This is a genomic window from Mesorhizobium sp. WSM4817, assembly GCF_055811135.1.
The window spans coordinates 220,838-316,247 of the sequence record NZ_JBVVQQ010000006.1; the positions used below are offsets into that span (position 1 = coordinate 220,838).

General features: G+C 63.1%; 89 protein-coding genes, 1 tRNA gene, 2 pseudogenes and 1 riboswitch (1 of these 93 only partly in view). Of the genes and pseudogenes, 40 read left to right on the forward strand and 52 right to left on the reverse strand.

Annotated features, from left to right (window positions below):
* Both AC0L2K_RS11530 and AC0L2K_RS11535 read right to left on the reverse strand, forming a co-directional pair.
* Positions 1-502 carry the start of an aromatic ring-hydroxylating oxygenase subunit alpha gene (locus tag AC0L2K_RS11530; protein ID WP_023796856.1) on the reverse strand. Its footprint begins 746 nt before the window's first position, so only the first 502 of its 1,248 coding nucleotides appear in the window; the start codon lies at positions 500-502; its stop codon lies off the left edge, out of view.
* A gap of 113 nt (positions 503-615) precedes the next feature.
* A riboswitch (cobalamin riboswitch) is annotated at positions 616-818 on the reverse strand.
* Positions 819-1,244, reverse strand: coding sequence for a hypothetical protein (locus AC0L2K_RS11535; RefSeq protein ID WP_473531386.1), 426 nt, complete (start codon positions 1,242-1,244; stop codon positions 819-821). It abuts the riboswitch before it with no gap.
* Between the two features lie 80 nt (positions 1,245-1,324).
* Between AC0L2K_RS11535 and AC0L2K_RS11540 the strand changes: the two genes are divergently transcribed.
* The 3 genes from AC0L2K_RS11540 (at position 1,325) to AC0L2K_RS11550 (ending at position 2,134) form a co-directional block, all read left to right on the forward strand.
* Positions 1,325-1,531 (forward strand): DUF680 domain-containing protein, encoded by a 207-nt coding sequence (locus tag AC0L2K_RS11540; protein WP_023796854.1) that lies wholly within the window; start codon positions 1,325-1,327, stop codon positions 1,529-1,531.
* Positions 1,532-1,598: 67 nt separating this feature from the next.
* The gene (locus AC0L2K_RS11545; protein ID WP_023796853.1) at positions 1,599-1,823 is read left to right on the forward strand and encodes a DUF680 domain-containing protein; all 225 of its coding nucleotides are present in this window, start codon (positions 1,599-1,601) and stop codon (positions 1,821-1,823) included.
* Positions 1,824-1,897: 74 nt separating this feature from the next.
* The gene (locus AC0L2K_RS11550; protein ID WP_023796852.1) at positions 1,898-2,134 is read left to right on the forward strand and encodes a DUF680 domain-containing protein; all 237 of its coding nucleotides are present in this window, start codon (positions 1,898-1,900) and stop codon (positions 2,132-2,134) included.
* A 190-nt stretch (positions 2,135-2,324) separates the two neighbouring features.
* On the opposite strand, the gene AC0L2K_RS11555 is transcribed toward AC0L2K_RS11550, so the two are convergent.
* The 5 genes from AC0L2K_RS11555 to AC0L2K_RS11575 form a co-directional block, all read right to left on the reverse strand.
* The gene (locus AC0L2K_RS11555; RefSeq protein ID WP_023796851.1) at positions 2,325-3,437 is read right to left on the reverse strand and encodes an ABC transporter ATP-binding protein; all 1,113 of its coding nucleotides are present in this window, start codon (positions 3,435-3,437) and stop codon (positions 2,325-2,327) included.
* A gap of 25 nt (positions 3,438-3,462) precedes the next feature.
* Positions 3,463-5,127 carry a beta-galactosidase BglA gene (bglA, locus tag AC0L2K_RS11560; RefSeq protein ID WP_128172878.1) on the reverse strand — a complete coding sequence of 555 codons (1,665 nt, stop codon included), beginning with the start codon at positions 5,125-5,127 and terminating at the stop codon, positions 3,463-3,465.
* A gap of 4 nt (positions 5,128-5,131) precedes the next feature.
* Positions 5,132-6,286: a carbohydrate ABC transporter permease gene (locus tag AC0L2K_RS11565; RefSeq protein ID WP_027151438.1), complete on the reverse strand. Its 1,155-nt coding sequence runs from the start codon at positions 6,284-6,286 to the stop codon at positions 5,132-5,134.
* 1 nt (position 6,287) lies between these two features.
* Positions 6,288-7,301 carry a carbohydrate ABC transporter permease gene (locus AC0L2K_RS11570; protein WP_023796848.1) on the reverse strand — a complete coding sequence of 338 codons (1,014 nt, stop codon included), beginning with the start codon at positions 7,299-7,301 and terminating at the stop codon, positions 6,288-6,290.
* 228 nt (positions 7,302-7,529) lie between these two features.
* The gene (locus AC0L2K_RS11575) at positions 7,530-8,885 is read right to left on the reverse strand and encodes an ABC transporter substrate-binding protein (RefSeq protein WP_023796847.1); all 1,356 of its coding nucleotides are present in this window, start codon (positions 8,883-8,885) and stop codon (positions 7,530-7,532) included.
* A gap of 361 nt (positions 8,886-9,246) precedes the next feature.
* Between AC0L2K_RS11575 and AC0L2K_RS11580 the strand changes: the two genes are divergently transcribed.
* From AC0L2K_RS11580 to AC0L2K_RS11590, 3 genes and pseudogenes are all read left to right on the forward strand, one after another.
* Positions 9,247-10,269, forward strand: coding sequence for a substrate-binding domain-containing protein (locus AC0L2K_RS11580; RefSeq protein WP_023796846.1), 1,023 nt, complete (start codon positions 9,247-9,249; stop codon positions 10,267-10,269).
* 351 nt (positions 10,270-10,620) lie between these two features.
* Positions 10,621-11,043 (forward strand): GFA family protein, encoded by a 423-nt coding sequence (locus tag AC0L2K_RS11585; protein ID WP_473531387.1) that lies wholly within the window; start codon positions 10,621-10,623, stop codon positions 11,041-11,043.
* Positions 11,044-11,415: 372 nt separating this feature from the next.
* Positions 11,416-11,813 (forward strand): annotated as a pseudogene (locus tag AC0L2K_RS11590) (imm11 family protein).
* 158 nt (positions 11,814-11,971) lie between these two features.
* Here the strand turns inward: AC0L2K_RS11590 and AC0L2K_RS11595 are convergent.
* The 13 genes from AC0L2K_RS11595 to puuE all read right to left on the reverse strand — a co-directional run bounded on the left by AC0L2K_RS11595 (position 11,972) and on the right by puuE (position 26,540).
* Positions 11,972-13,450: a S8 family serine peptidase gene (locus AC0L2K_RS11595; protein WP_473531388.1), complete on the reverse strand. Its 1,479-nt coding sequence runs from the start codon at positions 13,448-13,450 to the stop codon at positions 11,972-11,974.
* Positions 13,440-14,105 (reverse strand): anti-sigma factor, encoded by a 666-nt coding sequence (locus tag AC0L2K_RS11600; RefSeq protein ID WP_473531389.1) that lies wholly within the window; start codon positions 14,103-14,105, stop codon positions 13,440-13,442. Before AC0L2K_RS11600 ends, AC0L2K_RS11595 begins: the two co-directional genes overlap by 11 nt.
* Positions 14,102-14,668 (reverse strand): sigma-70 family RNA polymerase sigma factor, encoded by a 567-nt coding sequence (locus AC0L2K_RS11605; protein ID WP_027151444.1) that lies wholly within the window; start codon positions 14,666-14,668, stop codon positions 14,102-14,104. Before AC0L2K_RS11605 ends, AC0L2K_RS11600 begins: the two co-directional genes overlap by 4 nt.
* A gap of 324 nt (positions 14,669-14,992) precedes the next feature.
* On the reverse strand, positions 14,993-15,832 hold the full coding sequence (locus tag AC0L2K_RS11610; RefSeq protein ID WP_287171416.1) for an alkaline phosphatase family protein: 840 nt from the start codon (positions 15,830-15,832) through the stop codon (positions 14,993-14,995).
* 8 nt (positions 15,833-15,840) lie between these two features.
* Positions 15,841-17,493, reverse strand: coding sequence for an ABC transporter ATP-binding protein (locus AC0L2K_RS11615; RefSeq protein ID WP_128171040.1), 1,653 nt, complete (start codon positions 17,491-17,493; stop codon positions 15,841-15,843).
* The gene (locus tag AC0L2K_RS11620) at positions 17,493-18,317 is read right to left on the reverse strand and encodes an ABC transporter permease (RefSeq protein WP_023796837.1); all 825 of its coding nucleotides are present in this window, start codon (positions 18,315-18,317) and stop codon (positions 17,493-17,495) included. Before AC0L2K_RS11620 ends, AC0L2K_RS11615 begins: the two co-directional genes overlap by 1 nt.
* Before the next feature lie 11 nt (positions 18,318-18,328).
* The gene (locus AC0L2K_RS11625; RefSeq protein WP_473531390.1) at positions 18,329-19,288 is read right to left on the reverse strand and encodes an ABC transporter permease; all 960 of its coding nucleotides are present in this window, start codon (positions 19,286-19,288) and stop codon (positions 18,329-18,331) included.
* A 16-nt stretch (positions 19,289-19,304) separates the two neighbouring features.
* Positions 19,305-20,894, reverse strand: a complete 1,590-nt coding sequence (locus AC0L2K_RS11630; RefSeq protein ID WP_128171041.1) for an ABC transporter substrate-binding protein — start codon at positions 20,892-20,894, stop codon at positions 19,305-19,307.
* 156 nt (positions 20,895-21,050) lie between these two features.
* Positions 21,051-23,036, reverse strand: a complete 1,986-nt coding sequence (locus AC0L2K_RS11635; protein WP_473531391.1) for a CocE/NonD family hydrolase — start codon at positions 23,034-23,036, stop codon at positions 21,051-21,053.
* An 84-nt stretch (positions 23,037-23,120) separates the two neighbouring features.
* Positions 23,121-23,714, reverse strand: a complete 594-nt coding sequence (locus AC0L2K_RS11640; protein WP_128172886.1) for a nucleoside deaminase — start codon at positions 23,712-23,714, stop codon at positions 23,121-23,123.
* A complete protein-coding gene (locus AC0L2K_RS11645) occupies positions 23,714-24,217 on the reverse strand; it encodes an ureidoglycolate lyase (protein WP_473531392.1) in 504 nt (167 codons plus the stop codon). The genes AC0L2K_RS11640 and AC0L2K_RS11645 overlap by 1 nt, the downstream gene beginning before the upstream one ends.
* Positions 24,214-25,077 carry a bifunctional allantoicase/(S)-ureidoglycine aminohydrolase gene (locus tag AC0L2K_RS11650; RefSeq protein WP_473531393.1) on the reverse strand — a complete coding sequence of 288 codons (864 nt, stop codon included), beginning with the start codon at positions 25,075-25,077 and terminating at the stop codon, positions 24,214-24,216. The genes AC0L2K_RS11645 and AC0L2K_RS11650 overlap by 4 nt, the downstream gene beginning before the upstream one ends.
* 29 nt (positions 25,078-25,106) lie before the next feature.
* Entirely contained in the window at positions 25,107-26,540 is a 1,434-nt protein-coding gene (gene puuE / locus AC0L2K_RS11655; RefSeq protein ID WP_473531394.1) for an allantoinase PuuE, read from the reverse strand.
* A gap of 175 nt (positions 26,541-26,715) precedes the next feature.
* Here puuE and uraH point away from each other — a divergent pair, with 175 nt between their 5' ends.
* From uraH to xdhC, 4 genes are all read left to right on the forward strand, one after another.
* On the forward strand, positions 26,716-27,090 hold the full coding sequence (gene uraH, locus AC0L2K_RS11660) for a hydroxyisourate hydrolase (protein ID WP_473531395.1): 375 nt from the start codon (positions 26,716-26,718) through the stop codon (positions 27,088-27,090).
* 3 nt (positions 27,091-27,093) lie between these two features.
* A complete protein-coding gene (gene xdhA / locus AC0L2K_RS11665) occupies positions 27,094-28,575 on the forward strand; it encodes a xanthine dehydrogenase small subunit (protein ID WP_473531396.1) in 1,482 nt (493 codons plus the stop codon).
* Complete coding sequence (gene xdhB / locus AC0L2K_RS11670; protein WP_473531397.1) at positions 28,575-30,923, forward strand: xanthine dehydrogenase molybdopterin binding subunit; 2,349 nt, start codon at positions 28,575-28,577, stop codon at positions 30,921-30,923. The genes xdhA and xdhB overlap by 1 nt, the downstream gene beginning before the upstream one ends.
* A 77-nt stretch (positions 30,924-31,000) precedes the next feature.
* Complete coding sequence (gene xdhC, locus AC0L2K_RS11675; RefSeq protein ID WP_473531398.1) at positions 31,001-31,996, forward strand: xanthine dehydrogenase accessory protein XdhC; 996 nt, start codon at positions 31,001-31,003, stop codon at positions 31,994-31,996.
* 21 nt (positions 31,997-32,017) lie between these two features.
* Here the strand turns inward: xdhC and AC0L2K_RS11680 are convergent, their stop codons facing one another.
* Positions 32,018-32,938 carry a LysR family transcriptional regulator gene (locus AC0L2K_RS11680; protein ID WP_023796825.1) on the reverse strand — a complete coding sequence of 307 codons (921 nt, stop codon included), beginning with the start codon at positions 32,936-32,938 and terminating at the stop codon, positions 32,018-32,020.
* 243 nt (positions 32,939-33,181) lie between these two features.
* On the opposite strand from AC0L2K_RS11680, the gene AC0L2K_RS11685 reads away from it, so the two are divergent.
* The 4 genes from AC0L2K_RS11685 to AC0L2K_RS11700 all read left to right on the forward strand — a co-directional run bounded on the left by AC0L2K_RS11685 (position 33,182) and on the right by AC0L2K_RS11700 (position 37,556).
* The gene (locus tag AC0L2K_RS11685) at positions 33,182-34,399 is read left to right on the forward strand and encodes a urate hydroxylase PuuD (RefSeq protein WP_128168396.1); all 1,218 of its coding nucleotides are present in this window, start codon (positions 33,182-33,184) and stop codon (positions 34,397-34,399) included.
* Between the two features lie 2 nt (positions 34,400-34,401).
* On the forward strand, positions 34,402-35,715 hold the full coding sequence (gene guaD / locus AC0L2K_RS11690; protein WP_128168395.1) for a guanine deaminase: 1,314 nt from the start codon (positions 34,402-34,404) through the stop codon (positions 35,713-35,715).
* 75 nt (positions 35,716-35,790) lie between these two features.
* Positions 35,791-36,294, forward strand: coding sequence for a heme-degrading domain-containing protein (locus AC0L2K_RS11695; RefSeq protein WP_128168394.1), 504 nt, complete (start codon positions 35,791-35,793; stop codon positions 36,292-36,294).
* Positions 36,291-37,556, forward strand: coding sequence for a glycerate kinase type-2 family protein (locus AC0L2K_RS11700; RefSeq protein WP_473531399.1), 1,266 nt, complete (start codon positions 36,291-36,293; stop codon positions 37,554-37,556). Before AC0L2K_RS11695 ends, AC0L2K_RS11700 begins: the two co-directional genes overlap by 4 nt.
* A 3-nt stretch (positions 37,557-37,559) precedes the next feature.
* Here the strand turns inward: AC0L2K_RS11700 and AC0L2K_RS11705 are convergent, their stop codons facing one another.
* The 5 genes from AC0L2K_RS11705 to AC0L2K_RS11725 all read right to left on the reverse strand — a co-directional run bounded on the left by AC0L2K_RS11705 (position 37,560) and on the right by AC0L2K_RS11725 (position 43,600).
* Positions 37,560-38,237 carry a UdgX family uracil-DNA binding protein gene (locus AC0L2K_RS11705; protein ID WP_473531400.1) on the reverse strand — a complete coding sequence of 226 codons (678 nt, stop codon included), beginning with the start codon at positions 38,235-38,237 and terminating at the stop codon, positions 37,560-37,562.
* A gap of 131 nt (positions 38,238-38,368) precedes the next feature.
* Positions 38,369-39,790, reverse strand: a complete 1,422-nt coding sequence (locus AC0L2K_RS11710) for a glutamine synthetase family protein (protein WP_128168392.1) — start codon at positions 39,788-39,790, stop codon at positions 38,369-38,371.
* A gap of 13 nt (positions 39,791-39,803) precedes the next feature.
* On the reverse strand, positions 39,804-41,186 hold the full coding sequence (locus AC0L2K_RS11715) for an aspartate aminotransferase family protein (RefSeq protein WP_473531401.1): 1,383 nt from the start codon (positions 41,184-41,186) through the stop codon (positions 39,804-39,806).
* A 120-nt stretch (positions 41,187-41,306) separates the two neighbouring features.
* The gene (locus tag AC0L2K_RS11720; protein WP_473531402.1) at positions 41,307-42,281 is read right to left on the reverse strand and encodes a WD40 repeat domain-containing protein; all 975 of its coding nucleotides are present in this window, start codon (positions 42,279-42,281) and stop codon (positions 41,307-41,309) included.
* Positions 42,282-42,538: 257 nt separating this feature from the next.
* Complete coding sequence (locus AC0L2K_RS11725) at positions 42,539-43,600, reverse strand: CobW family GTP-binding protein (protein ID WP_473531403.1); 1,062 nt, start codon at positions 43,598-43,600, stop codon at positions 42,539-42,541.
* A 195-nt stretch (positions 43,601-43,795) separates the two neighbouring features.
* Between AC0L2K_RS11725 and AC0L2K_RS11730 the strand changes: the two genes are divergently transcribed.
* Positions 43,796-44,527, forward strand: coding sequence for an intradiol ring-cleavage dioxygenase (locus AC0L2K_RS11730; protein ID WP_473531404.1), 732 nt, complete (start codon positions 43,796-43,798; stop codon positions 44,525-44,527).
* 219 nt (positions 44,528-44,746) lie between these two features.
* Complete coding sequence (locus AC0L2K_RS11735) at positions 44,747-45,217, forward strand: MarR family winged helix-turn-helix transcriptional regulator (RefSeq protein ID WP_023796815.1); 471 nt, start codon at positions 44,747-44,749, stop codon at positions 45,215-45,217.
* Positions 45,218-45,233: 16 nt separating this feature from the next.
* On the opposite strand, the gene AC0L2K_RS11740 is transcribed toward AC0L2K_RS11735, so the two are convergent.
* Positions 45,234-46,112 carry an AraC family transcriptional regulator gene (locus AC0L2K_RS11740; protein WP_287246688.1) on the reverse strand — a complete coding sequence of 293 codons (879 nt, stop codon included), beginning with the start codon at positions 46,110-46,112 and terminating at the stop codon, positions 45,234-45,236.
* Between the two features lie 35 nt (positions 46,113-46,147).
* On the opposite strand from AC0L2K_RS11740, the gene AC0L2K_RS11745 reads away from it, so the two are divergent.
* From AC0L2K_RS11745 to AC0L2K_RS11765, 5 genes and pseudogenes are all read left to right on the forward strand, one after another.
* On the forward strand, positions 46,148-46,555 hold the full coding sequence (locus AC0L2K_RS11745) for a DUF2000 family protein (RefSeq protein ID WP_128168385.1): 408 nt from the start codon (positions 46,148-46,150) through the stop codon (positions 46,553-46,555).
* Between the two features lie 67 nt (positions 46,556-46,622).
* Positions 46,623-46,715: pseudogene (locus AC0L2K_RS11750) on the forward strand (EamA/RhaT family transporter); the annotation flags it as partial.
* Positions 46,716-46,837: 122 nt separating this feature from the next.
* Complete coding sequence (locus AC0L2K_RS11755; protein ID WP_023796812.1) at positions 46,838-47,860, forward strand: LacI family DNA-binding transcriptional regulator; 1,023 nt, start codon at positions 46,838-46,840, stop codon at positions 47,858-47,860.
* On the forward strand, positions 47,857-48,840 hold the full coding sequence (locus AC0L2K_RS11760; RefSeq protein ID WP_473531405.1) for a 2-hydroxyacid dehydrogenase: 984 nt from the start codon (positions 47,857-47,859) through the stop codon (positions 48,838-48,840). Before AC0L2K_RS11755 ends, AC0L2K_RS11760 begins: the two co-directional genes overlap by 4 nt.
* A gap of 82 nt (positions 48,841-48,922) precedes the next feature.
* Positions 48,923-49,315, forward strand: coding sequence for a hypothetical protein (locus tag AC0L2K_RS11765; RefSeq protein WP_473531406.1), 393 nt, complete (start codon positions 48,923-48,925; stop codon positions 49,313-49,315).
* A gap of 17 nt (positions 49,316-49,332) precedes the next feature.
* Here AC0L2K_RS11765 and AC0L2K_RS11770 read toward each other — a convergent pair whose 3' ends face one another.
* Positions 49,333-50,106: a gamma-glutamyl-gamma-aminobutyrate hydrolase family protein gene (locus AC0L2K_RS11770; protein ID WP_419695744.1), complete on the reverse strand. Its 774-nt coding sequence runs from the start codon at positions 50,104-50,106 to the stop codon at positions 49,333-49,335.
* A 287-nt stretch (positions 50,107-50,393) separates the two neighbouring features.
* Between AC0L2K_RS11770 and AC0L2K_RS11775 the strand changes: the two genes are divergently transcribed.
* On the forward strand, positions 50,394-51,503 hold the full coding sequence (locus tag AC0L2K_RS11775; RefSeq protein WP_473531407.1) for a TRAP transporter substrate-binding protein: 1,110 nt from the start codon (positions 50,394-50,396) through the stop codon (positions 51,501-51,503).
* A gap of 61 nt (positions 51,504-51,564) precedes the next feature.
* On the opposite strand, the gene AC0L2K_RS11780 is transcribed toward AC0L2K_RS11775, so the two are convergent.
* The 4 genes from AC0L2K_RS11780 to AC0L2K_RS11795 form a co-directional block, all read right to left on the reverse strand.
* Positions 51,565-52,587, reverse strand: a complete 1,023-nt coding sequence (locus AC0L2K_RS11780; RefSeq protein ID WP_473531408.1) for a zinc-dependent alcohol dehydrogenase family protein — start codon at positions 52,585-52,587, stop codon at positions 51,565-51,567.
* Between the two features lie 19 nt (positions 52,588-52,606).
* Positions 52,607-54,376 (reverse strand): TRAP transporter large permease, encoded by a 1,770-nt coding sequence (locus tag AC0L2K_RS11785; RefSeq protein WP_473531432.1) that lies wholly within the window; start codon positions 54,374-54,376, stop codon positions 52,607-52,609.
* Positions 54,376-54,960: a TRAP transporter small permease subunit gene (locus AC0L2K_RS11790; RefSeq protein ID WP_023796806.1), complete on the reverse strand. Its 585-nt coding sequence runs from the start codon at positions 54,958-54,960 to the stop codon at positions 54,376-54,378. Before AC0L2K_RS11790 ends, AC0L2K_RS11785 begins: the two co-directional genes overlap by 1 nt.
* 267 nt (positions 54,961-55,227) lie before the next feature.
* The gene (locus AC0L2K_RS11795) at positions 55,228-56,133 is read right to left on the reverse strand and encodes a branched-chain amino acid ABC transporter permease (RefSeq protein ID WP_023796805.1); all 906 of its coding nucleotides are present in this window, start codon (positions 56,131-56,133) and stop codon (positions 55,228-55,230) included.
* A 100-nt stretch (positions 56,134-56,233) separates the two neighbouring features.
* On the opposite strand from AC0L2K_RS11795, the gene AC0L2K_RS11800 reads away from it, so the two are divergent.
* From AC0L2K_RS11800 to AC0L2K_RS11845, 10 genes are all read left to right on the forward strand, one after another.
* A complete protein-coding gene (locus tag AC0L2K_RS11800) occupies positions 56,234-56,842 on the forward strand; it encodes a CGNR zinc finger domain-containing protein (protein ID WP_128172907.1) in 609 nt (202 codons plus the stop codon).
* Positions 56,835-57,374 carry a hypothetical protein gene (locus AC0L2K_RS11805; protein ID WP_128172908.1) on the forward strand — a complete coding sequence of 180 codons (540 nt, stop codon included), beginning with the start codon at positions 56,835-56,837 and terminating at the stop codon, positions 57,372-57,374. Before AC0L2K_RS11800 ends, AC0L2K_RS11805 begins: the two co-directional genes overlap by 8 nt.
* A 220-nt stretch (positions 57,375-57,594) precedes the next feature.
* Positions 57,595-61,074: an indolepyruvate ferredoxin oxidoreductase family protein gene (locus AC0L2K_RS11810; RefSeq protein WP_473531409.1), complete on the forward strand. Its 3,480-nt coding sequence runs from the start codon at positions 57,595-57,597 to the stop codon at positions 61,072-61,074.
* A 128-nt stretch (positions 61,075-61,202) separates the two neighbouring features.
* Positions 61,203-63,515 carry a putative bifunctional diguanylate cyclase/phosphodiesterase gene (locus tag AC0L2K_RS11815; RefSeq protein WP_473531410.1) on the forward strand — a complete coding sequence of 771 codons (2,313 nt, stop codon included), beginning with the start codon at positions 61,203-61,205 and terminating at the stop codon, positions 63,513-63,515.
* Positions 63,516-63,661: 146 nt separating this feature from the next.
* A complete protein-coding gene (locus AC0L2K_RS11820) occupies positions 63,662-64,441 on the forward strand; it encodes an N-acyl amino acid synthase FeeM domain-containing protein (RefSeq protein WP_473531411.1) in 780 nt (259 codons plus the stop codon).
* Positions 64,442-64,569: 128 nt separating this feature from the next.
* Positions 64,570-64,719, forward strand: coding sequence for a DUF3096 domain-containing protein (locus AC0L2K_RS11825; protein ID WP_023796799.1), 150 nt, complete (start codon positions 64,570-64,572; stop codon positions 64,717-64,719).
* Positions 64,720-64,918: 199 nt separating this feature from the next.
* Positions 64,919-65,143 (forward strand): aa3-type cytochrome c oxidase subunit IV, encoded by a 225-nt coding sequence (locus AC0L2K_RS11830; protein WP_023796798.1) that lies wholly within the window; start codon positions 64,919-64,921, stop codon positions 65,141-65,143.
* An 86-nt stretch (positions 65,144-65,229) separates the two neighbouring features.
* On the forward strand, positions 65,230-66,501 hold the full coding sequence (locus AC0L2K_RS11835) for a Re/Si-specific NAD(P)(+) transhydrogenase subunit alpha (RefSeq protein WP_473531412.1): 1,272 nt from the start codon (positions 65,230-65,232) through the stop codon (positions 66,499-66,501).
* Positions 66,501-66,926 carry an NAD(P) transhydrogenase subunit alpha part 2 gene (locus AC0L2K_RS11840; protein WP_029347614.1) on the forward strand — a complete coding sequence of 142 codons (426 nt, stop codon included), beginning with the start codon at positions 66,501-66,503 and terminating at the stop codon, positions 66,924-66,926. Before AC0L2K_RS11835 ends, AC0L2K_RS11840 begins: the two co-directional genes overlap by 1 nt.
* Positions 66,927-66,932: 6 nt before the next feature.
* A complete protein-coding gene (locus AC0L2K_RS11845; protein ID WP_023796795.1) occupies positions 66,933-68,330 on the forward strand; it encodes an NAD(P)(+) transhydrogenase (Re/Si-specific) subunit beta in 1,398 nt (465 codons plus the stop codon).
* Between the two features lie 42 nt (positions 68,331-68,372).
* On the opposite strand, the gene AC0L2K_RS11850 is transcribed toward AC0L2K_RS11845, so the two are convergent.
* Genes AC0L2K_RS11850 through AC0L2K_RS11860 form a run of 3 tightly spaced genes read right to left on the reverse strand, consistent with a single transcriptional unit; the run spans position 68,373 to position 69,705 of the window.
* Positions 68,373-68,792 carry a DUF1284 domain-containing protein gene (locus AC0L2K_RS11850; RefSeq protein ID WP_473531413.1) on the reverse strand — a complete coding sequence of 140 codons (420 nt, stop codon included), beginning with the start codon at positions 68,790-68,792 and terminating at the stop codon, positions 68,373-68,375.
* Positions 68,789-69,367 (reverse strand): biotin transporter BioY, encoded by a 579-nt coding sequence (locus AC0L2K_RS11855; protein ID WP_473531414.1) that lies wholly within the window; start codon positions 69,365-69,367, stop codon positions 68,789-68,791. The genes AC0L2K_RS11850 and AC0L2K_RS11855 overlap by 4 nt, the downstream gene beginning before the upstream one ends.
* Before the next feature lie 35 nt (positions 69,368-69,402).
* Positions 69,403-69,705: a hypothetical protein gene (locus AC0L2K_RS11860; protein WP_128244513.1), complete on the reverse strand. Its 303-nt coding sequence runs from the start codon at positions 69,703-69,705 to the stop codon at positions 69,403-69,405.
* Positions 69,706-69,716: 11 nt separating this feature from the next.
* Between AC0L2K_RS11860 and AC0L2K_RS11865 the strand changes: the two genes are divergently transcribed.
* Positions 69,717-71,240, forward strand: a complete 1,524-nt coding sequence (locus AC0L2K_RS11865; RefSeq protein WP_473531415.1) for a hypothetical protein — start codon at positions 69,717-69,719, stop codon at positions 71,238-71,240.
* Between the two features lie 109 nt (positions 71,241-71,349).
* On the opposite strand, the gene AC0L2K_RS11870 is transcribed toward AC0L2K_RS11865, so the two are convergent.
* The 3 genes from AC0L2K_RS11870 to AC0L2K_RS11880 form a co-directional block, all read right to left on the reverse strand.
* On the reverse strand, positions 71,350-72,267 hold the full coding sequence (locus AC0L2K_RS11870; protein ID WP_473531416.1) for a hypothetical protein: 918 nt from the start codon (positions 72,265-72,267) through the stop codon (positions 71,350-71,352).
* Positions 72,268-72,512: 245 nt separating this feature from the next.
* A complete protein-coding gene (gene gyrB, locus AC0L2K_RS11875) occupies positions 72,513-74,984 on the reverse strand; it encodes a DNA topoisomerase (ATP-hydrolyzing) subunit B (protein ID WP_473531417.1) in 2,472 nt (823 codons plus the stop codon).
* Positions 74,950-75,216, reverse strand: coding sequence for a hypothetical protein (locus AC0L2K_RS11880; RefSeq protein WP_473531418.1), 267 nt, complete (start codon positions 75,214-75,216; stop codon positions 74,950-74,952). Before AC0L2K_RS11880 ends, gyrB begins: the two co-directional genes overlap by 35 nt.
* A 116-nt stretch (positions 75,217-75,332) precedes the next feature.
* Here AC0L2K_RS11880 and AC0L2K_RS11885 point away from each other — a divergent pair, with 116 nt between their 5' ends.
* On the forward strand, positions 75,333-76,703 hold the full coding sequence (locus AC0L2K_RS11885; RefSeq protein ID WP_473531419.1) for a cytochrome P450: 1,371 nt from the start codon (positions 75,333-75,335) through the stop codon (positions 76,701-76,703).
* A gap of 144 nt (positions 76,704-76,847) precedes the next feature.
* Here the strand turns inward: AC0L2K_RS11885 and AC0L2K_RS11890 are convergent, their stop codons facing one another.
* From AC0L2K_RS11890 to AC0L2K_RS11920, 7 genes are all read right to left on the reverse strand, one after another.
* Positions 76,848-77,822 (reverse strand): complex I NDUFA9 subunit family protein, encoded by a 975-nt coding sequence (locus tag AC0L2K_RS11890; protein WP_473531420.1) that lies wholly within the window; start codon positions 77,820-77,822, stop codon positions 76,848-76,850.
* A gap of 119 nt (positions 77,823-77,941) precedes the next feature.
* Entirely contained in the window at positions 77,942-78,394 is a 453-nt protein-coding gene (locus tag AC0L2K_RS11895; protein WP_473531421.1) for a DoxX family protein, read from the reverse strand.
* Between the two features lie 226 nt (positions 78,395-78,620).
* Entirely contained in the window at positions 78,621-79,622 is a 1,002-nt protein-coding gene (locus AC0L2K_RS11900) for an Ldh family oxidoreductase (protein ID WP_473531422.1), read from the reverse strand.
* A gap of 92 nt (positions 79,623-79,714) precedes the next feature.
* On the reverse strand, positions 79,715-80,524 hold the full coding sequence (locus tag AC0L2K_RS11905; RefSeq protein WP_023796783.1) for an ABC transporter permease: 810 nt from the start codon (positions 80,522-80,524) through the stop codon (positions 79,715-79,717).
* Positions 80,524-81,246: an ABC transporter permease gene (locus AC0L2K_RS11910; RefSeq protein ID WP_208602491.1), complete on the reverse strand. Its 723-nt coding sequence runs from the start codon at positions 81,244-81,246 to the stop codon at positions 80,524-80,526. Before AC0L2K_RS11910 ends, AC0L2K_RS11905 begins: the two co-directional genes overlap by 1 nt.
* Positions 81,247-81,405: 159 nt before the next feature.
* A complete protein-coding gene (locus tag AC0L2K_RS11915) occupies positions 81,406-82,200 on the reverse strand; it encodes a transporter substrate-binding domain-containing protein (RefSeq protein WP_473531423.1) in 795 nt (264 codons plus the stop codon).
* Positions 82,201-82,249: 49 nt separating this feature from the next.
* Entirely contained in the window at positions 82,250-83,062 is an 813-nt protein-coding gene (locus tag AC0L2K_RS11920) for an ABC transporter ATP-binding protein (protein ID WP_036261459.1), read from the reverse strand.
* A gap of 218 nt (positions 83,063-83,280) precedes the next feature.
* Here AC0L2K_RS11920 and AC0L2K_RS11925 point away from each other — a divergent pair, with 218 nt between their 5' ends.
* The 3 genes from AC0L2K_RS11925 to AC0L2K_RS11935 all read left to right on the forward strand — a co-directional run bounded on the left by AC0L2K_RS11925 (position 83,281) and on the right by AC0L2K_RS11935 (position 86,575).
* The gene (locus AC0L2K_RS11925; protein ID WP_128244757.1) at positions 83,281-84,129 is read left to right on the forward strand and encodes a dimethylarginine dimethylaminohydrolase family protein; all 849 of its coding nucleotides are present in this window, start codon (positions 83,281-83,283) and stop codon (positions 84,127-84,129) included.
* Entirely contained in the window at positions 84,126-85,706 is a 1,581-nt protein-coding gene (locus AC0L2K_RS11930; RefSeq protein WP_473531424.1) for a 5-guanidino-2-oxopentanoate decarboxylase, read from the forward strand. The genes AC0L2K_RS11925 and AC0L2K_RS11930 overlap by 4 nt, the downstream gene beginning before the upstream one ends.
* Positions 85,707-85,867: 161 nt before the next feature.
* A complete protein-coding gene (locus AC0L2K_RS11935) occupies positions 85,868-86,575 on the forward strand; it encodes an SDR family NAD(P)-dependent oxidoreductase (protein WP_473531425.1) in 708 nt (235 codons plus the stop codon).
* Positions 86,576-86,722: 147 nt separating this feature from the next.
* Here AC0L2K_RS11935 and rpsA read toward each other — a convergent pair whose 3' ends face one another.
* The 3 genes from rpsA to aroA form a co-directional block, all read right to left on the reverse strand.
* Positions 86,723-88,420 (reverse strand): 30S ribosomal protein S1, encoded by a 1,698-nt coding sequence (gene rpsA / locus AC0L2K_RS11940; protein ID WP_027151507.1) that lies wholly within the window; start codon positions 88,418-88,420, stop codon positions 86,723-86,725.
* Between the two features lie 204 nt (positions 88,421-88,624).
* Positions 88,625-89,275, reverse strand: coding sequence for a (d)CMP kinase (cmk, locus tag AC0L2K_RS11945; protein ID WP_473531426.1), 651 nt, complete (start codon positions 89,273-89,275; stop codon positions 88,625-88,627).
* Positions 89,276-89,401: 126 nt separating this feature from the next.
* On the reverse strand, positions 89,402-90,760 hold the full coding sequence (gene aroA, locus AC0L2K_RS11950; protein WP_236393464.1) for a 3-phosphoshikimate 1-carboxyvinyltransferase: 1,359 nt from the start codon (positions 90,758-90,760) through the stop codon (positions 89,402-89,404).
* A 196-nt stretch (positions 90,761-90,956) separates the two neighbouring features.
* Between aroA and AC0L2K_RS11955 the strand changes: the two genes are divergently transcribed.
* Together AC0L2K_RS11955 and AC0L2K_RS11960 are read left to right on the forward strand one after the other, a co-directional pair.
* Positions 90,957-91,343, forward strand: a complete 387-nt coding sequence (locus AC0L2K_RS11955; RefSeq protein WP_027151510.1) for a TIGR02300 family protein — start codon at positions 90,957-90,959, stop codon at positions 91,341-91,343.
* A gap of 170 nt (positions 91,344-91,513) precedes the next feature.
* Positions 91,514-91,589 (forward strand) — tRNA-Ala (locus AC0L2K_RS11960).
* Between the two features lie 1,178 nt (positions 91,590-92,767).
* On the opposite strand, the gene AC0L2K_RS11965 is transcribed toward AC0L2K_RS11960, so the two are convergent.
* The 3 genes from AC0L2K_RS11965 to AC0L2K_RS11975 form a co-directional block, all read right to left on the reverse strand.
* Entirely contained in the window at positions 92,768-93,214 is a 447-nt protein-coding gene (locus tag AC0L2K_RS11965; RefSeq protein WP_236473766.1) for a potassium channel family protein, read from the reverse strand.
* Positions 93,215-93,240: 26 nt separating this feature from the next.
* Positions 93,241-93,438 carry a hypothetical protein gene (locus AC0L2K_RS11970; RefSeq protein ID WP_128244499.1) on the reverse strand — a complete coding sequence of 66 codons (198 nt, stop codon included), beginning with the start codon at positions 93,436-93,438 and terminating at the stop codon, positions 93,241-93,243.
* Positions 93,439-93,868: 430 nt separating this feature from the next.
* Positions 93,869-94,318 (reverse strand): hypothetical protein, encoded by a 450-nt coding sequence (locus AC0L2K_RS11975; RefSeq protein ID WP_473531427.1) that lies wholly within the window; start codon positions 94,316-94,318, stop codon positions 93,869-93,871.
* Positions 94,319-94,465: 147 nt separating this feature from the next.
* Here AC0L2K_RS11975 and AC0L2K_RS11980 point away from each other — a divergent pair, with 147 nt between their 5' ends.
* On the forward strand, positions 94,466-94,798 hold the full coding sequence (locus tag AC0L2K_RS11980; protein ID WP_473531428.1) for a hypothetical protein: 333 nt from the start codon (positions 94,466-94,468) through the stop codon (positions 94,796-94,798).
* Between the two features lie 149 nt (positions 94,799-94,947).
* On the opposite strand, the gene AC0L2K_RS11985 is transcribed toward AC0L2K_RS11980, so the two are convergent.
* Positions 94,948-95,199 (reverse strand): hypothetical protein, encoded by a 252-nt coding sequence (locus AC0L2K_RS11985; protein ID WP_473515136.1) that lies wholly within the window; start codon positions 95,197-95,199, stop codon positions 94,948-94,950.
* Positions 95,200-95,410: the final 211 nt, after the last annotated feature.

Here is a 95,410-nt window from a genome sequence, read left to right on the forward strand (position 1 = left end):
AAGGCTCGATCATGGCGCGCATCGGCGCGAAGTCGGCCGGCTCGTTGGCCAGGCAGATGAAGATGTAGCCGCCAACGCTTTCGCAAGCCACCGGCTTCAGGCTGAACTGGCTTTTGTCGAAGCCGTCTGCCATCTGGCGAGCAAACAACAGCCGGCCGTCCAGCTCGTAGGTCCACTGGTGATAGGGGCAGACCAGCTTCGCCGCAGTGCCCTTGTCGGCATTGCAGACACGGCTGCCGCGATGCCGGCAGGAATTGTGGAAGGCATTGATCTTGCCTTGCTGGTCGCGGACCAGCACGACCGGATAGTCGCCGATCTGGGCGGTGATATAGCTGCCAGCTTTCGGCAACTCGCAATCGTGGCCGATGAACAGCCAGTCGCGATACCAGATCAGCTCCATGTCGAGCTTGAAGAAATCTGGATCGGTGTAGAAGGGCTGCTCGAGCGAATAGCCTTGCCTGCGGCCGTGCAAGAGCCTCAGCATGTCGTTGCGCGCGTCCATGTCCTGTCCTCGTGTAAGGACTGAACTGGTGGTGATGGAGGGAGGACCGTTTGCACGCCGGCGACAGGGCCGGACGTCCATCATCCACCTCTTGACCGCCCACCGCGATCAGTCGAGTCTGAAAATCTCGGGCTGGTTTCCGGGCTCTGGAGTGTCCTTGCGGACTCGTCGCGACACCTTCCCAGGCTTGTGGCCCAGTGGTCTCCCGTTGCGACTTGAACTCCACCACCGTTGCGGGGGCAGCGCCGGGTTCTGACCGGCTTCCCAATTCTCCGCTTCGTCGTCACCAAGCGGCACCTGAGATGGCGTGATCTAATCATGCCGGCCGGCTGACTGCCGGCATGAAAGCGACATCGTATCCATGCGGCGCGACACCACCGGCGAAACCTGCAGGTTTATATCTGCAGGGCTGAAACCCGCTTTGTCGGCGGCCATTGTCGGCTGCCGTGACATCGAATCCGACCGCGGCGGAGACCAGGAAGGTTAACAGTTTACAAAAGTGACTATTAGTCGCTCCTAAAATCGAACCGAACGGTTCGTTTCTGTTGACAATGCGTGCAGCACGCAGTGAACGCAGATCCGCCAATCCGTCAAATCGTCGAACGGCAAATTTGGCATAAAATATTGAAAACGAACCATAAAACCATAGTGGCAGATGCCTCTGGTACAATTTCAAGGTGTAGATTCTTGGTCCACACAGAACAACTTCGTGATTGGAATCCGCCGAATGGCCTTCCCACATCGGGGCTATCCGAACGCCGCGCGCATCCTCCCAAGACACGCCGCTAGACGGACTGAAGACCAAGATACTGGAGTACTAAAATGAAAAAGATCGCTCTTGCTGCCGTCGCCGCTCTGGCCATCACCGGCAGCGCCTTTGCCGGCAGCGACCATTATGGGTCCAACGCCGCCAACCAGCCGGCCGTCGCGGTCGACAGCTCGTATACGGCCTCTGTCCAGACGCCGGCTCACGCTGAAAAGCAGCCCGTTGGCCAGGGCGCCGACCGCAACCTTTTCGGCAACAATTAACAGCTGGTCCCAAACAGCAAAGTGGCGGTCCGCCGCTCGGGATCTGAGGAACTCAGGAGTATTTGAAATGAAGAAGCTCATTCTTGCCACCGCCGCCATTGTGGCCATCTCCGGCAGCGCTTTTGCCGGCAGCGACAACTTTGGATCGAACGGCGCCAACCAGCCGGCCGCTGCGGTCGACAGCAACTCGTACACGGCTTCGATTCGGAATTCGGCTTCGGCGCAGAATCCGGTTCCGGCTGACGAGAAACCCGTCAACGGCAGCGACCGTAACCTGTTCGGCAACAACTAACAGTTCGTTCCAACAGCGGCGGCGGCATTTGCCCGCCGGGCTGGCGGAACCAAGAAAATCCAGGAGTTTTGAAAATGAAGAAGATCGTTCTTACCGCCGCCGCGCTTTTGATTGCTGCGGGCGGCGCTTTTGCCGGTAGCGACAACTTTGGCAGAACCGACATCAACAAGCAGGCGACCATCAACGTCGACAACACGCAGACTTCTTCGGTACGCAATACCGGCTCGCCGGTCTACAAGCTGCTCAACTCGTCGGGCGACGTACAGAAGTCCGCCCCGCAGGGCAGCGACCGGAACCTGTTCGGCCGCTAGCGCATCGGCCCGAAAATCGGTTCCGATTTTCGGAAAGCACGATGCGCAGGGTTAAAGTGTTGGAGCGTACCTTTGTGCGTCCACTTGGACGCACGTCGCTCTAACAGCGACCGGAACGCACAAGAGTGGCGGCTTTGCCCGCCGCTCTCGTTTTTGGGTCACCAAACATCCATCAGTTCGGCTGCTGCTCTCAGGCTGCCTTTGCTTCCGCTTTGTGGAGCGTGAATGAATGTCCGTCGGCATCGAAAATATGCAGGTCGCCGGCATCGGCATTCAACCGCAGCGCAGCGCCGCGCTTGACCCCGACATTGCCTGGCAGCTTGGTGACCAGCGGCAGGTCGGCGCGGCCGATGTCGACATAGACGAGCTGGACCTCGCCGAGTTGCTCGACATAATCCACCGTTCCCTCGAAAAGATAATCCGCACCGGTGGCGATCGTCAGATCTTCCGGCCGCACGCCGAAGCTCACCGAAGCGCCCTTCACCGACGCCGGCGTGGCGATCGGCACCGTCGCCTTGCGCCCGCCGACATGACTGACGATGGTCGGGTCGCCTGATTTGTCGATCGTCGCCGGCAGGATGTTCATGGCCGGCGAGCCGATGAACTGGGCGACGAACAGATTGCCGGGTCTCTTGTAGAGCTCCATCGGCGTGCCGACCTGCTCGATATGGCCCTCCTTGAGCACCACGATGCGGTCGGCCAGCGTCATCGCCTCGACCTGGTCGTGGGTGACGTAGATCATCGTTGTAGCAGGCATCGATTCCTTGAGCTTGGCGATCTCGATGCGGGTGGCGACGCGCAGCGCCGCGTCGAGGTTCGACAGCGGCTCGTCGAACAGGAAGACCTTGGGGTTGCGCACGATGGCGCGGCCGATGGCGACGCGCTGGCGCTGGCCGCCCGACATCGCCTTGGGCAGGCGGTCGAGATATTTGGTCAGCTGCAGGATTTCCGCCGCCTGGCGCACCCGCTTGTCGATCTCGGCCTTGCTCTCCTTGCCGATCTTCATCGAGAACGCCATGTTGTCGTAGACAGTCATGTGCGGATAGAGCGCATAGGACTGGAACACCATGGCGATGCCGCGCTTCGACGGCGGCACGTCGTTCACCACCTCGCCGTCGATCTTGAGCTCGCCGGAGGTGATTTCCTCAAGCCCGGCGATCGACCGCAGCAAGGTCGACTTGCCACAGCCCGAAGGGCCGACGAAGACGATGAACTCGCCCGACTTTATGTCGAGGTCGATGCCATGGAGAATGTTGAGATTGCCGTATGATTTCTTCACTTGCCTTAGCGTGACATCGGCCATGGGTTCCCTCCAGTGAATTGCAAATTCAGTCGATACGCCCGAACCAGGCGCCGTAGCCGCCGAGGCGGATAAAGCCGGCGTCAGTCTGTCCCGAAAACCCGTGCCCCGGCAAGGGCTGCAGCGAGCGTCCGCCGAGATTGACTTCGGCCGGTCGGCTGCCGAGATTGAAGGCGCAGACGATCTGCTCATTGCCCTCGCGGCGCGTGAAGGCGACCGTATCGCCCTGGCTTTCGATGAACTCGATCTCGCCCTTGGCCAGCGCCGGATACAGGCGGCGGAAAGCGAGAAAGCGCCGGTAGTGTTCGAGCAGCGAGTTGTCGTCGCCCTGCTGCACATCGACCGCCTGCGAAAGGTGCTTGGCAGGCACGGGCAGCCAGGGCTTTGCCGTGGAGAAGCCGCCATTGCCGTCGGCGCCATTCCAGACCATCGGCGTGCGGCAGCCGTCGCGGCCCTTGAATTCCGGCCAGAACCGGATGCCGTAGGGGTCCTGCAGATCCTCGAATTGCAATTCCGCTTCGCCAAGACCGAGTTCCTCGCCCTGGTAGATGCAGACCGAGCCGCGCAGCGACATCAGCAGCGCCGAGATCACCTTGAGATAAGCGGTCTGGTCGGCCTCGCCGGCCGCCCAGCGCGAGGCAGTGCGCATCACGTCGTGGTTGGAGAAGGCCCAGCACGACCAGCCGTCGCTGGCGACCTCGCCAAAGGCTTCCAGCACCGAACGCACCTTTGCCGCGCTGATCTTTTCGGGCGCCAGGAAGTCGAATGAATAGCACATGTGCACGCGCTTGCGGCCGGCGGTATAGGCCGCCACCACCTCCAGTCCGCGCTGCGAATCGCCGACTTCGCCAACCGCCGCCGTCGCCGGATATTCGTCGAGCAGGGCGCGGAAGCGTTCGAGGAAGCCAAGGTTTTCGGGGCGGCTCTTGTCGTAGAGATGGTCCTGGTAGTTGTAGGGATTGACGGAAGGAGCGGTCTGGTCGTTGCGCTGTTCGGGCGGCAGCGGCGGATTGTCCTCGAGGCCCTGGCTGTGGAAGTAGAAATTGATGGTGTCGAGGCGGAAACCGTCGACGCCGCGCTCCAGCCAGAAGCGGGTGACATCGAGCAGCGCGTCCTGGACTGCGCGGCTGTGGAAGTTGAGATCGGGCTGCTCGGCCAGGAAATTATGCAGGTAATATTGCTGGCGGCTGGTGTCCCACTGCCAGGCCGAACCGCCGAAGATCGACAGCCAGTTGTTGGGTGGCGTGCCGTCGGGCCTGGCGTCGGCCCAGACATACCAGTCGGCCTTCGGGTTGGTGCGGCTCGAGCGGCTTTCCTTGAACCACGGATGGATGTCGGCGGTATGCGACAGCACCTCGTCGATCATCACCTTGAGCCCGAGCCTGTGCGCCTCGGCGGTCAGAGCGTCGAAATCGGCCAGCGTGCCGAACATCGGATCGACGTCGCAATAGTCGGACACGTCGTAGCCGAAATCCTTCATCGGCGACTTGAAGAACGGCGAGATCCAGATGGCATCGACGCCGAGCGCCGCGATATAGGGCAGCCTGCCGATGATGCCCCTGAGGTCGCCGATGCCGTCGCCGTTCGAGTCCTGATAGCTGCGCGGATAGATCTGGTAGATCACGGCACCTCGCCACCAGTCGCGGTCGACGGCGAAGTCGGGACTCAACGTCGCTTTCACAGCGGATTGCATGATCTCAGCCTCCCTTCACCGAGCCGGCGAGAAGCCCGCGGACGAAATAGCGCTGCAGCGAGAAGAACACGATCAGCGGCACGACAATGGTGATGAAGGCCGATGTCGTCAGGATCTCCCAGTCGCCGCCGCGCGAGCCGAGCAACGCGTTGAGCTTAGCGGTCAGCACGATCTGGTCGCCCTCGGTGCCGAGGAAAACCATCGCGACCAGCAGATCGTTCCACACCCACAGGAACTGGAAGATGGCGAAAGAGGCCAGCACCGGGAACGACAGCGGCAGCACGATCTTGACGAAGATCTCGAAATCGCTGGCGCCGTCGATGCGCGCCGATTCCATGATTTCTCGTGGCAGGCCGGCAATGTAGCTTCTCAAGAGATAGATGGCGAAGGGCAGGCCGAAGCCGGTATGCGCCAGCCAGATGCCGAGATAGGTTTTCGACGGCACGCCGAAGAAGCTGCCGACGCCGTTGTAAAGCTTCAGCAGCGGGATCAACGACATCTGCAGCGGCACGACCAGGAGCCCGATGATCACCGCGATGAGCAACGCCCGGCCGGGAAAGCGCATCCAGGCCAGCGCATAGGCCGCGAACGCCGCGATCAGGATCGGGATGACGGTCGCCGGAATGGTGACGGTCAGCGAATTCATGAAGGAGCGGCCGATGCCTTCCGAAAACAGCACCGTATTGTAATTGTCGGTGGTGAATTTCGGCGGCGCCGACGAGGCGTAGTAGACGCGCTGGCCACGCTCGCCCTCGAACGGCTTGGTCGAGGTCATGACGAAACTGCCGTCGGGGTTGAGCTGCAAGGTCTCGCCGTCACCGAGATCGGCGGTGGTGCCGGCGGGATATTGCGTCGGCGCCGACGACTTGACGCCAAAGGCGCTGATGTCGCGGGCCGGATCATCGCCGAAGATGTTGCCCTCGAGGACGAACTTGCCGTCCTTCTCGACTTGCGCCGAGGCGGGTGGCAGCCGCCCCGCTTCCGTCTGCGTGGAACTGGCGAACGAGTTCCACCAGCCCGAGGCGATGATCTGGTCCTTGTCGCGCAGCGACGAGACGAGAATGCCGAGCGTCGGGATCGTCCAGATCGCGACGAAGAGGAAGACCGCGATATGGACGCCGAAACGGCTGGCAAAGGACTTTCCGGTCGAGACGGCCATATCAATGTCCTCCCGTCTCTTTGTTGGCCTGGCGGATGTTCCAGATCATGATCGGAATGACCGCGATCATGATGATGATGGCGATGGTGGCGCCACGGCCGAAATCGCCGCCGCCGCGGAACATCCAGTCGAACATCAGATTGGCCAGCACCTGGCTGTTCCATTGGCCGTTGGTCATCGTCAGCACGATGTCGAAAACCTTCAGCACCAGGATGGTGATGGTGGTCCAGACGACGGCGATCGTTCCCCAGATCTGCGGCACCATGATCTTCCAGAAGATCTGGAACGGATTGGCGCCGTCGATGACGGCCGCCTCCAGCGTCTCCTCGGGAATGCCCCGCAAGGCAGAGGACAGGATGACCATGGCAAAGCCGGTCTGGATCCAGATCAGGATGATCATCAGGAAGAAATTGTTCCAGAACGGCAGCGATATCCAGACCTGCGGCTGGCCGCCGAAATATTGGATGATGGCGTTGAGCAGGCCGATCTGCGTCTGGCCAGCACCACGATACTCGTAGATGAATTTCCAGATGACGCTGGCGCCGACGAACGAGATGGCCAGCGGCAGGAAGATGAGGCTCTTGGCGATAGTGCCCCACCAGATCTTGTCGGTGAGGACGGCGATGATCAGCCCGAGGAAGGTGCAGGCGGCAGGCACGACCGCCAGCCAGATGATGTTGTTGAGGATGGAGGTGCGGAATTCGCGGTCGCCGAACGCCCATTCATAATTGGCGAAGCCGACGAAATTGGCGCCACCGCGATCGAGGAACGACAGCCTCAGCGTCTCCACGACCGGGTAGATCAGATAGATGGTGAGGATGATCATGGCCGGGCCGACGAACAGCCACGGCCGGATCATCCCCTGCCGGCGCAGATTGTCGATGGCCGCCGCACCTGCAACGCCGCGCGACGGGAAGATGATGTCCACCAGCTTGTTGGCGCCCCAGAAATAGGCGACGCAGCCGCCGACGCCGACGACGATGACGAATATGGCCGAGAAAATCTGAGCCGCCACGGGTCCCTCCCTCTGCGCATGATCCGCCAGTCGGGAATGACTTTGGCGACGCGATCACAGGCCGATTCAGTTATTTGGAACGCGACCGGATGCAAGGCAGGGTTTGCTTTTGCTGGTCGCGCGTCATGCGGAATGTGCTCATAAAAATTGCTGCGGTGTGGGGCCGCTGGTCGGATCCGGGCCACCGAGGCCCGGGTCCATGCAGGATCGGACGTTCAGCCGGGACGCCTACTTGATCGCGTCCCAGCTCTTCTGGATATCGGTGGCGACATCCTGGGCGGACTTGCCGCCGACGAGATCGATCATACCGGTCCAGAAGGCGCCGGCGCCGATCTTGCCCGGCATCAGGTCGGACCCGTCGAAGCGGAAGGTCGAGGCTTCGGCGAGGATTTCGCCCTGCTTCTTCAGCGCGTCGCTGGCATAGGCGTCCTTGTTGACCGACTTGAACGGCGTCACGAAGCCGCCCTGGGCCATCCAGATCTCATGGGCGAGCGGCATCTTCAGGAATTCGATGAACGCGCGGGCACTCTTGCTATCCTTGGTGATCATGGCCAGCGTGCCGGCGCCGAGCACCGGGGTGCCGAGGTCGGGTTTGGCAGCGTAAGCTGGGAAGTAGAAGAAGTCGGCGTCCTGGCCGATCTCGGTGCCTTCCGGGAAGAAGGTCGGGATGAACGACGCCTGGTGGTGCAAATAGCATTTCGGCGGCACCGAGAACAGGCCCTTCGGGCTATCGCGAAAATCGGTCGCCGCCACCGCCTTGGCGCCGCCGTCGACCATCTTGTCGTCGGTCGCGATCTTGCCGAAAATGTCGATGGCGTTGACCACCGCCGGGTCGTTGAACGGAATCTCGTTCTTTACCCACTTGTCGTAGGTCTCGGGCGTCTGGGTGCGCAGCATGATGTCCTCGACCCAGTCGGTCGCTGGCCAGCCTGTGGCGCCGCCCGAACCGAGCCCGATGCACCATGGCGTGCCGCCGTCGGCGATGATCTGCTTTTCGAGCTCGGCGAGCTCTTCCTGCGTCTTCGGCACCTCGTAGTCGGCTTCCTCGAAATTGTCCGGCGAGTACCAGACCAGCGATTTCACGTCGGCCTTGTAGGGGAAGGCGAAAAAGCCCTCCTTGCCATCCTTGTCCTTGAAGGTGCCGAGATCGACCCATGACTGGCCGGCGCCGTAATTGTCCTTGATCCAGTTGGCGGTGTCGTCGCCGAGCGGCGTCAGCAGGCCCTTGGACGCCAGGTCCTGGATCAGGCCCGGCTGCGGCAGCACGGCGATGTTGGGCGGGCTGCCGGCCTGCGTGTCGATGACGATCTGCTGTTCGTAATTTTCCGACGAGGAGTACTTGACCTCGGCGCCGGTGGCTTCCGAGAAATAGTCGAGAACGGTGCGGATGAGGCCCTCGTCTTCGCCGCGCCATGGCCCGAAGATCGACAGCGTCTCGCCCTTGAGGTCGACTTTCTTGAGCTCTTCGTAATTCGCCCAGTTGAAGCGGGGGTCTTCGCCCGGCTTGAACTTCAGTTCGGCTTGCGCCGGTGCGCCCAGGGCGAGCGCGACAAAGGCGGCGCTCAGCAGAAGCATTTTCCTCATTGGTATTCCCTCCCAGTGGTGACAGACACCGGACGGAACCTCCATTCCGTCCGCCGACGCTGCAGGACTGTGACTCACTCGGAAAGGAACCGCAACCTTTCGGAGAGTCTTCCAAAGCGCTTTGGTCTTCGCAATCACGCCACTGAATTAATCAGAAGTCAAGAGGCTGGTAAACTAATCGATTTAATTTCACGGCCACAAGAGCAAACAAAGTGCGCTGCAGCACCATTTTGGGCGCTGCAACAGCAAATTTTGCTTCAAACCGGTTAGAAAGGGTGCTTATGATCGTCGCATCGGTAGCGCTCGCCGCCGTGGCGCGAGCGACCCATAGTTAAAGCGCTTTGAGGCTTGGAGGCCTCCGGTGAACCTCAAACAGCTTTCCCATATGCTGGCGCTTTCGCAGACGACGGTAAGCCGCGCGCTGAACGGCTACCCGGAAGTCAACGAGGAAACGCGCCGGCGGGTGATCGACGCCGCCAAGCGCCACGGGTACCGTCCCAACCCGAGCGCGCGTCGGCTGGCTACCGGCAAGACCGGGATGATCGGTTATGTCTTGCCGACCGGGGCGGCCGTTGACATCGACCCGCATTTCGTGGAATTCCTCTCCGGTCTCGGCGACTACGCCCGTTCGCACGAACTCGACCTGGTGTTGTCCCCGGCCGATGCCGACGACCAGGAGACGACCTATCGGCGTATCGTCGCCAACCGGCAGGTCGACGCCGTCTACATCTCCTCGCCGAGGCCGGCCGACCGGCGGGTGGCGCTGGTCAACACGCTCGGCATTCCCTTTATCGTCCATGGCCGCAGTGAAGGGCTCGATTTCGATTACCCTTTCACCGACATCGACAATGAGGGCGCCTTCCACGAGGCGGCACGGTTGCTCGTCCAACTCGGTCACCGGCGGCTGGCGCTGATCAACGGCGACGGCCGCGAGACCTTCGCCATTCACCGCGAGCGCGGTGTGCGCCGAGCGCTGGCGGCAAGCGGTCTGGCGCTTGGCGAAGGCGATGTCTGTTCCCTCGCCATGACCGAGGAGAACGGCTACCGCGCCGCCAGGCGCTTACTTGAGCAAAGCGACGCGCCGACCGCGATCGCCTGCTCCAGCCTGATCATGGCGCTCGGCGTCGTGCGAGCGGTGCGCGATCTCGGCCTGACCATTCCGGGCGACCTGTCGCTGATCGCCCATGACGACGTCTTCCCTTGGCTGAAGCCGGAGAATTTTTCGGTGCCGTTATCGACGACGCGTTCGTCGATCCGTTTGGCCGGCGCTCGTATCGCCGAGCGGCTGGCGGCGCGGATTTCGGGGTTGGAGGAGGGCGCCCGCGGCGAAGTCTGGCCGGTCGACCTGGTCATCAGGGGATCGGTCGCCGGCGCACCTGGCTAAGGATCACTCGATCGACTGAGTTCGACCCTTTTGGACCTGCGCGGTCTTGCGGGAGTATGACAAGGTCGCTCGCGAATGCGCGCGACGGCGTCGATCTTCCCGCTATCTGCCTCGCCTGGTCGAACTGGAACTGATCGACCGCGATCGCCGTGTAGTCGAGAGACGCATCAGAAAGGCCCGGGAAATGCGCTGCGGTTGACAGCTTCCGTGAGCCGCATCATTGTTGGCGTTGCGCATCCCGATCCTCGATAGGGTCACGTCCTACGCGTTGCCTGTCTGCAACAGCGGTTCGAACTGCGCCTCACCCCTACACCGCAAAGTTGTTTCACCGAGAAAGACGGAGGATTCTCCATGGCCGATGCCCAATGCGTATGCGGCGCACTCAGACTTATGATGCAAGAGCCAACAAAATTGGTTGCCGCGTGTCATTGTTTAGCTTGCCAACGGCGAACCGGTACATCATTCAGCGTCAACGCGTTCTATGCGACTGATACCGTCGCGATTTCGGGAGCTGCAAGGGAGTTCATTCGCGTTGCCGATAGCGGCCGCAATGTACGCATGTATTTTTGCCCGACCTGTGGTTCGACAGTCTATTGGAAGCCTGATGCTCTGCCTACGATGATCGGCGTAGCCGTTGGCGCATTGGCCGATCCAAACTTCCCGGCCCCAACCGTGTCGATCTTCGAGCGATATCAACATCATTGGGTAACTCTTGCGGAAGAGGTCGAGCGCTTCCAGGCAAGTCTGATACAAGAGTACTCGCCTGATATCTGACGCCCGCGGCGAAGCCTGGCCGGTCGATCTGGTGGTCAGGGGATCGGTCGCCGGCGCACCGGCCTAGTGGTCAAACTCAATCACTCTGAGCGACCGAGTTCGACCCGGTGCGGACCTTCCGACGATTACCAGCAGTTGCTAACCTTGCTTGCCAGCAATTTCTAACTATTCCGAAATCGCCGGCGCCGACCAGGGCGCGGACTTCGGACGTCGCGGCGATCCAGTCGATGGCGATCGCCGGAAGGTGTCCCGGCCGGGTTAGAATTCCATCCGGTCACGAATTCGGCGAGGCTGGAAGATGGAACGTGGGTGGACAAATCGGCCACCTACCAGGGCGTCCCGATCGATCCCACCCACCTGCCCACGAAAAAGGTGGGAGGGGGGAAGATCATGCCGGCGGACCTGATGATGCACAACTCCTTCTTCGTCAGTGGCAAATTCCGTGAGGTGGTCGAGAAACTGGAGCCCGGCCTGCATCAATTCGTTCCAGTCGAGCTGCTGTGGAAGGACGGCAGCCATGCCGCCTCCTATTTCTGTTTTACCCATGCAACCGCATCGACGGCATGGATAGAGAGCAAACGACGCATGAGTTCCGCGAAAAGTCGGGACTCTGGATGAACAGACCCGGTGGTTCCTATGTCGTCAATCTGCGGCGGGTCGGCGGGCGCAACGTCTGGATCGACCCGCGCATGAGCGGGTTTGATCTTCCTTTCGTGTCAGAAACCTTCAAGCTGGCAATGTCAGAGGCCGGTGTCAGAGGCATCGGCTAACACGCGATGGAGACGACATAGCGCAAGGCCGCACTCCACCCATCTCGCTCATTTGCGGCAACCGGCTGATTGAGTTTTGACCCCAATATCTGTTGCCGAAAATTATGCAGCGGCTGGGAAAACGACGTGCATAAAAGCAGATGCTTCAAGCCCGAGACTTATTCTTTCGCCGCCTCGGCCGCCTTGGTATTGAGCAGGCCATAGCCGAAATCATTGTCTCGTCCCTTGGGGCCGAGATCCCTTGCCGTGGCGGCCAGCGCTTTCTCGATCCAGTCGGCGGAACGGTCGGGTGCGGTATGCAGCAGATTGGCGATCGCGCCGGTGACGATCGCTGCTGCAAACGAGGTGCCGGTGACGACATCCGAACCGGCGCCGCTCGGCGCCACCATCTCGACGCCGGGAGCGGAGAGGAAAACGTAGGCGCCGCGATTGGCCTGCTGCATCAGCCCGTCCTTGGCATCGGTGGCAGTCACCGCGACGACGCTGTCGAAGGCGGCCGGGTAGCCGTAGGGCGCCTTCGGTCCGTTGTTGCCGGCGGCGGCGACCAGCACTATGCCCAAGGCGCGAGCATTGCGGCAGGCGACGCCGAGCAGGTCGTTCTTCGGGCCGACGAAGCTCATATTGATGATGCGGACGTCTTGCTCCGCCGCCCAGTCCAGCGCCGCAAGGATGACGTCCATGGTCGACTTGCCGCCCTCGAAGGCGCGGGCGTGGTAGATCCTGGCGCCCGGCGCCATGCCTTTGAGCGCACCGACGCCGGCGATCAGGCCGTCGATCGAGGTGCCGTGATCGCGCGCCTCGATCGGCACGTCGGGCATGGCGTCGAACTGATCGGCGATGACGCCGGAGAGTGCTGGATTGGTATCGTCGATGGCGGTGTCGATGACGGCGATGCGTACATTCTCGCCGCTCGCCCCTTTCGCATCGAGCGCGATGCGCTCGAAGGCATAGTTGACGATGGTGGCTGCCTGCTGCAGCGAGTAGATATGGTTGGGCTCGCGCCGCAAGGTGCGGCCGTCGGCGGCAAGCTGCGCCAGCACGACGCCGACCGGGCGGCCATCGGGAATGCCGAAGCGTACCAGCGTGGCGCCGAGCAACTGAGACTGGCGCTGCGAGCGCACCTCGAGGCCAAAGGAGGCGGCGATCTGCTGGACGGCGTCGCCCTCCACCGTCACCAGCACCTCGTCCGGCACGAAATCACCGACGACGGCGCGCGGCGGCTCGGCCGCGACCAGATCGCTGGGCGAAACGATCGGCCCGCCTGCCGCAGCGGCTTGTATCGCTGTCGCACCGGCAGGCGGGACCGGCGGCGGCAACGCACCGCTGGCCGGATCGCGGCGCGGATCGGGCGTCGGCAGCGGCGCCTGGCCGCCGCCGACAGGATTTGGGAACAGGTCGACAATCAGCGCGGGAAGAAACACTGCATTTGTCGCGGCGGAACCTGCACCGGGCCTTTCGCCGCTGCCATCCTCTGTGTCGCGTTTGATGCAGTCGGCCGCCGTCGCCCCTCGGTTGAGGCAGTCGATTTCAGTCTGCGTAAGGTTCGGATCATTGGTCTGCGCCAGGGCAGGTGCAGCGCCGATTATCATCGCCGCCACAAGCAGCGCCGCAAATCGGATGACCGCCCTAGCCGCCATCGACCGGTTTCCTTCCCTCGACCACAGCCTCTGCAAACGGCTGGGCGGCGATCAGGCCGAGCACTTTTTCATAGTCGGCTACGGTCGCGGCCGGGATGCCAAGACGGAAGACACCTTCGGCGGTCGGGCCGCCGGCAATCTTCAGCTGGTGCTCGCCAAGAAAAGCGACAATGTCGGCCATCTTCGCATCCGGCTTGAACGTGACCAGCGCGAACGGCATTTTCGCAAGATCGCCTTGCTGGCCGGCAATTTCGAAATCGCTGTCGATGCCGCCGGGCCGCTCAAACGACTGCACCACAACAAGCGCCAGCAGAGCCGCGGCCGCAGCCCAGGCGACGCCGGCGGGAACTGCCGTGAAGCGGCCCCACGCTTGCGCCAGCCAGGAGGCCGCCGGCGCGCGCGCTGGACCGGCCTCGGCGTCGAGCGCCCGGGCGAATCGGCTGAGCGCATCGGCCGGCGGACGGATCGCCTCATTGGATGCAGCGGTGCCGGAGAATTCGGCTTCGGCCTCGCCGAGTGCGGCAAGCGCTGCCGGGTCGGTCGCCAGCCATTCCTCGACGGCTTCGAGCTCTGCGCCTTCCAGCGAGCCATTCAGATAGAACGGCAGCAGCGTTTCCATTTCATCGCGGCGCGACATCTTTTCAGCGGCGCTCATGGCCACCCCCTGTCGTAACCGGCGGCCTTGAGGGCCTCGCCGAGTTTCTTGCGGGCGTAGAACATTCTGGTCTTGACGGTGGCGACCGGGATACCGAGCACCTCGCCGATCTCGCTCACCGACTGTCCGTGGTAGTAGGCAAGGTCGATCACCGTGCGGTGTTCTTCCGGCAAGGCATCGATGAAGCGCCGCAACGCGGCGCCCTTGTCTTCCTTCATGGTGACGACTTCCGGAGAGTCGGCGCCGTCGGCGACCTGGGCCGCGTCATCGTCGTCTATCCAGTCTTCCTTTTTCTTGCGCAGCGACGACAGCGCCTTGAAGCGGGCGATGCCGAGCAGCCATGTCGAGACTTCCGAGCGCCCCTCGAAGCCGGGCGCCTGGCGCCAGAGTTCGAGAAACACCTCGTTGGCGATATCGTCGGCCATCATTTCCGATCCCGTCTGGCGCACCACGAAGCGGTAGACCCGCGCGTGGTGGCGCATGAACAGGAGCCGCACGGCGGCACGGTCGCCTTTGGCGACCCGGCCGACAAGCGCGCGATCGGTTTCCGCGGCTGCCGTCATGGCCGGTCGAGCCGCCTGGCTCCTTTCTGCTCTGTCGCTGATCGGCCCAAAAAGGTTCACCGCTATCGCCCCGATTATCCTGTAAGCTAGCCGAAGAGCGGCAGCGTTGCCAGCGGGAGCTTCTTCCCTTCTCCCCCTGTGGGAGAAGCTGGCCGAGCGAAGCTCGGTCGGATGACGGGTGCTGAACGGATCGCTACACCGAAGAAATAAGCGCTTCAAATCCCTCAATATGTTCACGCCGAGTTTCTTACAACACCCCTCATCCGTCTTGTCGCTTCGCGCCAATCCACCTTCTCCCACAGCGGGAGAAGGGAAGACGCGTGTTCAGTCCAGGAACGGCCTGGCCTTCATCGTCGCGGGCACCGGCACGCCGAGGCGCGCAAGCACCGTAGGCGCAAGCTGCAACTGGTCTAACAGAGCGTCGGCCTCCGGCCCCATGCCGGGCCCGAAGTAGTAAAGCGCAAAATCCTGCATCTCGTCGTCATGGCCGCCATGATGGCCGCGATCGGTCTGACCGTGATCGGCGGTGACGATCACCTCGTAGCCGGCTTCCCGCCAGCGCGGCAGGAAGGTGGCCAGCATGCCGTCCATCGCATAGACGGCATTGTCCATCTCATGGCAGTCGTGGCCGAAGCGGTGGCCCATCGAGTCCAGCGTGCAGGTGTGCAGGATGCCGTAGTCGATGCCGTGGCGCCTGGTCAGCATCGTCAGCGTCGCGAACAGGTCGACGTCGCTCGGCGTCATCTGATTGCGGGCGTTGTAGCCGGTCATGGTGTGGAACCGGCCATGCGTGATCGGCCCGCCGGGCTCATCGAACTCCATGTCCTCGACCAGATCGAACGGATAGGCCCGGAAGAATTCGGACCAGTAGGAATGAGTGACCGCGCCGGTCTTGCCACCGGCTTTGCTGACCTCGGAGAATATGTCGGGTTGCTCAACGCGGAACCGGTTCTCGTTGGTCAGGATGCCGTGCACTTGCGGCGCCACGCCAGTATGGATCGACGCATAGCAGCAGGCCGAGGTCGACGGCAGCACGGAGCGCATCTTCCAGACGCGCGCTTCGCCCGATTGCACCCAGCCTTCGAGATTGCCCATCAGCCGGCGCCAATTGCGATAAGGCACGCCGTCGAGGATGATCAGCAGAAGTTTTGTCTCGAGCGCCACCGGGGTGTCTAATTGCCGGCGCTGGCCATGCGTCGTCCCTTGATCGCCTTCTCCAGCCAGCCGATCTCCATTTCGGGGACTGAGGACAAGAGAAGGTCTGTGTAGGCGTCGAAGGGCGGCGCCAACACCTGGCTCTTGGCACCGTAGCGCACCACCTCGCCGCGATACATCACCGCGATCGAATCGGCGATCGACTTCACCGTGGCGAGATCGTGGGTGATGAACAGATAGGCGACGTTTTCCTCCTTCTGCAGCTCGAGCAGCAGCTTCAGGATGCCGTTGGCGACCAGCGGGTCGAGCGCCGAGGTCACCTCGTCGCAGATGATCAGCTTCGGCTTGGCGGCGAGCGAGCGGGCGATGCAGACGCGCTGCTTCTGGCCGCCGGAAAGCTCGGCCGGGTAGCGGTCGATGAAACCCTTGCCCATCTCGATCTTGTCGAGCAGTTCGGCGACGCGCTTGTCGCGCTCGCGGCCGCGCAGACCAAAATAGAATTCGAGCGGCCGGCCGATGATGGTGCCGACGGTCTGGCGCGGGTTCATCGCCACGTCGGCCATCTGGTAGATCATCTGCAACTGGCGCAGATCCTCTTTCGGCCGATCGGCAAGCCGGTTGGCGAGCGGCCGCCCGTCGAAGGTGACGGTGCCTTGTTCGGGCGGCAACAGGCCGGTGATGGCGCGCGCCAGCGTCGACTTGCCCGAGCCGGACTCGCCGACCACCGCCAGCGTCTGGCCCGGATAGATGTCGACCGAGACGTTCTTCAGCACCTTGATATGGCTGCGGCCATAGGCGGCGGTGATGTTCTTGACCGACAGGAACGGCGTCGTGCCGGGCTTTTGCTCCTGGTGCTCGATCTCATGCACCGAGACCAGCGCATTGGTGTATTCCTGGCGCGGTTCCTTGATGATCTGGCGGGTGCCGCCCCATTCGACCAGCCGGCCATGGCGCAGGACCATGATCTCGTCCGAGACCTGAGCGACGACGGCAAGGTCATGGGTGATGTACAGCGCCGCGACATGCGTGTCGCGGATGGCGTCCTTGATCGCCGCCAGCACGTCGATCTGCGTCGTCACGTCAAGCGCCGTGGTAGGCTCGTCGAAGACGATCAGGTCGGGCTCGGAACACAGCGCCATCGCCGTCATCACACGCTGCAGCTGGCCGCCGGACACCTGGTGCGGAAAGCGCTCGCCAATGCTTTCGGGGTTCGGAAGGCTGAGCTTCTTGAACAACGCGATGGCGCGTTTTTCGGCCGCGGCCCGCGTTGCCGTGCCATGCAGCAGCGTCGCCTCGACCACCTGGTCCATCAGTCTGTGCGCCGGGTTGAAGGCGGCGGCAGCCGATTGCGCGACATAGCAGACCTCGCGGCCGCGCAGCTTGCGAAAACCCTCCTTGCCGCCCTTGAGAATGTCGCGGCCGTTGAGCATGACTTCGCCGCCGGTGATGCGCACGCCGCCGCGGCCATAGCCCATCGACGCCAGGCCGATGGTCGACTTGCCGGCTCCGGACTCGCCGATCAGGCCGAGCACCTTGCCCTTCTCGAGCGTCAGCGAGACGTCGTGGACCAGCACGATGTTTTTCGGCGCCTCGCCCGGCGGGAACACTGTCGCCTCGATGCGCAGGTTGCGGATATCGAGCAACACGTTCTTTGCTCGCTGGTCAGCCATTACCCGCGTCCTCCCTTCAGGCTCGCCGTGCGGTTGAGCACCCAGTCGGCGACAAGGTTGACGGAAATCGCCAGCATGGCGATCGCCGCGGCAGGGATGAGCGCCGCCGCGATGCCGAAGACGATGCCGTCCTTGTTTTCCTTGACCATGCCGCCCCAGTCGGCGCTAGGCGGCTGCACGCCGAGGCCGAGAAAGGACAGCGTCGACAGGAACAGCACGGCATAGATGAAGCGCAGGCCGAGTTCCGAAACCAGCGGCGACAACGCATTGGGCAGGATCTCGCGGAAGATGATCCACACGCTGCCTTCGCCGCGCAGCTTGGCCGCCTCGACGAAATCCATGACGTTGATGTCGACGGCGACCGCCCGCGACAGGCGGTAGACACGGGTCGAGTCGAGAATGCCCATGACCAGGATCAGCGTCACCAGATTGGTTGGCAGCACGGAGAGCACGACGAGGCCCATGATCAGCGTCGGAATAGACATCAGGAGATCGACAAGGCGCGACATAAGCGTGTCGAACCAGCCGCCGAAAACCGCCGCCGAGAAGCCAAGGATGGCGCCGAGCGAGAAGGACAGCGCGGTGGCCAGCACCGCGATGAACAGCGTGACGCGGGCGCCGTAGATCATGCGCGAAAGAAGGTCGCGGCCGAGATTGTCGGTGCCCAGCAAATGTGTCGCCGACATCGGTGCCCAGACGTCGCCGACGATCTCGCCATTGCCGTAAGGCGCGATCCAGGGCGCGAAGATCGCCGCCAGCACGAACAATGCCGTCAGCACCAGGCCGATCAGCGCAGGGATGGGGATGCGTTTTATGTCGAGCACAGCGCCGCCCCTCACTTCGGATGTCTGAGACGCGGATTGGCGACGATCGCCGCTATGTCCGCAATGATGTTCAGGCTGATATAAACCGCGGCGAAGATCAGGCCGACCGCCTGCACCACCGGTACGTCACGCTTGGTGACGTGGTCGACGAGATACTGCCCCATGCCCGGATAGACGAAGATCACTTCGACAACGACGACGCCGACGATCAGGTAGGCGAGGTTGAGCATGACGACGTTGATGATCGGCGCAATCGCATTGGGGAAGGCATGCCTGCGAATGACGGCGAATGCCGAAAGCCCCTTGAGCTCCGCCGTCTCGACATAAGCCGATTGCATGACATTGAGGATCGCGGCGCGCGTCATCCGCATCATGTGGGCGAGCACCACCAGCGTCAGTGCCGCCGCCGGCAGCATGATCGCCTGCATGCGCTCGCCGAACGGCATCCCGTCATAGACCGTCGAGATGCCGGGGAAGATCTGGTATTTCACGGCAAAGAAATAGACGAGCACATAGCCGATGAAGAATTCGGGAAACGAGGTCGAGGCAAGCGCCAGTCCGGAGATCAGCTTGTCGACCCAGCCATTGCGGTAACGCACCGCAAACAGGCCGAGGATGATCGCCAGCGGCACGGCAACGACCGCCGCCCAGAAGGCGAGGAACAGCGTGTTCCACAACCGCCCCTTGATCGACGTCGCAATATCCTGCCCGCTGGACATGGCGGTGCCGAGATCACCGGTCACGACGCCGCCGAGCCAGCGGAAATAGCGGATAAAGGCCGGATCGTTGAGGCCGAGCTGCTCGCGCAGATTGGCGAGCGACTCCGGTGTCGCCGACTGTCCGAGGATGGCTTGCGCGACGTCGCCGGGCAGGATCTGGGTGCCGGCGAAGATCAGGACCGATACGGCCAACAGCAGGAGGATGCCCAGCGCAATGCGCTGGGCCACCAGTTTCACGATGGGTGAGGACATATCCGCAAGGCCGGGCTCAGGCTTCGAGCCAGCACTTTGCCAGAGCGTACCCGTTCATCAGCTCCTGATGCGGATCGTCGACCCAGCCGGCGACCTTGGCGCCCGTCGCGTCGATGAACTGGTTGAACATCGGCAGGATCAGGCCACCTTCGTCGCGGACGAGCATCGCCATGTCGCGATACATCGCCTTGCGCTTGGCTTCGTCGAGCTCGGCACGCGCCGCCAGCACCATCTTGTCGAACTCGGGACGCTTGAAACGCGTGTCGTTCCAGTCGGCCGTCGACAGGTACGCAGTCGAGTACATCTGGTCCTGCGTCGAGCGTCCGCCCCAGTAGGAGGCGCAGAAGGGCTGCTTGTTCCATACTTCCGACCAGTAGCCGTCGCCCGGCTCGCGCTTGATCTCCAGCGTGATGCCGGCCTTGGCCGCGCTTTGCTGGAACAGCTGCGCGGCATCGACGGCGCCGGGGAAGGCGACGTCCGATGTCCTGAGCAGGACGGCGCCGTCATGGCCCGACTTCTTGAAATGAAACTTGGCCTTGTCGGGATCGTATTTGCGCTGCTCGATGTCCTCGGAAAACAGCGGATAGGCCGAGTTGATCGGGAAGTCGTTGCCGAGCGAGCCATAGCCTCTGAGGATCTTGTCGAGCATCTCCTCGCGGTCGATCGCCAGCTTCAGCGCCATGCGCAAATCGTTGTTGTCGAACGGCGCCGTGTTGCAATGCATGATGAAGACGTAGTGGCCAGGACCCGCATGGTTGCGGATGGTGACGCCGGGCAGCCGCTTGATCAGGTCGACGATCTTCGGCTCGACGCGGTTGATCATGTTGACCTGGCCGCCCTGCAAGGCCGAAGTGCGCGCCGTGGCGTCGTTGATGACGATGATCTCGATCTGGTCGGCATGGCCCATCTTGTCGGCCTGCCAGTAATTGGCGAACCGCTCGCCGCCATGGCGCACGCCGGGCTCGTTGGTGGTGATCTTGTAGGGTCCGGCCGAGATGCCGGCGTCGGCCTTGTCCTTGCCGCCATTGGGCTGGATGATCAAATGGTAATCGCTAAGCAGATAGGGCAGGTCGGCATTGGCTTCCTTCAGCGTCAGCACGACTTCCTTGCCGCTGGCCTTGATGCTCTCGATGCCTTTCATGTAGCCGAGCGCGCCCGACTTCGACTTCTCGTCCGAATGGCGTTCGAGTGTGGCGGCGACGTCCTCGGCGGTTACCGTCTTGCCGTTATGGAATTCGACGCCGTCGCGAATCTTCAGCGTCCAGACCTTGGCGTCGTCAGACGAGCCGATCTCCTCGGCGATGCGGTTCTCGAGCGTGCCTTCCGGGGAAAGCTCGACGATCAGTTCGCCCCACATCTTGCCGAAGGCGAACGGCACCTGCGTCATGAACAGGGCCGGATCGAGGCTGTTGGTGGACTCGCCGCCGACCAGGCCGGCCTTCAACGTGCCGCCCTTGACCGGACCCGCGGCGCGCGCTGCACTTGAAAGCAGCGAGTTGGCGAAGGTCGCGGTGACGCCGAGCGCTGCCGCCCGGCCGAGAAAATCACGACGGCTCAGTTTGCCGGATGCGACGCGCAGGCTAAGAAATTCCAGTTCGTTTGACATGTTGAGTTCCTCACTCTGTTGGTTCGACCTTGTGGTCGTTTTTTATGGTTTCTTGTGAGGAGAATAATGACCGCAAGGGAACGCCGTAAGCAAGACCGAATGCGACATGCCGTGGCGTAAATCGTACGTCGCAATTGGACCAATCCGCATAAGCGCTCAAAGCAGATCGCGCGGGATTTTCTCTTCGAAATTACGCTCGAAAACCAGTTCCTCGCCTTCATAGGCTTCGATTCTGGCGCTAATAATGAAGTTTTGCGCATCGGACCGCATCTCGGCTGACGTTTCTGTGCGCACCGACCATCCATTTCGCGACAGCGTCTGCGTCCAGTGCGTCTTGCCCGACGCTGACAGCGGATTGTCAGGATGGATCGCCCATGTCTCGCGGGCGACGCTGCCATTGGCGAGGCCATGCTCCAGGTCGCGCACCTCGCCGAAATCGTCGACAATGGAAAGCGTGACGATTCCGGTCTTCTCGTCGCGATCAACATGACGCTCCGAATTGGCGGCACGGACCGTTTCGGTTGCCCAGGGCACGGCTGCCTCGGGCGTAGGGAACGTGACTTCGTCGCCTTGCGCCGGCGGACGCAGCGGCAGCTTCAGCGTAGCCGCCGACAGGTCGAGCCGAACCCGTTCCGGCGATGGCCAGATCATCGGCCAGTAGGCGTTCGAAACGGCAATACGCAGGCGATGGCCTGATGGCACGCGATAGGCGCATTGGTCGAGCACCACCCGCGCCAAAACGGTCTCTTCCGGCACCAGCGCCTCGGGGAATTCATGCGAGTTGCGGTGCGTCAGGTTGAGCACGCCGTAGGAGATCAATTCGGATGCGCCGTCAGGATGCACGTCGCACAGCCGCACCGCGATGTTCGCCTGCGGTCGATCCGAGGCGACCTGGATCAAAACCTCCGGCGCGCCGACAATGTCGATCGCCTCGCCGAGCGGGGGCTGGTCGAAACACACCGACAGCGCATCGTCGGGGCGCTGGTCGCCGGGCAGTTCCGGCCCGAAGGTGAAGGGGAAATATTCGCCGCCGGCGAGGCCGCAGCTTTGTGGCGAAGCCACGATTACAGGCCTGGCGCCTTCCGGGATCAGTTCGATCGCCTCAGCCTTGATGTTGGGCGATGGCCAGTCTGCTTCGGCAACCCAGCGGCCGGGCCGCTCGGGGTGCCAACGCGCGGGGCGCACGCTGTCCATCACATAGGCGCGGTAGGCCGGGTCGGCCTCGACGCCGGTGTCGATGCCTTTCAACCAGCGGTCCCACCAGCGCAAGGCCTCCTGCAGGAAGCCGATCGCTGGTTTCGGTGCGGCGTAATGCGGGTACTTGTGGATCCACGGGCCGACGATGCCCTTGACCGGCGCCTCGATATTGGCCGCGAGGTAGGAAATCGTATTGCGATAGCCGTCATGCCAGCCGCCGATCGACAGCACGGCGGCTTGGATGGCGGAATAGTTCTCGCAGATCGAACCGCGCTTCCAATAGGCGTCGCGGTGCTGGTGTCTCAGCCACAGCGGCGCCAGGAAGGGCTGGTTCTCCAGCCGGGTCAGCCATAGGTCGCGCCATCTGTTGTCGCCGGCCAGCAGCGGGTCCGGTGGCCGCGACGAATAGGAGAGCATGGTCGAGGCCCAGCCGAAATTCTCGATCAGCAGGCAGCCGCCCTTGTAGTGGATGTCGTCGGCATAGCGGTCGACGGTCGAGCACAGGCTGATGACTGCCTTCAACGCCGGCGGCTGCTTGGCTGCAACCTGCAGGCAGTTGAAGCCGCCCCAGGAGATGCCCATCATGCCGACATTGCCGTTGCACCAGGGCTGGGCGGCCGCCCAGGCGATCACATCGCAGGCGTCCTGCAATTCCTGCTCGGAATATTCGTCGTCCATCAGCCCTTCGGAATCGCCATTGCCGCGCATGTCGACGCGGATCGATGCGTAGCCATAGCCGGCGAAATAGGGATGCGTCAGCTGATCGCGAAAGATCGTGCCGTCGCGCTTGCGGTAGGGCAGGTGCTCGAGGATCGCCGGCACCGGATCGTCGGCGGCATCGGCCGGCATCCACACCCGCGCCGACAGCCGGCAGCCATCCGGCATGACGATGCCCATGTCCGGAAACTCGACGACCTTGCGGGGAAATTCCGTGACGGTTTTCATGCGGGCGACTCCAGGACCGCCAAATGATGGAGCCCGTGGGACGTCGTCGTGGGCCAGCCGACGAATTCGGCTGGTCAATCCGCGTCAACTCAACGGGATGTCGTTTTCGTCCTTGCTCGCCTGGTAAGCGCTGGACAGTTCGTCGTAGCGCGCCGAGATCTTGCCGATCCGTGCTTCCAGCCGCTTGCGCTCGGCCTCGGGCAGCGACCGCACCAGTCTTCGGATCGAAAAGCTCTTCCAATAGGCGTTCTCGGCATTGTAGCCGCCAGGGTCGAGGGTAAAGACCTCCTTCAGGATCTTCAGGTCGTGTGGGATGGCGAAGCTGTCGCGCGAATCCTCGTGCGAAAACAGATAGTAGAAATTGTCGAAGCCGGTCCAGGTGATCGCCGACAGGCAGAGCGAGCAGGGTTCGTGCGTGGCGAGGAAGATCGCGTCCTTGGTGTCGACGCGCTCCGCCTTCGGCATTTCGTAGAACCGCTTCAGGCAGTGCACCTCGCCATGCCAGAGCGGATTTTCCGCCTCGTTGTTGGTTTCGGCGAGCACCAGCGAGCGGTCATCCTTTCTCAAGATCGCCGCGCCGAACAGCTTGTTGCCATGGGCGACGCCTTCGGCCGTCTTCGGCACGATGTCATGCTCGATGACGTCGAGCAGGCGGTCGATCAGCGAAGTATCGGCCATTATTGGCTCCTGTCCGGCAGATTGATCTCGTAACCGTGCGAGAAATGGCACTCTTCGAGGTTGGAGCCGTCGCCACCGCGGTCGACGACGAGAAAATCCTGGGCCTCACCGATCGGCGTCAGCACGCCGTGCCACCGATTGCGTGGGTAATTGACGCCTTGCCCGGGCGCGGTGATGAATGCGTGCGGCTCTCCTGGGCCTTCGTCGCTGTCATGGCAGACGACGACCAGGAACGGCCGTGGCGACAGCGGGATGAAAGCCTGGCTGCCGAACGGGTGACGCTCGACCATGGTGAGCTTCAGCGGAAAATCGTAAGGCGTGCCGCGCACCATAGAGATCAGCACGCGCGCATTCGGTCCCTGCGCCTCGGCGGTGGCGAGGTCGTGGTAGCGTTCCGCCTTGCCGCCATTGATCGGGTAGTGATTGTCGCCGCCCATATCGATGACGTCGCCGAATTCAGCGAAGTTCTCGCGGGTCAGCGGGCGCGCCACAATGCGGCTCATGGCGCGCGCCTCGCGACGCCGGCGCCGCCAAGCTTGGCCTGCCGGTTGACGTCCTTGTAGAGCAGATATCGGAACTGGCTCGGACCGCCGGCATAGCAGGCCTGCGGGCAGAAGGCGCGCAGCCACATATAGTCGCCGGCCTCGACCTCGACCCAGTCCTGGTTAAGGCGGTAGACCGCCTTGCCCTCCAGCACATAGAGGCCGTGCTCCATGACATGGGTCTCGGCGAAGGGGATGACCGCGCCCGGCTCGAGTGTAACCAGGGTGATGTGCATGTCGTGGCGCATGTCTTCAGGATCGACGAAACGCGTCGTCGCCCATCTGCCTTCGGTGCCGGGCATGGGCGTGGGCGCGATGTCCTGTTCGTTTGCAAAAAGGGCTTGCGGCGTATCGATGCCCTCCACGGCTTCATAGGCTTTTCGGATCCAGTGGAAACGAACGGGTGCGCCGCCCTCGTTGCGAACGGTCCATCCGCTGGCCGGCGGCAGGAAAGCAAAGCCGCCCGGCTGCAGGACATGTTTCTCGCCAGCCAGCAAAACGGTCAGCTCGCCCTCGACCACGAACAGGGCGCCCTCGGCGGCGGCATCCGGTTCCGGCCGGTCGCTGCCGCCGCCGGGCGCGACCTCGACGATGTATTGCGAAAACGTCTCGGCAAAACCCGACAGCGGGCGCGACAGCACCCAGACGCGGGTCTTGTCCCAGAACGGCAGGGCGCTGGTGACGATGTCCTGCATCACCCCCCTGGGAATGACGGCATAGGCCTCGGTGAAGACGGCCCGGCCGGTCAGCAGCTCACTCTGGCCGGGGTGGCCGCCCTGCGGCGCGTAATAGGTTCGGTCGGCCATTTTCATCGTATCCATCAGTTCAGAGCCTGTTGCGGAAGCCAGGCCTATTGCGGAAGCATGTCCTTGAGGCGGAGCAGTGCGATACGCTCGACCTGTTTGCAGGCGGTTTCGAATTCAACGGCGCGGCTGTTGCCGATGCGCGCCTCGAACTCCGCCAGGATTTCTTCCTTGGTCTTGCCTTTCACCGCGATGATGAAGGGGAAGCCGAAACTGGTGACGTAGGCGGCATTGAACTTGGAGAACAGCTCGCGCTCTTTATCGGTCAGCGCCTCGAGCCCGGCGGAAGCCTGTTCCCTGGCCGATTCCGTTGTCAGCCGCTTGGCCTGAGCCAGTTTTCCGGCGAGGTCGGGATGGGCGTTGAGCACGGAGAGCCGCTCGGTCTCGCTGGCGCCGCGAAAGACACGGCACAGCGCATTATGCAGGCCGCCGGCACTGTCATGCGCCGGACCGAGCTCCAGCTCACAGGCGCGCTCGGCGATCCACGGCGAATGCTCGAATACGCCGCCGAATGCCTGGACGAAAGCCTCGAATTCCATCTTCGACGGGCGCAGCGTCGGCGGCCGGAACGGATGGTTTTCTTGCCAGTGCCTTGCAATGTCGATGCGTCGCGCCAGCCAGACCCTGTCGTGCGATTTGACGTAGTCGACGAAGCGCTTCAGCGCCGCGACCCGGCCCGGCCTGCCGACGAGGCGGCAGTGCAGGCCGATATTCATCAAGCGCGGCCGCCCTGCCTTGCCCTCGGCATAGAGCGTGTCGAAACTATCCCTAAGATAGGCGAAGAACTGGTCGCCCGAGTTGAAGCCCTGCGGCGTGGCGAAACGCATGTCGTTGGCGTCGAGCGTATAGGGGATGATGAGCTGCGGCTTTGCCGACCCGTCCGGCCCACCATGCTCGAACCAGTACGGCAGCTCGTCGTCATACGTGTCCGACACATAGTCGAAGCCGCCCTCTTCCGCCGCCAGCCGCACGGTGTTGATCGACGTGCGGCCGGTGTACCAGCCGGTCGGCCGTGCCCCGGTCACCTCGTAGTGCAGCCGGATTGCCTCGTCCATGTCGCGGCGCTCGTCCTCCGGCGCATGGTCGCGATAGTCGATCCATCTCAGCCCGTGCGAGGCGATCTCCCAGCCGGCCTCCTGCATCGCCACGACCTGGTCGGGCGAACGCGCCAGTGCTGTGGCGACGCCGTAGCAGGTGATCGGCACCTCAGCCTCGGTGAACAGGCGCAGCAATCGCCAGAAGCCGGCGCGGGCGCCATATTCGTAGATCGATTCCATGTTCCGGTGGCGCTGCCCGGGCCAGGGTGCAGCGCCGACGATCTCGGACAGGAAGGCCTCCGAAGCCTTGTCGCCATGCAGGACGCAGTTCTCGCCGCCTTCCTCGTAATTGACGACGAACTGCACCGCGACATGCGCCCCGCCGGGCCATTTCGGATCCGGCGGATTGGCGCCGTAGCCGCGCATGTCTCGTTCGTAACGCATTGTCGCTCCTGCCGGATAGTGTGATCAGGATAGTCGAAAGGGCCGCTTGCGCATTCCCCCGAAAATTTTTGAAAGTGTTTTTGCAGCACTTCACTCGACCGGGACTTATGCATCGCCTTTAATTGGCGCACAATTCGTCAAGCACGTTTTGAGTGTACCGGAATGGGAGCAGCCAGTGGCGGAATCGTCGAAAGCCGAAGGCGGACGTCTGACGACCCATGTCCTCGACACCGCGACCGGCCGGCCGGCGGCAGGCCTGTCGATCGAGCTTTACCGCATCAACGACGACATGCGGACGCATCTGAAGACAGCGGTCACCAATGCCGACGGCCGGTGTGACGCGCCGCTGCTTGCCGACGCGGAATTCCGCACCGGCGAATACGAGCTGGTCTTCGCCGCCGGCAACTATCTGCGCCGGCAGGGGCTGAGACTCCCGGAACCGGCCTTCCTCGACAGCGTGCCGATCCGCTTCGGCATGGCCGAGCCGATGCACTATCACGTGCCGCTGCTCATATCGCCCTACGGCTATTCGACCTATCGGGGGAGCTGAGACATGACGAGGCTCAAGATACGCAATGAGATACGCTTCATCCTCAATGGCGAGGATGTTGCGCTGACCACGGTCGCGCCCGACGAGACCTTGCTCGACTGGCTGCGGCTCGAGCGCTCGCTGCGCGGCACCAAGGAAGGCTGCGCCGAGGGCGACTGCGGCGCTTGCACCGTGCTGGTCGGAAGACTGTCAAGCGGCCGGCTGGTCTATGAAAGCGTCAATGCCTGCATCCGCTTCCTTGGCTCGGTCGATCGCACGCATGTCGTAACCGTCGAGCATCTGCGCGGCGACGGCGAAAAACTGCATCCGGTGCAGCAGGCGATGGTCGATTTCCACGGCTCGCAATGCGGCTTCTGCACGCCGGGCTTCGTCATGTCGCTTTATGCCCTGTGGATGCGGTCACCGGAGCCGTCGGATGCAGCCATCGAAAAGGCGCTTCAGGGCAATCTCTGCCGCTGCACCGGCTACGAGGCGATCATGCGGGCGGCACGTGCCATCTCCAGCTACGGCAAGGCGGCAAAGGATCCGCTGGCAGCGGAGCGCGAGGCGATCACGAGCAAGCTCGAAGCGATGAAAGACGGTTCGCGCATCGAGATCGGCGCCGGCAAGCAGCGCCTGATCGTCCCGGCCGATGCCGACGACCTCGCCGCCGTGCTCGACAAGGAGCCGGGCGCCACCATCGTTGCCGGTTCGACCGATGTCGGCCTGTGGGTGACCAAGCACATGCGCGAGATTGCGCCGGCGATCTTCATCGGCAATCTCGACGGGCTGTGCCGGATTTCCGAAGACAAGGGCATCATCTCGATCGGCTCTGGTGTCACCTACACCGAGGCTTTCTCAATGCTGGCGAAACGCATCCCGGCGCTGGGCCCGCTGTTCGATCGCATCGGCGGCGACCAGGTGCGCAACATGGGCACGATCGGCGGCAACATCGCCAATGGCTCGCCGATCGGCGACACGCCGCCGCCGCTGATCGCACTCGGCGCGCGGCTGACGCTGCGCCGCGGCAACAAGCGGCGGACGATCTCGCTTGAAGACTTCTTCATCGCCTATGGCAAGCAGGACCGACAGCCGGGCGAATTCGTCGAGGCCGTGCATGTCCCAGTGCCGGGCAGGGATACCAAATTCGCCGTCTACAAGATCACCAAGCGCCGTGACGAGGACATCACCGCCGCACTTGGCGCATTCCTGCTGGCCCTGGCCAAGGACGGCACGGTGGCGGAGGTGCGCATCGCCTATGGCGGCATGGCGGCAACGCCGAAGCGGGCTTTCGGCGTGGAAAAGGCGCTGCTCGGCAGGCCCTGGACGGAACCGATGGTCGAGACCGCCATGGCCGAGTACGCCAAAGACTTTACCCCGCTGACCGACATGCGGGCGAGCGCCGAATACCGGGCGCTGGCGGCGCGCAACCTGCTGTTGCGGTTCTTCGCCGAGACCAGCGGCACCAAAGCACCGATCCAGATATCGCGCCACGAGGCGGCGTGATGACCAAGCACGCTCCAAACCTCAAGTCGCAGAAAATCGCTGGTGGCGTTGCCACCGACCAGCGTCATGATTCCGCGCACAAGCATGTCCGCGGCACGGCCGTCTATATCGATGACATGCCGGAATCATCCGGCATGCTGCATGGCTGCCTCGGGCTTTCGACGGCCACGCATGCCACCATCAGCAGCATGGACCTGGCGGCGGTGCGCGCAGCACCCGGCGTCGTCGACGTGCTGACGGCGAGCGACGTGCCGGGCGAAAACGACATTTCGCCGACCGGCCGCCACGACGAACCGGTGCTGGCCGACGGCAAGGTGCAGTTCTTCGGCCAACCGATCTTTTGCGTCATCGCCGAAACCCGCGAGCAGGCGCGCCGCGCCACAAGGCAGGCCAAGGTCGAATACAAGGAATTGCCTTTCGTCACCGACATCGGCGTCCTCGATCCCAGGAAGGACAAGCTGGTCACGCCGCCGCTGACCCTGAGGCGCGGCGATGCCGCGGCTGCGATCAGGGCGGCGCCGCGCCGGCTGAAAGGAAAAATGCGCATCGGCGGCCAGGACCATTTTTATCTCGAAGGCCAGATCGCCATGGCCATTCCCGGCGAGGATCAGGACGTCACGATTTATTCGTCGACCCAGCATCCGAGCGAAATCCAGCACATGGTCAGCCATGCGCTCGGCGTGCCGAGCCATGCCGTCACGGTCGAGATCCGCCGCATGGGCGGCGGCTTTGGCGGCAAGGAAACGCAAGGCAACCAGTTTGCCGCGCTCGCGGCGATTGCTGCGAAAAAACACCATCGCGCGGTGAAAATCCGGCCCGACCGTGACGACGACATGATCGCCACCGGCAAGCGCCATGACTTCCTCGTCGATTACGAGGTCGGCTTCGACGACGAGGGCAATATCCTCGGCGTCGATTTCATGTTTGCGGCGCGCTGCGGCTTCTCGGCGGACCTGTCGGGCCCGGTCACCGATCGCGCGCTGTTCCACTGCGACAACACCTATTTCTGGCCGGCGGTTCATGCGCAATCGGCGCCGCTCTACACCAACACCGTGTCGAACACCGCCTTCCGCGGCTTCGGCGGGCCGCAAGGCATGGTCGGCGCCGAGCGTGTCATCGAAGAGGTCGCCTTTGCCGTTGGCAAGGACCCGCTCGAGATTCGCAAGAAGAATTTTTATGGCACCAGCGACCGCAACGTCACGCCCTATCACCAGACGGTCGAGGACAACATCATCCACCGCATCGTCGCCGAGCTGGATGCGAGTTGCGACTATGCGAGGCGTCGCCGCACCATTGAAGCTTTCAACGCCAACAGCCGCTTCATCAAGCGTGGATTGGCGCTGACGCCGGTCAAGTTCGGCATCTCGTTTACCGCGACGCACTACAATCAGGCCGGCGCGCTGGTGCATGTGTACACCGACGGTTCGGTGCATCTGAACCATGGCGGCACCGAGATGGGGCAAGGTCTCTACGTCAAGGTGGCGCAGGTGGTGGCGGAAGAATTCCAGATCGACCTCAACCAGGTAAAGATCACCGCGACCACGACCGGCAAGGTCCCGAACACCTCGGCGACGGCCGCATCGTCCGGTTCCGACCTCAACGGTATGGCGGCGCAGAACGCCGCCCAGCAGATCAAGGAGCGGTTGACCAACTTCGCAGCCGAAAAATACCAGGTGCCGCGCGACCAGGTGCTGTTCCTGCCCAACCGGGTGCGCATCGGCAACCAGGAGATCGCCTTCGCCGATCTCATCAGGCAGGCCTATATGGCGCGCATCCAGCTTTCGGCGGCGGGCTTCTACAAGACGCCGAGAATCCATTGGGATCGCGACAAGGGCGAGGGTCGTCCCTTCTATTATTTCGCCTATGGCGCCGCGTGCTCGGAAGTCTCGGTCGACACGCTGACCGGCGAATATGTCGTCGAGCGCACCGACATCCTGCACGAGACCGGACGCTCGCTGAACCGCGCCATCGACCTTGGCCAGGTCGAAGGCGGCTTCATCCAGGGCATGGGATGGCTGACGACGGAGGAGCTTTGGTGGGACGAAAACGGCCGGCTGCGCACCCATGCGCCGTCGACCTACAAGATTCCGCTCGCCTCGGACCGACCGAAGATCTTCAATGTGACGCTGGCCGATTGGCCGGAAGCGAGCGAGCCGACGGTGCACCGCTCCAAGGCGGTCGGCGAGCCGCCGCTGCCGCTCGGCATCTCGGTGCTGCATGCGCTGTCGGATGCGGTGGCAAGCGTTGCCGACCACCGGATCTGCCCGCGCCTCGACCCACCGGCGACGCCGGAGCGGGTGCTGATGGCGATCGAACGGCTGAAGAGGGAAGCCAAGGCTGGTGCTTGAACTCGGTCCCGGGGTTCGTACAAGGCGTGCAATCCGGGCCGAAAAACCCTATGTTTCCCGATAGGGAAAGCAAAAACATGACCTCGAAAGTGCAAACCCTGAAAGCATTTCTTGGCGGCGCCGGCCGTGTCGCGCTGGTCGAGGTGGCCGGGACCAAAGGCTCGACGCCCCGCGAGAAGGGCGCCTTCATGCTCGTCTCGGGCGCGGCGATTTTTGGCACGATCGGCGGCGGCCAGCTCGAATTCATCGCGATCGATAAGGCACGGCAGCTGCTTTTCTCCCCCCTTGAGGGGGAGATGGCCGCGGAGCGGCCAGAGGGGGTCGGTAGAGGAAGCACGCGACCTAAGAAAATGTCGAGCACTGGCGCGGCGACCCCACCCGACGGCTTCGCCGCCACCCTCCCCTCAAGGGGGAGGGATGTCCGCGCTACCCTCGATGTCCCGCTCGGGCCCGAGATCGGGCAGTGCTGCGGCGGCAGGGTCGAGGTGCTGATCCGGCTGGTCGACACGGCGTTGGCGCAAGAGCTGGTCGCGGCGGCGGACGCCGAGCAGGCGCAGCTGCCGCATGTCTACATCTTCGGCGGCGGCCATGTCGGCCAGGCGCTGGCCTCGGCGGTGGCCTTGCTGCCGGTCCGTGTCGTCGTTGTCGAGACGCGGGCCGAGGCGCTGGAGGGCATGCCGGACAGGGTCGAAACCAGCCTGACGCCAATGCCCGAGGCGATGGTGCGCAAGGCTTCGGCTGGCGCCGCATTCGTCGTCCTCACTCACGACCACGCACTGGATTTCCTGATCGTCGCCGAGGCACTGAAACGCCGGGATGCCGCCTATGTCGGCATGATCGGCTCGAAGACCAAGAAGGCGACATTCAGGAACTGGTTCCTGAAGGCGGCGGACGGCAGCGAGGCGCAATTTGCCGGCCTCGTCTCGCCGATCGGCGGCGATGCGGTCAAGGACAAGCGTCCGCAAGTCATTGCGGCCTTGGCGGCGGCCGAGATCATGACGGCACTGGCCGCCCATGCTGGCGCGCGAGCCGCGCCGCACCCCGTCTCTCGTGGCAAGGCAATGGCCGGCTGACGGCCAGAATTCGAGCAACGCTCATTTGCCGGCCAGAATTTCCTTGATCAGCCGTTGGCAGCGCTCGGCCATGAAATCGAGCAGCAGCCGCACCTTCGGGTCCTGCAGCTTCTTGTGCGGGTAGACGGCGGCGAACTGCACCGGCGTCGGTGGAGTGTCGGGCAGGATCACCTTCAGACGCCGGTCCCGGATGAACGGCTCGACCTCGAAGCGCGGCTTGTTGATGATGCCGCGGCCCGACAGCGCCCAGCCGGTCAGCACGTCGCCATCGTCGGTGTCATAGGGTCCGTGCACCTCGAATTTCCGCGGACCGTCGGCCGTCTGCAGCGTCCACACATATTCGCGCGCGCCGGCGTAGCGCAGCATCAGGCAGTCGTGTTTGCTGGCGATCAGTTCCTGCGGCTCGGTCGGTTCGCCGCGCGTCTCCAGATATTTCGGCGCCGCCACCAGCACCCGCTCGCACTCCATGATGCCGCGCATTCTCAGGCTGGAATCCTCGATGATACCCAGTCTGAACGCGACGTCGATGCCTTCCTTCATGATGTCGACATTGTGGTCCGAAAGCCTCAGCCGAACCTCGATGTCAGGATATTTGTCGTGGAAATCGGGGATTCCCGACGCCACCAGCCGCCGGCCGAGGCCAAGCGGCGCTGTCACCTTGATGGTGCCACGAGGCTGGCCGGACAAAGCGCTGACAGCGGCTTCCGCCTCGGTGACCGCCTCAAGCACCTGCTTGGCGCCGGAGTAGAACACCGTGCCGTGCTCGGTCGGCATCAATTGCCGCGTCGTGCGATTGAACAGCCTGACACCGAGATGTTTTTCGAGCTCCTTGATGCGGTTGGAGGCGACCGCTGGCGAAATGCGCATGTCGCGCCCCGCCGCCGACAGATTGCCGAGCTCGACGACGCGAACGAAGACGGAGATGTTGTCGAGATAGGCCATGCGGCTTTGGGGCTCTCATGCGGCTGCGCAGGGATAACCCTAGTGCATGACCCCGAAAAATCGGAATCGATTTTCGGAAAGGATCATGCACCAGATAAGAGTTCTACAGCGTCCTTTGCGCGTCCAAGGGACGCGCGGCGCTGTAGTATTTTCCATTTTTTTTTGAAAGTCATCGTGCCGCTCGGCCCTTTCCGTTTGCGCTCCAGTCCGTAAAGTCACCCAATCGGCAGGGACGACTTTTCAATGATCGATTTTGCGATTTTCTGGGACTGGCTGAGTTTCGCCGTGCGCTGGCTGCATGTCGTCACCAGCATAGCCTGGATCGGCTCGTCCTTCTATTTCGTCGCGCTCGATCTCGGCTTGCGCCAGCGTCCGGGCATGCCTGTCGGCGCCTTCGGCGAAGAATGGCAGGTGCATGGCGGCGGCTTCTACCACATCCAGAAATATCTCGTGGCGCCGACCGAAATGCCTGAGCACCTGACCTGGTTCAAATGGGAATCCTACGCTACCTGGCTGTCGGGCTTTGCCATGCTGTGCGTCGTCTACTATGCCGGCGCGGACCTCTTCCTGATCGATCCCAACGTGCTTGCCATGTCGGTGCCTACAGGCATCTTGCTGTCGCTGGCGACGATCGGCGTCGGCTGGGTGGTCTACGATCTCTTATGCCGTTCGCCGCTTGGCAGGAGCGACACCGGCCTGATGCTGGTGCTCTATGGCGTGCTGGTGTTCATCGCCTGGGGTCTTACCCATCTGTTCACCGGCCGCGCCGCTTTCCTGCATCTTGGCGCCATCACCGCGACGATCATGTCGGCCAATGTCTTCATGGTCATCATTCCGAACCAGAAGATCGTCGTCGCCGACCTGATCGCCGGCAGGAAGCCAGATCCGAAATACGGCAAGATCGCCAAGCAGCGCTCGCTGCACAACAATTACCTGACGCTGCCCGTTCTCTTCCTGATGCTGTCGAACCACTACCCGCTGGCGTTTGCTACCCAGTTCAACTGGGTGATCGCCTCGTTGGTTTTCATCATCGGCGTGCTGATCCGGCACTATTTCAACACCATGCATGCGCGCAAGGGCAACCCGACCTGGATCTGGCTGGCTGCCGCCGTCCTGTTCGTCGTCATCATCTGGCTGTCAACCGCGCCGAAAGTGCTGACCGGCGAAGTCAAGGCGTCCTCGACGGCACAGGTCTATATCGCCTCGGCGCATTTTCCCGCAGTGCGCGATACGGTGCTTGGCCGTTGCTCGATGTGCCATGCGCAGGAGCCGTCCTACGAGGGCATCTATCACGCGCCGAAAGGTGTGATGCTCGACACGGACGCCGGTATCGCCGGGCAGGCCCGCGAGATCTACCTGCAGGCCGGCCGCAGCCACGCGATGCCGCCCGCCAACGTCACCCATATCACCGACAAGGAGCGGACGCTGCTGGTGGCATGGTTCGAGGAGGCGGGGAAATAAGCATGACCAGCACCCTCCTGCGCGGCCGCACGCTGTCCTTCCTGCGCTGGCCTGAGACCGTCGACGACCATTCCGCCTGGCGCTACGAGGACGACGGCGGCCTGCTGCTTCGCAACGGCAGGATCGTTGCCGCGGGCGCCTATGCCGACGTCGAGAAAAAGGCTGATGAAGGCGCAAAAAAGATCGACCACCGTCCGCATTTGCTGCTGCCTGGTTTCATCGACCCGCATGCGCATTTTCCGCAGATGCAGGTCATCGCCTCCTACGGCGCCGAACTGCTCGACTGGCTGAATACTTACACCTTTCCCGAGGAAACCAAATTCCAGAACGCCCAGCACGGCCGCCGCATCGCCAGGCTGTTCCTCGACGAGATGCTGCGCCACGGCACGACGACCGTCGCCGCCTATTGCTCGGTGCACAAGGAATCGGCCGAGGCGTTCTTCGCCGAGTCGCATCACCGCAACATGCTCAACATCGCCGGCAAGGTGATGATGGATCGCAACGCACCGGAGGGCGTGCTCGACACGCCGCAATCGGCCTATGACGACAGCAAGGCGCTGATTAAGGAGTGGCATGGCAAGGGGCGCCAGCACTATGCCATCACGCCGCGCTTCGCCATCACCTCGTCACCCGAGCAATTGGAAATGGCGGGCGCGCTGTGCCGCGAACATCCCGATCTGCACATGCAGACGCATCTGTCGGAAAATCACGCCGAGATTGCCTTTACGCTGCAACTCTACCCGCGGGCATGCGACTATACCGATGTCTACGAGCACCATGGGCTGCTCGGGCGCAAAAGCCTGTTCGGCCACTGCATCCATCTTTCGGAACGCGAGGCGGATGCGCTTTCGGATACGGGCTCGGTCGCCGTGTTCTGTCCGACCTCGAACCTGTTCCTCGGCTCGGGCCTGTTCGATTATCAGCGTTACCGCCGCCGCGAAAAACCACTCCGCATCGCCACCGCCACCGATATCGGCGGCGGCACCAATTACTCGATGCTGCGCACCATGGATGAGGGCTACAAGGTGATCGCGCTGAACGGCGAGAAGCTCAATCCGTTCCAGTCGTTCTGGCAGCTCACCCGCGGCAATGCCGATGCGCTGTCGATCGTGGAAAAGATCGGCACGCTCGACCAAGGCAGCGATGCCGACATCGTCGTCCTCGATGCCCGCGCCACGCCGGCCATGCGGCTGCGGATGGAGACGGCGGACACGCTGGCGGAGGAGCTGTTTCTGCTGCAGACGCTGGGCGACGACCGCGCCGTGCGCGAGGTCTACGTCGCCGGGCGGGCGATGAAGACGGATATGGCGGTTTAGCTATCCCACAAGTCCCGCTTGACCCAGCGGCAGCCATCGGTCAAGCGTGCCGCGACGTTTTGATAGGGGAACGACATGGCCGTTGCGGACGATATCGCTCTGATCCAGAAACAGGAAGCCGAGCTTGTCTTCTCGGTCTTTGACGAAGCTGTCGCCTTCAAGATCGGCTCGACGATCCGCGACCGGGCACTGGCCCAGGGTTTGCCGATCATCGTCGACATCAGGACCTTCGACCGGCCGCTGTTTTACGCGGCAATGCCGGGCTCGAACGCCTCCAATCCGGATTGGGCGCGGCGCAAGATCAACGTGGTGCGGCGGTTTTTGAGAAGCACCTACCGCATGGTGCTGGAGCAGCAGCGTCCCGACCGCAGCTTCAAGCCGGGCGAGGGGCTCGACATATCGGACTATGTGCTGGCCGGCGGGGGCTTTCCGGTCACTGTCAAGGGCGCCGGTGTGATCGGTGTGATCGCGGTCTCGGGCCTGCCGGAGCGCGAGGATCACGGCGTCGTCGTCGATGCGCTGTGCAGCCATCTCGGCGTCGACGGGCGCGAGCTGGCACTGCCGCCGGAAGCAAAATGACAGAGATCGATCCCAAGACCTTCCTCGCCGCCATCTTCAATGCCGCCGTCGCCGCCGCCGATCCCCAGAGGACGATCAGGGATCATCTGCCGGCAACGCCGAAAGGGCGCACCATCGTCATAGGTGCAGGAAAAGGCTCGGCGCAGATGGCGGCGGCTTTCGAAAAAGTGTGGGACGGGCCGATAGAAGGGCTGGTCGTCACCCGCTACGGCTATGGCGCGGCATGCCAGCGCATCGAGATCATCGAGGCGGCGCATCCGGTGCCGGATGCCGCCGGGCTCGAAGCGTCGCGCCGGCTGCTCGAAAAGGTGCAGTGGCTGACCGCGGACGATCTGGTCGTGGCGCTCATCTCAGGCGGCGGCTCGGCGCTGCTGCCGGCGCCCGCCGAAGGTCTGTCGCTGGCTGACGAGATCGCCGTCAACGAGGCGCTGCTCGCCTCCGGCGCGCCGATCGCCGCCATGAACACAATCCGCAAGCATGTTTCCACCATCAAGGGCGGCAGGCTGGCGGCAGCTGCCTATCCGGCAAAGCTGGTGTCGCTGGTCGTCTCCGACATTCCCGGCGACAATCCGGCGCTTGTCGCTTCCGGCCCGACCGTTCCCGATTCCGGCAACCGCCAAGAGGCGCTGGCATCGATCGCCGCCTATGGCATGAAACTGCCGGCTGCCGTGATGGCGCATATCAATTCGCCGGCCGCCGATGCGCCGCGCGTCGATGATCCGCGTTTTTCGCGCAACGAAGTGCATCTGATCGCCTCGGCCGGCGTCTCGCTGGAAGCGGCTGCGGCCGAAGCCAGGCGCCATGGCATCGAGGCGGCCATCCTCTCCGATTCCATCGAGGGCGAAGCGCGCGAAGTTGGGGGTGTCCATGCGGCAATCGCCCGTGAAGTCGCGACGCGCAACCGGCCTTTCCCGAAGCCCGTGCTGATTCTATCAGGCGGTGAGACGACGGTGACCGTGCGGGCGAAGGGCAAGGGCGGTCGTAACACCGAGTTTCTGCTTGCCTTCGCCATCGGCATCAGCGGCATGGAGGGTGCCCATGCACTGGCCGCTGACACCGATGGCATCGACGGTTCGCAGGACAATGCCGGCGCCTTTGCCGACGGCTCGACGCTGTCGCGGATGCGGGCGGCAGGCGTCGATGCCAAGGCGATGCTTGCGGGCAACAATGCCTGGACGGCATTCAACGCCGTCGGCGATCTCTTCGTGCCCGGCCCGACCGGGACGAACGTCAATGATTTGAGGGCAATCCTGATCAGATAGGGGTCAGGCGGCCATCAGCTTTTTCACTGCCTTCATGTCCTGCAGGAACCGCTCGCGTTCGGCCTGCTTGTCCGCCGGCTCGCGAATACGCAGGATGAAGGACGGGTGGATGGTGACGAACACAGGCAAGCCATCGTCCCGATCCACGACCGCGCCGCGCATCTTCATGATCGGCACGACCTTCCCGAGCAGTGACTGCGCCGCCGTTGCGCCGAGCGCCACCGCCAGATTGGGCTTGATCAGATCGAGCTCCCTGTCGAGCCACCAGCGGCAGGCCCGTACCTCGCCGGTATTTGGCTTCGAGTGGATGCGCCGCTTGCCGCGCGGCTCGAACTTGAAATGCTTGACCGCATTGGTGACATAGACTTTCAGCCGGTCGACGCCGGCATCGTCCAGGATGGCGTCGAAGACTTTTCCGGCCGGACCGACAAAAGGTTTGCCGGCCAGATCCTCCTGGTCGCCTGGCTGTTCACCGACGAAAACCACCTTGGCCTTGTCAGGCCCTTCGCCGAACACGGTCTGCGTTGCGTTGCGCCACAGCGGGCAGCGGCGACAGGCCTTCGCCACTTCGCTGAGTTCGGGAATGGTGCTTGCGCCATCGTCTTCTGCCGTCTCAGGCAATTCAGGCTTGGGCCAGCGTCTTGCCTGCACCTTGGCGTGGTGTGGAGAATTTGTCTGCATCCTGGCGATCATGGCTTATGCGGCCTTGCCCGCTGCTGCGATCAGATGCGGAATGAGCGAAGCCCCAGAAAGGTTCCTTCAAATAGCCGGGACCCGGCTTTCGCTGGGCGAATGACCGGCGATGCGATGCCTCACACCTCGTGCAGATAGAGATGATAATCCAGTTCGCTGACCGTGCGCGCCACCCGCAGATATTCGGATTGCTTGATCGCCACGAATGTTCGGTGCAGGTCTTCCCCTAGCGCCGCTTTGAGGAATGTCGAGGCCCTTGCCGCCTCGATCGCGGCGCGCCAGTCCACCGGCATGGTGGTGCGCGTGATTGCTGATTCGTAGCCATTGCCGGTGGTTTCGGGGCCTGGATCGAGGCCCTCATCGAGACCCTTGACGATGCCGGCCAGCACGGTTGCCGCCACCAGATAGGGGTTGGCGTCGACGCCCGACGGCCGGTGCTCGATGCGCCGGTTTTTCGCGTCGCCAGCCGGCACGCGCAATGCCACCGAGCGGTTGTTGACGCCCCAGGTCGGCGCCACCGGCGCATAGGATTGCGAAACGAAACGCCGCCATGAATTGGCGTGCGGTGCAAACACCAGCATCGATTCGGCCATGGTCTGGATGAGGCCGCCCAGTCCGCGCAGCAGCGGCAAGGACCAGGTCTCGCCGCTGGCTTCGGCAAAGACGTTGTTGCCGGCCTTGTCCTGCAGCGAGACATGGAAATGCATGCCGGAGCCGGCGTATTTCTCGATCGGCTTGGCCATGAAGCAGGCAGTGACGCCGTGGCGGCGCGCCTGCGCCCGCACCAGCCGCTTCAGCATGACGAGGTCGTCGGCGGCCCGCATCACGTCCTTGCGATAGTTAAGCGTCAGTTCGTACTGGCCAGGCGCATATTCGGAAATGACCGTCTCGGCCGGGATGCCTTGCACCCTGGCCGCGGCATAGATATCGGAAAACAGCGGCTCCATGCCGTGCAGATGGTCGACGGAATAGACCTCTGTCTTGGCCGAGCGGCGGCCGTCGAGCACCGCGTGCGCCGGCTGCACCTTGCCGTCGGCGTCGCGCTCGTTGGCGAGCAGGAAGAATTCGAGCTCGAAGGCGCCGGCCGGATGCAGGCCCTTGGCCGCCAGTATCTCCACCTGACGGCCCAACGCCAGGCGCGGGTCGGAGGACATCGGCTGGCCATCGAGATGGTACATCGCCATCAGCACCTGGCCGCGCGGCGGCTGTGTGCCGAACAGCGGCACCAGCGTGCCGGGGATCGGCCATGCCCGCAGGTCGCCGTCGCCCGTCGTCCAGATCAGTCCGGTCTCGTGCACGTCCTCGCCGGTGATGTCGAGGCCGAGGATCGAGATCGGCATATGCCTGCCGCCCTCGAAGATGCTCATCAACTCGTGCCGGCGCACGATCTTGCCACGCCCGACGCCATTGGCATCGGTCAGCACGATGTCGAACGCTTCGATCTCGGGATGGGCGTCGAGAAAGGTATGCGCCTCGGCGGGCGTTGAGCCCGAAGGGGAGGCGATGATGGCGTTCAAAGTTTGCTTGTGCGCTTCTCTCATGTGCAAGCTTGTCTCATGCCGCGAGCCTTGCCGCAACCGCGCCGAAGGCGGTGATCAGGCGGTTCACTTGGGCAGCGCTGGTCGCCGGCGAGATCAGCATGATGTTGTGGAACGGCGCGATCAGCACGCCGCGATTGACCAGCGCGACATGGACAGCCGCTTCGAGCGCCGGTGCGTGCGCTGCTTCCGCCTCGCCGCCATTCCTCAGCGGGCCGGGTGCGCAGATGAACTCGACGCGGGCGCCGACTCGGGCAACATGCCAAGGCAGGCGGTAACGGTCGATGACGGCGGTCAGCCCGGCGTCGAGCCGCCGCGCCAGATGGTCCATATGGCTATAGTTCTCGTCGGTCATCACCTCTTCGAGCGTGGCGCGCATCGCTGCGAACTGCAGCGGATTCGCCGAGAGCGTCGTGCCCATGCCGGAATAGCCTGGTTCCTTGGTCCTGACATAGTCGGCATAGCGGGTGGCGACGCCATCGCTCATGCCCCAGACGCTGGCTGGCACGCCGCCGGCGATTGGCTTGCCGAGCACGAACAGGTCCGGCTCCAGGCCGTGTTTCCTGGTGTAGCCGCCAGGACCGGTCGAGATCGTGTGCGTCTCGTCGATCAGAAGCAGGGTGCCAGCGGCGCGGGTGAGACGCCGCAGCGCGTTGTGGAAGCCGGGATCGGGCAGCACCATGCAGGAATTGGTCAGCACCGGCTCGGTGACGACACAGGCGATTTGCTGGTCCCGGAGTGCTGTCTCAAGCGCCGGCACATCGTTGAACTCGACGACATCGGTCGCCCCGGTCAGGTCGCGGAATTCGCCGGCCAGTCCTGGCCGGTTGGCCGGTCTGCCGTCGACCAGGCGCACCATCGTCTCGTCGACCGAGCCGTGATAGCAGCCGTTGAAGACCAGGATCTTGCCCCGACCGGTGATGGCGCGGGCGACGCGCAGCGCGAAGCGGTTGGCATCGGTCGCCGTTGTCGCAATCTGCCAGAACGGCAGGCCGAAGTGCTGTTGCAGCAGCGGGCCGATGGCGAGTGCATCTTCCGAAGGCAGCATGTAGGTCAGGCCGCGTCCGGCCTGCCTACGGATGGCGTGGGCGACCGGCGGCGGCGAGTGGCCGAACATCGAGCCGGTGTCGCCGAGGCAGAAATCATCGAGCCGATTGCTGTCGATGTCAGTGATAGTGGCGCCTCTGGCGCTGTCGACCATTATCGGGAACGGCGTCGGCCAGTCGTTCATCCAGTGCATCGGCACGCCGCCGAAGAAACCCGGCAGGCCGTTGCCGACCTTGGCTGCCGATTTCGGCCTTGCCGTGCGGAAGGCTTCGGCCTCGGTCTCGCGCAGATCCGCGATGCGAGCAGTGCTGATGCCACCGATCGCCATCTTTGAATGGTCGATTGTATGCATGAATGCCCCCTCATGCGTCACTCTAGCCAATCGGCGGCCGGAACCGCAATTGGCCGCGCGGTTCAGTGACAGAGGGCAATAGGGGAATGTGTTCCTACTCCCTTACTGCCCTCTACGGCCCTAGGCCGAAATATCGATGACGCCGCAGTCGCCGGCGGCGCTGCCGAAGGCGACGCGGCGTTCCTCCTTGTCCCATATCATCGAGGTAATGGCGCCCTTGCCCGGTCGGCGCAGAAGCACCTCCTTGGCGTCCGCGAAACGCACCGCCATCACCATGCCGTCGTCATAGCCGACGGCGACGACATCCTGGCTCGGATGGCAGGCGACCGAGGTCACCATGGCGTTGCCGCGCGTGCCGAGTTCCAGCGGCGCCTTGCCCATCGGCCCGTCCTTGCCCGAAAACGGCCAGACGATCGCCGCCGGGGCTCCGGAACTGGCCAGCCATTTTCCTTTGGCGCTCCACGACAGGCTTTTAACTTTGCCGGGATAGCCGCTCATCCGCATGTGCTTGCCATCGGCGAGCTTCCAGCCATGCAGCGCGTTCTCCTGCATGGTGGTGACGAGGAAGGCGCCATCCGGCGAGAAGGTGATGCCGGTATGGGCGCCGGCCCATTCCAGCTCGACCGGCTTGCCGTTCGCCGCCGGGAAATGCAGCGTCGCGCCATTGTAGCGGGCGACGCCGAAGCGCATGCCCTTGGGCGAGAACGCCAGCCCCTCGACCGAACGCGGATGCAGGAATTCCTTGGTCTTGCCGTCGGAGAAACGCACGAAGGCGATCTTGCCCGAGGCATAGGCGACGGCGCCTTGTGGTCCGGCGGCAACGCTGGTGATCCATTTCTTCCCGGCGCTTGCCAATTCTGCCGCATTGCCGCCGGCGGTAACGGAAAAAATCTTGCCGTCCTCGCCGCCGGTGATCAGCCGGTCGTTGGCCACATCGTGGAAGGCGGCGAGAAGCCCGTCATTGGCCTGCGCCGTCTTGTGGCCATGGTCCAGCCGATGGATCGTGCCGTCGGCCAGCGCGAAATGCGGCACGTCGCCAAGGAAGACGGCGGCGATGCAATGTCCCTGGAGATCAAGCGGGGCGACTGTCGGCATGGGAGATTCCATTCGAGATTTCGGCTGGTCGTCTACCCGCGCGGGAGCGGCCAGCGCCGGTAGGTGCAGCTCTCCCTCTCCCCTTGTGGGAGAAGGTGGATTGGCGCGCAGCGCCAAGACGGTTGAGGGGTGCTGGACGGAATGCCGTCGTTGCCAAGCTGGAACACCCCCTCATCCGACCGAGCTTCGCTCGGCCACCCTCTCCCACAAGGGGAGAAGGAGAGAAGCGGCAGCGCTAGCGTTATAAGGCCTAGAAATCAAGCCGCCTGGCAGGCATCAAAACTCTTCTTCAGCCGCTCGGCGTCGAGCTCGCGGCCGATGAACACCAGCCGGCTCTCGTGCTTCTCGCCGTCCTTCCAGGCGCGCTGATGGTCGCCCTCGATGATCATGTGCACGCCCTGGATGACGTAGCGCTCGTCATCGCCTTTAAGCGCGATGATCCCTTTCAGGCGCAGGATGTTCGGGCCTTCCATCTGGGTGATCTTCTCGATCCACGGGAAGAATTTTTTCGGGTCCATCTCGCCGCCCCGCAACGACACCGACTGCACCGTCACGTCATGGATATCGGACGGGTGCGCGTGATCATGGTGGTCATGACCGTCATGGTGATGATGCCCGTCATGGTCATGATGATCATAATCATGATGGTCGTGGTCGTCACGCGCCTCGAGGAAATGCGGATCGTTCTCCAGCGCCCGGGAAAGATCGAAGGCGCCGCGGTCGAGCACCTCGGACAGCGCCACGCCGGCGCGCGTGGTGCGATGGATCCGGGCCGCCGGGTTGATCGCGCGGATCGTCGCCTCGACCTTGCTCAGTTCCTCCGGCGTGACGAGATCGGTCTTGTTGAGCACGACGACATCGGCAAAGGCGATCTGGTCCTCGGCTTCGCGGGAATCCTTCAGCCGCAACGGCAGGTGCTTGGCGTCGACCAGCGCCACCACCGCGTCGAGCCTGGTCTTGGAGCGCACGTCGTCGTCCATGAAGAAGGTCTGCGCCACCGGCACCGGATCGGCGAGGCCGGTCGTCTCGACCACGATGGCGTCGAAGCGGCCTGGCCGGCGCATCAAGCCCTCGACGACGCGGATCAGGTCGCCGCGCACCGTGCAGCAGACGCAACCATTGTTCATCTCGTAGATTTCCTCGTCGGATTCCACGATCAGCTCGTTGTCGATGCCGATCTCACCGAACTCATTGACGATGACGGCGTAGCGCTTGCCGTGGTTTTCCGAAAGGATGCGGTTTAGCAGCGTCGTCTTGCCGGCGCCAAGATAGCCGGTGAGAACGGTTACGGGGATCTGCGTCGTCTGTGCATCGCTCATGTTGGGCCTCGAAAAGGATTGTTGGCTCCATATAGGATGCACGCTGTGCTTTTGCACGTGGCAACCGATGGGCCAAACAGGTCGCCAACATTGCCGGGCTCTCCCAACATGCCGGGTTTCATTGGCGTTGGCGGGTCTCACTGCCTAGATAAGACCAAGCCAGCTTGCTCGACAGAAACCAAAAAGAGGCGCCGGATGTCCGACAAAGCGTCCTCCTTGCCGTTGAGCCGGCGCCAGGCGCTCGGCCTCATTGCTATTAGCGCGGGCGGCGGTGTCTTTCTGCCGGGCATCGCGCTGGCTCAGCAGGCCTCGCCCTATGCCGGCCTTGCCCTGTTCGATAGCGGCGCCGGCGTCTGCGCCATCACACCGGAAGCGACTGAGGGCCCGTTCTATTTCGACCCGAAGCTCGAACGCGCCGATATCACCGAAGGCAAAGCGGGCGTTGCCCTCAATCTGCGGCTGCAGGTCGCCGACGCAGGCTGCCGGCCGCTTGCCGGCGCGCGGGTCGATATCTGGCATTGCGACGCCCAAGGCCATTATTCAGGCTATCCGGGACAAGGCGACGGCCAGGATGTCGATACGTCAGGGCAGAGTTTTCTGCGCGGTTGGCAAAAGACCGATGACAGCGGCATCGTCTCGTTCGCCACCATCTATCCCGGCTGGTATCGCGGCCGCACCACCCACATCCATTTCAAAGTCTTCCCCAACGACAATTCGGTGATGACCGGCCAGCTGTTTTTCCCAGACGGCCTGAGCGAACAGATATTCACCACTGTCGCGCCCTACACCGACCGGTCCGGCAAGCGGGATACGTCGAACGCCAGGGATGGTATCGCCCGGCGCGCCGGGCCGCTTTCGCAGGCGGCGCTGCGCGAGGTGGCGGACGCCTACCAGGCCTTGATGATCGTCGCGGTGAGGGCTGATTGAGTCCCGCATCGGGTGTGGCGTTCCTTCCGAACGCGACCACCTGCGCTGAAAAGTCGTTTGTCATCTAACTGAAATAAACATCTGGCATTAGCCACGGCGGACACCGCATTGCTTGCCGGCAAAGCTGTTTTGCAAAGCCGGATCTTTTTTGATCGTCCATTGCCAACCGGGCGGCTGCCTCTATGCTGTCCACACCGGTTCGGCCGAAGAGGGATAGCCATGGCCAAGGCGGACAAGACTGCGACAATGAGCCGGCTGCATTCGGCGGCGCGGCTGGCGCGTACGGCACTCGCAGCGCGGCTTTTGGCGCACGGCTTCTATGCCGGCCAGGACCAGATCATGCTGGCGCTCGACCGTGAGGACGGGCAGACGCCCGGCAATCTTGCCGGTCGCCTCGGTGTTCGCCCGCCGACCATCACCAAGACCATCAACCGGCTGCAGGCGCAAGGCTTTCTGGAAAAACGCGCTTCTTCCGCCGATGCCCGCCAGGCCCATATCTTTCTGACCGACACTGGCCGCGAAATCATTCATGCCATCGAGAAATCGGTGAAGAAGACCGAGAAGCAGGCGCTGAAGGGGCTCGATAAAAAGGACCAGAAGGCGCTGTTCAAGCTGCTCGCCCGCGTTGAGGCGAACCTCTCGAACGGAGAGATGGTTCTCGTCGATGACGAGATCGACGCCGACGAATGATCCGCGGCTGACGCCATCAGGCAGCGGCTGCTGACGATCCATGCACCAATGCCGACCAGCGGCCCGGCGTGACACCGTACGCCTTCTTGAAGTGCCTGCTGAAATGACTTTGGTCGTTGAAACCGGCCGCTATTGCGATCTGCGCCAATGACTCGCTCGCCTCGATCATGCGGCGTGCTCGTTGAAGCCGGCGCATCAAGAGAAATCGGTGCGGACTGGTGGAGAAAGCGGCACGGAAATGCCGCGACAGGGCATAGCGATCGAGCCCGGTGATCGCCTCCAGCTCCTCGGAACGGACGGTACGGAAAACATTTTCTTCCAGATAGTCGCGTGCCAGGCTAACAGCCCGCCACGCTGTCCTTGGGATCGGTTTCGCCGGCAGGCCTGAATGCCGTGCCAGGCTTTGCATCAATTGCGCAACGAAGTCGGCGACAAACAGATCGTCCAGCTTCTGGTCCAACGGCCCCAGCGCCGAAAGCAGCCGCGTGCGGAAAACAGGATCCGTCACCACGGCATTCCTGACGAAAGGCAGCGATGCGCCTGTCTGATTGAGGCAGTCCAGCACGATGGACGGCTCCAGATAAAGTATCCTGTAACGCAAACCGTCTTCAGTGCCGGCGCCGCCATCGTGCAATTCGTCGGGATGGAGCACGATAATCTGGCCGGGCAGGCTGTGATGCGTCGCGCCGCGATACCGGAAAGTCTGGACGCCATGCAGCGTCACGCCGATGGCGTAGGTATCGTGACGATGGAGATCGAAGGCGCTGCCGTGGAACCGGGCCTCGATACGCTCCATTCCGACGCAATCGGGCGCCGAGATGACGCAGTTCTCAGCCGCGTCAACGCACAAACGTCCAAGACCCTGAAAGGCCTCGCCATCTAGACCGTGTGACATCGCCTCATTCACAAACCTCGAATGGCAAATGTCTCATGTTCGACACGAAATTTGCAATCGTGCTGCAGGATAACCTTCCCGTCTGGCAAAAGCTCAACGTAACCGCGTTCCTGACCAGCGGCATCGTCGCGCAGTATAGCGACATCATCGGCGAACCGTATCGCGACCGCGCCGGCAATATCTATAATCCGCTCTCGATCCAGCCGATCATCGTGCTTTCGGCCGATCGCTCGACGCTCAGTGCGATCCACCGGCGGGCGCTGGAACGCGGTGTGACGACCTCGCTCTACGTCGACGAAATGTTTTCGACCGGCCACGACGCGGCGAACCGCGCCGTCTTTGCCGAATTCGCACCCGATGATGCCAAGGTCGTCGGCATCGCGCTGCGCGCCGAAAAGAAGCTTGTCGACAAGATCACCAAAGGTGCCCGCATGCATCCCTGATGCATATCGACACTGGTTCATCCTGTTGACGCTCGGTGTCCTAGGTGCTCGTCATCGTCGCCAGCGCGGCTTTTATATCATTCATCGCGAGCACCGGCTTCGCGTGCGCAACCGCGCTGCCCTCGACGTCGAGGTGGATGCGCTGGCAAAAAAACTTTGATTTGTTTCGGAAGGGTGGCATAAGGCCGCGTTTAAACTGTTTAGACCATGATCCCGAAAACGGGCATCCGGTTTCGCTGGAGATCATGGATCAGCTCTGGATCGTCGGGGGAGCGCAAGGCGCTGGCACAGAAGATCAAGCTTTCGACGATCGCGGATGCGCTCGGTGTGTCCACGGCCACGGTCTCGCTGGCCCTGCGCGACAGCCCGCTGGTTGCTGGAAACACCCGCGATCGCATCAAGGAACATGCCCGCGCCATCGGCTATATCTACAATCGCCGCGCCGCCAGCCTGCGCACCTCGCGTTCGGGCATCGTCGGCGTCGTCGTCCACGACATCATGAATCCTTTCTTCGCCGAGATCCTGCGCTCGATCGAAAGCGAGCTCGACCGCAGCCGGCAGACCTTCATCCTGTCGAACCATTACGACCAGCTCGAAAAGCAGCGCACCTTCATCGACACGCTGCTGCAGCTTGGCGCCGACGGCGTCATCATGTCGCCGGCCATCGGCACGCCGCCCGAAGACATCTTCATGGCCGAGGAAAACGGCCTGCCGGCGGTGCTGATCGCACGCACCGTCGAAGGCGCTGACGTGCCGGTGTTTCGTGGCGACGATGCCTATGGCACCGGGCTAGCCACCAACCATCTGATCTCGCTCGGCCATAAACGCATCGCCATGATCGGCGGCACCGACCAGACCTCGACCGGCCGCGACCGCTATCAAGGCTATCTCAACGCCATGGAGGCGGCAGGGCTGGAGGTCAGGCCGTCCTGGCGCATTCCCGGCCCGCGCACCAAACAGGCTGGCTTCGAGGCCGCCGGGCAGTTCCTGGCGCTGAAGGACAAGCCGACCGCGGCCTGCTGCTGGAACGACCTCGTCGCCATCGGCCTGATGAACGGCATTGCACGCGCCGGACTCGTGCCGGGCATTGACATATCCGTGACCGGCTACGACGATCTCGAGGAAGCAGCGATCGCGACGCCGGCGCTGACCACCGTGTGGAATGGCCAGCGTGAAGTTGGCCGCCGCGCCGCCAGCGCGCTGCTCGACAAGCTCAATGGGCAGATGGTGCGACCGTCGCAGGAACTGATCAAGCCGGAACTGCATGTGCGCCAGTCGACCGGCAAACCAGTGGAACGTGCATGACAAAAGCCGAACAGCAGCAAGCAGTCGCCATTCTGGTGCCGGGCCAATTCAACGACCACGCGGTCGGCCGCATCGACCGGACGTTCAGCCGTGCCTGGATCGAACGGCCTGATGCGTCGCTGGTCACCGACGAGATGCGCCGGACGGTGCGCGGCATTGCCGCCTTTGGCGGGATCAACGCAGCCCTCATCGACGCGCTGCCGAATCTCGAGATCATCGCCAATTTCGGCGTCGGCTATGATTCGGTCGATGCCCGTCACGCAGCGCAGCGCGGCGTCATGGTCACCAACACGCCGGATGTGCTGACCGAGGAGGTCGCCGATACGGCGATCGGGCTTTTGATCAACGCCGTCCGCGAGCTGCCGCGCGCCGAGACCTGGCTGCGCGACGGCAGTTGGGCACGCAACGGCAACTATCCGCTAAGCCGGCTGACCTTGCGCGGCCGTCGTGTCGGTATTTTCGGCATGGGCCGCATCGGTCTCGTCATTGCGCGCCGGCTGGAGGCCTTTGGGCTGCCGATCGCCTATCACAACCGGCGCCAGGTCGAAGGTTTGCCCTACGAATACCACGGCACGCTGAAAGGCCTTGCCGAGGCGGTCGATACGCTGATCTCGGTGGCGCCCGGCGGCGCCTCGACGGAAAAGGCGGTCAACGCCGAGATCCTGTCGGCGCTCGGCCCGAATGGCGTCTTCGTCAACATCGGTCGCGGCAGCACGGTCGACGAGGCAGCTCTTGCCGCGGCGCTTGCCGGCGGCACCATCGCCGCTGCCGGGCTCGACGTCTTCGCTGACGAGCCGAACGTGCCGCCGGCGCTGCTCGCCGCCCCCAACACTTCACTTTTGCCGCATGTCGGCTCGGCTTCGGAACATACCCGCCGCGCCATGGCCGATCTGTGCGTCGACAATCTGATTTCCTGGTTTTCGAAGGGGAGGGCGTTGACGCCGGTGCCGGAAACGGAAAAGCTCAAGGCGCGCAGCTGAGCGGCACGCTTTCCTATTTGTTAACCACGGTTTAACGCTTTGAAATCATCTTTATCTATCGCCAAACACCCGGAGAACGCAGATGAAAGCACTTGCTGCATTGATAGCGGTGGTCGCGCTGTTCGGCAGCGTTCAGCTGTTTCACAGCGGAGGCGAAGGCCGCACAGCCGATGAGTCAGCGCAGTCGCCCGGCGACTACCGGCTGGTGGCCAATGGCGACGAAGCGTCCTGCGCGGTCAAGCGCGGCACTGAGGTTGCGCATGGCCTGTCGCTGTTGACGGTCACTGCGAATTGCCACCGTGTCTTGCCCGGCATCGAGCGCGCGAAATTCTGGCGTGAGCAGGATGACGGCACGGTCACCTTCAGCGCGAACGGCATCGACCCGATCGTCACTTTCGGCGTCGCCGACGGCGACGGTTATGAATCCTACGCACCAGCCCTGCCGCTGCTGTCGCTGGCGGCCGGCAGCGATTGACGTTGACGTCCGACGAACTATTCCGCGGCGGCCCACGCGCCGGATTTCGCCGCGGCGTGCAGGCGCACCGCGTCGCCGAAGGCGCGGAATATCCTTGCTGAGACGCTGTCCGACTTGACCCAGTATTCGGGATGCCACTGGACGCCGACGGCGAAAGCGCGGGCGTCGCGCACCGAAACCGCCTCGACCGTGCCGTCGCTGGCTACCGCCTCTATCTGCAGCTTCGGGCCGAGCCGGTCGATGGCCTGGCGGTGCACCGAATTGACCAAGATGTCGCCTGCCCCGAACACGCCGGCGAGGCAGCTTCCGGGCTTGATCGAAATGGTCTGGCGGATGGCGAAGCGTTCGTCCTGATTGTCGCTCGCCGGTGCCCGATGGTCCAGCGATCCCTCGCGCTCCTGGATTTCTGTGGCTAGCGTGCCGCCCAGCGCCACATTCATCTCCTGGATGCCGCGGCAGATGGCGAGCAGCGGCACGCCGCGCTCCACTGCCTTGCGGATCAGCGGCAGCGTCGTGGCGTCGCGGGCCGGATCGTAGGGGCCGTTGGCCTCGCTGGCATCGCCGCCATAGTGCGAGGGATGAACATTGGACTTCGAGCCGGTGATCATGACGCCGTCGACCGATGACAGGAGTTCATCGAAATCGAGCCGGTCGCCGAAGGACGGCACCAGCACCGGGAACACGCCGGCCGCCGAAAGCGCCGCCTCCAGATATTGCTGCGGAGCGGCATGCCAGGTGTAGTTGTCGAACTGGCGGACGTCGGTCGATATGGCGACAAGCGGCTGCTGCATTTTTGATCCGGGTCCATTCAGTGCAAGGATTGTTCTGCCTTTAAAATAGGCGATCCGAAGGCGCTTTGCCATGACAAGTTCGGCATGTCGCATGGGCCACGGAAGGGGCGTTAGACTTAAGTTGCAGGAGGTGCGTTCGCGCCGCGCATTTCGCGAAAACGCCGCCGGCAAAACCGGCTCCGATGGCTGGACTCGACTTCTTGCCCGTGTATTGTTTGCCGCGAAGCCGATCCGGGGCACAGAGCATCTCCCGAACGTCGGACTGTTGATCCAATAGGGAGGACTTCATGGATCGTCGATCATTCATCCGCAAGGCCGGTGTGACCGGTGTCGGCGCTGCGGCGGCTACGGCGGCGCTTGCCGCGCCGGCTATCGCCCAAACCAATCCGAAAGTGACATGGCGCCTGGCGTCGTCCTTCCCGAAATCCCTCGATACGATCTATGGTGGCGCCGAGGTCTTTTCCAGGATGCTTTCGGAGGCGACCGACCGCAACTTCCAGGTCCAGGTCTTCGCCGCTGGTGAACTGGTGCCCGGCCTGCAGGCCGCGGACGCCACCACCGCCGGCACCGTCGAGGCCTGCCATACGGTGGCATATTATTATTGGGGCAAGGACCCGACATGGGCACTAGGTGCCGCGGTTCCGTTCTCGCTCAACGCGCGCGGCATCAATGCCTGGCATTACCACGGCGGCGGCATCGACCTGTTCAACGAGTTTCTCGCCACGCAGGGCCTTTTTGGCCTGCCGGGCGGCAACACCGGCGTGCAGATGGGCGGCTGGTTCCGCAAGGAGATCAACACCGTCGCCGACCTTTCGGGACTCAAGATGCGCATCGGTGGCTTTGCCGGCAAAGTGGTGGAAAGGCTCGGCGTCGTGCCGCAGCAGATCGCCGGCGGCGATATCTATCCAGCGCTGGAGAAAGGCACCATCGACGCCGCCGAATGGGTCGGCCCTTATGACGATGAGAAGCTCGGGTTCTACAAGGTCGCGCCCAATTATTATTATCCCGGCTGGTGGGAAGGCGGGCCGACCGTCCATCTGATGTTCAACAAGGCAAAATACGAGGAGCTTTCGCCGGCCTACAAGGCGCTGGTGCGCACCGCCGCGCAGGCCGCCGACGCCAACATGCTGCAGAAATACGACTTTCTGAATCCGGCGGCCGTGAGGCGGCTGGTGTCCGCGGGCGCCAAATTGCGCCCGTTCAGCCCGGAAATCTTGGCAGCCTGCTCCGAAAAGGCAAACGAGGTCTATGCCGAGATGGAAGCCTCAAACGCGCCGTTCAAGAAGATATGGGACTCGATCAAGGCGTTCCGCAAGGAGCACTATCTCTGGGCGCAGGTGGCCGAGTACAATTACGACACCTTCATGATGGTCCAGCAGCGCTCCGCCAAACTCTGACAACAGTTTCGGCGCCACGCGTTCTTCGGACGCGTGGCGCCGAAGCGATTCTATTTGCTGATCAGGCCGGTACCACCAGCACCTTGACCTCGCCTGGCGCAGGCGGATTGGCGATCACCGCAGCCGCATCCTCAAGCGTCACCTGCCGGGAGATGAGCTTGTCGATCTCGATCGCACCCGAGGCGATGAGATCGGCAGCCCGGCGATGCGTAAACGGATTGAGGAACGACCCCAGCACCCTCAATTCCCGGAACAACAGGTCGAAAGGCTCGAATTCGGCCTTCATGCCTTGAGGCATCACGCCGACGACGACAACCGTGCCACCGGCCCTGGCGAGCCGCATCGATTGCTCGACCGTGTCCCTTACGCCGGCACATTCGAACACCACATCGACACCACCCGGCAGGAGGCCCGACGGACCGACGACCGTGTCGATGATGTCGCAAGCGGTTGGATCGCCCGTCGCTGTTGCGCCCAATTCTTCTGCAAGGGCACGCCGCGAGGCCTGGCGCGTCGACAGGATGATTGTCGTCGCGCCGGCAAGCCTCGCCAGTTGCACGGTGAGCAGGCCGATCACGCCACCGCCAAGCACGGCGACCGAGGAGCCGGGTCTGATCTGCGCCAGGTCCACGCCATGCAGGCAGCAGCCAAGCGGCTCGCAGAACGCGCCATGCGTCGGCCTCAGGTCTTTCGGGAGGAGGAAGGCCTGCTTGTGAGGCAGCACGACACATTCGGCGAAGCCGCCGTCGCGGCGGATGCCGATGGCAACCAGATTATGGCACAGATTGATGCGACCGGCGTGGCAGTGCGGACAGTGCCCGCAGGCGATGTTGGGATCGCCGGTGACGCGATCGCCGACCGAAAAGCCGGACACGGCGGTTCCAATCGCCTCGACGATCCCGGAGAATTCATGTCCGAGCGTCACCGGCGGCGTACAGGGAAATTCGCCATGGAAAAGATGCCGGTCAGTGCCGCAGACGCCGCAGGCCTCGATCCGTACCAGGAGATCGTCCGGCCCGGCCACGGGCTTGTCGACCTCCCGAAGGGCGATGCTGCCGATGCCCTCCAGCCGCACCGCTTTCATGTCTGTAGAGCCTCCGGCGTCAATTGAAACTCGGTGGTTGGGACAGATCGGGCGCTGGCGCTGCCGGCTTGGCAGCCGGCGTTTCACCGAAATTCGGCGGCTGCGACAGATCCGGTGCAGGCGCAGTCGGCGCCGTGCCGCCATCCGCAGGCGGAACGCCGAGCGGCGACAGGCTCGGCGTTTCCGGCACCTGGTAGTCGATCGTGCCCGGGTCCGCTGCCGTGCCCTTGTAGTGCATCACCATTTGCGGGAAGGCGATGGTCAAGCCGATCATGATCACCTGGATGCAAACGAAGGGCACCGCCCCCCAATAGATCTGACCGGTGGTTACCGGCGCGATCTTTTTGCCGGTGAGGCGATCGAGATAGGGCACCCGGGCGGCGACCGAACGCAGGTAGAACAGCGCGAAGCCGAATGGCGGGTGCATGAAGCTGGTCTGCATGTTGACGCCGAGCAGCACGCCGAACCAGATCAGGTCGATTCCGAGCTTGTCGGCGGCCGGCGCCAAAAGCGGCACGATGATGAAGGCGAGCTCGAAGAAATCGAGGAAGAAGGCGAGCAGGAAGACGAGGATGTTGACGCCGATCAGGAAACCGATCTCGCCGCCCGGCAGCGATGTCAGGAGGTGTTCGACCCAGATATGGCCGTTGACACCGTAGAAAGTGAGCGAGAACACGCGCGCGCCGATCAGGATGAACAGCACGAACGACGACAGCCGCGTCGTCGACGCCAGCGCCTGCTTGATCACGTCCAGCGACAGCCGCCCCTTCATCGCCGCCATGATCAGCGCACCGACAGCGCCCATGGCGCCGCCTTCGGTCGGCGTGGCGATGCCGAGGAAGATGGTGCCCAACACCAGGAAGATGAGCGCCAGTGGCGGGATCAGCACGATGATCACCTGCTGAGCCAGCCGCGACATCATGTTGATCTTCAGGCGCTGGTCGGCGATTGCCACGACATAGATGGAGATCACGCCGATGGTGGCGCCAAGGATGTCGGCGTTTTGGCCCTGCGAGGGCGCCAGATAGCGATAGGCCGCGTAGGAAACCACGATTGCCGCCAGCACCGCGACCAGCAGCGACAGGACACCGTGGCCGAGGGTGCGGGCCTCAAGTGGCAGCGCCGGCATCGAGTTCGGCCGAATGATCGACATGATCACGATATACATCATATAAAGGCCGGTCAGCACCATCCCCGGGATCAGCGCACCCGCATACATGTCGCCGACCGAGCGGCCGAGCTGGTCGGCCAGAACGATCAGCACCAGCGACGGCGGAATGATCTGGGCGAGCGTGCCCGACGCGGCGATGACGCCGGATGCCACACGGCGGTCATAGCCGTAGCGCAGCATGATCGGCAGCGAGATCAGGCCCATGGCGATGACGGAGGCAGCCACCACCCCCGTGGTTGCGGCAAGCAGCGCGCCGACGAAGATCACGGCATAGGCGAGGCCGCCGCGGATCGGCCCGAACAATTGGCCGATCGTATCGAGCAGGTCCTCGGCCATGCCCGATCGTTCGAGCACGATGCCCATGAAGGTGAAGAACGGGATGGCCAGCAGCGTGTCGTTCGACATTACCCGGCTGCCGTAGAAATTGTCCGGCAGCGCGTGCAGCAGCGGCCAGGCGAGATTGATCGATCCGCCCGAATAGGGTGACAGCACAACACCGATGAAGAAGAACAGCAGGCCGTTGGCGGCGAGTGAGAAGGCGACCGGGTAGCCGATCAGCAGGAAGATGACCAGCGAGGCGAACATGATCGGCGCCATGTTCTGGGCGATGAACTCGATCACGAGCGCACCTCTTCGGCAAGCGCCTTGGCTTCGAGTTCGGCCTGCTCATGCACCGATATGAACGGGGTGGGATCGTCCATGTCGCCGCGCATGATGGCGATCTTCTTGATGATCTCCGAGACGCCCTGCAGCGCGAGCAGGAAAAAGCCGGCCAGCAGGATCGCCTTCGCCGGCCAGATGATCAGCCCGCCCGAATTGTTCGACATTTCGCCGCTGCGAAACGACAGCGACACATAGGGAACGAAATAGATCACCATCAGCGTGACGAACGGCATCAGGAAAAAGAGGTGACCGAAGAGGTCGATCCAGTGCTGCACGCGGCGCGAGAACATGCCGTAGACGACGTCGATGCGGATATGGTCGTTCTGCTTGAGCGTGTAGGCGGCGGCCAGCATGAAGGCGGCGCCGAACAAATACCACTGCAGTTCCAGCCAGGCGTTCGACGACATGTCGAACGTCTTTCGGATGACCGCATTGGCGGCACTGACCAGGACTGCCAGCAGGATCAGCCACGACACCCATTTTCCGATGAACTCGTTCACACGGTCAATGGTTCTGGATAGAGTGAGAAGCCCTGCCATACATTCCTCCCTTTACGCATCGGCCCGAAAATCGGTCTCGATTTTCGGAAAGCACGGTGCGTGACTCAAAGAATTAGCGGCGCGTCGATTCCCGCTTGTTTCCGCCGCTTTGATGTGGCCCAACGGTATGCCGTGCGTGGCCCGGCGGGTCAACACAGGGCAGACCGAGTAAAACAATCTTGTGGGATGGGGAAGGGGCGAAACAGCCGCGGAAGGGATCATGCGCAAAAATCAAAGTGGCAGCCAACGCTAGCCGGGTTGGCGCAGTCAGACGATCTTGCTCTGGTCTCGCCCGGCGCCGATCAGCACCAGCATGGCGACGAGGAACAGATACATCCAGGCGTCGCGCCACTCGACCGGAAAATAGCCGGCCCACAGCGATTCGGCCATGCCGAAAGCGGCAGCGCCAAGTGCTGCCCGCAACGGCGAGAGATAGCCGCCCACCGCCGTCACGAACAGGATTTTCAGCCCGTAGACCAGGCCGGAGCCGAAGCTGATGTTGCCATAGTAGAGGCCGGCGAGCACACCGGCCAGCGCCGCGCAAAGGCCGCCGGCGAGCACCGCGTGCCGAAACACCGCGCGCACGTCGACGCCGCACATGGCGGCGGCTTTGGGGTCGTCGGACACGGCGCGCCAGCGCCGGCCGAAACTCGAGCGGGCGAACGCCCAGGAGGCGAGCACAATGGTTGCCACGACGATCCCGCAGTCGAGCAATTGGATAAGCGTCAGGGTGGCATTGAAGTTGGCCCCGTTCGCAAAAATGATGGGCTGGGCCAGCATTGGCGGCAGCCACAGATCATGCGTGTCAGCGGCGATGCGGCTTGCCTCCGACAGCAGCAGCAATATGCCCAGCGTCGTCACCACGATCGCATTGGGCGTGCGGTCGGCCAGCGGCTCGAAGATGCTGCGCGACAGGACATGGCTGATCAGCCCCGCATACAGGAACGCCGCGACAATACCGAGCGCGACGGCCGCGAACAGGGTCAGCCACAGGGCCTGATAGCCGAAGGCCGCGGTGAGGATCATCGTCTGTCCGCAAAAGGCGAACAGCGCCCCATAGGCGAGGTTCGTCCGGTGCAGGATGCCGTTGGTCAGCACATAGCCGAAGGCGAGCAGGGCATAGAGCGCGCCGGAATGCAGCCCGTTCAGCACCTGCTGGAAGAAATAGAGCATGCCAATGTCCTTGGATCGCGGAGAACCGCGTCCGTGCGGAGCAGATTTGCATCGGCAATCTAACTTGTCAAACGCAGCTTATCGGTTAGAAATGGCGCCCATGACGGTTTCCTGGACCCCGCACCGCTTCACTGGCGGCCTTCTTGCGCTCGACACGGCGAACACCGTCGTGCTGCGCGGCGATCCCCGGAAAACCTTCGACCGATTCAAAGACCCGGCGGAGATCGCCCGTTTCGCCGACACGGCGAGCGTCATTCGCGCCGCCGAGCTTGGCGGCAGGCGGCTCGAAGCGCCGTTCCCGGACAAGATCGCGCCGGTCGTGCTGGCGATCCGCGAGACGACCGACCGGCTGTTTCGTCGTGCGGTGTCGAAGGGCGCGGTCACTACAGGCGATCTGCCTGGCTTCCTGAAGGCCTGCGCCGACGGTCTCGCGGACGGCCGCACCGAGATCGGTGCGCCGGGACGGCCGTTCGGCGAGCCGGCGACGCCCATCGCCTTCGAGGCGGCACTGGCGGTTTCCGCACTGTCGCTGCTGCAGGCTGACACCGTCGCAAGGCTGAGGATCTGCCCCAATTGCAGCTGGTTGTTTCTCGACCGAAGCCGCAATTCCAGCCGTCGTTGGTGCGACATGGCGGTGTGCGGCAACCGCCAGAAGGCAAGTCGCCACTATCGCCGCCGAACGGCAGCCAGAGGGACCGCCAATGTCTAGGAAAATCTTGCGCCTGATCGTTGTCGGCGCCATGCTCGTGGCCGCGGCAACGCTCGGCGCCTGCCGCGATACCGGCAAGGACGGCGAAGGCAGATTGTTCGAGATTTCCGGCAGGCTGGTCGTCTTCAATTATCGCCTCGCAAGGGCAACCTTTGTCGTCACGCTGAGGCCGCTGCAGCCTATGGAGGAAGGACAGGTTGCGGTCGCCAGCTTCCAGAACCCAGCAGGCGGCGAGCCGCTGATCATCGAACAGAAAATCTGGCCGAAGCTCGGCAAGGTGTCGCTGGAGAGCCCGGCGCTTTCCTGTATCGTCAAGGACAAGCCCTATGCGATCTCGATCAGCATCAAGGATGCCAACGGTGCAATCCTCCAGAAGATCGACACCACGCTGATGTCGACGCAGGACCAATCGGTCCTGCCCGACCGGCCGCTGGTCATCGATCAGCTCTATACGCCCAATCCAGAGCTTGCCGGCCATCCGGACGGCAAGCTGCCGGGCGCGCCCAAGCCCGACTGCTCGAAGGCCGGCTGACGCAACATCGCCGGTATCGGTCGCGGCCGGAATTTTCTTGGCGCTGACGGACCAATTGGTGAGCGTTTCTTACAGCATCGGGCGTGGAACGAATCGTTTGTTGCGCTTCGCCTGGCATCTTCGATTTTGTTTGACCTGCCCGGCAAGGGGAGAAACACTGCAGCTTCCAACCCCGACGTTGGCTGCGCTCGAACTGCGGCCTCCGCAGAGGAAATGCCTGATGACGCTGCATGATGTCGCGCTCGACGACAAGTTCGACCTGAGAAAGGAGCGCATCTTCCTTTCCGGCGCGCAGGCGGTCATTCGCATGCTTTTGATGCAGCGCGAGCGCGACCGCCGGGCTGGCCTGAACACCGCCGGCTTCGTCTCCGGCTATCGCGGCTCGCCGCTCGGCGGCCTCGACATGCAGCTTTGGAAGGCCAGGAAGCAGCTCGCCCAGTCGGACATCGTCTTCCAGCCCGGCCTCAACGAGGAGCTCGCAGCCACCGCCTGCTGGGGATCGCAGCAGGCCGAATTGCTGGGTGAGGGCACGCATGACGGCGTCTTTTCGGTCTGGTACGGCAAGGGACCGGGCGTCGACCGCTCCGGCGACGTCTTCCGCCATGCCAATCTCGCCGGCTCGTCAAGACATGGCGGCGTGCTCGCCCTTATGGGCGACGACCACATGGCCGAGTCCTCGACCAACGCGCACGCGACCGAGTTCCTGTTTGTCGACACCATGGTGCCGATCCTCAATCCGGCCGGGGTCCAGGAGATCATCGACTATGGGCTCTATGGCATTGCCATGTCGCGCTTCGCCGGCACCTGGGCGGCGATCAAATGCGTCAAGGACAACGTCGAATCGACGGCTTCGGTCGATGCCGCGCTCGAACGGCTTGATATCGTCGTCCCGGACTTCGAGATGCCGCCCGGCGGCCTCAACATCCGCAACGAGATCGACATGCTCGGCCAGGAGGAGCGACTGCATGAATACAAACGCGCCGCCGCTTCGGCCTTTATCCACGCCAACGGGCTGAATCGGATTGTCTATTCCGGCGGCAGTGGCCCGAAGCTTGGCATCGTCACCGTCGGCAAGAGCTATCTTGACGTTCGCCAGGCGCTGGAAGACATCGGCGTCGACGAAGCCGCCGCCAACCGCATCGGCATCAGGCTGTTCAAGGTTGGCTGCCCGTGGCCGCTCGACCTGCAGCACATCACCGACTTCGCTCGCGGCCTCGACACCATCGTCGTCGTCGAGGAGAAACGCTCGCTGATCGAGGTGCAACTGCGCGAGAACCTTTACGGCACCGCCATGCAGCCGATCATCGTCGGCAAGAAGGACGAGCGCGGCGACGGGCTGTTCCCGGCCAAGGGCGCGCTCGATCCCAACGACATCGCCATCGCGCTCGGGGAGAGAATCTTGCGGACGATCGGTCCGTCGGACGAGATCGCCGCGCGGGTGGCGAAACTTCGCCAGTTCCAGGCGATGCTCGCCGAGACAACAGACATTGCCTCGCGCACGCCCTTCTTCTGCTCCGGCTGTCCGCACAATTCCTCGACCAAGGTGCCCGACGGCTCGCTCGCCGCCGCTGGCATCGGCTGCCATTTCATGGCGCTGTGGATGGATCGCGACACCGTAGGTTTCACCGCCATGGGCGGTGAGGGCGCGCAATGGGTCGGCCAGGCGCCGTTCTCGAAGCGCGACCACATCTTCCAGAATCTCGGCGACGGCACCTACAACCACTCCGGCGCGCTGGCAATCCGCTTCGCGCTGTCGACCGACGCCAACATCACCTACAAGATCCTCTACAACGACGCCGTCGCCATGACCGGCGGCCAGCCGCACGAGGGTGGCCTGACCGTGGACATGATTGCCAGGCAGGTGCGGGCCGAGGGCGTCGAGCGGATCGCCATCGTCACCGACGAACCGGCCAAATATACCGGCAAGGTCGAATTCCCCGCCGGCGCCACCATCCATCACCGCGACGACCTCGACCTCGTGCAGCGCGAATTGCGCGCGGTCAGAGGCACATCCGTGCTGATCTACGACCAGACCTGCGCCGCCGAAAAGCGCCGCCGCCGCAAGCGCGGCACCTTCCCCGATCCCGACAAGCGCGTCTTCATCAACGAACTGGTCTGCGAAGGCTGCGGCGATTGTGGGGTGCAGTCGAATTGTGTGTCGATCCAGCCGGTCGAGACCGAATTCGGCCGCAAGCGCAAGATCGATCAGTCGAGCTGCAACAAGGATTTCTCCTGCATCAACGGCTTCTGTCCGTCCTTCGTCACCGTGCATGGCGCCAAGATCAGGAAGGCCGAGGGTATGGCCGGCACCACCGATCCGCTCGACGGCGTTCCCACGCCCGCGGAATTCCCGCTCGGTGACCAAGGCTGGACGGCGATCATCAATGGCGTCGGCGGCACCGGCGTCGTCACCATCGGCGCGGTGCTTGGCATGGCGGCTCATCTCGAAGACAAAGGCTGCGGCATGATCGACATGGCCGGCCTTGCCCAGAAGGGCGGCTCGGTTTTCACCCACGTCCGCATCGCGCGCAGCCCGGGCGATATCCATGCCATCCGCGTTTCGGCCGGCAAGGCAGACCTTGTGCTTGGCTGCGACCTGGTCGTGTCGGGCGCCCAAAAGGTGCTCGCCGCGGTGCGCGAAGGCCACACGATCTTCCTCGCCAACACCGCGGAGATCATGCCGGGCGAGTTTACCCGGTCGGCCGATTTCTCGCTGCCGGTTGAGCGGCTGAAAAAGGCGATCCGCACTGCCGCCGGCGACGACAAGGCGCATTTTTTCGATGCCACCCGCACCGCCACCGCGCTGTTCGGCAGCTCGCTCGGCGCCAACATGTTCATGCTCGGCTTCGCCTTTCAGCATGGCGGCTTGCCGCTGTCTGCCGAGGCAGTCGAAAAGGCGATCGAGCTCAACGGCCAGTCGGTGGCGATGAACGTCTCAGCCTTCCGCTGGGGTCGCCGCGCCGCCCACCAGCCGGATTTCGTGCGCGCCCTCGTCGTCCAGCCGGGCACGGCTGCACAGAACACCGCTGTCGTCGAAACGCTCGATGACGCCATCGCCCGCCGCGTCGCCTTCCTCACCGCCTATCAGAACGCCGCCCATGGCAAGCGCTATGCCGACAGAGTGGCCGTGCTGCGCAAGGCCGAAGCCAGCGTGGCGCCCGGTTCGACTGATGTGACCGAAGCCGCCGCGAGGAACCTGTTCAAGCTGATGGCGATCAAGGACGAATACGAGGTGGCAAGGCTCTACACCGATGGCTCCTTTGTCGCTGAACTGGGCAAGCAGTTCCAGAGCTACGACAAACTCGAATTCCATCTCGCGCCGCCGATCATGGCCAGGCGCGGCAAGGACGGCAAGCCGAGGAAGTCGAGCTTCGGTCCCTGGATGATGAAGGGATTCCGCCTGCTGGCAGCGATGAAAGGCTTGCGCGGCACGGTCTTTGATGTGTTCGGCTACAGCTCCGAAAGGCGTATGGAACGGCAGCTTCTTGCGCAGTACGAGGCCGACCTGGAGCTTGTCGCCGGCGCGCTGGCGCCAGGCAAGGTCGAGGCCGCGGCAGCGCTTGCCTCGGTGCCGGCACTCATTCGCGGCTATGGTCACGTCAGGCGGGCCAGCGCCGAAAAGGCCGCCGGCGAGCGCCTGAGGCTGCTCGATCGCCTGGCGAAGACACCGGCTCGGCCGGAACTCCAGGCCGCCGAGTGATCGATATGTCTTGTTTACCTGAGCTTCCCTGGCGTTAGCCGACCTGATGGTGAGGCCCGGAACCGCCTCTCTAAATCTTTCTTAAGGCTGATGTGACACAGCTTGCCTCCCCAGGGTGGGACTCAGGCGTGAATCTGAAAAGAAAAAACGAGATCCCGGTCGACGTCTACATTCCGTTCGTGGAAACTCTGTTCCGCGACAGCCTGACGCTTTCGATTGGATTCTTTGCCCAAACCCTGCTGGTCGCCCTGGTCTACTGGAAGACCAGAGATCCGATCTACATTGCGGTGGTCGCCGGATTTCTGATCGTCGCATTTCTGCGTCTGCGTAACATCAGAAAATACCGCCACGCCCCGTCACCCAGGAATTGGGAGGAGGCGCGCCGCCGCGAAAATGATTACATTTTCTACGGCTCCATGCATGGTTTCATGCTGGGCGCCTTCTGTTTCGCCGGCATCTACTTGGCGCATGACAACTATGCCGAAATCGCCGCTGTCTGCGTTACGCTGGCGTCCGCCACGGCGATCGCCGGCCGCAATTACGGCTCCCCGAGGATGGTCATGATCTTCATCATGACCATGACGTGGTCGATCTCGCTGGGCTTTATCCTGCGTGGCGATGTCTACCATGTGATCCTCGGTCTGATGTCGGCTCCCTTCCTATTCGCGATCAAACGCTTCGCCGATGTGGTCAGGGAGGTGCTTTTCGCCGCTTTGTCCGAAGAGAAGAAGGCGAACCGCCTCGCCCAGCGCTTCAATCGGGCGCTGAACACCATGTCGCACGGGCTTGTCATGCTCGGCCCTGACGGCCGGGTGGTGGTGGCCAACGCCGAAGCCGCGCATCTGATGTCGCTCAAGTCGCCCGACGCGCTGCTCGGGCGATCGATCCACGGCCTGCTGATGCGCGGCGTTGCCGGCGGCATGCTGGCGCCGAAGGACTGCCGCTACATCGAAGCCCAGCTTACGCGCGCCCTGCGCGAGGGCCGCGACCGCAAGGTTCTCGTCTCGCTCGCGAACGGGCAGCACTATGAGTTCTCGGCGCGTGAGGGCAGCCAGGAACTGGGCGTCATCACCTTCGAGGATGTGACGGCCCGCGTCGAGGCAGAAGGCAAGATCCGCTTCATGGCGCGCTACGACAGCCTCACCGGCCTGCCCAACCGCGCCTATTTCCACGAGCTGATCGGAGAGGCCATGGCATCCGGTGACCTCGAGCGTCTCTGCGGGCTCGCCGTGCTCGACCTCGACGACTTCAAGAGCGTCAACGACACGCTTGGCCACCCGGTCGGCGACGGATTGATCTACGCCGTCGCGGAGCGGCTGGCAGCGATCGCCGGACCAGGCGTCACCATCAGCCGTTTCGGTGGCGACGAGTTCATGGCCTTCTTCGACCGCGTTGAGGACGAGAGCCACCTGACCAGCCAAATCGACAGGATTTTCATTGAACTGCAGGGCGAGGTCGACGTCGCCGGCCACGGACTGCGTATCCAGGCCAGCGGTGGCGCGGTGCTGTCGCGGGTCAGGGATACCGATGTCGACGCCATGATCGTCAAGGCGGACCTGGCGCTCTACAAAGCCAAGGAACTCGGCAAGAACACCTGGCGGCTGTTCGAGGCATCGATGGATGCCGCTTTCCGCAACCGTCAGATGATGAAGGCGGATCTGCGCACTGCGGTGGAAAGCAAGGGTTTGCGGGTGGTTTACCAGCCGATCGTGGCGATGAGCACGATGCGCATAGCCAGCTGCGAAGCGCTGTGCCGTTGGGACCACCCCGATCTCGGACCGATCTCGCCCAGCATCTTCATTCCGCTGGCGGAGGAAATGGGCATTATCTCCGAGATCAGCACCTTCGTCCTGCATGCGGCGTGCGTCGAATGCGCCAAATGGCCAGCACGGACCAGTGTCTCGGTCAATCTCTCGGCCAAGGACTTTCGCAACCGCGACGTTGTGCAAAAGGTTCGCGATGCGCTCGCCAGCTCCGGCCTCGCCGCCGGCCGCCTGGAGATTGAGGTCACCGAGACGGCGCTGCTCGACGACAAGTCGCTGACGCGTCAGTATATCGCGGAATTGAAGCGGCTTGGCGTGCGCATCGCGCTCGACGATTTCGGCACCGGCTATTCGAGCCTGAGTTATCTCCACAAACTGCCGCTCGACAAGATCAAGATCGACCGTTCATTCCTGATGGACGTCACCCAGAACAGCCGTTCGCTCGAACTGCTCAAGGGCATCGTCAATCTGTCACGGCCGCTGGGGCTTTCGGTGACAGTCGAGGGCGTCGAGACTTTCGAGCAGCTCAAGATCCTGGCCTTGCAGGTCAAGCCGGACCTGGTCCAGGGATTCCTGTTCGGCTCGGCGCTCAGCGCATCCGGTATCGAAACGATGGCGAGCACGGTCTGGCCCTTCGCCAAGGACATCAAGACGGCCAGCAAGGCGACGCATCGCTGAATTCGCCGGAAGACCTGGTACTTTAGTATAATTCTGCCGATTATTAACCTTAATAGCCGGTAAATAATTTCTATCTTGTTTTCATCTTTACATCATACGGCCCTGCCGTAGTGTTGATCGCGGCGGCAGTTGCGGGGAACGAGTTGATGATTGTCGAGTTGACTTCACCTCGCCAAGCGGCGGGTGCGGACGGGACTAATGCGTCTGACGATATGTCCGGCTTTGCCAGGAACGTCTCGGCGATGCTCGAGCGGACGGAATATCGCCGCTGCGACAAGGGCGAAGATCTCGAAGACATTTACAGGTTGCGCTACAAATCTTACCGTCTGAGCGATATGGTCCCGGAGAATCCCGACCATATTGTGCATGACGAGCTCGACGAAGCGGCCAATTGTTCCAAGTTCGGAATCTATATCGACGGCGTTCTGGTCAGTACGCTGCGTATTCACCATGCCTGCAGCGCCACGCCGCAGTCGCCTTCCACGACGGTTTATGGCGACATATTGCGCCCTATGATGGCGTCTGGTCTGCATTTTGCCGATCCCAGCCGCTTTGCCGCCGATCCGGACTGGTCGCGGGTCTATCCGCAAATTCCGTATCTGACGCTGCGCCTCGCTGGCATGGCATGCTTCTACTTCGACGCGCCTTATTGTCTCTCCACCATCCGCCCGGAACATGCAGGCTTCTATCGTCGCATTTACTGTTCCGAGCAAATTGGCGAGTTACGCAATTATCCGGGCCTGAATTACAAGGTCGTGCTCTACCGAGCCGACGTCAGCGCCATTCGCGAACGGTCTTTCTCCCGGTTCCCATTCTTTCGGTCGACGCCGATGGAGCAGCGCATGCTGTTTGAGACACCCAGTGCCGGTGAACTCGCGCCGCTGACCATTCTGCCGACCGCCAAATACTACCGCGAAGCCGCCTGACAATTGGCAAATTTAGAGCGCGGCTGGAGCTTTCAGGCCGCTTCGGCGTTCTGGGAGGCGCGCCGGTGGTGCGCGGACGACGTCAATCTGGATCGCTTCGGCGGAAATTCTACCGAAAGGAACCCGACATGACCATTCCCACGCTCGCACTCACTCCGTTGATCTCGCTGATTGCCGGCGTGCTGATCCTGGTGATGCCGCGACTCCTCAACTACATCGTCGCGCTCTACCTGATCGTCGTCGGCCTGCTTGGGCTGTTTCCGCAACTCGCCGGCTGAAAATGTCGGCAGGCGCGGCGCGTTAGCCGGAAAGCAAGCGCGAGGCGGCAGCCGCGAGCGCCTCCGAAACGACATCCTGCATCTGGCGGCTCCAATTTTCTTTTGAGGCTGTTGTCTCCAGCGATGCGGCAATAGCGCCATTGCCCTCGGCCTGGCTTTTCGCTATGTGCCTGAAAGATGTCTTCGAAGGGGTATTCCTATGGCTGATCACTCGCCGACCGGTCCTGTCGAACTAGGCGCGAAGATGGACTATGCCGAGCACGACCGCACCTATGCCGGCTTTATCATGCTCGCCAAATACGGGTCGCTGTTTTGCGCCGCCGTGCTTCTGGCAATGGCTTTCGGTTTCTTTGCGGGCGGCTTCTTCTCGGGCTTTGTCCTGTTCGTTCTGATCCTCGCCGTCGGCGCTTTCATTCTCCGGTAAATTCTTCAAAACCCCCTTGCCCGCGACATCGCCGGAAGTTCGGTCGGCGTCCTGCGCAGACAGGTTCCAGCCGAAAGGATCATGCGGTGGGACAGACGGTTTTCATCCCTCGTGAGCTCGATGCGAACGAGCCGCGCGTTGCTGCCTCGCCCGACACGGTGAAGCGGCTGGCGGGGCTGGGGTTTGACGTCATCGTCGAAAGCGGCGCCGGCACGGCATCGCGCATTCCCGACGAGGAGTTCGCCAAGGCCGGCGCTGCGATCGGTAAGGCCGGCGATGTCGCCAAGGCTGATGTGGTGCTGAAGGTGCGCCGGCCTGATGAGGCGGAGCTGAAGGCCTATCGCCCGGGCAGTGCCGTCATCGCCATCATCGATCCCTATGGCAACGATGCTGCGGTCGATGCTCTGGCAAGGGCCGGCGTCACCGCCTTCTCGATGGAGTTCATGCCGCGCATCACGCGCGCCCAATCGATGGATGTCCTGTCCAGCCAGGCCAACCTCGCCGGCTATCAGGCGGTGATCGACGCGGCTGCCGAATATGACCGGGCGCTGCCGATGATGATGACGGCGGCGGGCACGGTGCCGGCGGCGAAAGCTTTCGTCATGGGCGTCGGCGTCGCCGGCCTGCAGGCGATCGCTACTGCGCGTCGTCTCGGTGCCGTGGTCACCGCCACCGACGTGCGTCCCGCCGCCAAGGAACAGGTCGCCTCGCTCGGCGCAAAGTTCCTGGCGGTCGAGGATGAGGAGTTCAAGGCGGCCGAGACGGCTGGCGGCTACGCCAAGGAAATGTCTAGGGAATACCAGGCCAAGCAAGCCGCGCTGACTGCCGAGCACATCGCCAAGCAGGACATCGTCATCACCACGGCGCTGATTCCCGGCCGTCCGGCGCCGAAGCTCGTTTCGGCCGCGATGGTCGCCTCGATGAAGCCGGGCTCGGTGATCGTCGACCTGGCGGTCGAGCGCGGCGGCAATGTCGAGGGCGCCGTGCCCGGGCAGGTGGTGACCACGGTCAACGGCGTGAAAATCGTCGGCCATATCAACGTGCCGGGCCGCGTCGCTGCCTCCGCCTCGCTGCTCTATGCCAGGAACCTGTTTGCGTTCCTCGAGACGCTGGTCGACAAGACCACCAAGACGCTTGCCATCAACCGCGACGACGAACTGGTCAAGGCGACGATGCTGACCGATGGCGGCCAGGTCGTGCATCCGGCCTTCGCCGGCAAGCCGGCGGTGATGATCGCCTCGGCCGAGCCTGCGAAGCCCGCCGCTGCAAAAAATCCAGCCCTGCCAAAGAAAGCTGCCGCATCCAGGAAAGCTGCCGCACCCAAATCGCCCGCTAATAAGTCGAAAGGGATCGCGTGATGGACCAGACCTTGCAGAAAGCCCTCGACCAGCTCGACCAGGCTACCGCCGCCGTCCGGCTCGCTGTGCAGGATCTGGCCACAGCTCCAGGCGGCACCGATGCGGCGGGCGACGCCGCGCACGCGCTGTCCGGCGGGGCAATCGATCCGTTCGTCTTCCGCTTCGCCATTTTCGTGCTGGCGATCTTTGTCGGCTATTACGTCGTCTGGTCGGTGACGCCGGCGCTGCACACGCCGCTGATGGCCGTCACCAACGCCATTTCCTCGGTCATCGTCGTCGGCGCGCTGCTTGCCGTCGGCATCTCGGCGTCCGGCATCGCCACCGGCTTCGGTTTCGTCGCGCTGATGCTGGTCTCGGTCAATATCTTCGGCGGCTTTCTCGTCACCCAGCGCATGCTGGCGATGTACAAGAAGAAGGACAAGTAGAGCGCCATGAACGCCAACTTCGCCTCCTTCCTCTATCTGGTCTCCGGCATCCTGTTCATCCTGGCATTGCGCGGCCTGTCGCACCCGACCACGAGCCGCCAGGGCAACATGTACGGCATGATCGGCATGGGCATCGCCATTGCCACCACGCTGGCGCTGGCGACCCCTTCGGCGGGAGGCTTCGGTCTCATCGTGCTCGGCCTTTTGATCGGCGGCTCGGTCGGAGCGGTCACCGCACGGCGCATCGCCATGACCTCGATGCCGCAGCTGGTCGCCGCCTTCCATTCGCTGGTTGGCCTTGCCGCCGTCATGGTGGCGGCTGCCGCCGTCTATGCGCCGGAAAGTTTTGACATCGGCACGGTCGCCGACATCCACGCCCAGGCGCTGATCGAGATGAGCCTCGGCGTCGCCATCGGCGCCATCACCTTCACCGGCTCGGTCATCGCCTTCCTCAAGCTCGACGGCCGCATGTCGGGCAAGCCGATCATGATCGGCGGCCGTCATTTCATCAACGCCGCCCTCGGCATCGGACTGATCGTGCTGATCGTGCTGCTCGTCACCACCGAGTCCAAGCTGGTGTTCTGGCTGATCGTGGCGGCATCGCTTGTCCTTGGCGTCCTTCTCATCATCCCGATCGGCGGCGCCGACATGCCGGTGGTCGTCTCGATGCTGAATTCCTATTCGGGCTGGGCGGCTGCGGCACTCGGCTTCACGCTCGGCAATCTGGCTCTGATCATCACCGGCGCGCTGGTCGGCTCGTCCGGAGCGATCCTGTCCTACATCATGTGCAAGGGCATGAACCGGTCGTTCATCTCGGTCATCCTCGGCGGCTTCGGCGGCGAGACGTCCGCCACTGCCGACGACGGCATCGAGCGCACGGTCAAGCAGGGTTCGGCCGACGATGCCGCCTATCTGATGATGAACGCGCAGAAGGTCGTCATCGTGCCTGGTTACGGCATGGCGGTCGCCCAGGCGCAGCACGCGCTGCGCGAGATGGCCGACAAGCTCAAGGCCAATGGCGTCGACGTGAAATACGCCATTCATCCGGTCGCCGGCCGCATGCCCGGCCACATGAACGTGCTCCTGGCCGAAGCCAACGTGCCTTACGACGAAGTGTTTGAGCTCGAGGACATCAACTCCGAATTCGCGCAGGCCGACGTCGCCTATGTCATCGGCGCCAACGACGTCACCAACCCGTCCGCCCGCGACGACAAGTCGTCGCCGATCTACGGCATGCCGATCCTCGATGTCGACAAGGCTCGCACCTGTCTGTTCGTCAAGCGCTCGCTCGGCTCCGGCTATGCCGGCATTGACAACACGCTGTTCTACAAGGACGGCACCATGATGCTGCTCGGCGACGCCAAGAAGATGACCGAAGAGATCGTCAAGGCCATGGATCACTGATCCGGGTTACCCCGACAATCGTCCCACTGCGAGCGTTGCCTTTCACCGGAGTGCCACCGTTCCATAGGCTGAAGCGGCGATTGAACTGCAAAGGTCAAACCACTCGCACCCGCCGCAAGCACCCCGGGTGCGGCCCGAAGAGAACGCATCGCGCATACTTCGCAGAAGCGAGGGATGGAGCTGAAGTTCCATGTCCTCGGCAATCGAGTACCCCAGAAGCGTACCAACACTGGCCGCCGCCTGACGGTCGCGCTCCGTCACGCTGTCGCGAAGGCAGTGCGGCTCCGCCTCACCGAGCAGGGGCGCGCAAATATCGTCAGGCCCGGAGACGATCAGGATGTGTTCGCCTGCGGAGAGCCGAGCCGCGATCGCGTCGAAATTGGCGACGAACGCAGCGCTGTAACCCTTGCCTGCGTAAGTCAGCAGGCAAAGGAGATGGTGCGGCCGCAGCCGGACGGTCATTTTTGCGCGCGGGTCATGAGCTTGAGCGTCACCGCGGCCAATGCCGACTTGAGCGCCCCGCCGATCAGGAACGGCGCGACGCCGTGGACAATTGCCTGTTCGATGCCAATGGCGACGGAAAGCCATGCCGCGCCCAGCACGAGGCAAAGCGCGTTTCCCAGGAGCATGGAGACGAACGCCAGCCAGGGGCGGTTGCCGTTCCAGCCGTGCTCCGCCAGCCATCCCGTGAGCGCGCCGACCACGGGGAAGGCAAAGAGGTATCCGGCGGTCGGGCCGACAAAGTGATGCGCACCGGCAGCGCCCCCAGATAAAACCGGCAACCCGATCGCGCCTTCGACCAACCATGCAACGATCGTGGCCGCGCCGAGTCTCCAGCCGTAGACCGCACCGATCAGGGTGACCGCAAAGGTCTGCATGGTCACGGGCACCGGAACCATAGGCACTTCGATGTAAGACGCCAGCGCCAGAAATACGGTTCCCAGGACGACCGCCCCGATCTGCCAGGACAGCGACCAGTCGCGGATGCGCTGCGCGCTTGAAGCCGCGTGGCTGGCGGAGGTGGGGTTATGAGGCATATGTGTTCTCTTTCGTACTGGCTGTGAAGCAGGCGCTATGCCTGACTTGCGGGATTGAACGACGTGCTGCCCGGGAGGACGGAGTAGCGGATCAGGCGGCTGTCGGCAACGGCGGCTTGCCGATGCTTCATGGCGGCGCGACAAACGGCACCGGAAGTCACAGTCCTAAGTTTCGCGACAAAATCGTCAGCGTTGAACTCTTCAACAAATTCCTGTCGCAAAACCCTCCCGCAAAAAATCGGCGATTTGCGACAGATATCTGCGACGCTTTTTGCACTTGCTTCGGATTCAGCACTACGATGGGCAAGTTCTGTTCCGATGGACGGATTTGTCACCAACGGAGGCACCGGTGTCTGGCCCCCAGCCTGTCGCTTCGCCGACCAAGTCCGGCTCGCCCGCGAAGGCCAGCCTGCCGGCCCCCGGAAAGGCGCCGCGCAAGCTCAGCCAGGCCGTGGTCATCGTGCATGGCATGGGCGAACAGCGACCGATGGGCACGCTGAGGGAATTTGTTCATGCTGTTTGGAGCCATGATTCCGCCCGCGCGCCGTTTTATGCCCAAGTCGCCGATCCGGGCGGTCCCGCCGGCTCGAAGATCAACCGGAGCTGGATCACGCCCGACAGCCGGACGAATTCGCACGAACTTCGCCGGATCACCACCCCTTACGATGTCGATGGCCGCCGCACCGATTTCTACGAGCTTTACTGGGCCGACATCACGCAAGGCACGACGCGGGGCCGGCTTGCGGCCTGGGTGACGAATCTGCTCTGGCGCAAGCCCGCCGACATTCCGCGCGACGCCCGCGGGCTCTACGTCGTTACGCTTCTGGCAGTCATAACAGTCTTGGGCGCGGCGTTCGTGCTCGCGACGTCGGCCTTGCAAGGGTATATTTCCTGGATCACGGGCATGCTCGCCACGATCCTGGCCTCGTTCGTCGTCTGGGCGGCGGACCGGTTTGGTCTTCCTTATTTCGGTGATGTGGCCGCCTATGTGCGGGCTGAAGCGGCAACGGTCGAGAAGCGCGCGCTTGTCCGCAACCGTGGCCTGACACTGTTGAGGCGCCTCATGGTGGACGACGGCTACGACCGCATCGTGCTGGTCTCGCACAGCCTGGGGTCAATCATCGCCTATGATCTGCTGCAGATATTGTGGGCCGATTTCAGGCCACGAAAGCTGGAAGCCCTCCGCGACAAGGCGAGACTGAAAGCGATCCGCGCCGTCGACAAGGCTACGCTCAAGTCAGATGGTTCTGCGTGGCCCGACAAATTGGATGATTTTTCTGGATTCCGGCGCGCCCAATGGGAGCTCTACCGCCACCTCCGCGCCAGCGACGCCGATCATCCATTGCCTTGGAAGATCAGCGATTTCGTCACGCTCGGCAGTCCGCTGACCCACAGCGAATTTCTGGCGACCTACAATCTCGCCGAATTCAGGCGCGGCATCGCTGAGCGGCTGTTCTCGGCATGCCCGCCGATCGCCGAGACGGCGGCCGGTGGAACCGTCCTCTATCAGGAAGGGCGCAGCCGTTCGGGCAAGCCGCAGCGGGCGGTGCATCATGGTGCGGTGTTTGCCGCGACACGCTGGACCAACATCTTCGACAGGGGTAATGGCTGGCTGACCGGCGACCCGATCTCAGGACCGATGGCGGAAAATTTCGGCCCCGGCGTGGAGAACATTCAGGTCGAACTGCGCAGTTCGCTTGGCCGCATCTTCACGCACAGGCTCTACTGGTCGCTGGAGGCGACCGGCGTCGAGGTCGCGGCAGCCGCCGGCACGCCGCCGCGCTCGCATATCGACGTGCTGCGTGACGCCGTCGATCTCGGCCGCAAACTGGAGCCAAGCCAGCCGGCACCGACGACTTCTGCCGGAAGATAGGGCACGCTCGTTTGGGCGAATCAGCGCGCAGTTCATGGCGATGACGTCGTCAAAACAACCGGTCGATGCCGGGGAAAGTCTCGGCGTCGATAGAACCCTCAAGCACCGATCAACGGTCGGTCAGGAAGACCGCCTCCTCGTCGTCGCGCTGCCTGCCCCCAAGTGCTGCCGCGGCGCTTGCGATGAAAGCGCCGACGACCAGGGACAGAGCGCCAAGCAGCGCGAAGGTGGCACCGGCTTTCCTGGCGGTGTCGGCAGCCTGCTGGGCCTGGACCTTCGCCTCTTCGACCCTGGCAAGCACGGCATCGACACGGGCCCTGGCATCGGGTTCCGACAGCCCGGTGCGGGCGGCTACCAACTGCGACAGATAGGTCTTGTCGTCGGCTGACACTTCGCCTGCTGCTGCGCTCGCGATCAAAATGCGCGAGGCCTGCGCCGTCGCCGCCGCATCGCTCTCCGGGTTGGCGGCAGCAAGCCTGGCCGCATCGGCCGGGCGGAACAACGCATCGACGAAGTACGACGTTGCGTTGTCGGTCGCGGCGCCTCCGGCGTTTGCGGTAGCACCTGCCGAAGCGCCCATTGCCGCGCCCGACGCGACTGTCGAAGCGGCGTGGACGCCGGTTCCGACAGCTGCGGAGAGCGCCGAGCCGAGCACACCGGCGACGAGCAACGTTGCAAGCGCCCAGGCGAGGAACCCGTGTGCGGTATCGCGGAAAAAGACCTCATCGGTGTGGACGCCGACCCATTTGGTGCGTAGGCGCCCGGCAAGATAACCGCCTACGGCCGACGACAGCCACTGCACGATGATCAGCCACGCAGCCGTGGAGGCCGCGAAAGTTGTGACTGAGGTGCTCAAGCCGGACCACGGCGAAACCATCGTCAGCCCGAGCCCGGAGCCGAGCAGCATCAGGATCAATGTTAGCGTCGAGGCAGCAAAGGCGCCGGCCACGATTGGCCCCCAGCTGACAGCGGTAGAAGAGGGTTCCGTCGGTGCGGAAACGTCGACAGTCGTTAGGGTTGACTGCATGTCGGCCCCCTAACGTGCGAAAAGCATGATGAGAATAATGATCGGAATCGGGACTCCGAGAAGCCAGAGCAAAATGCCACGTCCCATGAGTGCCTCCTGCGGCGATTGTGATCGATTACAATGCCTTGGATGCTCTTCCGTTCCGACCGGCTCTCATGATCCTTTGTTGCGACGCAGCAGGGATCGTTGGTGGGCCTGGGCCTACCAATACCTTAAGTCTCCTAAGCTGAGCAGCTGCTTGGGCCTCAAATATCCAGATTGGCCACCGACAGCGCGTTTTCCTGGATGAACTCGCGCCTGGGCTCGACCTCGTCGCCCATCAGCCGCGAAAACAGCGAGTCGGCGTCCGTTGCGTCATTGACCTTGACCTGCAGCAGCGAGCGCACATTCGGGTCGAGCGTGGTTTCCCAGAGCTGCTCGGCATTCATCTCGCCGAGGCCCTTGTAGCGCTGCATGGTCAGGCCCTTGCGGCCGGTGGCAAACACGGCATTGAGCAGCGCCAGCGGTCCCGAGATGGTTTCGGATACGTCCTTGCGGCGCAGCACCGGCGGCTCGCCATAGACTTCTGCTAGGCGCGGCGCATAGCGGTCGAGCTGGCGGGCGTCGGCCGAATTGATCAGCGCCAGATCGAGATGCGCGAACTCCTTGACGCTGCGCACCGTGCGCTCGAACACATAACCGCCGACCCCTTCGTTTGAGGTCGACATGCGGCCGGTCCAGCCGCGTTCGGTGTCCTCGGCGATGATGTCGAGGCGCCGGGCGACACGCTCGGCCATCGCGTTGGCCCGGCCGAGATCGACGAAGACATACGGATTGAGCGCGCCGGCGATCGCCGCCTGCTCGACCACGCCTCTGTTATAGCGGGTGTGCAGCCCGTTGATGAGCTGGCGCACCGCCAGCGCATCGTCGATGGCGCTGCGCAGGTCCTGCCCGGCCCGCAGCTCGCCGGTGCTGAGCGCAAGCGACGCTTCTTCCAGCCCTGAGCCGATCAGGAATTCCTCGAAGGCGCTTTCGTCCTTGATGTATTGCGAACTCTTGCCGCGGGTCACCTTGTAGAGCGGCGGCTGGGCGATGTAGAGATGCCCACGCTCGATCAGCTCCGGCATCTGCCGGAAGAAGAAGGTCAGCAGCAAGGTGCGGATGTGGGCGCCGTCGACGTCGGCGTCGGTCATCAGGATGATCTTGTGGTAGCGCAATTTGTCTGCGTTGAACTCGTCCTTGCCGATCGAGGTGCCGAGCGCGGTGATCAGCGTGCCGATCATGTCGGAGCCGAGCATACGGTCGAACCGGGCCCGCTCGACGTTGAGGATCTTGCCGCGCAGCGGAAGAATGGCCTGGTTCTGGCGCGAACGGCCGCCCTTGGCCGAGCCGCCGGCGCTGTCGCCCTCGACGATGAAGATTTCCGACTTCGCCGGGTCGCGTTCCTGGCAGTCGGCCAGCTTGCCGGGCAGCGAAGTGACGCCGAGCGAGCTCTTGCGGGTGATGTCGCGCGCCTTGCGCGCGGCTTCGCGCGCCGCTGCCGCCTGGATGACCTTCTCGATGACCACCTTGCCCTCGGTCGGGTGCTCTTCGAGCCAGGTGCCGAGCGCCTCGTTGACGAGCCCTTCCACCACCGGACGGACTTCGGACGAGACCAGCTTGTCCTTGGTCTGCGAGGAGAATTTCGGGTCGGGAACCTTGACCGACAGCACGGCCGTCAGTCCTTCGCGGCAATCGTCGCCGATCAGCGCCACCTTCTCCTTTTTGGTGAGGCCCGTGGATTCGCCATAGCCGGTAATCTGGCGCGTCAGCGCGCCGCGGAAACCGGCAAGATGCGTGCCGCCGTCGCGCTGCGGAATGTTGTTGGTGAAGGCCAGCACGTTCTCGTGGTAGCTGTCGTTCCACCACATGGCGACTTCGACGGTGATACCGTCGCGCTCGGCCTTGATCGCAATCGGCTTGTCGATCAGCGGCTTCTTGACGCGGTCGAGATATCTGACGAACTCCTCGAGCCCGCCATCATAGTGCAGCTCATGGCGCACGACGTCGGCATGGCGGGCATCGGTCAAAATGATGCGCACGCCGGAATTCAGGAAGGCGAGTTCGCGCAGCCGGTGCTCCAGCGTGCCGAAGTCGAACTCGACCATGGTGAAGGTCTCGGTCGACGGAAAGAAGGTGATCTCGCTGCCGCTGCGCCCCTCATAGGTGCCGGCAACCTTGCGCTGCTCATAGCTGCCGGTGACCCTCAGCGGTCCGTCGGCATTGCCATGCGAGAAGCTCATCTCGTAGATCTGGCCGTTGCGGCGGATTTTCAGCTTCAGCCAGGCCGACAGCGCGTTGACGACCGAGACGCCGACGCCGTGGAGGCCACCGGACACCTTGTAGGAGTTCTGGTCGAACTTGCCGCCGGCATGCAGCTGCGTCATGATCACTTCGGCCGCCGAAATGCCTTCGCCGGTGTGGATATCGGTCGGAATGCCGCGGCCATTGTCGATGACCGTCACCGAACCGTCGGGATTGAGCGTCACCGTGACGAGGTCGGCATGGCCGGCCAGCGCCTCGTCGATAGCGTTGTCGACGACCTCATAGACCATGTGATGCAGGCCCGAGCCGTCGTCGGTATCGCCGATATACATGCCGGGCCGCTTGCGGACGGCGTCCAAGCCCTTCAAAACCTTGATGGAATCGGCGCCGTACTCGGCCTCAGCGCCGCTGGCGTTGTCGATCTGATCGCTCATGAAAACCTGTCTGATTGATGCCGCACATCCAGCGCAAAAAATCGGCTCCGAATCGCGCGTCCTTGATGGCCCAGATATAGGTGCAAAAGGCGGTTTTTCCAAGGTTTGCAAGCATTTCCGAATGGAAGAAGAGCACGCCTGGCGGGCCACGGCATCGGACCCAAAAAGTGGAACCGGTTTTGGGAACAGAGCGGCCGCACAAGAGCGTGGCCGACCTGTTCCCGACGATCATCTACTCTCCTGTGCCCCGGTGACATTTCCGGAGAGCGGGCCCTTCGCCCTTGCCGTTCAGCAACATGGACGCTTGGCTTGCCAGCCACTACATTGAGTTCACCAGCGGAGCACGCCATGGACAGTCAGCCCGCCCCCTTTGTCCCACCGGCGCCGAAGCCGCGCACGTCGCCGCCTTCGACGCTGGAGATGATCCGCATCGTCTATCGCAATCCGCTCGAACTGTGGGGCGAGCCGACCTACAACCAGCCTTGGATTTCGGTGACCGGCATCGGCGGGCCGCTGGTCATCGCCAACGATCCCGGCCTCATTCGCCACGTGCTGGTCGACAATGCCAAAAACTACAAGATGGCGACGGTGCGCCAGATGATCCTGCGGCCGATCCTGCGCGACGGCCTGCTGACCGCCGAGGGTGAGGTCTGGCGGCGTTCACGCAAGGCGATGGCGCCGGTGTTCACGCCGCGCCACATCTTCGGTTTTGCCGAGCCGATGCTGAGGCGTACGCGGGAGTTCGTTACCCGCTACGAGGGCGGCGGCACGTCGGACATCGCCCACGACATGACGCTGCTTACCTTTGACATCCTGGCCGAGACACTGTTTTCCGGTGAGATATCGGGTGAGCCGGGCAGCTTCGCCAAGGAGATCGACCGGCTGTTCGAAACCATGGGCCGCGTCGATCCGCTCGACCTGTTGCGGGCGCCAGACTGGCTGCCGCGCCTGACCCGCATCCGCGGCCGCAAAACCATGGCCTACTTCCGCAAGATCGTCACCGACACCGTCAAGATGCGCGAAGAGCGGGTCAAGCACGATCCGGACAAGGTGCCGCAGGATTTCCTCACGCTTTTGCTCAAGGCGGAGGGACCGGACGGGCTGACGCGCGCCGAGGTCGAGGACAACATCATCACCTTCATCGGCGCCGGTCACGAGACCACGGCGCGTGCGCTCGGCTGGACGCTCTATTGCCTGGCCGAAGCGCCTTGGGAGCGCGAAAAGGTCGAGCGCGAGATCGACGCCGTGCTGGCGCGCGAGCCCGACCCGACAAAGTGGCTCGACGCCATGCCGTTCACCCGCGCCGCCTTCGACGAGGCGCTCAGGCTCTATCCGCCGGCGCCGTCGATCAACCGCGAGCCGATCGAGCCCGAAACCTGGAACGGCCTCTACATACCGAAGCGTGCTGCGGTGCTGGTCATGCCGTGGGTCGTCCACCGCCATCGCAAGCTGTGGGACCGGCCCGACGCCTTCATGCCCGAACGTTTCCATCCGGGAAATCGCGAGAAGATCGACCGTTTCCAGTATTTGCCGTTCGGCGCCGGTCCTCGCGTCTGCATCGGCGCCAGCTTTGCCATGCAGGAGGCGATCATCGCTCTGGCGATCATGCTGTCGCGCTTCCGCTTCGATACCACCGCCGAGACCAAACCGTGGCCGGTGCAGAAACTGACGACGCAACCACAGGGCGGCTTGCCGATGCAGGTCACGCGGCGGCTTTAATGCATGTCGCGCAAAAGCATGCCCTCGGGCTTGAACCGAGGGTGTGCAGCGGTTTTGCGATAACGACATGCATGAGACAACAACCTAAAGCGCGTCGCATGGGGCCGGTCAAACGCGACGCGCTTTAGCGAGCCGCCTGATTGGCTATGCCGCCGTCTTGCGCTGGAACTGGCCGGCGGGCCGGTAGCGCCAGAGATAGCTCGGCAGGATGCTGCCGATCGACTGTGGCTGGATATCGAGACCGGCGAGCGTCCGGTTTTCCCTGATGGCCGCTTCCGAGACGATGTTGTCCCCGCGCAACTGCAGGACCTGATCCTTGGTCAGCAGCGGATTGGGCAAAAGCCCAAGGATCGATGCCTGCATGTTCGCCACCCACCACGGCACCGACACCAGCAACCGCTTGCGGTCGATCATGGCAAGCATTTCCTGCATGCATTGCTTGAAGGTGAGCACCTGAGGTCCGCCTAGCTCGTAGATCCGGCCACCCTGGACTTTGCCGTCGACCGAGCGCGCCACCGCTTCGGCGACATCGCCGACATAGACCGGCTGGAATTTGGTCCGCCCGCCGCCGATCAGAGGCAGGACCGGCGAATAGCGCGCCATGCTGGCGAAGCGGTTGAAGAAGCTGTCCTCGGGGCCGAAATTGATCGAGGGCCGCAAGATGACCGCATCCTCGATCGTCTCCAGGACCGCTTTTTCACCGAGCGCCTTGGTGCGCGCATACTCGGATTGCGCGTTCAGATCGGCGCCCAGCGCCGAGATATGGGTGAGCCCGGCGCCGACGGCGCGCGCCGCTTCGGCGATCGCGCGTGCGCCGAACTCGTGGACGGGCGTGAACTTCTGCCGGCCGCTCTCATGCAGGATGGCTACCAAATTGACGACATGGTCGGCGCCCTGCACGGCGCGGTCGACCGACCAGCGCACGCGAATATTGGCCTGCACCGGCTGGACCTGGCCGACATTGCCGAGCGGCTGCAGATGGCCGGCGAGATCGGGCCGGCGGCAGGCGACCCTGATGCGATAGCCACGCCGGGCCAGCGCCCGCACCACATGGCGGCCGACAAAGCCGGAGCCGCCGAACACGACGACGAGCTTTGGGGTCTGCAGGATTTCGGTCATTGCGGGCTCCGGCGCAGTTTCCAGATTTACTGGTGGCTTGGCTGAAGCCGTTCATAATCCGTTTCGCGCCGAAGGCAAAGGGCGATCCTTTGTCGCCGTTTGCCGCGATATCGGCTGGTTCAGAACGCTTTGCCGATGCGCGCGTCGACCGATTGGCGGTTGCCGCCGCGGATAACGAAGAAGAACAGGATCGCCGCCCACAGCAGCGATTTTTCGGCACCCGAAAAGCCCTCGCCCAGGGTGACCCAGTGGAACCAGACGGTGACCAGAAGCACGAACATTCCGGCGAAGGCGGCCGGGCGGGTCAAGAGACCGATGGCGATGAAGATGCCGCCGAAGAACTCGGTGCAGGCCAGCAGCACCGACCAGAACGCGCCAGGATAGAAGCCGAGGCCTTCAACCATCTCGGCGGCGCCGAGCGGGTCGATGCTCTTGCCAGAGCCATGGATGGTGAGGAAGATGCCGGCCACGGCGCGCAGGATGGTTTCAGAGGTGGTGTTCAGCGCCGCATAGAGGCTGCCAAGGGCCGGAACGACAAGATTGGTGCTGGGATTGTGGGTGCTTGCGGCCATTGGGGCTCCTCTTCTGCTGCTCCGCGCAAACAGCCGCCACCCCAGCCAAAGTCAAATGAACAAAAGTTGACCGGGAAATGCATGTTACTGGTCAGATGCGGGAGAGCGCGGAAAAAACCAGCCGAGGCGAGGGTCTCCGGCTGTTTCCGAAACGTGGTTCGACGAGGCAGCCTGGGCGTAACGGCAAGTACGCCCGCTGTCGACGATCCGAAAGATGTGACCGTCTTCAGGAAGAATACCGGGCGGCGAATTCGGAGATGCGCTGCACCACGGCTTTCGGAGCCGTTATACCCCGTGCCGCTGCCTTCTCCGCCGCTTCGGCCCGGGCACGGCCGGGGACATGCACGCCGTAGCGGCGGCGCAACCGGTCGAGTTGATCTTTCATGCGCTTCTCGAAATTCGGATCGAGCAGCTTGGGCTCGACGGCCAGCACGAAGAGGCCGGTTCCAGGACTGTCCGGTCCGCCACTGAACCATGGCGCATCGAGCGACCAGTTGGCGCCCGACAGGCCCGCCGCCAGCACTTCGACCATCAGCGCGATGTTGGCGCCGCGTTGGCCGCCGAAGGCAAGCATCGCGCCTTTCATGGCGGCGGCCGGATCGGTGGTCGGGTTGCCGCTCGCATCCAGTGCCCAGCCTTCTGGAATTTTCTTGCCGTCCTCGGCTGCCTTGCGGATGTTGACGAAGGCAGTGGCGCTCGATGACTGGTCGATGACCAGCGGCGCTCCGTCGGCGGCGCGCGCGGCGAAGGACATCGGGTTGGTGCAGTAGACCGGCTTGACCGAGCCCGAGCCGGCAAGCACGGCCGGTCCGTTGGTCGCGGCGAAGGACACCAGTCCCTGCGCGGCCAGCCGCCCGGTGAAATAGCCGAGCGCGCCGCATGTATAGGCGTTCTTCTGCGAAAAGATGGCAACGCCGAACAGGCGCGCCGCCTTGGCGAGATCGTCGATGGTGCGGTCGAAGCCGGTATGCGCCAGACCGCCGCGCGCGTCGGAGAGATAGATCGCCAAAGCCGGCCTGGTGATGACCGGCTCGGCCTTGCCATCGATGCGGCCGGCCTCCAGCGCTTCGAGATAGTCGATGAAATGCGACAGTCCGACCGTCGACAGACCTTCTGCCTCGGCCGCCACGACGGAGGCTGCAAGCGACTGCGCCGCTTCCTCATTGGCGCCGGCGCCGAGCGCCGCCATCCGGCACAGCCCTGTCGCCTGGTCGAGACTGAGTTGCATCTTTAGCTGCCCTGAAGCTCTAGCGAGTAGCGAATTGGGATTAGAGGAAATCAGCGAACTATTCGCTATTCGCTACTCCTATTCGCTCCTCACTAACCAATTTTGTTCGGGATCCGCGCCTCGATCTTGCCGAGGGCGAAGACCAGGATGCCGGTGATCGCCATATAGATCAACGCCAGGAGCAGCAAGGGTTCATAGGTGAGGAACGTGCTCTGCCGCACCTTTGACGAGACGGCGAATATGTCGATCACGCTGATGGTCGCCACCAGCGGCGTCGATTTCAGTTGCAGCACGGTTTCGCCGGTCAGCGTCGGCAGCGCCCGGTAGAAGGCTTGTGGCAGCCAGATCCGCCGCAGGATCTTCCAGCGGCTCATGCCGAAGGCGCGCGCCGCTTCCAACTGTCCTTTCGGCACGCCGGCGAAGGCACCCCGCATGACTTCCCCCTCGTAACCGGCGAAGGACAAGGTCAGCGCCAGGACGCCATAGGGCCATGCTTGCCTGAGATACGGCCACATCCAGGACTCGCGTACCCATGGGTACTGTGGAAACAGCGAGCCGAGCCCATAGTAGAGCAGCCAGAGCTGCAGCAGCAGTGGCGTTCCCCTGATGACGGTGCAGAAGGCCTTTGCAGGCGCCGCGAGCCAGAACGGGCCGGCAGCCTGCGCCAATCCGAGCGGCACGGCGAGCAGGAAGCCCAGTGTGCAGGTGACGGCGAGGATCCAGAGCGTACGCCAGAGGCCGACAAGCGCCATTTCGTAATATTGCGGCAGCCAGTCCCAGCGCATGAAAAAAGCGGCCGCGAAAACCAGCGCCAGTCCAGTCACAATCAGCACGATGCGGTGCGGCTGCAACCACAGCGACGCGCGGGCGGCTACGTTGACGATGGTCGTTTCGACAGCCATCACCGCGCCTCCTTGAGCGAGGGCATGCCGCGCCGAGCCCAGACCTCGATGCGGCCGATGATCAGATTGGAGACCAGCGTCAACAGAAGATAGATCACGCCCGCGGCGAGGAAGAAGGTAAGATAGGCCTTGGTCACGCCCGCCGCTTGCCGGGTGGCCAATGTCAGTTCGAAGAAGCCGACGACCGCCAGCAGGGCGGTGTCCTTGGTGGCGATCAGCCAGAGATTGGCAAGGCCGGGTATGGCGAAAGGCAGCATCGCCGGCAGCGTGATGCGTCGCAGCAGCAGGCCGGGAGACATGCCATAGGCGCGCGCGGCTTCGATCTGTCCCTGCGGGATGGCAAGGATCGCGCCGCGCATCACCTCGGTCGAATATGCGCCCTGGACGAAGCCGAGCACGGCAATGCCGGCCACCAGCCCGCTGATATCGATGCGCTGATATCCCATTGCCGTCAGCAACTGGTTGATCAAATCGGTGCCGGCATAATAGAGCAGCAGGATCAGCACTAGCTCCGGCACGGCGCGGACGATCGTCGTATAGACTGCCAGCAGATCGCGCACCACAGGCCCGCCATAGAGCTTGCCATACGCACCGCAAATGCCGATGACGAGGCCGAGACCGAACGCACCGGCAGCGATCTCGACCGAGTGGAGCAGTCCGACCAGAAGCGTTCCGCCCCAACCGGGTGGCGTCGGCGAAAGCAGTTCGATGATGCGGGCCACAGAGGCCGGAAGAAATGCGTCGATCAGCGTCGCCCCCGAATTGCTGGCGCCAAAACCACCGGCGATGCCGTCAGCGGAAAGCTTGCATAGGTAGAGTTCGACGAAGCCACACGGCGCGCTGTCTGCGCCGCGTGGTTGTTCGCTCGGGGATGCACGCCGTCAATTCGACTGTGGGTCGGCGCCATAGATGTCGAAATCGAAGTATTTCTTCGAAATCTCGTCATATTTGCCGTTGGCGCGGATCGCCTTGATGCCGGCGTTGATCTTCTCCTTCAACTCGGTGTCCTCCTTGCGGACACCGGCGCCGACGCCGGGCCCGAGGATCGCCAGATCCGGCGCGACCGTGCCCTTCAGATCGCAGCATTGCTTGCCCTGATCCGATTTCAGGAAGGCATCGAGCGCGATGGAATCGGCCTGCACGGCATCGACACGGCCGGCGGCAAGATCCTGATTGGCTTCGTCCTGGGTCTGATATTCCTTGATTTCCGCGGCTTCGGTGAAGTGCTTCTTGACGTAGTCGGCATGCACGGTCGAAACTTGCACGCCGATGATCTTGCCCTTGAGATCTTCCGGGGTAGCGCCGAACTTCTGGTCCTTCGGTCCGATGATAGCTGTCGGGGTGTTGTAATATTTGTCGGAGAAGTCGATCGTCTTCTTGCGCTCGTCGGTGATCGACATGGAACTGGCGATGACGTCGATCTTCTTGGTCGTCAGCGCCGGGATGATTCCGTCCCAGGCGACGGGGGTGATGACGCAATCGAGTTTCTGCTCGGCGCAGACCGCGTCGATGAATTCGACCTCCCAGCCAACCCATTTGCCGGAAGCATCCGGCGAGGTGAACGGCGGATAGGGTTCGGCAGCGACGCCGATCTTGACCGGCTCGGCCTTTGCCATGCTCATCGCGGCGACGCCGAGCAGAAGTGCTGCGGCAAATGTTTTCAGAACGGTCTTCATGCCAAAAACTCCCAGTTTGTTGTTGTTCCCGTTTTTCGTCCGCCTCGGCTTAACCGATGTTGCGGATGAATTGCTTCAGCCTTTCGGATTTCGGTGCGCCGAAGATCTGCTCCGGCGGCCCTTCTTCCTCGACCAGTCCGTTGTAGAGGTAGACGACATGCGTCGCGACCTCGCGGGCGAACTTCATCTCATGGGTGACCAGCACCATGGTGCGGCCTTCGCGTGCCAGGTCGCCGATCACCTTCAGCACCTCGCCGATCAGTTCCGGGTCGAGCGCCGAGGTCGGCTCGTCGAACAGCATGACGCGCGGATTGATGGCCAGCGCCCGGGCGATGGCCGCACGCTGCTGCTGGCCGCCTGACAGATAGGCCGGATAGACATCGCGCTTTTCGGCCAGGCCGACGCGGGCAAGCAGCTTTTCCGCCTCGGCGATGGCCACATCGCGCTTGACGCCCAGAACATGCACGGGAACCTCGATGACGTTCTCGATCAGCGTCATGTGGCTCCACAGATTGAAATTCTGGAAAACCATGCCGAGCTTGGAGCGGATGCGCTCGATCTGCTTGCGGTCGGCGGGAACGGTGTGGCCGTGACTGTCGGCCTTCATCCGGATCTCCTCGCCATTGACGCGAACGATCCCGCTGGTCGGGTTCTCCAGGCAATTGATGCAGCGCAGCAGGGTCGATTTTCCCGAGCCGCTGCCGCCAATGATGGCGATGACCTCGCCGTCGCGCGCCGACAGCGAAACGCCTTTCAGCACATGCAGTTCGCCGAATCGTTTATGCAGGTTCTCGACATGGATGGCTTCGGCGGCGTCGTTCTGCGCCGTGTACTTCAGGGCGGGGGCGGTGCCTTGCGCTATCACCTTTGCGGTGCCTCACGAAATGGCCGGACCCGTCGCTGCTGGAATTTTTTACCCATTACCATCACTGGACAGACTTCTCATTCTCAAGATGTACCGTTCCGCTTGCCTCCGTCAACCATGCTTTTTGGACCATTGATCACTGCTCGCTGAGTGGCTATTGGCTGGATGGGATGGTTCAGGAGCACTTGGTGGGTAAAGCATACGGGTCGCAGTCCATGGCCGGGCCCCTGCAGCGCGTGCTGATGCGGTCCGCCGCAAGCGCTATGGCCCGCGCCAAAACATCGGAATGGCACTATGGTGCGGGCTTCGATCCGCAAAAGGCCGCCGCCCAGCATGAGGCGCTGACGACGCTGGTTCTGGCATCCGGCGCCGCGATCGAATGGCTGACCGACGCCGATGACGGGCTTGCCGATTCGGTCTTCACGCATGATCCTTCGTTGATGACCGACCACGGCGCCATCATCCTCGCCATGGGCAAGGCGCTGCGCCGGGCCGAGCCCGGCCTGCACGAGGCGGCCTACAAGCGCATGGGCGTACCTATCCTCGGCCGCATCGAGCCTCCCGGACAGGTCGAGGGCGGTGATTGCGTCTGGGTGGATTCACTGACCCTGGCCGTCGGCCGCGGCGTGCGCACCAACCAGGACGGCATCCAGCAACTCGCCAACCTGCTCACCCCCAGGGGTATCCAGGTCTATGGCTACGACCTGCCGCTCTGGCATGGCGAGGACGCCTGCCTGCATCTGATGTCGGTGATCAGTCCGCTGGCCGACGATCTGGCGCTGGTCTATGCACCGCTTTTGCCGGCTGCCTTCTACCAGATGCTGCGGGCGCGAGGCATTCGCCTGGTCGAAGGCGACGCCGGGGAGTTCTTCGCCTCCAACGGCCTCAGCCTCAATGTGCTGCCGACCGCGCCGCGCGAGGTGATCGCCGTTGCCGGCTTCCCGAAGACGGCGGCGGCCATGGCGGCAGCCGGCTGCAGGGTTTCAACCTTCGAGGCGGACGCACTGTGCATCGCCTGCGAGGGCGGACCGACCTGCCTCACACGTCCGGTGCTCAGGCAATGACGACAGTCGGCGAAGCGCTCATCACTTTGCTCGAAGCCCATGATGTCGACACGGTTTTCGGCATTCCGGGTGTGCATACGGTCGAGCTCTATCGCAGCTTGGGGCGCTCGAAGATTCGCCACGTCACCCCGCGTCATGAACAGGGCGCCGGGTTCATGGCCGACGGCTATGCGCGCGCCGGCGGCAGGCCCGGCATCGCCTTCGTCATCACCGGACCGGGGCTGACCAACACCATCACCGCGATGGGCCAGGCCCGTGCCGATTCGGTTCCGATGCTGGTGATCTCGGGCGTCAACGCCACGCCGACACTGGGCAAGGGCCTTGGCCATCTGCACGAACTGCCCGACCAGCGCGGCATGATGGAAAAGGTCGCGCTGTTTTCGCACCGTGTCACCGACGCCGACGAACTGCCGGGCGTTCTTGCCCGCGCCTTCGCCCTGTTTTCGTCGTCGCGTCCGGGCCCGGTGCATATCGAGATCCCGACCGATATCATGGTCAAGCCGGCCGGCGGCATCGCCGCTTTGCTGACGAATGTCGCGCCGCCCAAGCCGAATCCGGCGGCGATAGCAGAGGCGGCAAAACTTTGCGCGGCTGCCCGCCGCCCGCTGGTCCTTGCCGGCGGCGGCGCCAAGAGAGCCGAAGCGCCGTTGCAGCGCCTTGCCGAAAGGCTGGGAGCGCCGGTTGTCCAGACGGCCAATGCCCGCGGCCTGCTGCACCGCCATCCGCTCGGCGTGCCGGCCAGCCCCAGTCTGAAGGCGGTGCGTGCATTGATGGCCGAGGCCGATCTGGTCATTGCCGCCGGCACCGAATTCGGCCCGACCGACTACGACGGATATAGCGACGGTGGCTTTGTCCTGCCGTCCAATCTGATCCGCATCGACATCGGCGCCGACCAGCTTGCCCGCCGGCCCGCCCGGATTTCGATCCATGCCGATTGCGGCGCAGCACTCGAGGCGCTGCTTGTCGAGATTGGTACGGACCAGCCGCCATCGGGCGACGGCCAGTCTCGCGCCGCTGCGACAAGGCAAGCAGCCTTTGCCGAAATGGCCCCGGCCCTCCAGGCGCAAACCCGCGCCGTCGAGATGATCCGCGATGCATTGCCGGGCTCGATCATCGTCGGCGATTCGACCCAGCCGGTCTATGCCGCCAACCTCTATTACGATCACGACCGTCCGGGCGGCTGGTTCAACGCCGCCACCGGCTTCGGCGCGCTGGGCTATGGTCCGCCGGCGGCGATCGGCGCAGCCCTTGCCGTGCCTGATGCGCCGGTCGTTTGTCTCACCGGCGACGGTGGTTTCCAGTTCACGCTGCCGGAACTGGGCGCCGCGCTCGACGCTGCGGCGCCGGTGATCTTCGTCGTCTGGAACAATCTCGGCTATCGCGAAATCGAAACCTCGATGCTCGACGTCGGCGTCGAGCCGGTCGGCGTCTCGCCGGCGCCGCCTGATTTCTGCAAGCTGGCCGAGGCCTATGGCATTGCCGCCGAGCGGCTCGCCGGCATCGGTCATCTGGCAGACGCACTCAAGCGCGCGCGGGCGACCGGACTGCCGTATGTCATCGAGATCACCATCGATTGAGTGCTGTGGCAGCGTCTGCCTGGGGATGCGATCCGCGTCGGATGGCCGACGTTCCGACGCGCACAAGCGGCGCTGCGTCATCAAGATTTCGGTTGAGTGATTGCGCGAAAGGCGCGACCTTCGGCGGCGGTGCGGCATAAGAGTGACAGGAGCGGTCGTAGATGACGGATACACTGGACGGCAGGCATGTTGTGGTGACCGGCGGCACCGGAGCGCTCGGTGGCGCGGTTGTCGGCAAACTGCTGGAGCAGGGCGCGATCTGCCATGTGCCGAACGCCCATGCCGCCGCGCCCGCGCATTTTCCCTTCCCGGCACATGAACGTGTCAGGCTGGCGCACAATGTCGATCTCGCCGACCCCGCCAAGGTCGATGCGTTCTTCGCCAGCGTTACGGATTTGTGGGCATCCATCCATCTGGCCGGCGGCTTCACCGCCGCGCCGGTCGAGAAGATCGAGCCCGCGTCCTTTGCCGAAATGATGGACACGAACGCCCGCACCACCTTCCTGTGCTGCCGCGCGGCGATCCGCTCAATGCTGGAATCTTCCGTGTCGGGCCGCATCGTCAATATCACGGCGCGTGCCGGGCTCGACCTGCGGCGCGGTTCCGGCATGATCGCCTATGCCGCCAGCAAGGCAGCGGTCGCGGCAATGACGGTGGCGATGGCGGAAGAACTCAAGGGCAAGGGCATCCTGGTCAATGCGGTCGCGCCCTCGACCCTCGATACGCCGGCCAACCGGGCTGACATGCCGGCCGCCGATTTCAGCAAATGGGTCAGCCTCGAAGCGGCGGCGGAAGCGATCGCCTACCTCGCTTCGCCGGCCAATCTGGCGATGAGCGGCACACTGGTGCCGCTTTACGGCAGGGCCTGATCTATCTTTTTGTTTGAGCGCGGATTTCCCAAAATCGGTTTGCCACGTTTGGGGTTACGATGCTCTGACCATGGTCAAACAAAAACCCCGCCGGATCGCTCCGGCGGGGTTTTTTAACAGGCCGCGCGAGGCGCGGCGTTAGTGGACCTAGCTACCCTGCTTCTTCAGCGCGGCGCCCAGGATGTCGCCCAGCGAAGCGCCGGAGTCGGTCGAGCCGTACTGGGCGACCGCTTCCTTCTCTTCGGCGATTTCCAGCGCCTTGATCGAGACCTGCAGCTTGCGGGTCTTCTTGTCGAAGGCGATGACGCGGGCATCGACCTTCTGGCCGACCGTGAAGCGCTCGGGGCGCTGCTCGTCGCGGTCACGGCTGAGGTCGGAGCGCTTGATGAAGGTCTCGATGCCGCTGTCGACCAGCCGCACTTCCAGGCCGCCATCCTTGACGCCGGTGACCTCGCAGGTGACGACCGCGTTCTTGCGCAGTTCGCCTGAAGTCGCCGCCTCGCCGGCCGTATCCTTGGCCAGCTGCTTGATGCCGAGCGAGATGCGCTCCTTGTCGATGTCGACGTCGAGCACCTGCGCCTTGACGATGTCGCCGCGATTGTACTCCTCGATCACCTGCTCGCCCGGACGGGTCCAGTCGAGGTCGGAAAGATGGACCATGCCGTCGACATCGCCTTCGAGGCCGATGAACAGGCCGAACTCGGTCTTGTTCTTGACCTCGCCCTCGACCTGGCTGCCGACCGGATGGCTGCTGGCGAAAGCCTGCCACGGGTTCTCGAGCGTCTGCTTGAGGCCGAGCGAGATGCGGCGCTTGGCCGGATCGACCTCGAGCACCACCACGTCGACTTCCTGCGTCGTCGACAGGATCTTGCCGGGATGTACATTCTTCTTCGTCCACGACATTTCCGAAACGTGGATGAGACCCTCGATGCCCGGCTCCAGCTCGACGAACGCGCCGTAGTCGGTGATGTTGGTGACGGTGCCCTTGATCTTCTTGCCGATCGGGAATTTCGTTCCGATCTCGGACCACGGATCGCTCTCGAGCTGCTTCATGCCGAGCGAGATGCGGTGGGTTTCCTGGTTGATGCGGATGATCTGCACCTTGACCGTCTGGCCGATGTTGAGGATTTCGGTCGGATGGTTGACGCGGCGCCATGCCATATCGGTGACATGCAACAGGCCGTCGATGCCGCCGAGGTCGACGAACGCACCATAGTCGGTGATGTTCTTGACGACGCCTTCGACCACCTGGCCCTCTTCGAGGTTCTGCACGATTTCCGAACGCTGTTCGGCGCGGCTCTCCTCGAGCACGGTGCGGCGCGACACCACGATGTTGCCGCGGCGGCGATCCATCTTGAGGATTTCGAAAGGCTGCGGATTGTGCATCAGAGGCGAGACGTCGCGGATCGGACGAATGTCGACCTGGCTGCGCGGCAGGAAGGCCACGGCGCCGTCGAGATCGACGGTGAAGCCGCCCTTGACCTGGTTGAAGATGACGCCTTCGACGCGCTCGCCCTTGGTGAACTTCTCTTCGAGACGGACCCAGCTCTCTTCGCGGCGGGCCTTCTCACGCGAAAGCATCGCTTCGCCAAGCGCGTTCTCGATGCGCTCGACATAGACCTCGACCGTGTCGCCGACCTTAAGCGTCGAATCCTTGCCCTTGACGCCGAATTCCTTCAGCGGCACGCGACCTTCGACCTTGAGGCCGACGTCGATGATTGCCATGTCCTTTTCGATCGCAGTGATCGTGCCCTTGACGACTTGGCCTTCGCCGGAATGGCCGGCGGAAAAAGATTCTTCGAGCAGGCTCGCGAAATCATCGCGAGTGGGATTTGCAACTGACATAGTTTCTCCTGGAATGCCCTGCATCTCAAGCGGGGCGGGCGCCGTGGGTTAGCGTTGCGTTGGCCTGCCGGCGTTCCGGGCCTCAAAAAAGCCCTTGGCCGCCTAAGCGGCAATTCCGGCGCATGAAGAATGCTGGCAGGCTGGTTCGTGCCCGATATGGGTATCTTTTCGCCGCCGGCAATCGGCAACGGCAGGAAACCCGGCTCAGGCTTTGTTTCTCTTGGCCAGAACGTCGTCGATGATCGCCTTGGCCGCCAGGAACGCGGCTTCTATAGCCATTTCCGACGTGTCGAGCAAGTGCGCGTCGGCGGCCGGCTTCAGCGGCGAGTCGGCGCGACCCATGTCGCGCTCGTCGCGGCGCAGGATATCGGCGAGGATATCGTCGAAATCGGCGGTGCCGCCGATGCTCTCGATCTCGGCCAGCCTGCGTTGTGCCCGCACCTCGGCGCTCGCCGTCACATAGAGTTTTATGTCGGCGTCGGGACAGACCACGGTGCCGATGTCGCGGCCGTCGAGCACGGCGCCGGGCGGCGCCTTGGCGAATTCGCGCTGCTTTTCGACCAGTATGCGCCGCACCGAAGGGATGACAGCCACTTTCGAAGCCGCTTCGCCGACCGCATGCGCCGTCAGCACCGACCGGTCGAGGTTGGCCAGGTCGACCTGCCGGGCAGCGGTCTCGGCGGCCGAGACATTGTCGAGCGGCAGGCCGAGCCGAAGCAGCGCATGCGCCACCGCGCGATAGGTGAGGCCGGTGTCGAGCAGGTTCAGCCGGTAATGGTCGGCCAGTCGGCGGGCAAGGGTGCCTTTGCCCGCGCCTGCTGGGCCGTCGATGGCGATGGTGAAGGTTGAAGTCATTCGCCGCCCACCGTAACCGAAAATTGCAATGATCCAGACAGGCGTGGCGATCCTTCGCGCCCCCCTCTGTCCTGCCGCCGTTCCAATTTGGTCCCACACTCCAAGGCTATTGATTGCCATCAACTGTCACTCGATCTCCGCCCCCAGCCCCTTCATAAGCCCCATGAACTCCGGAAAGCTGGTCGCGATCATCGCCTGGTCGTCGATGGTGACAGGCTTTTCCGTTGCCAGTCCCATGACGAGAAAGCTCATGGCAATGCGGTGGTCGAGATGGGTCTGGACGATGGTGCTCTTTCCGTTCGGATGTTGGCCAAGCCCCTTGCCGCCGGGTTTTCCACGCACGGCCAGTGTGGCTTCGCCCTCGGTACAGTCGACGCCATTGAGCTTCAGCCCTTCGGCGACCGCCGACAGCCGGTCCGATTCCTTCACCCGCAGCTCTTCCAGTCCCTGCATCAGCGTCTCGCCCTCGGCAAAGCTCGCCGCGACAGCAAGCACCGGATATTCATCGATCATCGTCGGCGCCCGTTCGGGCGGCACGGTGACGCCCTTCAGCTCGGAGTAGCGCACCCGCAGATCGGCGACATCCTCGCCGCCTTCATTGCGCGGCTCGAGAACGTCGATCCGGGCGCCCATTTCCTGTAGCGTCAACAAAAGACCGGTGCGGGTCGGGTTCATCAGCACGTTTTCGATTGTAATGTCCGAGCCCGGCACGATCAGCGCCGCCACCAGCGGGAATCCGGCCGATGACGGGTCGCCCGGCACAGCGATTGTCTGGCCGGTGAGCTTGCCCTGGCCCTCGATGAAGATGTGGCGCACGCCGCGCTCGTCGGTCTCGACCGACAGATTGGCGCCGAATCCCTGCAGCATCTTTTCGGTGTGGTCGCGCGTCATCACCGGCTCGATGACGGTGGTGATGCCGGGCGTGTTCAGCCCGGCGAGCAGCACCGCCGACTTCACCTGGGCCGAGGCCATCGGCACGCGGTAGGTGATCGGCGCGGCGTGTTTGGGGCCGCGCAGCGTGATCGGCATGCGGTCGCCGGGCGTCGCCTTCAGCACCTGCACGCCCATCTGGCGCAGCGGCTCGAGCACGCGGCCCATCGGCCGGCCGGACAGCGAGGCGTCGCCGATGAAGGTCGTCTCCATGTCGTAGGTGCCGACCAGGCCCATGGTGAGGCGCGAGCCGGTGCCGGCGTTGCCGAAATCGAGCGGGCCTTCCGGCTGCAGCAGCGCGCCGTTGCCGGTGCCGCGGATCACCCATTCAGCGCCGCGCTTCTCTATATGCGCGCCCATTGCCTTCATCGCGGCGCCCGTGCGCATCACGTCCTCGCCTTCCAGCAGGCCGGTGATGCGGGTTTCGCCGGAGGCGAGGCCGCCGAACATGAACGAGCGGTGCGAGATCGACTTGTCGCCGGGCACCCGTGCTGTACCTGAAAGCGCTGGCGATTTGCGGGCGGTGGCCGGTTTCGGGGCGGCAGTATGCGACATCGGTTTTCCTTGGGTGAAAAACGCCGGTGGCTGGCCTTTTTCTTCTGGTTTGCGCGGTCTCGTATCACGGCGGGCGGAAATGGTCATCCCCTTGCAAGAGGTCGCTCAACGCGGGGATTTGTGACGCTGGCTTTAGGCTTTGACAGCGCCGTAAACTGTGGTTATGGGGACCAAACTTTCATCGACGAGGCTTGCTGTGGCAAAACCCGAACTTGGCACCAAACGCATCGACCCCGAGACGGGTCAAAAATTCTACGATCTGAACAAGGATCCGATCGTCTCGCCCTATACCGGCAAGAACTATCCCCGCTCTTATTTCGAGGAAGGCAAGATTGCCGCCCTTGAGGAGGAAGAGGAAGTTGCCGAGAAGGAAGTCGACGCCGAGGAGGAAGAGGGTGTCGAGGTCGTCTCGCTCGAAGAGGCGGACGAGGATGCGAAGCCCGACGATCTTCCCGATCTCGGCGATGACGAGGACGATGTGGACCTCGGCGACGACGACGATACCTTCCTCGCCGACGAAGAGGAAGAGGACGACGATGTCGCCGACATGATCGGCGTCGGCGATGACGACGACGAAGTCTGATCCGGCCTCTCACACAGCGCCCGCCGACTTTCGCGGGTTCTTGATAAAAAGCGGCTCTTAAAGGCTTGATATTGACGGAAGGCGGGGTTAGAAGCCGCCTGCACTAACGGCGCGGTCTCAACCCGCGCCGGATCTCTTCGCCGGCAACGGCGCCGGTTGACTGCCGGAGTGGGGCCATAGCTCAGTTGGGAGAGCGCTTGAATGGCATTCAAGAGGTCGTCGGTTCGATTCCGATTGGCTCCACCAAAATTTCTGTAATGATTTCAGTTGATTAGCATTCTCCCCCTCGGGGGCCTGTTGCCCTGAAATGGTTCGGGGCACCGCCGGGGCACCCCGAGGCGCTTTTTGGGGGTCGCAAAATTTGCCTAGTCTCCGTTTTCCGCCAGATTTGCCGAAAGGCGAGGGGATGGGAAATGTTCGGACTCTTTAGCGCGGGCCTAGGTCCCTCGAAGTTAGATTGGCTTGAGGCACGATACGCTTGCATGTTCCGTATGCCGACGAGCGCAGGCCGTTGTGTCGCCGTAGCGTCAACCGGCTGAAGCCCGGCGGTGCTTCCTCAGCCGAGTGATTGCCGACCTGTCGACCGTAATCACGCCGCCGCAGTCAATCCGCACGGTGAGTTTGTCTGCTCCGCGATCGATGCGGGTGACGTCCCCAACAAGAACTATTCGGTCGCCGGCCCGGGCTTTGGGTGGCGGCTCTAGCGTGTAAGGATGGTCATAGGACGGAATGCTCACTCTGGCTCGGCCGCTAGGGAGAATGGAGATGACGGTACCTGCTAGCGCAACCTCATCGCCGACCTCAAATTCGCCAGGCATGTTAAGGTGCAGCATGGTCTTCCTCCCGATGCTTTCCTATTTGATGCTTTGCTAAATTAATGCCCGGCCACCGCGTTGGTTGCGTGCAATCCGCTTCGTACGGTTCCGCACATTTCCAAGCTGGATCGCGATGGCGACGGGACCACTTTGAGGTGCCTAGAGCGCCGTAAGCCGCACCAGAGGCATCGCCTGTCAGCTGGCCGAAATTTTATATGGGCGCCCTACAGGGAACACTCAAAAGGTTCAAAAGGGTCTGGGCCGCAGGCTGCTCGGTTTCCCTGCTGTTTATCAGCGGCAGTGGATTAACCGGGAACCCGTTATTTAAAATGGGCTAAGTCTTATAAGGCTTCTTGAACTGACTCCCCCCTCGGGAGCATGCGCGTACCGGTCCCGAAATTACCCTCCCCAATAGTGGGTAATGGCCTCGATTACCACGCTATAGCAACGGGCCGTTCTGATAGCGGTGCAGTGGCGAAATTTTGAATAAGCCCCCTGGGGAACATTCAGGTAAACGGTTACAAGCTCCTTGGCGCCCGAACGAAAAAGCCCGCCGCACCTTTCGGCGCGAACAGCTGTGACGAAGGAACACGACCTCTGAAACGCGCGTCAGTCTTGCTCCCGCTTCCACAGATCCGAAGTCGATGCGTATGCGAACGATGCTGACCAAGCGATCAGGACGAGTCCGTTGAGACCCTCCAAGGCAGCAACGATTCGCATCGGCCCAGTGGCATAGACTTCGCCAAAGCCGATCGTCGTGTAACAGGTAACCGAGAAATAGAAGAAATCCGCTGCGCTTCCGGAAAACAAGCCTGCGAGACCTCCAAGGTCTGGATGGTGGTTCATCCAGGCGTAGGCGAGCGCGAAAAGACAGATCCCCACCACGTGAGCAATGATTGCTGCGACGACCAAGAGCAGCAGATCAACCCGCATCGGAAGTGAAAAACGACGCCTCATCGTTCCGGCGATATTTAGCACTTCATAGTGCATCAGAACCGTTACCAGTGCGAGACCTACAGATATGGCGAACGCGATGAGCAATTGCGGTACCTTCAAGTAGGACTCAGATGCTCAACCGCTTATCACCGCGCGAGCGGTTCGAACAGCGTCGACCTGACGCGACGCGATGCGATGCCGAACACGCGAATGGTGAGGACGAACGCGAGCACCCGGTGGTGCCATCTCCCCGGGTCCTCGGCAAAATCGTCGGAACCGAACCGCTCCCAATGGCTTTCGTAATCAGGGGCGGCGTCAAAGAGGAGACTGTTATGGATCGGCAAGAAAATAGCGTTTTGGAGGCGGGCTGGCTTTTGGCGGTCCCGCTTTCTATCGGATTTGCCGTTTTGATTGCAGGCTTAGTGCTGGGCTAGTGTGCTATGGGAACCGGAACTCGATCACTCGCCCCTCGGCCTTCCATGATTGCCGGGCGTCAACGGAACCAAAGTCGCGCAATAGCTGAGGGACAGGAGCAAGGCGGACGCCACCGTCGCGCTTTTCGCCAGCCGGCCGCTCGGGCTTCTGCCTCGCTGCAAAACCAGCGCTCCCCCTTGCCGGTCGAGGTTACGGTTCGGTCATGACAGGCGAGGGAGAAATGCGCCGCTAGGTGTCAATCTTAATCGGAGGTTCACGCAAAGAAAAACCCGCCACCGTGAGGCAGCGGGCTATGACAGTTTTTGTCCGGTTCAGTGATGGTCGCTCCCCCCACGCTTTCTACGAGGTCGCTTCGTGATCGGATGCGCTGCAAGAAACGCCTCGTCCGCCGCAATGATCTTGGCGACTTCGTCCTCGCCGATCGGCAGATATCGGTCCTTTGCGGATTCTCGCTTCCATTTGGACGGCCATTAGATCGGGCGCTGGAACTCGGATTTGATCGGCCACAGCCTGCCGGCTCCTGTCGACGCTGATCATCCGTTTGTCAGAATAGGCGCTAGATTTGTCCTCGTCCTCCAGGACGTACATCGCGTGAATGCTTTTCTCTTGCCAGTAAGCCGTTTCCGCTCTTGCCAGGCTGGTGACAGCATCAGCCTTGCGCCAAGGAAGTCGGCGCGCCTGACGCATGAGCTGATTGTGGTGCGTGTCGATGAGGACGGCATCGGGCAGCGGATCAAGGCACTGCCGCACGAATGCAGCCAGCGCCTTTGTCTTGACGCCGGCGCTCATGCTGATGCGTCCCCTGCGGAAGCCAGCTGGAGAACCGACGCCGCCAGCTGCGCTGCCCAAAGTTCGGCTTCGAAGGGATATTTGCGCGCCGCGCCGGCCCTTGCGGGGCCGAAGCTTTTGAAGTTCAGTGCATGCGCAGGGGGCAGCATGCGCAAATACCATATTTTCGCGGCGGCAGGGGCCGCGACCATCCTTTTAAGCGGCTGCTCCGGTTCGGGCCTAGGTATGCCTGGCTCACCTGCTTGGTTTGCCACCACACCGCAGGCGGAACAGGCAACCTATTTCCGCAACCGATGCGTTTCCTACGGCTTCGAGCCAGGGACCCCGGCCATGGCCCAATGCATCCAAAACGAGTCCATTTCGTCTCGCGGCAGGGCATCTGCCAGGGCGAATGCGGCATTTGCCAACATGCAAAACAGTCAGCCGAAAACGACGACTTGCAACCGCTTCGGCAACACCGTGAACTGCACGACGTTTTGAGCCGACACCGAGAGGCGGAATGAGCGCCCGCCTCTCTCATTGCGAACGCTCGACGGCGAATGTTTGCGCGTCATCACCCTCCGGCCTAGAGAATGGTGGCGGCGCCGGCGTGAGGTTGAGGATTGACGCGCCGCCGTGTCCCCGCCCGATCAGGACGCTTCCTGCACTTCCTCGACTTGTGGCGTCACGGGTGCAGAATTAATGACGTAGGTGTTCGAGGTTAGGTCGCTAGTAGATCGGATGATGATGCCGTCGTCTCTTAATCGGGCAAACGTCGCCCGTGCGATCCGCATTGGCTTGCCTTTGGAATCTGCGGCGGTGACTTTGTTCGACCAAGGAACGTGAGTGATGGTGTCAACGCGCTTGAGAAAGCGCTTTTCCTTCTCAGTCAAGTCGATCACGCCGTTCCTCCATATCATCGCAGCGTTTGGTTGGCCGGTAACGGCGATGATGCGACTCCGTTCCCAGACAGGCGCATGGTTGCTGCCTATGTCGAGAAAACCTTGAGGCTAAGGGCTACCTGCCGAAAGGCGCAGCAGAATAGCTATGCTCGTCACCGTCAGCCGGGAGGAGTGTAGAGCGGCTCTCTGCATCGATGAACCAAGCACTGGC

Excerpts from the sequence above, each read along its gene's own strand:
- AC0L2K_RS11535 (WP_473531386.1), bottom strand. The coding sequence starts at position 1,244 with ATGTGGGAAGGCCATTCGGCGGATTCCAATCACGAAGTTGTTCTGTGT.
- AC0L2K_RS11540 (WP_023796854.1), top strand. The coding sequence starts at position 1,325 with ATGAAAAAGATCGCTCTTGCTGCCGTCGCCGCTCTGGCCATCACCGGC.
- AC0L2K_RS11545 (WP_023796853.1), top strand. The coding sequence starts at position 1,599 with ATGAAGAAGCTCATTCTTGCCACCGCCGCCATTGTGGCCATCTCCGGC.
- AC0L2K_RS11550 (WP_023796852.1), top strand. The coding sequence starts at position 1,898 with ATGAAGAAGATCGTTCTTACCGCCGCCGCGCTTTTGATTGCTGCGGGC.
- AC0L2K_RS11555 (WP_023796851.1), bottom strand. The coding sequence starts at position 3,437 with ATGGCCGATGTCACGCTAAGGCAAGTGAAGAAATCATACGGCAATCTC.
- bglA (WP_128172878.1), bottom strand. The coding sequence starts at position 5,127 with ATGCAATCCGCTGTGAAAGCGACGTTGAGTCCCGACTTCGCCGTCGAC.
- AC0L2K_RS11565 (WP_027151438.1), bottom strand. The coding sequence starts at position 6,286 with ATGGCCGTCTCGACCGGAAAGTCCTTTGCCAGCCGTTTCGGCGTCCAT.
- AC0L2K_RS11575 (WP_023796847.1), bottom strand. The coding sequence starts at position 8,885 with ATGAGGAAAATGCTTCTGCTGAGCGCCGCCTTTGTCGCGCTCGCCCTG.
- AC0L2K_RS11585 (WP_473531387.1), top strand. The coding sequence starts at position 10,621 with ATGGCCGATGCCCAATGCGTATGCGGCGCACTCAGACTTATGATGCAA.
- AC0L2K_RS11595 (WP_473531388.1), bottom strand. The coding sequence starts at position 13,450 with ATGGCGGCTAGGGCGGTCATCCGATTTGCGGCGCTGCTTGTGGCGGCG.
- AC0L2K_RS11600 (WP_473531389.1), bottom strand. The coding sequence starts at position 14,105 with ATGAGCGCCGCTGAAAAGATGTCGCGCCGCGATGAAATGGAAACGCTG.
- AC0L2K_RS11605 (WP_027151444.1), bottom strand. The coding sequence starts at position 14,668 with ATGACGGCAGCCGCGGAAACCGATCGCGCGCTTGTCGGCCGGGTCGCC.
- AC0L2K_RS11615 (WP_128171040.1), bottom strand. The coding sequence starts at position 17,493 with ATGGCTGACCAGCGAGCAAAGAACGTGTTGCTCGATATCCGCAACCTG.
- AC0L2K_RS11625 (WP_473531390.1), bottom strand. The coding sequence starts at position 19,288 with ATGTCCTCACCCATCGTGAAACTGGTGGCCCAGCGCATTGCGCTGGGC.
- AC0L2K_RS11630 (WP_128171041.1), bottom strand. The coding sequence starts at position 20,894 with ATGTCAAACGAACTGGAATTTCTTAGCCTGCGCGTCGCATCCGGCAAA.
- AC0L2K_RS11635 (WP_473531391.1), bottom strand. The coding sequence starts at position 23,036 with ATGAAAACCGTCACGGAATTTCCCCGCAAGGTCGTCGAGTTTCCGGAC.
- AC0L2K_RS11640 (WP_128172886.1), bottom strand. The coding sequence starts at position 23,714 with ATGGCCGATACTTCGCTGATCGACCGCCTGCTCGACGTCATCGAGCAT.
- AC0L2K_RS11645 (WP_473531392.1), bottom strand. The coding sequence starts at position 24,217 with ATGAGCCGCATTGTGGCGCGCCCGCTGACCCGCGAGAACTTCGCTGAA.
- AC0L2K_RS11650 (WP_473531393.1), bottom strand. The coding sequence starts at position 25,077 with ATGGATACGATGAAAATGGCCGACCGAACCTATTACGCGCCGCAGGGC.
- puuE (WP_473531394.1), bottom strand. The coding sequence starts at position 26,540 with ATGCGTTACGAACGAGACATGCGCGGCTACGGCGCCAATCCGCCGGAT.
- xdhA (WP_473531396.1), top strand. The coding sequence starts at position 27,094 with ATGACGAGGCTCAAGATACGCAATGAGATACGCTTCATCCTCAATGGC.
- xdhB (WP_473531397.1), top strand. The coding sequence starts at position 28,575 with ATGACCAAGCACGCTCCAAACCTCAAGTCGCAGAAAATCGCTGGTGGC.
- xdhC (WP_473531398.1), top strand. The coding sequence starts at position 31,001 with ATGACCTCGAAAGTGCAAACCCTGAAAGCATTTCTTGGCGGCGCCGGC.
- AC0L2K_RS11680 (WP_023796825.1), bottom strand. The coding sequence starts at position 32,938 with ATGGCCTATCTCGACAACATCTCCGTCTTCGTTCGCGTCGTCGAGCTC.
- AC0L2K_RS11685 (WP_128168396.1), top strand. The coding sequence starts at position 33,182 with ATGATCGATTTTGCGATTTTCTGGGACTGGCTGAGTTTCGCCGTGCGC.
- guaD (WP_128168395.1), top strand. The coding sequence starts at position 34,402 with ATGACCAGCACCCTCCTGCGCGGCCGCACGCTGTCCTTCCTGCGCTGG.
- AC0L2K_RS11695 (WP_128168394.1), top strand. The coding sequence starts at position 35,791 with ATGGCCGTTGCGGACGATATCGCTCTGATCCAGAAACAGGAAGCCGAG.
- AC0L2K_RS11700 (WP_473531399.1), top strand. The coding sequence starts at position 36,291 with ATGACAGAGATCGATCCCAAGACCTTCCTCGCCGCCATCTTCAATGCC.
- AC0L2K_RS11705 (WP_473531400.1), bottom strand. The coding sequence starts at position 38,237 with ATGCAGACAAATTCTCCACACCACGCCAAGGTGCAGGCAAGACGCTGG.
- AC0L2K_RS11710 (WP_128168392.1), bottom strand. The coding sequence starts at position 39,790 with ATGAGAGAAGCGCACAAGCAAACTTTGAACGCCATCATCGCCTCCCCT.
- AC0L2K_RS11715 (WP_473531401.1), bottom strand. The coding sequence starts at position 41,186 with ATGCATACAATCGACCATTCAAAGATGGCGATCGGTGGCATCAGCACT.
- AC0L2K_RS11720 (WP_473531402.1), bottom strand. The coding sequence starts at position 42,281 with ATGCCGACAGTCGCCCCGCTTGATCTCCAGGGACATTGCATCGCCGCC.
- AC0L2K_RS11725 (WP_473531403.1), bottom strand. The coding sequence starts at position 43,600 with ATGAGCGATGCACAGACGACGCAGATCCCCGTAACCGTTCTCACCGGC.
- AC0L2K_RS11730 (WP_473531404.1), top strand. The coding sequence starts at position 43,796 with ATGTCCGACAAAGCGTCCTCCTTGCCGTTGAGCCGGCGCCAGGCGCTC.
- AC0L2K_RS11735 (WP_023796815.1), top strand. The coding sequence starts at position 44,747 with ATGGCCAAGGCGGACAAGACTGCGACAATGAGCCGGCTGCATTCGGCG.
- AC0L2K_RS11740 (WP_287246688.1), bottom strand. The coding sequence starts at position 46,112 with ATGTCACACGGTCTAGATGGCGAGGCCTTTCAGGGTCTTGGACGTTTG.
- AC0L2K_RS11745 (WP_128168385.1), top strand. The coding sequence starts at position 46,148 with ATGTTCGACACGAAATTTGCAATCGTGCTGCAGGATAACCTTCCCGTC.
- AC0L2K_RS11760 (WP_473531405.1), top strand. The coding sequence starts at position 47,857 with ATGACAAAAGCCGAACAGCAGCAAGCAGTCGCCATTCTGGTGCCGGGC.
- AC0L2K_RS11765 (WP_473531406.1), top strand. The coding sequence starts at position 48,923 with ATGAAAGCACTTGCTGCATTGATAGCGGTGGTCGCGCTGTTCGGCAGC.
- AC0L2K_RS11770 (WP_419695744.1), bottom strand. The coding sequence starts at position 50,106 with ATGCAGCAGCCGCTTGTCGCCATATCGACCGACGTCCGCCAGTTCGAC.
- AC0L2K_RS11775 (WP_473531407.1), top strand. The coding sequence starts at position 50,394 with ATGGATCGTCGATCATTCATCCGCAAGGCCGGTGTGACCGGTGTCGGC.
- AC0L2K_RS11780 (WP_473531408.1), bottom strand. The coding sequence starts at position 52,587 with ATGAAAGCGGTGCGGCTGGAGGGCATCGGCAGCATCGCCCTTCGGGAG.
- AC0L2K_RS11790 (WP_023796806.1), bottom strand. The coding sequence starts at position 54,960 with ATGGCAGGGCTTCTCACTCTATCCAGAACCATTGACCGTGTGAACGAG.
- AC0L2K_RS11795 (WP_023796805.1), bottom strand. The coding sequence starts at position 56,133 with ATGCTCTATTTCTTCCAGCAGGTGCTGAACGGGCTGCATTCCGGCGCG.
- AC0L2K_RS11800 (WP_128172907.1), top strand. The coding sequence starts at position 56,234 with ATGACGGTTTCCTGGACCCCGCACCGCTTCACTGGCGGCCTTCTTGCG.
- AC0L2K_RS11805 (WP_128172908.1), top strand. The coding sequence starts at position 56,835 with ATGTCTAGGAAAATCTTGCGCCTGATCGTTGTCGGCGCCATGCTCGTG.
- AC0L2K_RS11810 (WP_473531409.1), top strand. The coding sequence starts at position 57,595 with ATGACGCTGCATGATGTCGCGCTCGACGACAAGTTCGACCTGAGAAAG.
- AC0L2K_RS11820 (WP_473531411.1), top strand. The coding sequence starts at position 63,662 with ATGATTGTCGAGTTGACTTCACCTCGCCAAGCGGCGGGTGCGGACGGG.
- AC0L2K_RS11825 (WP_023796799.1), top strand. The coding sequence starts at position 64,570 with ATGACCATTCCCACGCTCGCACTCACTCCGTTGATCTCGCTGATTGCC.
- AC0L2K_RS11830 (WP_023796798.1), top strand. The coding sequence starts at position 64,919 with ATGGCTGATCACTCGCCGACCGGTCCTGTCGAACTAGGCGCGAAGATG.
- AC0L2K_RS11840 (WP_029347614.1), top strand. The coding sequence starts at position 66,501 with ATGGACCAGACCTTGCAGAAAGCCCTCGACCAGCTCGACCAGGCTACC.
- AC0L2K_RS11845 (WP_023796795.1), top strand. The coding sequence starts at position 66,933 with ATGAACGCCAACTTCGCCTCCTTCCTCTATCTGGTCTCCGGCATCCTG.
- AC0L2K_RS11850 (WP_473531413.1), bottom strand. The coding sequence starts at position 68,792 with ATGACCGTCCGGCTGCGGCCGCACCATCTCCTTTGCCTGCTGACTTAC.
- AC0L2K_RS11855 (WP_473531414.1), bottom strand. The coding sequence starts at position 69,367 with ATGCCTCATAACCCCACCTCCGCCAGCCACGCGGCTTCAAGCGCGCAG.
- AC0L2K_RS11870 (WP_473531416.1), bottom strand. The coding sequence starts at position 72,267 with ATGCAGTCAACCCTAACGACTGTCGACGTTTCCGCACCGACGGAACCC.
- gyrB (WP_473531417.1), bottom strand. The coding sequence starts at position 74,984 with ATGAGCGATCAGATCGACAACGCCAGCGGCGCTGAGGCCGAGTACGGC.
- AC0L2K_RS11880 (WP_473531418.1), bottom strand. The coding sequence starts at position 75,216 with ATGATCGTCGGGAACAGGTCGGCCACGCTCTTGTGCGGCCGCTCTGTT.
- AC0L2K_RS11885 (WP_473531419.1), top strand. The coding sequence starts at position 75,333 with ATGGACAGTCAGCCCGCCCCCTTTGTCCCACCGGCGCCGAAGCCGCGC.
- AC0L2K_RS11890 (WP_473531420.1), bottom strand. The coding sequence starts at position 77,822 with ATGACCGAAATCCTGCAGACCCCAAAGCTCGTCGTCGTGTTCGGCGGC.
- AC0L2K_RS11895 (WP_473531421.1), bottom strand. The coding sequence starts at position 78,394 with ATGGCCGCAAGCACCCACAATCCCAGCACCAATCTTGTCGTTCCGGCC.
- AC0L2K_RS11900 (WP_473531422.1), bottom strand. The coding sequence starts at position 79,622 with ATGCAACTCAGTCTCGACCAGGCGACAGGGCTGTGCCGGATGGCGGCG.
- AC0L2K_RS11905 (WP_023796783.1), bottom strand. The coding sequence starts at position 80,524 with ATGGCTGTCGAAACGACCATCGTCAACGTAGCCGCCCGCGCGTCGCTG.
- AC0L2K_RS11915 (WP_473531423.1), bottom strand. The coding sequence starts at position 82,200 with ATGAAGACCGTTCTGAAAACATTTGCCGCAGCACTTCTGCTCGGCGTC.
- AC0L2K_RS11925 (WP_128244757.1), top strand. The coding sequence starts at position 83,281 with ATGGCCGGGCCCCTGCAGCGCGTGCTGATGCGGTCCGCCGCAAGCGCT.
- AC0L2K_RS11930 (WP_473531424.1), top strand. The coding sequence starts at position 84,126 with ATGACGACAGTCGGCGAAGCGCTCATCACTTTGCTCGAAGCCCATGAT.
- AC0L2K_RS11935 (WP_473531425.1), top strand. The coding sequence starts at position 85,868 with ATGACGGATACACTGGACGGCAGGCATGTTGTGGTGACCGGCGGCACC.
- rpsA (WP_027151507.1), bottom strand. The coding sequence starts at position 88,420 with ATGTCAGTTGCAAATCCCACTCGCGATGATTTCGCGAGCCTGCTCGAA.
- cmk (WP_473531426.1), bottom strand. The coding sequence starts at position 89,275 with ATGACTTCAACCTTCACCATCGCCATCGACGGCCCAGCAGGCGCGGGC.
- aroA (WP_236393464.1), bottom strand. The coding sequence starts at position 90,760 with ATGTCGCATACTGCCGCCCCGAAACCGGCCACCGCCCGCAAATCGCCA.
- AC0L2K_RS11975 (WP_473531427.1), bottom strand. The coding sequence starts at position 94,318 with ATGAGCGCCGGCGTCAAGACAAAGGCGCTGGCTGCATTCGTGCGGCAG.
- AC0L2K_RS11980 (WP_473531428.1), top strand. The coding sequence starts at position 94,466 with ATGCGCAAATACCATATTTTCGCGGCGGCAGGGGCCGCGACCATCCTT.